Origin of the sequence: Conexibacter sp. CPCC 206217 (assembly GCF_030646165.1) — a bacterium.
Taxonomy (GTDB): domain Bacteria; phylum Actinomycetota; class Thermoleophilia; order Solirubrobacterales; family Solirubrobacteraceae; genus Conexibacter.
Map to the genome: position 1 here is coordinate 56,153 of NZ_JAUTDO010000010.1, position 93,651 is coordinate 149,803.

Annotated in this window: 84 protein-coding genes (1 of these 84 running past the window's edge); 57 read left to right on the forward strand and 27 right to left on the reverse strand. The window is 71.7% G+C overall.

The window, feature by feature from the left end; translation table 11 throughout:
• The 3 genes from Q7L65_RS23070 to Q7L65_RS23080 form a co-directional block, all read right to left on the reverse strand.
• Window positions 1-13, reverse strand: partial view of a patatin-like phospholipase family protein gene (locus tag Q7L65_RS23070; protein ID WP_304724897.1) — the 5' portion only. Its footprint begins 1,274 nt before the window's first position; the window shows 13 of its 1,287 coding nt (coding positions 1-13); the start codon lies at window positions 11-13; its stop codon lies off the left edge, out of view.
• The gene (locus tag Q7L65_RS23075) at window positions 10-1,293 is read right to left on the reverse strand and encodes an SDR family oxidoreductase (RefSeq protein ID WP_304724898.1); all 1,284 of its coding nucleotides are present in this window, start codon (window positions 1,291-1,293) and stop codon (window positions 10-12) included. The genes Q7L65_RS23070 and Q7L65_RS23075 overlap by 4 nt, the downstream gene beginning before the upstream one ends.
• A gap of 101 nt (window positions 1,294-1,394) precedes the next feature.
• Entirely contained in the window at window positions 1,395-3,002 is a 1,608-nt protein-coding gene (locus Q7L65_RS23080) for a diguanylate cyclase (protein ID WP_304724899.1), read from the reverse strand.
• A gap of 173 nt (window positions 3,003-3,175) precedes the next feature.
• On the opposite strand from Q7L65_RS23080, the gene Q7L65_RS23085 reads away from it, so the two are divergent.
• From Q7L65_RS23085 to Q7L65_RS23145, 13 genes are all read left to right on the forward strand, one after another.
• Window positions 3,176-5,203 (forward strand): glycerophosphodiester phosphodiesterase family protein, encoded by a 2,028-nt coding sequence (locus Q7L65_RS23085; protein WP_304724900.1) that lies wholly within the window; start codon window positions 3,176-3,178, stop codon window positions 5,201-5,203.
• A gap of 80 nt (window positions 5,204-5,283) precedes the next feature.
• The gene (locus Q7L65_RS23090; RefSeq protein ID WP_304724901.1) at window positions 5,284-5,706 is read left to right on the forward strand and encodes a DUF1801 domain-containing protein; all 423 of its coding nucleotides are present in this window, start codon (window positions 5,284-5,286) and stop codon (window positions 5,704-5,706) included.
• 26 nt (window positions 5,707-5,732) lie between these two features.
• The gene (locus Q7L65_RS23095; protein WP_304724902.1) at window positions 5,733-6,173 is read left to right on the forward strand and encodes a histidine phosphatase family protein; all 441 of its coding nucleotides are present in this window, start codon (window positions 5,733-5,735) and stop codon (window positions 6,171-6,173) included.
• Window positions 6,174-6,263: 90 nt separating this feature from the next.
• A complete protein-coding gene (locus Q7L65_RS23100) occupies window positions 6,264-7,118 on the forward strand; it encodes a gamma-glutamyl-gamma-aminobutyrate hydrolase family protein (RefSeq protein WP_304724903.1) in 855 nt (284 codons plus the stop codon).
• A 7-nt stretch (window positions 7,119-7,125) separates the two neighbouring features.
• Window positions 7,126-8,904: an N-acetylglutaminylglutamine amidotransferase gene (locus Q7L65_RS23105; protein ID WP_304724904.1), complete on the forward strand. Its 1,779-nt coding sequence runs from the start codon at window positions 7,126-7,128 to the stop codon at window positions 8,902-8,904.
• A gap of 38 nt (window positions 8,905-8,942) precedes the next feature.
• Complete coding sequence (locus Q7L65_RS23110; protein ID WP_304724905.1) at window positions 8,943-10,454, forward strand: circularly permuted type 2 ATP-grasp protein; 1,512 nt, start codon at window positions 8,943-8,945, stop codon at window positions 10,452-10,454.
• Complete coding sequence (locus tag Q7L65_RS23115; protein ID WP_304724906.1) at window positions 10,439-11,575, forward strand: YbdK family carboxylate-amine ligase; 1,137 nt, start codon at window positions 10,439-10,441, stop codon at window positions 11,573-11,575. Before Q7L65_RS23110 ends, Q7L65_RS23115 begins: the two co-directional genes overlap by 16 nt.
• Window positions 11,576-11,659: 84 nt before the next feature.
• On the forward strand, window positions 11,660-13,414 hold the full coding sequence (locus Q7L65_RS23120) for a thiamine pyrophosphate-binding protein (RefSeq protein ID WP_304724907.1): 1,755 nt from the start codon (window positions 11,660-11,662) through the stop codon (window positions 13,412-13,414).
• Between the two features lie 25 nt (window positions 13,415-13,439).
• Complete coding sequence (locus Q7L65_RS23125; RefSeq protein ID WP_304724908.1) at window positions 13,440-14,222, forward strand: cyclase family protein; 783 nt, start codon at window positions 13,440-13,442, stop codon at window positions 14,220-14,222.
• A 43-nt stretch (window positions 14,223-14,265) separates the two neighbouring features.
• Entirely contained in the window at window positions 14,266-14,841 is a 576-nt protein-coding gene (locus Q7L65_RS23130; RefSeq protein ID WP_304724909.1) for an RNA polymerase sigma factor, read from the forward strand.
• On the forward strand, window positions 14,838-16,127 hold the full coding sequence (locus tag Q7L65_RS23135) for a hypothetical protein (protein WP_304724910.1): 1,290 nt from the start codon (window positions 14,838-14,840) through the stop codon (window positions 16,125-16,127). The genes Q7L65_RS23130 and Q7L65_RS23135 overlap by 4 nt, the downstream gene beginning before the upstream one ends.
• A complete protein-coding gene (locus Q7L65_RS23140) occupies window positions 16,115-17,260 on the forward strand; it encodes a hypothetical protein (protein ID WP_304724912.1) in 1,146 nt (381 codons plus the stop codon). The genes Q7L65_RS23135 and Q7L65_RS23140 overlap by 13 nt, the downstream gene beginning before the upstream one ends.
• A 177-nt stretch (window positions 17,261-17,437) precedes the next feature.
• Window positions 17,438-18,793, forward strand: coding sequence for an APC family permease (locus tag Q7L65_RS23145; RefSeq protein WP_370552627.1), 1,356 nt, complete (start codon window positions 17,438-17,440; stop codon window positions 18,791-18,793).
• A 3-nt stretch (window positions 18,794-18,796) separates the two neighbouring features.
• Here Q7L65_RS23145 and Q7L65_RS23150 read toward each other — a convergent pair whose 3' ends face one another.
• From Q7L65_RS23150 to Q7L65_RS23160, 3 genes are all read right to left on the reverse strand, one after another.
• Window positions 18,797-19,810 (reverse strand): mechanosensitive ion channel family protein, encoded by a 1,014-nt coding sequence (locus tag Q7L65_RS23150; protein WP_304724916.1) that lies wholly within the window; start codon window positions 19,808-19,810, stop codon window positions 18,797-18,799.
• A 95-nt stretch (window positions 19,811-19,905) separates the two neighbouring features.
• Window positions 19,906-21,573: a UDP-N-acetylmuramoyl-tripeptide--D-alanyl-D-alanine ligase gene (locus Q7L65_RS23155; RefSeq protein ID WP_304724918.1), complete on the reverse strand. Its 1,668-nt coding sequence runs from the start codon at window positions 21,571-21,573 to the stop codon at window positions 19,906-19,908.
• Window positions 21,570-22,376 carry an alpha/beta fold hydrolase gene (locus tag Q7L65_RS23160; RefSeq protein ID WP_304724920.1) on the reverse strand — a complete coding sequence of 269 codons (807 nt, stop codon included), beginning with the start codon at window positions 22,374-22,376 and terminating at the stop codon, window positions 21,570-21,572. The genes Q7L65_RS23155 and Q7L65_RS23160 overlap by 4 nt, the downstream gene beginning before the upstream one ends.
• Window positions 22,377-22,483: 107 nt before the next feature.
• Between Q7L65_RS23160 and Q7L65_RS23165 the strand changes: the two genes are divergently transcribed.
• Complete coding sequence (locus tag Q7L65_RS23165) at window positions 22,484-23,755, forward strand: hypothetical protein (RefSeq protein WP_304724922.1); 1,272 nt, start codon at window positions 22,484-22,486, stop codon at window positions 23,753-23,755.
• On the forward strand, window positions 23,752-24,684 hold the full coding sequence (locus Q7L65_RS23170; RefSeq protein WP_304724925.1) for a D-alanine--D-alanine ligase: 933 nt from the start codon (window positions 23,752-23,754) through the stop codon (window positions 24,682-24,684). Before Q7L65_RS23165 ends, Q7L65_RS23170 begins: the two co-directional genes overlap by 4 nt.
• Window positions 24,685-24,772: 88 nt before the next feature.
• Here Q7L65_RS23170 and Q7L65_RS23175 read toward each other — a convergent pair whose 3' ends face one another.
• A complete protein-coding gene (locus Q7L65_RS23175) occupies window positions 24,773-25,306 on the reverse strand; it encodes a universal stress protein (RefSeq protein WP_304724926.1) in 534 nt (177 codons plus the stop codon).
• 123 nt (window positions 25,307-25,429) lie between these two features.
• Between Q7L65_RS23175 and Q7L65_RS23180 the strand changes: the two genes are divergently transcribed.
• From Q7L65_RS23180 to Q7L65_RS23210, 7 genes are all read left to right on the forward strand, one after another.
• Entirely contained in the window at window positions 25,430-26,689 is a 1,260-nt protein-coding gene (locus tag Q7L65_RS23180; RefSeq protein ID WP_304724927.1) for a glycoside hydrolase family 3 N-terminal domain-containing protein, read from the forward strand.
• Between the two features lie 145 nt (window positions 26,690-26,834).
• Entirely contained in the window at window positions 26,835-27,875 is a 1,041-nt protein-coding gene (locus tag Q7L65_RS23185; RefSeq protein ID WP_304724928.1) for a sulfate ABC transporter substrate-binding protein, read from the forward strand.
• The gene (cysT, locus tag Q7L65_RS23190) at window positions 27,872-28,705 is read left to right on the forward strand and encodes a sulfate ABC transporter permease subunit CysT (RefSeq protein ID WP_304724930.1); all 834 of its coding nucleotides are present in this window, start codon (window positions 27,872-27,874) and stop codon (window positions 28,703-28,705) included. The genes Q7L65_RS23185 and cysT overlap by 4 nt, the downstream gene beginning before the upstream one ends.
• Window positions 28,695-29,510 carry a sulfate ABC transporter permease subunit CysW gene (gene cysW / locus Q7L65_RS23195; protein WP_304724933.1) on the forward strand — a complete coding sequence of 272 codons (816 nt, stop codon included), beginning with the start codon at window positions 28,695-28,697 and terminating at the stop codon, window positions 29,508-29,510. The genes cysT and cysW overlap by 11 nt, the downstream gene beginning before the upstream one ends.
• Window positions 29,507-30,511, forward strand: coding sequence for a sulfate/molybdate ABC transporter ATP-binding protein (locus Q7L65_RS23200; RefSeq protein WP_304724935.1), 1,005 nt, complete (start codon window positions 29,507-29,509; stop codon window positions 30,509-30,511). The genes cysW and Q7L65_RS23200 overlap by 4 nt, the downstream gene beginning before the upstream one ends.
• 64 nt (window positions 30,512-30,575) lie before the next feature.
• Window positions 30,576-30,851, forward strand: coding sequence for a hypothetical protein (locus Q7L65_RS23205; RefSeq protein WP_304724937.1), 276 nt, complete (start codon window positions 30,576-30,578; stop codon window positions 30,849-30,851).
• A gap of 106 nt (window positions 30,852-30,957) precedes the next feature.
• Complete coding sequence (locus Q7L65_RS23210) at window positions 30,958-31,236, forward strand: YciI family protein (RefSeq protein ID WP_304724939.1); 279 nt, start codon at window positions 30,958-30,960, stop codon at window positions 31,234-31,236.
• Here the strand turns inward: Q7L65_RS23210 and Q7L65_RS23215 are convergent.
• From Q7L65_RS23215 to Q7L65_RS23240, 6 genes are all read right to left on the reverse strand, one after another.
• Window positions 31,223-31,618, reverse strand: a complete 396-nt coding sequence (locus tag Q7L65_RS23215) for an acyl-CoA thioesterase (RefSeq protein ID WP_370552628.1) — start codon at window positions 31,616-31,618, stop codon at window positions 31,223-31,225. The genes Q7L65_RS23210 and Q7L65_RS23215 overlap by 14 nt on opposite strands.
• A 159-nt stretch (window positions 31,619-31,777) precedes the next feature.
• Window positions 31,778-32,749, reverse strand: a complete 972-nt coding sequence (locus tag Q7L65_RS23220; RefSeq protein WP_304724943.1) for a VWA domain-containing protein — start codon at window positions 32,747-32,749, stop codon at window positions 31,778-31,780.
• A complete protein-coding gene (locus Q7L65_RS23225; protein WP_304724950.1) occupies window positions 32,746-33,654 on the reverse strand; it encodes a DUF58 domain-containing protein in 909 nt (302 codons plus the stop codon). The genes Q7L65_RS23220 and Q7L65_RS23225 overlap by 4 nt, the downstream gene beginning before the upstream one ends.
• A gap of 75 nt (window positions 33,655-33,729) precedes the next feature.
• Window positions 33,730-34,797, reverse strand: coding sequence for a MoxR family ATPase (locus Q7L65_RS23230; RefSeq protein WP_304724952.1), 1,068 nt, complete (start codon window positions 34,795-34,797; stop codon window positions 33,730-33,732).
• Between the two features lie 34 nt (window positions 34,798-34,831).
• Window positions 34,832-35,794, reverse strand: a complete 963-nt coding sequence (locus Q7L65_RS23235) for a VWA domain-containing protein (RefSeq protein ID WP_304724954.1) — start codon at window positions 35,792-35,794, stop codon at window positions 34,832-34,834.
• The gene (locus Q7L65_RS23240) at window positions 35,791-36,993 is read right to left on the reverse strand and encodes a S1C family serine protease (protein ID WP_304724956.1); all 1,203 of its coding nucleotides are present in this window, start codon (window positions 36,991-36,993) and stop codon (window positions 35,791-35,793) included. The genes Q7L65_RS23235 and Q7L65_RS23240 overlap by 4 nt, the downstream gene beginning before the upstream one ends.
• A gap of 196 nt (window positions 36,994-37,189) precedes the next feature.
• Between Q7L65_RS23240 and Q7L65_RS23245 the strand changes: the two genes are divergently transcribed.
• The 5 genes from Q7L65_RS23245 (at window position 37,190) to Q7L65_RS23265 (ending at window position 41,868) form a co-directional block, all read left to right on the forward strand.
• On the forward strand, window positions 37,190-38,299 hold the full coding sequence (locus Q7L65_RS23245; protein ID WP_304724958.1) for an inorganic phosphate transporter: 1,110 nt from the start codon (window positions 37,190-37,192) through the stop codon (window positions 38,297-38,299).
• Entirely contained in the window at window positions 38,299-38,562 is a 264-nt protein-coding gene (locus Q7L65_RS23250; RefSeq protein ID WP_304724960.1) for a hypothetical protein, read from the forward strand. The genes Q7L65_RS23245 and Q7L65_RS23250 overlap by 1 nt, the downstream gene beginning before the upstream one ends.
• Before the next feature lie 157 nt (window positions 38,563-38,719).
• Window positions 38,720-39,823, forward strand: coding sequence for an HNH endonuclease (locus Q7L65_RS23255; RefSeq protein WP_304724962.1), 1,104 nt, complete (start codon window positions 38,720-38,722; stop codon window positions 39,821-39,823).
• A 23-nt stretch (window positions 39,824-39,846) separates the two neighbouring features.
• Window positions 39,847-40,305 (forward strand): YtoQ family protein, encoded by a 459-nt coding sequence (locus Q7L65_RS23260; protein WP_304724963.1) that lies wholly within the window; start codon window positions 39,847-39,849, stop codon window positions 40,303-40,305.
• 93 nt (window positions 40,306-40,398) lie between these two features.
• Window positions 40,399-41,868, forward strand: coding sequence for a GAF domain-containing protein (locus tag Q7L65_RS23265; RefSeq protein WP_304724964.1), 1,470 nt, complete (start codon window positions 40,399-40,401; stop codon window positions 41,866-41,868).
• Window positions 41,869-41,931: 63 nt separating this feature from the next.
• Here the strand turns inward: Q7L65_RS23265 and Q7L65_RS23270 are convergent, their stop codons facing one another.
• Entirely contained in the window at window positions 41,932-44,142 is a 2,211-nt protein-coding gene (locus Q7L65_RS23270) for a glycosyltransferase (protein ID WP_304724965.1), read from the reverse strand.
• A 223-nt stretch (window positions 44,143-44,365) separates the two neighbouring features.
• Window positions 44,366-44,767 carry a hypothetical protein gene (locus Q7L65_RS23275; RefSeq protein ID WP_304724967.1) on the reverse strand — a complete coding sequence of 134 codons (402 nt, stop codon included), beginning with the start codon at window positions 44,765-44,767 and terminating at the stop codon, window positions 44,366-44,368.
• Window positions 44,768-45,009: 242 nt separating this feature from the next.
• Here Q7L65_RS23275 and Q7L65_RS23280 point away from each other — a divergent pair, with 242 nt between their 5' ends.
• Window positions 45,010-46,503 (forward strand): aldehyde dehydrogenase family protein, encoded by a 1,494-nt coding sequence (locus tag Q7L65_RS23280; protein ID WP_304724970.1) that lies wholly within the window; start codon window positions 45,010-45,012, stop codon window positions 46,501-46,503.
• Between the two features lie 87 nt (window positions 46,504-46,590).
• Here Q7L65_RS23280 and Q7L65_RS23285 read toward each other — a convergent pair whose 3' ends face one another.
• A complete protein-coding gene (locus Q7L65_RS23285) occupies window positions 46,591-47,496 on the reverse strand; it encodes a LysR substrate-binding domain-containing protein (RefSeq protein ID WP_304724972.1) in 906 nt (301 codons plus the stop codon).
• A 104-nt stretch (window positions 47,497-47,600) separates the two neighbouring features.
• Here Q7L65_RS23285 and Q7L65_RS23290 point away from each other — a divergent pair, with 104 nt between their 5' ends.
• Complete coding sequence (locus Q7L65_RS23290) at window positions 47,601-48,671, forward strand: C4-dicarboxylate ABC transporter (protein ID WP_304724974.1); 1,071 nt, start codon at window positions 47,601-47,603, stop codon at window positions 48,669-48,671.
• Between the two features lie 105 nt (window positions 48,672-48,776).
• Here Q7L65_RS23290 and Q7L65_RS23295 read toward each other — a convergent pair whose 3' ends face one another.
• Window positions 48,777-49,727 carry an aldo/keto reductase gene (locus Q7L65_RS23295; RefSeq protein WP_304724976.1) on the reverse strand — a complete coding sequence of 317 codons (951 nt, stop codon included), beginning with the start codon at window positions 49,725-49,727 and terminating at the stop codon, window positions 48,777-48,779.
• A 92-nt stretch (window positions 49,728-49,819) separates the two neighbouring features.
• Between Q7L65_RS23295 and Q7L65_RS23300 the strand changes: the two genes are divergently transcribed.
• The gene (locus tag Q7L65_RS23300; protein WP_304724977.1) at window positions 49,820-50,428 is read left to right on the forward strand and encodes an NADPH-dependent FMN reductase; all 609 of its coding nucleotides are present in this window, start codon (window positions 49,820-49,822) and stop codon (window positions 50,426-50,428) included.
• Between the two features lie 42 nt (window positions 50,429-50,470).
• Here Q7L65_RS23300 and Q7L65_RS23305 read toward each other — a convergent pair whose 3' ends face one another.
• Window positions 50,471-51,346, reverse strand: coding sequence for a VOC family protein (locus Q7L65_RS23305; RefSeq protein ID WP_304724979.1), 876 nt, complete (start codon window positions 51,344-51,346; stop codon window positions 50,471-50,473).
• 218 nt (window positions 51,347-51,564) lie between these two features.
• Between Q7L65_RS23305 and Q7L65_RS23310 the strand changes: the two genes are divergently transcribed.
• On the forward strand, window positions 51,565-52,521 hold the full coding sequence (locus tag Q7L65_RS23310; protein WP_304724981.1) for a hypothetical protein: 957 nt from the start codon (window positions 51,565-51,567) through the stop codon (window positions 52,519-52,521).
• 19 nt (window positions 52,522-52,540) lie between these two features.
• Complete coding sequence (locus tag Q7L65_RS23315; protein WP_370552629.1) at window positions 52,541-53,185, forward strand: SDR family oxidoreductase; 645 nt, start codon at window positions 52,541-52,543, stop codon at window positions 53,183-53,185.
• A gap of 33 nt (window positions 53,186-53,218) precedes the next feature.
• On the opposite strand, the gene Q7L65_RS23320 is transcribed toward Q7L65_RS23315, so the two are convergent.
• From Q7L65_RS23320 to Q7L65_RS23330, 3 genes are read right to left on the reverse strand one after another with little or no spacing between them, the layout of a single operon-like run.
• A complete protein-coding gene (locus tag Q7L65_RS23320) occupies window positions 53,219-53,992 on the reverse strand; it encodes an ABC transporter ATP-binding protein (RefSeq protein ID WP_304724984.1) in 774 nt (257 codons plus the stop codon).
• Window positions 53,989-55,065 carry an ABC transporter substrate-binding protein gene (locus tag Q7L65_RS23325; protein WP_304724985.1) on the reverse strand — a complete coding sequence of 359 codons (1,077 nt, stop codon included), beginning with the start codon at window positions 55,063-55,065 and terminating at the stop codon, window positions 53,989-53,991. The genes Q7L65_RS23320 and Q7L65_RS23325 overlap by 4 nt, the downstream gene beginning before the upstream one ends.
• A 53-nt stretch (window positions 55,066-55,118) precedes the next feature.
• A complete protein-coding gene (locus tag Q7L65_RS23330; protein ID WP_304724986.1) occupies window positions 55,119-55,907 on the reverse strand; it encodes an ABC transporter permease in 789 nt (262 codons plus the stop codon).
• Between the two features lie 103 nt (window positions 55,908-56,010).
• On the opposite strand from Q7L65_RS23330, the gene Q7L65_RS23335 reads away from it, so the two are divergent.
• From Q7L65_RS23335 to Q7L65_RS23390, 12 genes are all read left to right on the forward strand, one after another.
• A complete protein-coding gene (locus Q7L65_RS23335) occupies window positions 56,011-56,790 on the forward strand; it encodes a polyphosphate kinase 2 family protein (protein WP_304724988.1) in 780 nt (259 codons plus the stop codon).
• Window positions 56,791-56,911: 121 nt separating this feature from the next.
• Complete coding sequence (locus Q7L65_RS23340) at window positions 56,912-57,904, forward strand: TerC/Alx family metal homeostasis membrane protein (protein ID WP_304724990.1); 993 nt, start codon at window positions 56,912-56,914, stop codon at window positions 57,902-57,904.
• 436 nt (window positions 57,905-58,340) lie between these two features.
• Window positions 58,341-59,378 (forward strand): cyclopropane-fatty-acyl-phospholipid synthase family protein, encoded by a 1,038-nt coding sequence (locus Q7L65_RS23345; RefSeq protein WP_304724992.1) that lies wholly within the window; start codon window positions 58,341-58,343, stop codon window positions 59,376-59,378.
• 2 nt (window positions 59,379-59,380) lie between these two features.
• A complete protein-coding gene (locus tag Q7L65_RS23350) occupies window positions 59,381-59,773 on the forward strand; it encodes a hypothetical protein (RefSeq protein ID WP_304724994.1) in 393 nt (130 codons plus the stop codon).
• Window positions 59,774-59,793: 20 nt separating this feature from the next.
• A complete protein-coding gene (locus tag Q7L65_RS23355; RefSeq protein WP_304724996.1) occupies window positions 59,794-60,762 on the forward strand; it encodes an acetaldehyde dehydrogenase (acetylating) in 969 nt (322 codons plus the stop codon).
• Window positions 60,763-60,803: 41 nt separating this feature from the next.
• Window positions 60,804-61,868, forward strand: a complete 1,065-nt coding sequence (gene dmpG / locus Q7L65_RS23360; protein ID WP_304724999.1) for a 4-hydroxy-2-oxovalerate aldolase — start codon at window positions 60,804-60,806, stop codon at window positions 61,866-61,868.
• The gene (locus Q7L65_RS23365; RefSeq protein WP_304725001.1) at window positions 61,865-62,704 is read left to right on the forward strand and encodes a 2-keto-4-pentenoate hydratase; all 840 of its coding nucleotides are present in this window, start codon (window positions 61,865-61,867) and stop codon (window positions 62,702-62,704) included. The genes dmpG and Q7L65_RS23365 overlap by 4 nt, the downstream gene beginning before the upstream one ends.
• Entirely contained in the window at window positions 62,697-63,560 is an 864-nt protein-coding gene (locus Q7L65_RS23370; protein WP_304725003.1) for an alanyl-tRNA editing protein, read from the forward strand. Before Q7L65_RS23365 ends, Q7L65_RS23370 begins: the two co-directional genes overlap by 8 nt.
• Window positions 63,561-63,563: 3 nt before the next feature.
• Complete coding sequence (gene ileS, locus Q7L65_RS23375) at window positions 63,564-66,776, forward strand: isoleucine--tRNA ligase (RefSeq protein WP_304725005.1); 3,213 nt, start codon at window positions 63,564-63,566, stop codon at window positions 66,774-66,776.
• 132 nt (window positions 66,777-66,908) lie between these two features.
• The gene (locus tag Q7L65_RS23380) at window positions 66,909-68,810 is read left to right on the forward strand and encodes a hypothetical protein (RefSeq protein WP_304725007.1); all 1,902 of its coding nucleotides are present in this window, start codon (window positions 66,909-66,911) and stop codon (window positions 68,808-68,810) included.
• A 16-nt stretch (window positions 68,811-68,826) separates the two neighbouring features.
• Complete coding sequence (locus Q7L65_RS23385; protein ID WP_304725009.1) at window positions 68,827-69,903, forward strand: alpha/beta fold hydrolase; 1,077 nt, start codon at window positions 68,827-68,829, stop codon at window positions 69,901-69,903.
• 73 nt (window positions 69,904-69,976) lie between these two features.
• Window positions 69,977-71,200 carry a lipase family protein gene (locus Q7L65_RS23390; RefSeq protein WP_304725011.1) on the forward strand — a complete coding sequence of 408 codons (1,224 nt, stop codon included), beginning with the start codon at window positions 69,977-69,979 and terminating at the stop codon, window positions 71,198-71,200.
• A gap of 11 nt (window positions 71,201-71,211) precedes the next feature.
• Here Q7L65_RS23390 and Q7L65_RS23395 read toward each other — a convergent pair whose 3' ends face one another.
• Window positions 71,212-73,395: a DEAD/DEAH box helicase gene (locus tag Q7L65_RS23395; RefSeq protein WP_304725013.1), complete on the reverse strand. Its 2,184-nt coding sequence runs from the start codon at window positions 73,393-73,395 to the stop codon at window positions 71,212-71,214.
• Between the two features lie 45 nt (window positions 73,396-73,440).
• On the opposite strand from Q7L65_RS23395, the gene greA reads away from it, so the two are divergent.
• A complete protein-coding gene (gene greA / locus Q7L65_RS23400) occupies window positions 73,441-73,911 on the forward strand; it encodes a transcription elongation factor GreA (RefSeq protein ID WP_304725015.1) in 471 nt (156 codons plus the stop codon).
• A gap of 66 nt (window positions 73,912-73,977) precedes the next feature.
• Here greA and Q7L65_RS23405 read toward each other — a convergent pair whose 3' ends face one another.
• Window positions 73,978-75,363, reverse strand: a complete 1,386-nt coding sequence (locus Q7L65_RS23405; protein ID WP_304725016.1) for an ATP-binding protein — start codon at window positions 75,361-75,363, stop codon at window positions 73,978-73,980.
• A 91-nt stretch (window positions 75,364-75,454) separates the two neighbouring features.
• Window positions 75,455-75,982, reverse strand: coding sequence for a PaaI family thioesterase (locus Q7L65_RS23410; RefSeq protein ID WP_304725019.1), 528 nt, complete (start codon window positions 75,980-75,982; stop codon window positions 75,455-75,457).
• 64 nt (window positions 75,983-76,046) lie between these two features.
• On the opposite strand from Q7L65_RS23410, the gene Q7L65_RS23415 reads away from it, so the two are divergent.
• Window positions 76,047-76,793, forward strand: a complete 747-nt coding sequence (locus Q7L65_RS23415; protein ID WP_304725021.1) for an SDR family oxidoreductase — start codon at window positions 76,047-76,049, stop codon at window positions 76,791-76,793.
• Here Q7L65_RS23415 and Q7L65_RS23420 read toward each other — a convergent pair.
• Genes Q7L65_RS23420 through Q7L65_RS23430 form a run of 3 tightly spaced genes read right to left on the reverse strand, consistent with a single transcriptional unit; the run spans window position 76,760 to window position 79,667 of the window.
• Window positions 76,760-77,434 (reverse strand): lactate utilization protein C, encoded by a 675-nt coding sequence (locus Q7L65_RS23420; RefSeq protein WP_304725023.1) that lies wholly within the window; start codon window positions 77,432-77,434, stop codon window positions 76,760-76,762. The two genes, Q7L65_RS23415 and Q7L65_RS23420, sit on opposite strands and share 34 nt — an antisense overlap.
• Window positions 77,431-78,864: a LutB/LldF family L-lactate oxidation iron-sulfur protein gene (locus Q7L65_RS23425; RefSeq protein ID WP_304725024.1), complete on the reverse strand. Its 1,434-nt coding sequence runs from the start codon at window positions 78,862-78,864 to the stop codon at window positions 77,431-77,433. The genes Q7L65_RS23420 and Q7L65_RS23425 overlap by 4 nt, the downstream gene beginning before the upstream one ends.
• A complete protein-coding gene (locus Q7L65_RS23430) occupies window positions 78,861-79,667 on the reverse strand; it encodes a (Fe-S)-binding protein (RefSeq protein WP_304725025.1) in 807 nt (268 codons plus the stop codon). The genes Q7L65_RS23425 and Q7L65_RS23430 overlap by 4 nt, the downstream gene beginning before the upstream one ends.
• Before the next feature lie 211 nt (window positions 79,668-79,878).
• Here Q7L65_RS23430 and Q7L65_RS23435 point away from each other — a divergent pair, with 211 nt between their 5' ends.
• From Q7L65_RS23435 to Q7L65_RS23485, 11 genes are all read left to right on the forward strand, one after another.
• Window positions 79,879-80,676: a DeoR/GlpR family DNA-binding transcription regulator gene (locus tag Q7L65_RS23435; protein WP_304725027.1), complete on the forward strand. Its 798-nt coding sequence runs from the start codon at window positions 79,879-79,881 to the stop codon at window positions 80,674-80,676.
• Window positions 80,673-82,241, forward strand: coding sequence for a sugar ABC transporter ATP-binding protein (locus Q7L65_RS23440; protein WP_304725029.1), 1,569 nt, complete (start codon window positions 80,673-80,675; stop codon window positions 82,239-82,241). The genes Q7L65_RS23435 and Q7L65_RS23440 overlap by 4 nt, the downstream gene beginning before the upstream one ends.
• On the forward strand, window positions 82,238-83,275 hold the full coding sequence (locus Q7L65_RS23445) for an ABC transporter permease (protein WP_304725031.1): 1,038 nt from the start codon (window positions 82,238-82,240) through the stop codon (window positions 83,273-83,275). Before Q7L65_RS23440 ends, Q7L65_RS23445 begins: the two co-directional genes overlap by 4 nt.
• Window positions 83,268-84,380: an ABC transporter permease gene (locus Q7L65_RS23450; RefSeq protein WP_304725032.1), complete on the forward strand. Its 1,113-nt coding sequence runs from the start codon at window positions 83,268-83,270 to the stop codon at window positions 84,378-84,380. The genes Q7L65_RS23445 and Q7L65_RS23450 overlap by 8 nt, the downstream gene beginning before the upstream one ends.
• Window positions 84,377-85,474 (forward strand): rhamnose ABC transporter substrate-binding protein, encoded by a 1,098-nt coding sequence (gene rhaS, locus Q7L65_RS23455; protein ID WP_304725034.1) that lies wholly within the window; start codon window positions 84,377-84,379, stop codon window positions 85,472-85,474. The genes Q7L65_RS23450 and rhaS overlap by 4 nt, the downstream gene beginning before the upstream one ends.
• Window positions 85,474-86,961, forward strand: a complete 1,488-nt coding sequence (locus Q7L65_RS23460; RefSeq protein WP_304725036.1) for an L-fucose/L-arabinose isomerase family protein — start codon at window positions 85,474-85,476, stop codon at window positions 86,959-86,961. Before rhaS ends, Q7L65_RS23460 begins: the two co-directional genes overlap by 1 nt.
• Window positions 86,961-87,269: an L-rhamnose mutarotase gene (locus tag Q7L65_RS23465; protein ID WP_304725037.1), complete on the forward strand. Its 309-nt coding sequence runs from the start codon at window positions 86,961-86,963 to the stop codon at window positions 87,267-87,269. Before Q7L65_RS23460 ends, Q7L65_RS23465 begins: the two co-directional genes overlap by 1 nt.
• Complete coding sequence (locus Q7L65_RS23470) at window positions 87,266-88,834, forward strand: rhamnulokinase family protein (protein ID WP_304725040.1); 1,569 nt, start codon at window positions 87,266-87,268, stop codon at window positions 88,832-88,834. The genes Q7L65_RS23465 and Q7L65_RS23470 overlap by 4 nt, the downstream gene beginning before the upstream one ends.
• A complete protein-coding gene (locus Q7L65_RS23475) occupies window positions 88,834-90,045 on the forward strand; it encodes an L-rhamnose isomerase (protein WP_304725042.1) in 1,212 nt (403 codons plus the stop codon). Before Q7L65_RS23470 ends, Q7L65_RS23475 begins: the two co-directional genes overlap by 1 nt.
• The gene (locus Q7L65_RS23480; RefSeq protein WP_304725044.1) at window positions 90,042-92,135 is read left to right on the forward strand and encodes a bifunctional aldolase/short-chain dehydrogenase; all 2,094 of its coding nucleotides are present in this window, start codon (window positions 90,042-90,044) and stop codon (window positions 92,133-92,135) included. The genes Q7L65_RS23475 and Q7L65_RS23480 overlap by 4 nt, the downstream gene beginning before the upstream one ends.
• Window positions 92,136-92,470: 335 nt before the next feature.
• On the forward strand, window positions 92,471-93,217 hold the full coding sequence (locus tag Q7L65_RS23485) for an acylphosphatase (RefSeq protein WP_304725047.1): 747 nt from the start codon (window positions 92,471-92,473) through the stop codon (window positions 93,215-93,217).
• Window positions 93,218-93,651: the final 434 nt, after the last annotated feature.

The window sequence follows — 93,651 nt, forward strand, 5'->3', positions numbered from 1 at the left end:
CGATCCGTCTCATGCCTGTGCGCGCACCTGCCCTGCGTGACGGCCGGCAGCGGCGCTCGCGTGCGCGGCGGCGGGAAGCGCGACCGGCATCGCCAGCCGCGGCTGGCGGCGGCGCGCCTGTGCGGCGGCCTCCACGCGCGTCAGCGGCCGGCGGCCCCACTGCGCGGTCACGGCGTAGCGGACGAGTCTGTCGAAGTAGCCCGGCAACTGCGTCACCTGTATCCCTCTCTGCACGAGCGCTTCCTGCGCCCGCGTCGTGTCGTAGCGCGCCCGCAGCGCGAAGTACGGATAGAAGACCTGGCCGCGCTCCAGCCAGCGACGGCGCGCGCCCGTGCTGCGGCGCAGCAGCGCCTGGTGCACGGTGCGCTGGTAGAGCCACGGCTGCAGCGCGAGCGGCCGCCGGCGCTCGAAGGCGGCGGCGGAGAGGTCGATCAGCTCGCCGACGCTGCTCGCCTGCGGCCCGGCCGCGAGGCTGTAGGTGAGGCCGGGCTCGGCGTCGATCCCGCCGCCCGCGAGCGCGTGGATCGCGTCGGCGACGTAGTCGACCGGCACGACGTCGACCGGCGAGGCGCGCCGGGCCGGCATCACCGGCGTCGTCGCGCCGCGCGCGAACGCCTTCAGCGGCGCGTAGATGACGTTGAACGCGGGCGTCCAGCCGGAGTCGCGCTCGCCGACGACGATGCTGGGGCGGAAGACCTGCAGCGGCAGCACGTCGGCGTGCTCGCGCACGAGCTTCTCGGCCTCCCACTTGGTCCGCTCGTAGGTGTTGCGGTGGCCCTGGCCGAGGTCGAGGTCGTCCTCGCCGAAGACGCCGCGGTGGGTGCCGGCGACGTACGCCGTCGAGACGTGCGAGAAGCGCCGCAGCCCGCCGCGCCGCTGCGCCAGCAGCGCCAGGTCGAGCATGTTGCGCGTGCCCTCGACGTTGATCGCGCGCGCCTCCTCCAGCGGCAGCGTGAAGTCGACGGAGGCGGCCGAGTGGACGATCTCGGTGACGCGCTCGGCGAGCTGCTCGCGCCGCGCGTCGGTCAGGCCGAGCCCGGGCGATGCGACGTCGCCGCGGACCGCGACGAGGCGGTCGTCGTAGCGCTCGGCGTCGGGCAGCACCTCGTGCGCCGCGGCGCGCAGCCGGGCCGCCGCCGAGGCGTCGTCGTCCGCGCGCACGAGCGCGTAGACGGTGCGCTCGCCGCGTTCCAGGTAGCGCGCCAGCAGCTCCATCCCGAGGAAGCCGGTCGCTCCCGTGAGGAGGACGGGTCCGTCGGCGAGGCCGTGGTCGGAAGGCTGCGCAGCGAGCATGTCAAGCAGGTTGCCGGTCTTTCGCCGCACCCGGTATCGCCAGGGGGACGAAACCTCGCTGGCCGCCTTGGCCGCTGGTCGAAGAAGCTGTGTGACGGCGGTTACAGAACCGGCACGTCGGGCTCGTCGAGCGTGCTCGAGACGCGCGGGCCGGGCAGCGGCGCCTCCGCCACCTCGACGCGGTCGCGGCCGGCGCGCTTGGCCGCGTACAGCGCGCGGTCGGCGACCTGCATCAGCGCCTCCGCGTCGCTCGCGTGCAGGCCCAGGACCGCGACGCCGAAGGAGGCCGTCAGCGAGTGGTCGTCGAGGTCCAGGTCGACCGCCGCGATCGCGCCGCGCAGCTGCTCGGCGACCGCCATCGCGCCCTGCAGCGGCGTGTCGGGCAGCAGCACCGCGAACTCCTCGCCGCCGGTGCGCGCCGCGAGGTCGCTCTCGCGCAGCTCGCCGGTCAGCGCTCGGCCGACGGCGACGAGCGCGCGGTCGCCGGCGTCGTGGCCCCAGGTGTCGTTGAGGACCTTGAAGCGGTCGATGTCGAGCAGCACGAGCGACAGCGGGCGATGGCTGCGGTTGGCCTGCGCCTGCATCCGCTGCAGCGCGTCCTGCAGCGCCCAGCGGTTGGGCAGCTGCGTCAGCGCGTCGGTCGTCGCGCGCGACTGCGCGAGCGCGAGCGTGCGCAGGCCGGCGAGGATCGGCGCGGCCTGCAGGATGCTGTCGCTGACGACGCGCCGGTCGCGCGCGGCGCGGCCGTTGGGATCCTCGACCAGCACCGAGCCGATGATCCCGTCGCCGACCAGCAGCGGCCTGCAGCTGGCCGGGCCGCTGCCGCCGCACACGCCGCACGCGACGAGCGGTTCCTCGTCGCCCTGGCTGTGGGCGGCGCCGCGGCGGATCGCGAGGCAGTCACGCGGCCTCGCGTCGGCGATCCCGGCCGCCAGCGGCGTGCCGGCGTGCGGCGGCGTGCCCGCGCGCAGGCGGTCGTCGCCGGGGGTGCGGCGCAGCACGGTCACGACGGCCTCGTCTCCGAGCTGGCGTTCGAGGTGGCGCTTCAGCAGCTCGTCGGCCTCGCCCTCGTCGCCGGCCGACTGCATCGCGGCGGCGAACTCGGCCTGGGCGCGGTTGTAGCGGCGCTCGCGCAGCGTCCCGCGGCGCAGCACCACCAACGCGATCGCGCCGACCAGCATGCTGACCGCGACTATCAGCGCGACGGCGCGGCGCAGCAGCGAGTTGGCGTCGCGCTCGCGCTCGCGCTCCAGCAGCTCCTGGTAGTGCGACAGCTCGGCGCGGAACGTGTCGATCGGGGCCTCGCGCGTCTTGAGGTCGTCTCTGAATCTGGTGTCGTCGAGCGTGAGTCTGCGGACGTCCTCGGCGGCGAGGCTCTGCCACGCGCCGGCTGCGCTGCGCAGCCGCAGCAGCGCCGCGCGCGTCTCCTCGCTGCGCGCTCTCCGCAGCTCCTGCACCATCAGCGCGTCGAAGCGCTGCTTCGCCTCGCGGTACGGGTCGAGGTCCTCGTCCTCGAACGTGCTGAGGAAGCCGCGCACGCCGATCTCCTGGTCCAGCATCGCGGTCTCCAGCCGCTGCGACGCGTCGATGCGGTCGAACTGCTCGTCGGTGTCATGCCTGAGCGACCCGAACACGAGCAGCAGCGTGACCAGCCAGCCGATCAGCAATGCGGCGAACAGGAACGAGGGAAGCAGCCGTCTGAAGGACATTCCCCCACAGCATCGGCGAATCAGCGACACGCTTGAGCAATGTGGCGTACCGGTCGCTTCGAAACGTCGCCGGTGCCCGCGCTGACTGCGTCACCGCCGCTTCACATCCATGGCCTCGAGCGCGGGTTAGCTTGCGCGCGCCGTTCCCTCTCGACTCCCGACAAAGGAGCCACATGTCGTCCCTCCTGCTGCGCGCGTTCGCGGGCGCCGCCGTGCTCGCTGCCATGTCGCCGGCCGCGTCGCTCGCGGCCTCGCCACGTCCGTCGTTCGACCTCGAAGCCCATCGCGGCGGAATCGGGCTGCGATCCGAGAACACGCTCGCGAGCTTCGGCAACGCGATCAGGCTCGGCGTCACGACGCTCGAGCTCGACATCCAGATCACCGAGGACGGCGTCGCGGTCGTCTCGCACGACCGCAGGGTGACCGGCGCGAAGTGCGTCGACACCGCGCCCGCGACGCCGGGCGATCCCGAGTACCCGTACGTCGGCGACTGGGTCAAGGACCTGACGCTGGCGCAGGTCGAGACGCTCGACTGCGGATCCAGAAGACTCGCCGACTTCCCCACCCAGGAGAACGTCCCGGGCGTGAAGATCCCGACGCTGCGTCAGGTCTTCGACCTCGTCAACCGCTACGGCGCACCGGTCAGGCTGAACGTCGAGACGAAGTACGAGGCGGGCACGACCGAGACGCAGCCGCTGGAGCTGTTCGTGCAGGCGCTCGCGCGGGAGACGCGCCGCGCCGGGCTGCTCGGCCGCGTCACGCACCAGAGCTTCGCGTGGGCGGCGCTGAGACGGATGCGCCAGGTCGAGCCGCGGATCCCGATCGTCGCGCTGATGGAGCCGTACAGACGGCTCGACGGTTCGCTCAGAGCCAACTACAGAACGTGGCTCGACCTCGACCCGGCCGGCTACGGCGGCGACCTCGTGCGCGCGGCCGCGTCGTTCAGACCGAACGCGATCTCGCCGGTGCACGCCTATCAGCAGAACGGCAGCGTCAGCGATCCCGACTACACGCCGTTCGTCACGAGAGCGAGCGTCAGCGAGGCGCATCGGCTCGGGATGGACGTGATCCCGTGGACGGTCGACGACCCCGCGACGATGGGCAAGCTGATCGACGACGGCGCCGACGGCATGATCACCGACTACCCGGATCGTCTGCGCGCCGTGCTGAGAGCGCGCCGCTACAAGCTGCCGGCCGGCACGCCGTCGCCCTTCGACGTGCAGGCCCATCGCGGTGGGCGCGCCTACAACCCGGAGAACACGCTCGCGGCGTTCGGCTGGGCGCTGGACCAGCCGGACGTCTCGACGCTGGAGCTGGACACGGTCGTCACGCGCGACGACCAGCTCGTCGTCGCGCACGACCTCGTCGTCAACGGCGCGCTCTGCGCCGACACCGCCCCGGTGCGTGCGGGCGACCGCCAGTTCCCCTATGTCGGCAGACCGTTCCGCGAGCTGACGCTGGCGCAGGTCAGAACGCTCGACTGCGGCAAGGCGGGCGGCGGCTTCCCGACGCAGCAGCCCGCGCCGGGCGAGCGCGTCCCGACGCTGCGCCAGGTGCTCGCGCTGGTGAACGGGAGCGACCGCGACGACGTGCGCTTGAACGTCGAGACGAAGCTCTCGCCGCTGGTGCCGTTCCAGGGCACGACGCCGGAGGCGCACGCGAAGCTGGTCGTCAACGAGCTGAAGCGCGCGGGCCTGACCAAGCGCGCGACGCTGCAGTCGTTCGATTGGCGCACGCTGCTGGTCGCTCGCAGACTCGACCGCAGGCTGCAGACGGTCGCGCTCGTCTGGCAGTACGGCCCGGCCGAGTGCGTGACGCTGGCGGACGAGTGCTCGCTGCAGGCGCTCTACGGCGATCCGTCGGTCAAGAGCCCGTGGACCGGCGGGCTCGACTGGTGGCGCGACCAGGATCTCGGCAAGCTCGTGCGGCGCGCCGGCGCCTCCGTCGTCTCCGCCAACTGGCAGGTCCACGACCCGGACCAGGTCGCGGCGCCGAACGACGACTGGTACCTGCGCACCGACCCGTCGTACTTCCACGGGCCGGACGTCGCGGGGCTGCACAGACAGGGCCTGAAGGCGATCCCGTACACGCTCGACGACCCGGCCACGATCCAGCGCGCGATCGACCTCGGCGTCGACGGCGTGATCAGCGACGACCCGCTGACGCTGATCGCGGTCGCGAAGCAGAACGGGCTGCGGTAGCCGCGTTCGCCGCGCGGCGCCGCTGACGTGGCGCCGCGCGCCGCCTGCTCCCGGCGCCGGATCTCTAGGATCCGGCGCCGATGCACGGGCCTGCCGAGACCGTCGAGCAGTTCCTCGCGGTGCTGCCGCCGCAGCGGCGCACGGCGGCGGTCGCCCTGCGGGCGACGATCCTCGCGACGCTGCCGGCCGGCTTCCAGGAGCGGCTGCAGTACGGGATGCTCTCCTACGGCGTGCCGTGGGAGAGCGGCGTCGGCATGCTCGCGCTCGTCTCGGTCGCGAACCATGGGCCGTACATGGCTTTCTACTTCAACTGCGTCGAGTCCGGCGGGGAGGAGGCGCTCTACGCGCGCTGGCGCGCGAGCGGGACGCCGTGCGAGACCGGCAGCCGCGCGGTCCGCTTCGGTTCGCTGGACGAGCTGGCGCTCGACGTCGTCGCGGAGTTCGTCGGCGGCGCCTCGGCGAGCGAGCTCAAAGCGTCCTACACGCGCACGCTGGACCGCTGAGCCTGGATCCAGGCTAAGGTCGTCGCATGATCTGGCTGCTGCGCCACGGCGACGCGTACGACCCGGAGCCGGGGCAGTCCGACGCGGAGCGGCCGCTGACGCAGAAGGGCGAGCGGCAGGCGCGCGCTGCCGGGCTGGCGCTCGCGAAGCTCGGCGTCAGCATCGACACGTGCCTTGCGAGTCCGCGCGTGCGCGCACGCGACACCGCGCTGCTGGCGTGCGAGGCGCTCGGCGTGGCGCCGCGGATCGAGCCGGCGCTGGCCGGCGGCCGCTTCGACGCGGAGGCGCTTGCGGCCGGCCACGGCGAGCACGTGCTGCTGGTCGGTCACGAGCCGGACTTCTCGCGCGCCGTGCACGAGCTGACGGGCGCCCAGGCGCAGATGAAGAAGGGAGGGCTCGCCGGCTGCGAGCCCGGCCTCCTGCACGTCCTGCTGCGCCCGGCGGAGCTGCGCGCGATCGCCGGCTGAGCCGTCCTTGGCCGCCAGTCCAGGGCGCCGCGCGGCATCTTTGTCCTTAGGTCCAGCGGTTATGGGGTAGGGCTTGGGCATCGTTGGGCAATGCTCCGGACACGCGGGATCCTCGACCTGATGCCTGTCAGTCCCATTGACGGCGCGCGCTCCCGCGGGCGCGAGCGGCCGCTGATCGCGGTCACGACCTCGGAGATGCGCGACCCGCCCGAGCACCTGACGAAGGACCAGGCGGATCCGCCGCGGCGCGAGATGGCACTCGGGTTGCGCTACCTGGAGGCGATCGAGTCGAGCGGCGGCGTGCCGGTCGTCGCGCCGCCGATGGGGCTGGTCGCGGCCGAGGCGCTGCTGGACGCCGTCGACGGGCTCTGCCTCTCCGGCGGCCCCGACATCCATCCGAGCGCCTACGGCCAGGAGCCGCATCCGGAGCTGGGACCGACCGAGCGCGAGCTGGACGCCTTCGAGCTGGCGCTCGTGCGCGCGGCCGACGCGCGCAGCCTGCCGGTGCTGGCCGTCTGCCGCGGCGCGCAGCTCGTCAACGTCGCGCGCGGCGGCACGCTGATCCAGCATCTGCCGGACGTCGTCGGCGACCAGATCGAGCACCGTCAGAGAGAGCGCGCGGAGAACCTCACGCACGCGATGAGGCTCGAGCCGGGCTCGCTGCTGTCGGAGATCGCCGGCTGGCACGACGGCGCCGTCAACTCGTTCCACCACCAGGCGGTCGACGAGCTGGGGTACGGGCTGACGGCCACCGGCTGGGCGCCGGACGGCACGATCGAGGCGTTCGAGGCACCCGACCGGCCGTTCCTGATCGGCGTGCAGTGGCATGCCGAGTGCCTGATCGGCTGGCCCGAGCACGTCCGCCTGTTCCAGGCGTTCGTCGCCGCCTGCCGCGTCGGCGGCGGGGACCCGCGCGCCCGCGCCACTGAGCCAGTGGGCGGGTGAGCGGCCGATGTGCGGCATCGCCGGCGAGATCGCGTTCACGCGCGCCGCAGACGTCTGTGCGGTGCAGCGGATGGCGGACACGATGGCGCGCCGCGGACCGGACGGGCACGGCGCCTGGGCCTCCGGCGGCGTCGCGCTCGCGCACCGGCGGCTGAAGATCATCGACCTGTCCGAGCGCGCCGCGCAGCCGATGGTCGACTCCGACCTCGGCCTGACGATCGTCTTCAACGGCTGCATCTACAACTACAGAGCGCTGCGCGACGAGCTGGAGGCGGAGGGCTTCCGCTTCTTCTCGACGAGCGACTCGGAGGTGATCGCGAAGGCGTACCGCTGCTGGGGCGTGCGCTGCGTCGAGCGCTTCGCCGGCATGTTCGCGTTCGCGATCGCCGAGCGCGACAGCGGCAGAGTCGTGCTCGCGCGCGACCGCCTCGGGATCAAGCCGCTGTACCTGTCCGAGCAGGAGGGCGCGCTGCGCTTCGCCTCGACGCTGCCGGCGCTGCTGGCCGGCGGTGACGTCGACACGCGCCTGGACCCGGTCGCGCTGCATCACTACTTCTCCTGGCACGCGGTCGTCCCGGCGCCTCACACCATCTTGCGGGGTGTCAGGAAGCTCCCACCCGCTACGGTCATGACGATCGAGCCCGACGGCACCCGCACGCAGACGACCTACTGGGACCCGCCCTACGAGCGCCGGCCCGAGCACGACGGGATGAGCGAGCGCGACTGGAGCGACGCGGTGCTGGAAGCGCTGCGCGTCGCGGTGCAGCGGCGGATGGTCGCCGACGTGCCCGTCGGCGTGCTGCTGTCCGGCGGCCTCGACTCGTCGCTGATCGTCGCGCTGCTGGCCGAGGCCGGGCAGCGCGACCTGCAGACGTTCAGCATCGGCTTCGAGCACGGGCCCGAGGTCGAGGGCGACGAGTTCAGATGGTCCGACATGGTCGCGCAGCGATACGGCACCGACCACAAACGCTGGCGCGTCTCCGGCGACGAGGTCCTCGGCGCGCTCGACGACGCGATCCTCGCGATGAGCGAGCCGATGACCTCGCACGACGCGATCGCCTTCTACCTGCTGTCGCAGGAGGTCTCGGGCGCCGGCTGCAAGGTCGTGCAGAGCGGTCAGGGCGCCGACGAGGTCTTCGCCGGCTACTCGTGGTACCCGCCGCTGCTGGGCGCCCCCGGCCTCGGCGACGACGCCTACGCGGCCGAGTTCATCGACCGCGACCCGGCCGAGATGGCCGACCTGCTGCACCCCAGACGGCTGCCGCCGGTCGACGTCAGCCGCCGCTTCGTGGGCGAGCACTTCGCGCGCGCCGGGGCCGACGACCCGCTCGACCGCGCGCTGCGGCTGGACACGCAGATCATGCTCGTCGACGATCCGGTCAAGCGCGTCGACAACATGACGATGGCGTGGGGGCTGGAGGCGCGCACGCCGTTCCTCGACCACGAGCTGGTCGAGCTGGCCGCCGCCTGCCCGCCGGAGCTGAAGCTCGCGCACGGCGGCAAGGGCGTGCTGAAGACGGCCGCGCGCACGCTCCTCAGCGAGACCGTGATCGACCGCCCGAAGGGCTACTTCCCGGTGCCGGCGATCTCGCATCTGGAGGGCGAGCCGCTGGAGCGCGTGCGGGCCGCGCTGACCTCGCACGCCGCGCGCGACCGCGGCCTCTACAAGCCGGCGCACGTCGAGGCGCTGCTGGCCGACCCGGTCGGCGCGCGCACCGGCATCGGCAGCTCGAAGCTGTGGCAGGTCGGTCTGCTGGAGCTGTGGCTGCAAGGGCATGGGATCTGACGCGATGGCCTCGCCGACCAGGATCGGGAGCTGACGCGATGGCTGTGGTGGATGCGATCGACGACGAGCCGCACGGCGCGATGGACGGCTACGACGAGGCGTACGCCGCGCCGGGCGCCCCGCGCGCGCCGTACGAGCAGCTGCTGGGCGCGCTCGGCGAGGTCGACCTGTCCGCGCTGCGCATGCGCGTGTGGGAGCGGATGGCGGAGATCGGCGCGACCTTCGGCACGCAGCCGTTCGGCGTCGACCCGGTGCCGCGGATCCTCGCCGCAAGCGAGTGGGCGACCCTGTCGGCCGGCCTGTCGCAGCGCGTGCGCGCGCTCAACGCGTTCGTGCGCGACGCCTACGGCGACCGCCGCATCGTCGCCGCCGGCGTGATGCCGCAGCAGGTGATCGAGCAGGCCGACGGCTACGAGCCGGACCTGCGCGGCCGGCTGCCCGACGGCGCCGTCCCGATCGGCGTCGCCGGCCTCGACGTCGTGCGCGACACCTGCGGCACGCTGCTGGTGCTGGAGGACAACCTGCGGATGCCGTCCGGCTTCACCTACGCGGTCGCCGCGCAGGAGGTCGTCGCCGAGTCGCTGCCGATCGCCGGCGCTGCCCGCCACGACCTCGCCGACGGCGTCCCGCCGGCGCTGGCGGCGACGCTGCGCGATGCCGCCCCGCAGCGGCGCGGTCGCTCCGGCTCCGGCTCCGCGGCGGCTCGCTCGGCGGCGGCCCGATCGATCGCGTCCGGCTCAGCGCCCGCCGGGAGCGCTCGCCGCGGCAGCTCCAGCGACCCCTGCATCGTGCTGCTCAGCGAGGGCAGCTCCGGGTCGACCTGGTACGAGCACACGACCGCCGCGCGCTGGCTGGGGATCCCCGCCGTCACGCTCGGCGACCTGCGTCGCCACGGCCCCGACGTCGTCGCGACGCTCGCCGACGGCAGCACCCGCCGCGTCGACGTGATCTACCGCCGTTCCGACGAGGAGCGGCTGCGCGGCGACGACGGTCGGCCGACGGCAGTCGCGCAACTGCTGCTGGAGCCGTGGCTGACCGGCCGCGTCGCCGTCGTCAACGCGTTCGGCACCGGCGTCGCCGACGACAAGCTCGCGCACGCCTACGTCGAGGCGATGATCCGCTTCTACCTGCGCGAGGAGCCGCTGCTGGGGTCGGTGCCGACGCTCGACCTGTCCGAGCCCGACGTCGCCGCGCGCGTGCTCGCCGACCCGCGCTCCTACGTCGTCAAGCCGCGCAGCGGCGAGGGCGGGCGCGGCGTCGTCGTCTGCGCGCACGCGGACGCCGCCGACGTGCGCCGGATCGTCGCGGAGGTGCGCGCCGCGCCGGAGCGCTGGATCGCGCAGGAGACCGTCGCGCTGTCGCACCATCCGACCGTCGTCGACGGCCGCCTCGCGCCGCGTCACATCGACCTGCGGCCGTTCGTCTTCGCCACCCGCAGCGGGGAGACGGTGGTCCCCGGCGGGCTGACGCGCGTCGCCTGGGAGGCCGGCGCGCTCGTCGTCAACTCGTCGCAGCAAGGGGGCGCGAAGGACACATGGGTGCTCAGATAGAGGACGTCGGCGCACTCCCGGACTGGGCCGAATGGAACCCCTCCGCGAGCTACACGCTCGGGGTCGAGGAGGAGGTGATGCTGCTCGACCCGTGGCGCTGGTCGCTGGCGCAGCGGATCGAGGACGCGCTCGACGGGCTGCCGCAGTCGCTCGGCGGCTTCATCAGCGCGGAGACGCATCAGGCCGCGATCGAGCTGGCGACCGAGCCGCATCACACCGTCGCCGCCGCGGCGTCGCAGCTGATCGACCTGCGCGGCCAGCTGACCGACGGCCTCGCGCCGCTCGGCATGGCCGCCGCCGCGGCCGGCACGCACCCGACCGCGACGTGGAAGGAGACCGAGGTCTCGCCCGCCGGTCGCCATCAGCTGATCCACCGCACGATGCGCGAGCTGGCACGGCGCGAGCCGACCTTCGCGCTGCACGTGCACGTCGGCGTCGCGGAGGCGGCGAGCGCGACGCGGCTGCTGAACCAGATGCGCGCCCACCTGCCGCTGCTGCTGGCGCTGTCGGGCAACTCGCCGTTCTGGCAGGGGCGCGACGCCGGCATCTGCTCCGCTCGCACGGTCGTCTTCCAGTCGTTCCCGCGGACCGGGATCCCGCGCGCGTTCGACAGCTACCTCGACTGGGTCGGCGCGCTCGACCGGCTGATCAGCGCGGGCGCGATCCCGGAGCCGACGTTCCTGTGGTGGGACCTGCGCCTGCAGCCGCATCTCGGCACGCTGGAGATCCGCATCATGGACGCGCAGACGGAGGTCGCCGACACGGCCGCGCTCGTCGCGCTCGTGCAGTCGGTCGCGCGGCTGGAGCTGGAGGAGGGCTATGCCGCGCTGGAGCTGGTGGGCGCGCCGGAGGTGCTGGCCGAGAACCGCTTCCTGGCGCTGCGCGACGGGATCGAGGCCTCCTTCGTGGACCCGGTCGCCGCTGCGCTGGTGCCCGCGCGCGAGCAGCTCGACCAGCTGCTCGACGCCGCCCGCCCGCACGCCGACGAGCTCGGCTGCCGTGACGAGCTGGACGACGTCGCCCGCCTCGCCGACGCGACCGGCGCCGCCCGCCAGCGCGACCTCGCCGACCGCGCCCGCAACCTGCAGGAGGTCGTGCGCGGGCTGGTGGAGGTCTTCTGAGCTGACGCGGCCCCGCGTGCGCGTCGCGGCGGCCGTGGCGCGAGGGCTGACCAGCCGGCACGCGCGCTCGCGTACGATGCGCGCGTGAGCGGAGCGAGCAGGCAGGGGGAGAGCGTCGCCGACGCGGTCGGCCGAGCGCTTGCGGCGGCCGGTGCCGAGGTCGTCTTCGGCGTGCTCGGCAGCGGCAACCTCGTCGTCACGAATGCGCTCGTCGCCGGCGGGGCGCGGTTCGTCGCGGCGCGCCACGAGGCCGGCGCGGTCTGCATGGCGGACGGCTGGGCGCGCGTCAGCGGTGGCGTCGGCGTCGCGAGCGTCCACCAGGGACCGGGGCTGACGAACGCGATCACGGGGATCGCGGAGGCGGTCAAGAGCCACACGCCGCTGCTCGTGCTCGCCGCCGACACCCCCGCCGCCGCGATCCACTCGAACTTCCGCATCGACCAGCACGGCCTCGTCGAATCGGTCGGCGCCGCCGCCGAGCGGATCCACTCCCCCGCGAGCGCCGTCGAGGACGCGCTGCGCGCCTGGCGCCGCGCCGAGCTGGAGCGCCGCCCGCTCGTCCTGATGCTCCCGCTCGACGTGCAGGCGTCGCAGGCGCCGGCGCAGAGCGCAGGTCTGGTGTCGTCAGACGACACCAAACCGGTCGTCGTGCCAGCGCCGGCCGCTTCGGCGGTGGCGCAGGCGGCCGGGCAGCTCGCGGCGGCGCGACGGCCGGTGATCGTCGCGGGGCGTGGGGCGGTGCTGGCCGATGCGCGCGCGGCGCTGGAGGCGCTCGCCGCCCGCTGCGGTGCGCTGCTGGCGACCTCCGCGCCCGCCAACGGCCTCTTCGACGGCGCCGCGTTCGCGCTCGGGATCGCCGGCGGCTTCGCGACCCCGCTCGCATTGGAGCTGCTGCCGCAGGCCGACCTCGTGCTGGCGTTCGGCGCGACGCTGAACCAGTGGACGACGCGCCACGGCACGCTGTTCGGGGACGCCCAGGTGATCCAGATCGACGTCGACCCGACGGTCCTCGGCGCGCACGGCCCGCGTGCCGCGACGATCGTCGGCGACGCCGCCGCAACGGCCGAGGCGATCCTGAACGCCCTCCCGCCTGGCGATGCGCCGGGCTGGCGGTCGCCGGACCTGGCCGCCGAGATCGTCACCCGCCGCTGGTCCGACGAGCCGCTGGAAGCCGCCGCCGCACCCCGCGCCGACGGAGGACCGAAGGATCACCACCGCTCTGCCGCAGCAGACCTTCGCGCCTCCCTCCCGCCCGGGACCGAGCGCACGACGGTGGATCCCCGCGCCCTCACCATCGCGCTCGACCGGATCCTCCCCGCCGACCGGCTCGTCGCCGTCGACTCCGGCCACTTCCTCGGCTGGCCGGCGATGTACCTGCCGGTGCGGGATGCGCGCGCGTGGGTCTTCCCGAACGGGTTCCAGGCGGTCGGGCTCGGGCTCGGCAACGCGATCGGTGCGGCGGTCGCGGAGCCGGAGCGGATCACGGTCGCCGCGCTCGGCGACGGCGGCGCGTTCATGGCGTTGCCGGAGTTGGAGACCGCGGTGCGTCTCGGCCTCGAGCTGCTCGTGCTGATCTACGACGACGCCGCGTACGGCGCCGAGGTCCACCACTTCGCGCCCGCCGGCCATGACGTGACCGGCGCGCGGTTCCCCGACGCCGACCTCGCCGCGCTCGGCCGCGCGGCCGGCGCCGAGGCCGTCACGGTCCGTTCGACAGACGACCTGCAGGCCGTCGAGACGTGGGTCGCCGCCGGTGCGGGCGGTCCGCTCGTCGTCGACGCGAAGGTCGATCCCAGCATCTGCGCCGCATGGCTCGAGGACGCCTTCCGCGGTGGTTGACCCCGTACACCCGAGGAGAGAGCCGATGTCCGAGACACCCGTCACCGTCCTGATGGACGCACTCGGCGACGCGAGCGTCCAGGTCGTCGACCTGACCCAGTCGCTGAGCGAGCGCACGCCGGTGATCCAGCTGCCGGAGCAGTTCGCGAACACGCCCCGGCTGAGCCGCCGCGAGCTGAGCAGATACGACGACAGAGGCCCGTTGTGGGCATGGTCGGTGCTGGAGGTCGGCGAGCACACCGGCACGCACATCGATGCGCCGATCCACTGGATCAGCGGCAGGGACGGCGAGGACGTGGCGTCGATCCCGCCGCGCAGGCTGTTCGGCCCGGCCGTCGTGGTCGACAAGACGGCGGAGGTCGAGCGCGACCCCGGCTACCTGCTGACCGCCGAGGATCTGCACGCCCACGAGCGCGAGCACGGCCGTATCCCGGACGGCGCCTGGCTGCTGTTCCGCAGCGGCTGGGGCGCGCGTGCCGACGACGCCGAGGCGTTCCTCAACGCCGGCCCCGACGGGCCGGTCACGCCCGGTCCCGACGTGGCGGCGGTCCGCTGGCTCGCAACCGAGCGCGCGATCGCCGGCTTCGGCGTCGAGACGGTCGGCACCGACGCCGGCAACGGGGCGACCTTCGACCCGCCGTTCCCGGCGCACAACATCCTGCTCGGGGCGGGCGTCTACGGCCTCGCCCAGCTCGCCAACCTCAGCGAGCTGCCGGCCACCGGCGCGCTGCTGATCGTCGCCCCGCTGAAGCTGGTCGGCGGTACCGGCAGCCCCGCCCGGGTGCTCGCGCTCGTCCCTGCGACGTAGCGCTCGCGCGTCACAACCCGCTCGACCTGCTCGTATAGGGAGTGTGGGTCGACCGGGGCGAGACGAGGGGCGCAGCGACGCGGAGCTGCTCGTCGCGTGCGCGGACGAGCCGGAGGCGTTCGCGACCTTCTACCGCCGCCACGTCGGCGCGCTGCTCGGCTACCTGCACGCGCGCACCGGCCGTGCCGAGCTGGCGGCCGACGTCTGCGCCGAGACGTTCGCGCGAGCGCTGGAGCGCCACGCGCAGTTCGACGCCGCGCGCGGGCCCGCGCGCGGCTGGCTGTTCATGATCGGCTCCGGGGTGCTGATCGACAGCTTCCGCCGCGGCCAGGTGGAGGACCGCGCCCGCCGCCGCCTGGGGATCCCGCCGCGCGAGCTGACCGACCGCGACCTCGAGCGGATCGAGGAGCTGATCGACGCGCGCAGCGCGCCCGACCCGTCTGCGCTCGTCGCCGACCTGCCGCCGGAGCAGCGCGAGGCGTTGCTCGCGCGGATCGTGGAGGAGCGTTCCTACGCGGAGATCGCCGCCCAACTGGAGGTCTCGCAGGCGGTCGTGCGCCAGCGCGTCAGCCGCGGACTGTCCGCCCTGCGCGCGCGGATGGGGAGCGAGGGACCATGAGCGAGCTGGACTTCCTCGACGGCCTCGAACGCGATCTCGCGGACGCCGCCCGCCGCCGTCGCGACGCCCGCCGCGCGGCGAGCGTCGTGCGGCTGCGCGAGCGGCTCGGGTTGCGTTCCCGCCGCGCCGTCGTCGCGTCGTCGCTCGGCGAGCGGCTCGGGCTGCGTCGCGCCGTGCTCGCCGCGCTCCTGTTCGTGCTCGCCGGAGCCGCCACCGCGGGCGCGACCTTCGCCGTCCTGCGCGCGAGCGTGATCCCCGGCCCGGCGGCACATGACGTGCCGCGCGATCAGCTGCCCGCGGCTGGGACCGCGCGCGTCAGCGAACTGCGCGCGGCCGACCCGGTGCCGGGAAGGCCGGTATGGACGCTGCGGCTGGCGCGCAGCTCGACCGGCCTGCTGTGCACCACCGTCGGCCAGCTCGTCGGCGGCCGCTTCGGACTGATCGGCAGCGACGGCCGCTTCCGCGCCTACGGTCCGCGCGTTGCCGACAGCTGCGGCGCGCAGGTCTCCGGCCCGCATGCCTCGCTGCTGGGCGCCCGCGTCTTCGCCGCGCGGCGGCTCGATGACGTGCGCACGCTCGTCAACGGCGTCGGCGGCGACGAGCTGCGCACGGTGACGATCATCGCGCGCGGGCGCCGGATCGCCGTCCCGATCGGCGCCGGAGGCACGTTCGTGCACGCGCTCGCGGGCTACCCGGAGGACAGCGCGCTGCGCGTCGAGCTGCGCTTCGCCGACGGCCGCGTCGAGCCGCACGACTTCGGTGTCGCGAAGAACGTCGAGCCCGATCCGGAGGGCGCGCGCGCCTGGCGCGTGGGCGTCTCGGCGGCGCAGTATTCGTCTGACCGAGACCGTTGCGTCGACTTCCGGCCCGCGCGCGTGAGCATGCGGGCGACCTTCCTGCCCAGCACGCCGCCCGTCAGCCCCGCAGCTTGCGGCCACACGAGGCGCGGCGTTCCGGTCGACGGCAACGTCTATTTCGCGGCGCGACGAATCGTGCCCGGCACCGGCGGCCGGCTCGCGTGGCGTCACGGCACCGGCAACTGGGGCGACATGCCGGCGCGGACGGCCGTCTGGGGCGGCTTCGGCGCCGACGTCGCGCGGATCGACGTGATCGGCCCTGGCAGCCAGCGCCGCACGCCCGCGCTGGGAAGACGCCACGTCTTCCTCGCGGTCTTCCCAGCGGACGTCGACCCGGACAGCCTGCGGGTCCGTGTGCGGCTGCGCGACGGCACGGTCGAGGAGCACCGCGGCGACACCGGTCTGATCGAGGGGAGATGGGTGAGATGAGGCTGCGCGGCCTGCTGATCGGAGGATCCCTGTTCGGCGTCGTGCTCGCGGTCGCGCTCGCGCTGGCGCTGCGCGGCGTCACCGCCGACTCGGCCGCTGCGGACGGCGATCCGCTGGCTCGCAGCGCCCCGCCCGTGCGTGCGCTGTCAGCGACGCCGACCGTCGCTACGCAGCGGCCGGATACGCGCACCCGCCAGGGTGAGCGGATCGTCAGCCGCCCGCGGACCGCGGTCCGCAAGCCCGATCCCGACGGCGGGCCGGACTGGGCGATCCGCACCTACGGCTCGCGCTCGACATGGCGCGAGCGCGACGGCCGCCTGCTCGTGCGGCCACGCAACGACTGCTTTCAGCTCGGCCGCGTCTTCGAGGGCCGCTTCGGCTGGATCGACGGTGCGAACGTCTTCCGCTCGGTCAAGCCGGGGGCGGCCGGCGCGCCCCAGCTGTGCACGATGCTGAAGTTCGCCGGCACCCTCATGAGCCCGTCCGAACGCGTCACGCGCATCACCGAGGTCGGCGGCGGAGAGCCGCGCCCGCTGCAGACGGTCGAGTGGGGGGTCCCGACGCGCTCGCACGGGCTGCCGTCGCTGCGCATCGGCAGCCTCGCGCAGGAACACGCCGTACGCGCGGAGTATCGCGTCGCGGACCCCGGCGGCGGACTGCCGTGGGGCATCGACCGCGCAGACGGACCGGGCAGCGGCTGCCTGATCGACTTCGCGCCGCTGGTCGGCGAGCGGCCGGGAACGCTCGACAGAACGCTGGACACCGTCACGCTACCCTCCTTCGGCGCCACCTGTCCCAACCACGACGACGCGAGCAGACTGACGCCGAGGAATCCGCTGGTTGCCTGGGGCGGTGGCGCGTTCCGGGAGACGGACGCGGAGCGCACGGCGCGTGACCGCGTCGCGCTGCGGACACTGCCGGGCCGCACCACGGTCGTCGGGCGAGCGCACCGCGACGTCGTGTCGGTGACGGTCGTCAGCCCGCGCGACGTGCGCACGCTGACGCCGTCCGCGCACGATCGCGTCTTCGCGGCCGTCTGGGATGGGACGTTCCCGACCGGCAGGATCGAGCTGCGCGCGCGGATGCGAGACGGCGGCACGCACGTGCTCCGCCTGCGCGTCTGGAACCCGTAGCGCCGCCGCCAAACCCTCCATCTGTCCCAATCGACCGCACTGGACTCTGGACCGCTGACGGGGCGATTGTGCGGATGCGTACGCGAGTTGCCGGGTACGACGTTCGACATGGGAGCGTTCAGAGGAACCCTGCATCCGGCAGGCGGCCGGCCGTTGCACGCGGGCGGCACCGCGGGCATGGAGGCGGACGCGCAACAGCGCTCGGAGGGCGGCCTGAAGAAGGCGATCGGGCGCAACATGCTGCTGTTCTTCGTCGTCGGCGACGTGCTCGGCGCCGGCATCTATGCGCTCGTCGGCGAGGTCGGCGGCCGCGTCGGCGGGGCGATATGGACCTCGTTCGCGGTCGCGCTCGGGCTCGCGTTCATGACCGCGTTCGCGTACGCCGAGCTGGTCACCAAGTATCCGAAGGCGGCCGGCGCGGCGCTGTACGTCAACAAGGCGTTCCGCGCGCCGTTCTTGACGTTCCTGGTCGCGTTCGCGGTGATGTGCTCGGGGATCACCTCGGCGGCGACGCTGTCGACCGCGTTCGGCGGTGACTACCTGAAGCAGTTCGTCTCGATCCCGACCGTGATGGCGGCGTTGATCTTCATCGTCGTCGTCGCGCTGATCAACTTCCGCGGGATCTCCGAGTCGGTCAAGTTGAACATCGTCCTGACGTGCATTGAATTGGGCGGGCTCGTGCTGATCGCGCTGATCGCCGCGGGCGCCGTCTTCAACGGTGACGGCGATCCCGGCCGCGCGCTCGACTTCAAGAGCGGCGACTCGGTGCCGATCTCGATCCTCGCCGGCGCCGCGCTCGCGTTCTACGCGCTGATCGGCTTCGAGGACTCCGTCAACGTCGCGGAGGAGACCGAGCACCCGCAGCGCGACTACCCGCGCGCGCTGTTCGGCGGCCTGATCGCGGCCGGCGTCATCTACCTGACGGTGACGGTGCTCGCCTCGATGGCGGTCCCGACCAACACGCTCGCCGGCTCCAGCGGCCCGCTGCTGGAGGTCGCGCAGGTCGGCCCGTTGGCGATCAGCACGAAGGTGTTCGCCGCGATCGCCCTGTTCGCCGTCGCCAACGGCGCGCTGATCAACATGATCATGGCCTCGCGCCTGGTCTACGGCATGAGCCGCGAGGGGATCGTGCCGAGATTCTTCGGCGGCGTCCACAGCAGCCGCCACACGCCGCTGGCCGCGATCGTCTTCACGACCTCGCTGTGCATGCTGTTGATCGCGATCGGGACGCTCGAGAAGCTCGCCGACACGACGGTGACGCTGCTGCTGTGCGTCTTCATCCTCGTCAACGTCTCCGTGCTGGTGCTGCGCAGAGACCCCGTCGAGCACGACCACTTCAGAGCCCCGAGCCTGATCCCGGTCGTCGGCGCGATCGTCTGCGCGGTCCTGCTGACGCAGCAGCCCGGCTCCTCGTTCCCCTTCGCCGGCGGTCTGATGCTGCTCGGCGTCGTCCTCTACTTCGTCAGCCGCCTCGCGACCGGCCCGGTCGACATGGACACCGAGCGGCTGCAGAAGGTCGAGTCGCCCGGCTGACGCTCAGCCGTCGCCGTTGCCGGCCCCGACCTCGTCCGCCGTCCGGTGCCAGACCGTCTGCTGCGGGAAGGGGATCTCGATGCCGGCGTCGTCGAAGGCGCCCTTGATCTGCTCGCGCAGCCTGCGGCTGACCTCCCACTGCTGCGACGGAGTCGTCTTGACGAGCAGGCGGATCGTGACGCCGCTGGCGCCGAGCGCCTCGACCCCCTGCACCTCGGGCTCCTCCAGCACGTCGCCGCTGCTGCGCCAGAGTCGGTCGGCGACGCGTTTGATGACCGCGCGCGCCTGCTCGATGTCGGTGCCGTAGGCGACCTCTATGTCCAGCAGCGCGCGGGACCAGTGCTTGGACATGTTGCCGACGCGGCGGATCTCCCCGTTGGGGACGTGCCAGACGGTCCCGTCGACCGAGCGCAGCTGCGTCGTGCGCAGCGAGATCGCCTCGACGGTGCCGCTGGTGCCGTCGAGGTCGACGATGTCGCCGACGCCGAACTGGTCCTCGATCAGGATGAACATGCCAGACAGGAAGTCCTTCACGAGCGCCTGCGAGCCGAAGCCGATCGCGAGGCCGACGACGCCGGCGCCGGCCAGCAGCGGCGCGAGGTTGACGCCCAGCTCGTCGAGCACCATGAAGCCGGCGATCGCGAAGATCACGAACGAGACGATCGAGCGCAGCACGCCCGACAGCGCATTGGAGCGCTGCTCCCCGCGCAGGTTCGTCTCCTGCGTCTCCAGGAACGCGTTCGGCGTCCGCTTGCGCACGGCGCCGAGCCGCTCGCGCATCACGCCGGAGGCCATCCCGCGGAGGGTGCGTTTGACCGCCCGGCGGGCGATCCGGTTGGCGACCACGGCGACGAGCAGTATCAGCAGGATCCGCAACGGCGGTCCCACGAGCCAGTCGCCGAGCTCGGCGAGCGTCCGATTGTCGGTGGCGTCGAGGAGCGTCCGGCAGATGCGGCCCGGATCGTCTCCGCACACCGAGCTCAGACGCTCCGGGGAGACGTCTGCGAGCACGAGCACGAGCTACGACCGTAGCAAGAGCGGCCGGCGGCCCGTCATGCCGCCACCCCGCTCCGAGCGGCGCGCCGGCCGTGCCCGGCGCGCGCCGCCGGCCGCTACGCGTAGACGTCCGGCAGGTCGTTCTCGAACAGCACGACGTCCCCGCTGCGCGTCAGCTCGGCGAGCTTCGCGTGGGCGGCGGGGCCGTCGGGGAAGTGGAGGATCTGCTCCGCGCGGGCACCGGCGGCGCGCATCCCCTCGGCGACGTCCTCGCCGCGCGGGCCGATCAGCAGCGCGACGTCGGCGACGCCCGCGGCCAGCTCGCCGAGGCGGCGGTTCTCCTCCCGCTCGCGCTCGCCCAGCTCGACCATCCCGGGCGTCACGAGCACGCGGCGCGTGGCGGGGTGGTCGCGCAGCACGCCGAGCGCGGCGGCGGCGCCCTCCGGGTTGGCGTTGTAGGAGTCGTCGATCACGACGACGCCGGCCGCTCTGTTGACGATCGGAGCGAGACGGTGGTCGGGCGGCGTGACGCGGCCGAGCGCGCGTGCGACGTCGGTCAGCGCCAGCCCGCGCCCGACGCCGACCGCGGCCGCCGCCAGCAGGTTCGCGACGTTGTGCTCGCCGAGCAGGCGGGCGCGGACCTCGGCGCGCTGCTCGCCGGCACTGCCGCTCGCACCAGCCGCGCCGCGCTCGCCGTCCGCCGCGCCCGCTCTCACCACCACCGTGAAGATCGTTCTGCCGTCCTGCAGCCGCACGTCCTCGGCCCACACGTCGGCCTCGGGGTGGGGGGCGGGGGCGAACAGGAGCGTGCGCGCGGCGCTGCGGGTGCGCGCGACGCGCAACGTGCGCTCGTCGTCGGCGCGCGTGACGAACAGGCCGCCGTCGGCCGGCAGCGAGTCGGCCAGCTCGCCCTTCGCCTGCTCGGTCACGTCGAGCGACCCGAAGCGCTCCAGGTGCGCGGGGCCGATCGCGGTCAGCACCCCGACGCGCGGATGTACCAGCTCGCACAGCTCGGCCACGTCGCCGGTGCGATAGGCGCCCATCTCGACGACGAACGACTGGTGCTGCGGCTGCAGACCCTCGTTGATCGCGCGCACGACGCCGAGCGTGCTGTTGAACGACGCCGGCGTCGGATACGACGGCCCGAGCAGGTCGAGCACCGCCGTCACGCACGCCTTCGTCGTCGTCTTGCCGTAGGAGCCGGTGATGCCGACGACGAGCGGTCTGACGTCGCGCAGGCGCTGCTGCGCTCTGCGCACGAAGCGGCGGTTGTCGGCCTGCTGGACCGGTCTCAGCATGTTGTTCACGACGCCGCCGAGCAGCCACGGCGCCAGCAGCAGCAGCAGCGCGCCGGCCGCGCCGGTCACGGCGGGCGCCCACTGCTGGCCGCCGCCGATCGCGACGACGATCGCGAGGACCAGCGCGCAGACCGCCAGCTGCAGCCCGAACAGCCGTCTGGCGCGCGGCGTGAAGACGAGCGGCTTGATCTGCTCGCGCGACCAGATGACGCGCGCGGCGCGGGCGGTCATCGCCACCAGCGCGACCGCGATCACGACGCCGATCGCTTCGGCGGCGGCGCCGGCGAGCGCGGCGGCGCCGCCCGCGACGAGCACGAGCCCGGCCTCGGGCAACGCGAGCCGCACCGCGTAGGCCTGGCCGATCCACAGATACAGCCGGCGCGCCTCGTAGTGCTCCTGCTGGAAGACGTGCAGCAGCAGGTGCGACGCGCCGCCGACCGCGATCAGCGCGCCGATCGCGACGAGGACGGAGGTGAGAAGCGTCATGAACCTGCCTGGGTGAGGAAGTGCGCCGCGACCACGTTGAAGTGGGCGGCCTGCTCGGCGTAGGCGAAGTGGCCGCCGGATCTGAGCACGACGAGGCCCGCGCCCGGGATCTCGCGCTCCATCTGCTCGCCCATCCACAGCGGGGTGGCGTCGTCGTCGGGCCCCCAGATCAGCAGCGTCGGGGCGTCGACGAGGGGGAGACGGGGTCTGATGTCCTCGGCCAGCACGGTGCGCAGCGTCCCGCGCAGCGCCTCGGGCGCGGCGAGCCAGTCGGCCGAGCCGGCGCGCGCGCGGATCTTCTGCTGCAGGCGCTTGCCGGGCGGGCCGCCGATCGCTCCGACCACGCGGCCGACCTTCGCCATCCCGACCTTCGCGTAGTACGAGAGCGGGCGTCTGGGCTTGATCCCGACGGCGCCGGTCAGGACCATCCGCTCGACGCGGTCGCGGGTGGCGGGATCGGACGCGAGCACGATCGAGATCGCCGCCCCGCGCGAGTGGCCGACGAGCGCGAAGCGCTCGATCCCGAGCTGGTCGGCGAGTCTGATCACGAGCTGCGCGTAGTCGGCGTTGCCCCACGCGGCGGGGACCATGTCGGACTCGCCGAAGCCCGGCAGGTCGAGCGCGACCAGCTCGAGCTGGTCGCTGAGCCCGGCGAGGATCGAGCCGACCGCGTCGATCGAGGCGCCCCAGCCGTGCAGCACGAGCACGACCGGAGGATCGGCGATCCCCGCGGGTCTGGTGTGCAGGACGCGCAGGCGCAGGCCGTCGACGGTGACGGTCGTGGTCGGGGAGGTCGCGGGCACGACCCGGAATGATCGCAGCCTTGTGCAGCTGCAGTGGTTCGTATGCGGCGCACCGAAGAACCGGCCGAAGGCGGTGCGGTCGGTCTCAAGCGGTACCCTCCCGCCCCATGCCTCTCCCCTCCGGACAGACCGTCGGCGTCGTCTTCGGCGGACCCTCCGTCGAGCACGACGTCTCGATCATCACCGCCCAGCAGGCGATGGCCGTGCTCTCCGAGCGCCACGCCGTGATCCCGCTCTACGTCGGCAAGGACGGCCGCTGGTGGACGGGCGAGGAGCTGCGCGACGTGTCCGCGTTCACGCAGTCGCCGCCGCGCGGCGCGCGGCCGCTGGAGCTGCGTCTCGGAGCCGCTGACGGACCCTTCTTCGAGCCGTCGACCTCGCGTCTGCGCGGCGACAGAGCGCTGCCGATCTCGGTCGTGCTGAACGCGATCCACGGCACCGGCGGCGAGGACGGCGCGCTGCTGGGCGCGCTGGCGCTGGCGGGGATCCCGCACGCGGGCAGCGGCGTGGCGGCGTTCGCGGTCGGGATGGACAAGCATCTCGCCAAGACGGTGCTGAAGGAGGCGGGCCTCGACGTGCTGCCGCACCGCCGCATCGAGCGCGGCGAGTGGGAGCAGGATCGCGGCGCGGTGCTCAGCTCGGTCGAGGGCGAGATCCCGCTGCCGGTCGTCGTCAAGCCGGCGACGCTCGGCTCCTCGATCGGCGTCGCGCGCTGCGACCGCGCCGAGCAGGTCGAGGAGGCGCTGGAACTGGCCTTCGAGCTGGACCGCCAGGCGATCGTCGAGCCGTTCGCGACCGGCGCGACCGAGCTGAACTGCGCGGTCCTCGGCCGCCCCGGCGGCGAGCTGCGCGTCTCCGAGGTCGAGCGCCCGCTCGGCAGCGCCGACGGCCTCACGTTCGAGGACAAGTACCTGTCGGCCGGCGGCAAGGGCGGTGGCGGCGCGAAGGGCGGCGGTGCCAAGGGCGCTGGCGGCGGCGCGACCGGCGGCAAGGGCGGCGCGACGAGCGCCGGCAGCGCCGGCGCCGGCATGGCGTCGCTGGACCGCGTGATCCCCGCCGACGTCGACCCGGAGCTGCGCGAGCGCGTCCGCGCCGAGGCCGCGAAGGCCCACCGCGCGCTGCGCGTCGCAGGCGTCGCGCGCTACGACTTCTTCGTGCTCGATGAGGACGATCCCGCCCGCCCCGCTCGCATCTGCGTCAACGAGCCGAACACGGTCCCCGGCTCGTTCGCCTTCTACCTGTTCGAGCCGAAGGGCCTGTCGTTCCCGGACCTGCTCGACGAGTTGCTCGCGATCGGCCTCGCGGAGGCGCGCGAGGAGCGTTCGACGACACGCAACTTCGCCTCCGCGCTGATCGACCGTCACGCGAGCGCGGCATGAGCCGCGCGCTGGTCGCCTACGGCGGCCGCTCGCTGGAGCGCGAGGTCAGCGCCCGCTCCGGCCACCAGGCCGCGAAGGCGCTGCGACAGCTCGGCCACGCGGTCGAGCTGGTCGACGTCGGCGCGGACTTCGTCGACGTCGTGCAGCGGGCCGAGCCCGACTTCGTCTTCGTCGCGCTGCACGGGGTGGGGGGCGAGGACGGCACGGTCCAGGACCTGCTGGAGATCCTGCAGGTGCCGTACACCGGCTCCGACGCGCTCGCCTCCGCGATCTGCCTCGACAAGCACACGTTCAAGAGCCTCTGCGAGCTGCGCGGCGTGCCGACGCCGTCGTGGCACTCGTTCACGAAGCAGGCGTTCGCCGACTACGGCGCGGGCAAGACGCTCGACGCGGTGTGGGAGCAGTACGACGGTCGCATGGTCGTCAAGCCGGCACGCCAGGGCTCGTCGTTCGGCCTCTCGGTCGTGCAGGAGCGCGCCCAGCTCGGCGCCGCCGTGCTCGGCGCGATGAGCTACGACGACCGCGTGCTGCTGGAGCGCTTCGTCCCGGGTCGCGAGCTGGCCGTCACCGTGCTCGGCCCCGCCGACGCCCCCGAGCCGCTCCCGGTCGTGGAGATCGTGATGGCGGACGAGTTCTACTCGTTCCAGGCGCATTACGAGATCGGCCAGTCCGAGGTCCGCCTCGCGGGTCTCGCCGACGCGCTGGAGGCCCGCGTCCGCCAGGTCGCCGCCGACGCCTACAGTGCCGCCGGCTGCCGCGACTTCGCCCGCGTCGACATCCGCCTGGAGGGCGAGGACCCCTATGTCCTGGAGATCAACACGATCCCCGGCTTGACCGAGACCGGCCCGACCCCGCTCGCAGCCGAACACGCCGGCCTCACCTTCCCGCAGCTGATCGAGCGGATCTGCGCGCGGGTGATCGGCGGCTGAGACCGACCGGTTCCAGGGCAGCGGCAGCTCGCGTCCGGCGCGTTCGATCGCAGCGCGCCCGAACAGCGGCGTGGTGAACCGTTTGCGCTCAGTCCTGCGCGGGCGGTGGTTCGCAGTCGCCGTCGCGCTTGTCCGCGCGCGTCGGCCTGTGGATCGCCAGGACCGGCACGTGGGTGCACTTCAGCAGGCGGCGCTGGACTGACTCGATCGCGGCGCCGATCGGCCCGTGCTCATGCGCGGCCAGCACCACGAGGTCGTGGTTGCCCTCCTCGGCGCGCTGGGCGATCAGATGGGCGGCGTCGCCGTGCAGCAGCTGCGTCGTCACCGGCAGGTCGGGCGGGATCGCGTCGGTCAGCTCGCGCAGGCGCTCCTCCGCGGCGCGCTCGGCGCTGCCGTCGGCCGGCGGGGCGAACAGTCCGACCTGCGTCCACGCGGGCGCCGGCACGACGACGGTCAGCAGCGTGAGTCGGCCCCTCGTCGCGCGCACGATCTGGACGCCGAGCCCGACAGCGTCCCACGCCTCGGGGGTGCCGTCGACGGCGACCAGCACGTTGCGCGCGGAGATCTCGGTCAGCTGATGGCGCGGCTCATCGGCCGCGACCTCTTCCGGCAATGCGCTCACAGCTTCGACCTCCTCCATGACAGCTCTCCCATCGCCACTCATGCTTTCCCTCATTGTGGCAGCCAGCCCATCCCGTCCCGCCCCACAACCGCACGAATCGTGTGCGCCCCCTAGGGTCCAGACATGTCCCGCCGCTCGTCTCACGGCCCGACTGCGATCCGCCGGCGGCGGATCGCGTTGCTGCTGATGGCGGTGCTCGCGCTCGTCGTCGGCGTGGCTGTGGGGGCCTCCGGGGGAGGGGATGGGGGCAACGGCGAGCGGGCCGGATCGGGTGCGGAGCAGGGCGCTCCGAGCAGCGGCGGCAAGGCGAGAGGCGCCGCGGCGAGCGACGGCGACGACGCCGCCGACGCGCCCGCGCCCACCCCCGCCGAGCGCGCGCAGGCGCAGGTCGCGCGCATGTCCCTGGAGCGACAGGTCGGGCAGTTGCTGGTGATCTCGTTCTCCGGCACGCGTGCGCCCGCGTACGTGACCCAGGCGCTGCGGGCGGGGAGAGCTGCGGGGGTGATCCTGTTCGGCGGCAACGCGCCGTCGGCCGCGTCGGTGCGCGCGCTCAGCGCGAGCGTCCAGCGCGCCGCGGGCGGCGATGCGATCGTCAGCCTCGACCAGGAGGGCGGCGACATCCGCACGCTGAAGTTCGCCCCGCCGCAGAATGGTCAGGCGAGCCAGCCGGACGCGCGCGCAGCCCGCGCCAGCGCGAGAACGACCGCGGCCGCCCTGCGCGACGTCGGCGTCGACGTGACGCTCGGCCCGGTCGCCGACGTCGCCGCCGGCACGCCGGGCTCGTTCATGGCCGGCCGCGCCTTCCCCGGCGATGCCGACGCCGTCGCGGACTCGGTCGGGGCGGCCGTCGGGACGTACCTCGACGCGGGGATCGAGCCGGTTCCCAAACACTTCCCGGGCGTCGGCGGCGCTACGCAGAACACCGACTTCGGCTCCACCGCCGTCGAACGCACCAGCGCCCAGCTGCGCGCGCGCGACCTCGTGCCTTACCGCGCCGCTCTCGACGCGGGCGCGCGGATCGTGATGGTCGGCCACGCTCGCTACCCGCGCGTCGACCCCGACGACATCGCCTCGCAGTCGCGCGCGATCGTCACCGGCCTGCTGCGTCAGCGGCTCGGCTTCGACGGCGTCGTGATGACGGACTCGCTCGAAGCGGAGGCGGTCGACGCGGCGACCCCGGGCGACGGCGACGTGGCCGCCGCGGCGCTGCGCTCGCTGCAGGCCGGCGACGACCTGATGCTGCTGACCGGTCCCGGCTCCTTCCCGCGCGTGCGCGAGGCGCTGATCGCCGCAGCCCGCCGCACCCCGGCGATCCGCGCCCGCGTCGCCGAGTCAGCCGCGCGCGTCGTGGAGCTGCGCGCCCGCCTCGCCCGCGCACGCTGAGGGCGCCCACACCCGGCTGCGTGCCGACGCCCGCCGCGTGCGATTGGACATCAAGGGCATCAAAGTAGTCATGCCGACCAGATTGGTGCGGAAGGTGTAATATGGCGAATCCGTATCCGATTTCGACCGTTTCTGGGAGGATCCTGTGAAATCACGCACCCCCGTCGTCCTCGTACTGCTCGCAACGCTCGTCGCCCTCGTGGTCGCCGGCTGCGGCGGCTCCTCGGACGAGAAGGGTGGGGGCGACTCGGCGAGCGGCTCCGGCGACGCTTCGACCGAGCTCTCCCTCGTGGCGTACTCGACCCCCGAGGTCGTCTACGACGAGATCATCCCCGACTTCAACAGAACCCCTGAGGGCAGAGGCGTCGGCTTCAAGAGCTCCTACGGCGCCTCCGGCGACCAGAGCCGCGCCGTCGAGGCCGGGCAGAAGGCCGACTACGTGACCTTCTCGACGGAGCCCGACATGACGCGCCTCGTCGACGCCGGCATCGTCGGCGACGACTGGAACAGAGGCGCCAACAGAGGTCTCATCACGACCTCGCTCGTCTCCTTCGTCGTGCGCAAGGGCAACCCCAAGAACATCAGAACCTGGGACGACCTCCTGAGACCCGGCATCAAGGTCCTGACGCCGAACCCGTTCACCTCCGGCGCGGCGAAGTGGAACCTGCTCGGCGCCTACGGCGCGGCGGCCAGAGGCGGCAGAGATCCGCAGGCCGGTCTCGACTACGTCAGAGAGCTGATCACGAGACACGTCGAGGTGCAGGACAGATCGGGCCGCGAGGCGCTGCAGAACTTCGTCAGCGGTGACGCCGACGTGCTGCTCTCGTACGAGTACGAGGCGACGACCGCGCAGAAGAAGGGCGAGGACGTCGATTACGTGATACCGGACGACACGATCAAGATCAACATCGACGCCGCGACGACGAGAGACGCGCCGGAGCAGGCGAGAGCGTTCCTCGACTACGCGCTGTCGGAGCCCGCGCAGCAGCGCTTCGCCGACTGGGGCTACCGCCCGGTCAACGAGAGAGTGCTCGCCGCCAACAAGGACAAGTTCCCGGATCCGTCGGGCCTCTTCACGATCGAGGACCTCGGCGGCTGGTCGAGAGTCAACGAGGAGTTCTTCGACATCGACAACGGTTCGATCGCGAAGATCGAGGATGAGGCGGGAGTGTCGACGGCAAAGTGAGCACGACTGCGATCCCTGATCGCGTCGCGACGAAGCGACGCCCGGCCTGGCGCTCCACCGGAGCGCTGGGCCTTGGCGTTGCCACGTTGTGGCTGTCGATCATCGTCCTGCTTCCCCTCGCCGCCGTCGTGGTCCGTTCGACCGACGGCGGTTTTGGCACGTTCTGGGACGCCGTCTCCAGCAGACAGGCGGTCTCCGCGTTGCGCTTCACCCTGCTGGTCTCGCTGCTGACCGCGGCGATCAACGCCTTCTTCGGCACGCTGATCGCGTGGGTCCTCGTGCGCGACAGATTCCGCGGCAAGTCGCTCGTCAACGCGCTGATCGACCTCCCGTTCGCGCTGCCGACGATCGTCGCCGGCCTCACCCTGCTGACGCTCTACGGCCCCAGAAGCCCGTTCGGGATCGACATCGCCTACACGCAGTTCGCCGTCCTGCTGGCACTGCTGTTCGTGACGCTGCCGTTCGTGATCCGCGCCGTCCAGCCGGTCCTGATCGAGCTCGACAAGGAGATGGAGCAGGCGGCGCTGTCGCTCGGGGCGCGCAACAGCACCATCTTCCGCCGCATCGTGCTGCCGAACCTCGTGCCCGCGATCCTCAGCGGCGGCGCGCTCGCGTTCGCGCGCGCCGTCGGCGAGTTCGGCTCGATCGTGCTGATCTCCGGCAACATACCGTTCAAGACGCAGGTCAGCTCCGTCTACATCTTCAAGCAGATCGAGAGCGACGCGCCGATCGGCGCGGCCGCGACCGCGACCGTGCTGCTGGTCGTCTCGTTGATCGTGCTGATCGGAATCCGCGGCCTCGGTCGCTGGGGGGCCCGTCATGACCGTTAGCCGTCCGTGGCGCATAGCGCTGCGCGTGATCGGGCTCGCATACCTCGCGGCGCTGCTGCTGGTGCCCGTCGCGATCATCTTCTACCGCACGTTCGAGCACGGCGTGATGGCCGTGTGGGACTCGATCACGACGCCCGCGGCGGTCTCCGCGTTCACGCTGACGCTCGAGGTGACGCTGATCGCGGTGCCGCTCAACACGATCTTCGGGATCGTGATGGCGATGGCGCTCGCGCGCGGCAGATTCAAGGGCAAGACGGTCCTGAACGCGCTGATCGACCTGCCGTTCGCGGTCTCGCCGGTCGTGATCGGCCTTTCGCTGATCCTCGTCTACGGCGTCAGAGGCTGGTTCGGCGGCGCGCTCGCCGACGCCGGCATTCAGGTGATCTTCTCGACGCCCGGCATCGTGCTCGCGACGATCTTCGTCTCGCTGCCGTTCGTCGTGCGCGAGGTGACGCCGGTGCTGAAGGAGGTCGGTAACGAGCAGGAGCAGGCTGCCGCCACGCTCGGCGCCAACGGCTGGCAGTCGTTCTGGCGCGTCACGCTGCCGGCGATCCGCTGGGGCGTCGCGTACGGGGTCGTGCTGTCGGTCGCCCGTTCGATCGGCGAGTTCGGCGCCGTCTCCGTCGTCTCCGGCAAGATCTCCGGCGAGACCGAGACGATGACGCTGCTGGTCGAGAAGCGCTTCTCCAACTTCGATCTCGCGGGCGCCTATGCGGCCTCGGCGCTGCTGGCGGTCATCGCGCTGCTGACGCTGCTCGCGATGACCCTGATCAAGCCCCGCCGGGAAGAGGAGGACCACGGATGATCGCCGTCGAAGGCATCTCCAAGCAGTTCGGCGAGTACACCGCGCTCGACAACGTGTCGATAGAGGTGCCGGACGGTTCGCTGACGGCACTGCTCGGCCCCAGCGGCAGCGGCAAGTCGACGCTGCTGCGGATCATCGGCGGGCTCGAGACGCCGGACACCGGCCGCGTGCTGATCAAGGGCGAGGACGCGACCAACGTGCCGCCGCAGCGGCGCGAGATCGGCTTCGTCTTCCAGCACTACGCCGCGTTCAAGCACATGACCGTGCGCGACAACGTCGCGTTCGGCCTGACGATCCGCAAGCAGCCGAAGGACAAGGTCGCCGATCGCGTCGACGAGCTGCTGAGAATCGTCGGCCTCGCCGGCTACCAGAAGCGCTATCCGAACCAGCTTTCGGGCGGCCAGCGGCAGCGGATGGCGCTGGCGCGCGCGCTCGCGGTCGAGCCGAGAGTGCTGCTGCTCGACGAGCCGTTCGGCGCACTCGACGCGAAGGTCCGTGCGGAGCTGCGCGACTGGCTGCGACGGTTGCACGACGAGGTCCACGTGACGACGCTGCTGGTCACCCACGACCAGGAGGAGGCGATGTCGATCGCCGACCAGATCGCGGTCATGGACAACGCCAGAATCGAGCAGTTCGGCAGCCCGCGCGAGCTCTACGACCAGCCCACGAACGCGTTCGTGATGGGCTTCCTCGGCCCCGTCAGCCGACTCGGCGACAAGCTCGTGCGCCCGCACGACATCACGCTCGCGGCGCAGTCCGACGGCACCGCGCAGGAGGCGATGGTCAGCCGCGTGATCCACCTCGGCTTCGAGGTCCGCGTCGAGCTGATGCTGACCAGCGGCGAGGCCGTCACGGCCCAGATCACCCGCACCGAGGCGGACGAGCTGGAGCTGTCGCAGGGCGACATCGTGTGGCTGCGCGCGGCCGGCGCGACCGTGCTGAGAGCCGAGGACGCGAGCGTCCCGGTGCCCGATGCGCCGGCCGCGGTCGACGCGGCATGAGCGTTTGGTGAGCTGACCTCAACTATTGACCGGCTCGTGCCGACCATACGGCACAGAGCCCGTCATGTCGTTCGACTCCGCCGACATCAGCGCCGCGCCCCGCGGCCCCTCCGCCAGCTCGTACCTGCGCGAGCTGGGGCTGTGGGACGCGTGGGTGTTCGCGGCCGGTGACGCGGCCCGCGCGCTGGGCGAGTGGCACGAGGCGACGCCGGCCGACGCGGCCGTCGCCTACGCGGTCTACCGGGCGGCGCTGGACCGCGAGGAGCGTGCCGCGGCGGTGCTGGCCGAGTGCGTCACGGACGGCAGGCAGGCCTGGCGCAGCGTCTTCGTGACGGTCTGAGCGCACGGGGCAGGATGGCCGCGGTCGCGCCGTCGCCCGAGCCCACCGCCGGCTCGTGTCGCTGCGCGCCCGGCCCGTCGCGCGCCGGTCCCGTACCGTTCGCCGCATGCCCGAGACGCTGCAGCTCCTCACCTACGACTACGTCCCCGACATCGTCGAGAAGCGCGGCCCGCACCGTGCGGGACACCTCGACGTGATCGCGCGCCTGCACGCCGACGGCCGCATCGTGATGGCCGGCGCCGTCGGCGACCCGATCCACGGCGGCCTGTTCGTCTGCCGCGACGTCGCGGCGGCCGACGCGGTCGTCGCCGAGGATCCCTACGTCGCGGCCGGCCTCGTCGTCAGCCACCGCGTCGAGCCGTGGACGGTCGTCACTCCGCTCTGACGACGAGCAGTCGCTGCAGCGCGTCGCGCAGGCGGGGTGGCATCTCGGCTGGGCGGCGGCGCTCGCGGTCGACGAAGACGTGGACGAACTCGCCGCTCGCGGCGGGGTGCTCCATCCCGGCCTTGAAGAGGCCGATCTCGTAGCGCACGCTCGATCTGCCGAGGTGGCCGACGCGCAGCCCGCCCTCCACGACGTCGGGGAACGCGAGCGACGCGTGGTATCTGCACGACGACTCCGCGCAGACGCCGATCACGTCGCCGGTGAGGATGTCGAGCCCGCCCTCGCGGATCAGCCAGGTGTTGATGATCGTGTCGAAGAAGGCGTAGTACTCGACGTTGTTGACGTGCCCGTAGACGTCGTTGTCGGCCCAGCGGGTGGGCATCTCGAGGCGCTGCGGGTAATCGTCACGCGTGTCGCTCGGCACGTCCGGGAACGTATCAGTGGCGCGCGCCGGGGGCCTGCGGATAGGTTGGGCCATGGTCCGTCTCGGCACCGCCCTTGCGCTCGTCTTCGCGCTCGCCGCCTGCTCCGTCTCACGACGCTAGGGCAGCCGCCCCGCCGTGCGCATCGACGCCGCGCCGGCGCCGAGCAGCAGCAGAAGGCCGGCGACGGCGAAGGCGGCCGTGACCTCGCGCTGCTCGTCTCTCGTGCCCAGGCGCGAGCCGAGCGTCTCGTAGATCGAGGACAGCTGCTGGTCGTCCTGGGCCTGGAACGCGCGGCCGCCGGAGGCGTCGGCGATCGCTTCGAGCGTCTCGGGGTCGGGCGGGACGGGCAGCGCAGGGGCGCCGAATCCGGTCGGGTTCGGGACGGTCGCGTCCCGCGTGCCGAGCGCGACGGTGTAGATCGGGATTCTCTCCTCGCCGGCCGCTCTCGCGACGCCGACCGGATCGCGCCCGATCGTCGTCGCGCCATCGGACAGCAGCACCATCGCGGCCGGGATCTTCTCGCCCTGGTCCTGCTGGCGCTGCAGCGTGTCGAGCGCGACCTGCAGCGCGTCGCCGGTCGCGGTGCCGCCGTCGGCGACCTGCGAGTCGATCGTCGTCTGGATCAGCGCATGGTCGCGCGTCGGCACCTGCGTCCCGTCGGGCACGTCGGAGTAGGTCGTCACGCCGACTCTGATCGACCTCGGGATCTGGTCGAGGAAGCGGCTCGCTGCTCTCTTCGCGGCCGTCATGCGGTCGGGCTCGACGTCCTGCGCGAGCATCGAGCGCGAGTGGTCGGTGACGAGCATGATCGACGCCTTCTCGATCGGGACCGCGACCGTCCGCTGCGGCTTCGCGAGCGCGAGCGCGAGCGCTGCAAGCGCCGCCAGCAGCAGCGCGGCAGGCAGATGGCGCTTCCATGCCGGCACGGTCCCGGCCGCCTGCTTCAGCGCCGCGACGCCGGTGAAGCGGACCGCGTATCTGCGCCCGCGGCGGCGGTTGGCGACCTGGATCGCGATCAGCGCGGGAACGGCCAGCAGCGCGAACAGGTACCACGGCGAGCCGAACGAGATGGCGAACACGCTCGTCATGACAGCCGCCGTCCCAGCGCCTGCAGCCAGTCGCCCTCGGTCGACAGGACGATCTGCTGGACCTGCAGCCGGCGCAGCTCGCGCGCGACCTTCTCGCGCCGCTCGCGCTCGATCTGCTCGAAGCGGTCGCGCACCGATCTGCGCGAGGTGTCGACCTCGATCCGCTCGCCCGTCTCCGGGTCCACCAGGGCGAGCCGCCCGACCGCGGGGACCGACGACTCGCGCGGATCGCGCACCTCGATCGCGAGCACGGAGTGGCGCTGCGCCAGCGCGCCGAGCGAGCGCGTCCAGTCGTCCTCGTCGCGCCAGTCGGAGATCACGACGACGAGGCCGGGCTGCGTCGCGACGCGGCCGATCCGCCGCAGCGCGCCGTTCAGCGCGCCCGGCTCGTGGTGGCCGTCGGGCGCGACGCCCTCCTCCAGCGCGCGCTGCAGCGCGACGAAGCCGGGCTTGGAGGCGCGCGGCGGGATCAGCCTCGGCGTGCCGGCGCCGAACGTCATCAGCGCGACGCGGCCGGCGCGGCGGATCGCAAGGCGCCCGATCACGTGCGTGACGCCCTCCGCGACGTCGGACTTCAACCGGTCCGCCGTCCCGAACGCCATCGACGGCGACAGGTCGAGCGCGATCCACGTCGTCAGCGTCCGCTCCGGCACGTGCAGCCGCACGTGCGGCACGCCCGTACGGGCGGTCGCGGCGGCGTCGATCTGGCGCACGTCGTCGCCGACCTCGTACGGCCGCAGCTGGGCCAGCTCGGTCCCGGAGCCGAGCCCGGCCGCGCGCCGATCGCCCGGCAGCGCGCCAGAGGCGCGCCGCGCGACGATCAGGTCGAGCGACTCGAGCAGGCCGTGCGGGATCGCGCCAGGACCCTGGCGGCCGACGGGACGCGTCAGACGCGGAGCGGGCATCTCATCGCGCTCCCGCGAGTTCCCGCCGACGCGGAGCGGTGCGGCCGGCCGTCGTGGAACTCGCGAGCCTGAGCATCAGGCCGCCGCCTCCGGCCGGCGCAGATGGTCCGACGGCGGCTCGCCGACGGCGGTGAAGACGCGGCCGAGCACGTCGTCGGCGGTCACGTTCTCCGTCAGCGCGTCGTAGGACAGCACGATCCGGTGACGCAGCACGTCGGGCGCGAGGTCGCGCACGTCGGAGACGGCGACGTAGCCGCGCCCGCGCAGCAGCGCCAGCGCGCGCGCCGCCTGCACGAGCCCGATCGGCCCGCGCGGGCTGGCGCCGTACTCGATGAACGGCGCGACGTCGTCGAGCCCGTACTTCTGCGGCCGTCGCGTCGCGTCGGCGAGCGTGACGGCGTACTGGATCACCTCGCGGTCGACGAGCACTCTGCCGGCGGCCTCGGCGAAGCGGTCGAGGTCGGCGATCGAGAGCCGCTCGCGCGGCGCCGCGACGCGGCCGAGCGAGCGGTCCACGACGGCAGCCTCCTCGCTCATCGTGGGGTAGTCGACCATCACCTTCATCAGGAAGCGGTCGATCTGCGCCTCGGGCAGCGGGTAGGTGCCCTCGGACTCGATCGGGTTCTGCGTCGCCAGCACGAGGAACGGGCGGGGCGTGGGGTGCGTCTCGCCGCCTATCGTCACCTGCTGCTCCTGCATCACCTCCAGCAGCGCCGACTGCACCTTCGCGGGCGCGCGGTTGATCTCGTCGGCGAGCAGGAAGTTGCCGAAGACGGGGCCGAGCTCGGTCTCGAAGCGGCCGGTGTCGGGTCGGTAGACGCGCGTGCCGACGAGGTCGGCCGGGACCAGGTCCGGTGTGAACTGGATCCGCTTGAAGGAGCCGCCGAGGACCTGCGCCAGCGTCTTGACGGTGAGCGTCTTGGCGAGGCCCGGGACGCCCTCCAGCAGCACGTGGCCACCGGCCAGCAGGGCGACCAGCAGCCGCTCCAGCATCGCGTCCTGGCCGACGATCACGCGCTTGATCTCGTGCAGCGCCTCCTCGAGCGCGTCGCGCGGCTCCTCCCTGCGCTGGAAGCGCTCCTCGGGCGCGGGAGCAGGAGCCGGGAAGCGATCCTCGGGCGGCTGGGGGTGGTCGAACGTCACGTCGGGTGGCTCCTTTCGGGAACTGGGGTGAAGATCAGATCGGGCGGCCGAACCAACGCAGCGAGAGGCCCGCGCCGGCGAGCAGCAGCAGCAGGCCGCCGGCGGCGAACGCGGCCGTGATCTGCCGCTGCTCGTCTCTGGTGCCCAGCTGCGAGCCGAGTCGCTCGTAGACGGTGTTGAGGCGGTCGGAGCTGGCGGCGGTGAACGTATCGCCGTTGCTGACCTCGGCGATCTGCGCCAGCGAGGCCGGATCCGGTGGGACCGACTCGACTCTCTGCTCGCCGGTTCTGGGATCGGGCACGGTGATCGTGCCGGCGTCGGTGCCGAACGCGACGGTGTAGATCGGGATTCTCAGCGCCGCGGCCTCGGAGGCTGCCGCTATCGGGTCGCTGCCGCGGACCGAGACGCCGTCGGAGATCAGCACGATCGCGGACGGCGGCCGTCTGCCGTCGACGCCCGGCTGGTTTCTCAGCACGGTCGTCGCGGTTCTGATCGCGTCGCCGGTCGCGGTCGTCCCGCTGACGGTGAGGCGGTCGATCGCGGTCGCGATGTCGGCGCGATCGCGCGTCGGGCTCTGCAGCACGGTCGCCGTCGTGTTGTAGGCGATCACGCCGATGTTGACCGCCTTCGGCACCTCGTCGACGAAGCGGCGCGCGGCACGCTTGGCGGCGATCATGCGGTTGGGCTGCACGTCGGTCGCGAGCATCGAGCCGGAGACGTCGGTGAGCAGCACGATCGACGCCCGCTCGACCGGCACCGCGACCGTCCGCTGCGGCTTCGCGGCGGCGACGATCAGCGCGGCGAGCGCGACGAGGAAGACGAGCATCGGCGCGTGACGGCGCCAGCCCGGCCGGCTCGGCGCGACGGCCGGCTGCATGCGGGGGGAGGCGAAGGCGGCGCCGGCGGCCCGCCGGTTGCGCTGCGCGAGCAGATACCAGACGGCGAGCAGCGGGAGCGCGGCCAGCGCCAGCAGGACGAGCGGCGCGGCGAAGCTCATGGCGCGTCTGCGCGGTCTCCCAGCGTCACGTCGAGCGTGACGTCTCTGCCCCCGCGCTCCAGTTCGACCTGGACTCTCTGGCCCGGCTCGCTTCTGCTGATGCTGGCCGCGACGTCGGCGGGCTCCTGGACGCCCATGCCGTTGACGCGCTTGAGCACGTCGCCGACGCGGATCCCGGCTCTCTCCGCCGGCCCGCTTCTTCTGACCTCCGCGACTCTCGCGCCGGCGGACGCGCCGGTCAGCGTGGTCGGCTGGGTCGAGACGCCGAGGTACGGTCGCGAGATTCTCTCGCCCCTCTGCAGCTTCGGGACGATCTGGCGGGCTGTGTTCGACGGCACCGCGAAGCCGATCCCGATGTTGCCGGCCTGGCCCATGCCGCTCGTCGCGATCTGCGAGTTGACGCCGATCACGTGGCCGCCGCTGTCGAGCAGCGGGCCGCCGGAGTTGCCGGGGTTGATCGGCGCGTCGGTCTGGATCACCTCGTCGATCTCGAAGCCGTTGGGCGCCGTGATCGAGCGGCCGAGGCCGGAGACGATGCCCTCGGTGACGGTGCGGTCGAGCCCGAACGGGTTGCCGATCGCGACCGCGAAGTCGCCGACCGAGACGTTGCGCGAGTCCGCGAACGAGAGCGCTCTGACGCCTCTGGGGATGCGGTCCGGCTCGATCGAGACGACGGCGAGGTCGGACGACTCGTCGGTGCCGAGCACGTCGCCGTCGATCGAGGCGCCGTCCTGGCCGAACTTGACGACCACGTGGTTGCTGGTGCCGACGACGTGGTAGTTGGTGACGAGCGTCCCTCTGGCGTCGATCAGGAAGCCGGTGCCCTGACCGGTCTGCGTGCTGATCGAGACGACCGCGGGGCTCGTGAGGGCGTAGATCGCACCTGCGCGCGTCTGGCCCGCCTGGGGTCTGATCGGTCTGCTCGAGAGCGCAGGCAGCGGCGGCGGTCCGTCGTCGCCGCCGCCGAAGAGCGTCAGCGCGGCGGCCACGCCGCCACCGGCGGCGACCAGCGCGATCAGGATCGCCAGCAGCACGAACGAGCCGCGCCGCGGCTTGCGTTCGGGCTGTTCAGGCGCGCTGCCCGCATCGCTGGCCGGACGTGGCGGCGGCGTGCGGTGCAGCGCGGTGGCGCCGTCGTCGCGAGCTTGATCGGACTCGGCCCGCCACTCGCCAGTCCAGAGATGTCTTGGTGACCCCATCGGTAGAGATGAGGCTACCCGGCCACTGAAAGACGACGTTAAGAGTCTCCAAGCCAAACCTGAACGTGTCGCGCACACATCGCACACATGCGATCGCGGTCGACGCCGGCGCACGGCAGATGAGCGTTCGGCCACATTTGTGACGAAGCGGTGAAGCGGCGCGTGCGATGTGCAGTTGCGAGGAATCCCGTCGCCCATGGGCTCCGACGACATCCTCCTCGCGCTCGTGGTCGCCGCCGCGTTGTCGTTCGACTTCACCAACGGCTTCCACGACACCGCCAACGCAATGGCGACGTCGATCGCCACACGCGCACTGAGACCGAGAGTCGCGGTCGTGCTCGCGGGCTTTCTCAACTTCGTCGGCGCGTTCCTCTCGATCGCCGTCGCGACGACGATCGCCAGAGGCATCGTCGACAACAGCGTGATCACGATGGAGATCATCCTCGCCGGTCTGCTCGGCGCGATCCTCTGGAACCTCGCGACATGGGCGCTGTCGCTGCCGTCGTCGTCCAGCCACGCGCTGATCGGCGGGCTCGTCGGCGCGACGCTCGTCGGCGACGGCTCGAGCGCCGTCAAGTTCGACGGGATCATCAGAAGCGTGATCGTCCCGGCGGTGCTGGCGCCGATCGTGGCGGGCGTCGTCGCGCTGACGGCGACCTACTTCGCCTACCGCGCGCTGGCGCGGCTGAGAGAGGACGACAAGCACGCGACGCGCAGCTTCCGGTTCGGCCAGATCGGCTCGGCCAGCCTCGTCTCGCTCGCGCACGGCACCAACGACGCGCAGAAGACGATGGGCGTGATCACGCTCGCGCTGATCGTGCACGGCTCGCTCAACGCCGACGACTTCACCGTCCCGCTGTGGGTCAAGCTCTGCTCGGCGACCGCGATCGCGGCCGGCACCTGCATCGGCGGCTGGCGGATCATCAACACCCTGGGGAGACGGATGACCGAGATCGAGGCACCGCAGGGCTTCGCGGCCGAGGCGTCGGGAGCGGGGACGATCCTCGCCTCGTCCTACTTCGGCTACCCGCTGTCGACGACGCAGGTCGTCGCCGGATCCGTCCTCGGGGCGGGGACCGGCAAGAAGCTCGCGTCGGTCAGATGGGGCCTGGCGGGGCAGATGGGGCTCGCGTGGCTGCTGACCCTGCCGGCGGCCGGATTGATGTCGGCGGCCGCGTACGAGATCGCCGACCTGTTCGGGATCGACTCGGCCGGACCGGTTGTGATCGCACTTGGCGCGGCGCTCGCCGCCGTGGCGCTGTGGACCTTCGCTCAGCGCACCCGCGTCACCTCGGCGGACGTCTGATGAGCGCCTTCCTGCAGTTCACGATGGCGTCGGTGATCGACTTCTCGGCGCTCTGGAAGATCTTCGTCGCGGCGTTCGTGGCAGGCGTCGGCGGCGTCGGCGCGCTGCTGATGGTGGTCGCCGGCACCACGCGAATCGAGCGCAACCAGGAGGGCGGCGGCGGTGTCGCCGTCGGCCTCGCCGGCTGGACCCTGGCCGTCGTCGGAGTCGCCCTGCTGGTCGGCGCGCTCGTCGTCGGGCTGATCGCGATGACGCACAAGTAGCAACAAGAGGCGGCCAAAGTGTGGCGGGTTCCACGAGGAATCTGTCACGCTGCCGCTCGTGATCGATGCGCACGTGTTGTTGCGGAGTCTCAGAGGTGACGTCCTGCGGACGCCTAGAGGCCGCTTCTGCGTTCGAGCGATCGAGGGCCGCCATGCTGTGGTTGACATCGTCGACCGAAGGGGAACGCGCGTAGCGCGGGTCGAGATCGCCGAAGTGCAAGACCTGCTGGATCAACTCGATGCGGGCGAAAGAATCTCGATCCAGCCGACAAGTTCCGACGATCGGAGAGCATTCCTAGGGCTCGCGCTGGGCGCGGTGCCGCAGGTTCAGCTGATCGATGGTCGGTCGATGTTCGCGAGACTTGATCCAGCCGCAGATGTCTCGACGTCTGTCCTTGGCGAGCTTGAACGACGGCTCGGCATGTGGGCTGACCTCGTGGATCAGGCCGATCCCGGCAACACGACCCCGCAGCAAGTCCGGGCACTCGACATCTACGGTGGACAGAACGGCATGTGGGTCGATCGTCGGCGCACAAAAGGGGTCGGCGGGCGACCCAGCGTGACCGTTAGCGTGATGCATACGGGACGTCACTACGCTGATGATGTGTCGGACACGGCGTTGCTGTATCACTACCCGAGAACTGCCCGAACTGGAGGTCGTGACGCCGCGGAGATCGCCGCCACAAGGGCTGCTTGTGAGCTGAGGCTGCCGGTCTTCGTGATCCTTCAGCATGGGGCAGTGCGCGAGGTGCGCAAGGCATGGGTGCTGACGTGGGATGACACCAACCGCGTCTGCTTGCTCGAGTTCGGCCCGACACTCCCGCGCGTCAGGTCATCGTCAGAGGTTGAGACAGATGACGGACCGCTCGAGTTGTTTGAGGACGTGAGACGTGACCTGCGTCTCGTGCGAGGACGTCCGAATCAGCAGCGCTTCAAGATCCACGTCGTTCGGCGCTATGGCGCGCAATGTGCGATTTGCCCGGTAACCGCATTCGAGCTGATCCACGCCGCTCACTTGGTGCCCGACGCGAGAGGCGGTACCGGCGACCCTCGCAACGGTCTCCCGCTGTGCGCCAATCACCATCTTGCGCTCGATCGCGGGCTGATCTCGATCCATCCCGAGTCGACAGCGATCGTTGTGGCAGAAGGACATAGCTCGACCTCGCTCAACATCACCCACATGGATTTGCTGCATCTCGCCCGCAAGCCGGCGACAGAGGCACTCGAATATCTGTGGGATGAGCAAGGGCCATCCGACTAACGCATGCACGTAGGATGGGTCGCATGCCCTGGCACGTCTATCTCTCCGGTGAGATCCACACCGACTGGCGCTTCCGGATCGCCAACGCGATCCTCGACGAGGACCTCGACGTCGAGGTCAGCGCTCCCGTCCTCAACCACGAGGCGAGCGACGACGGCGGCGTCAAGATCCTCGGCGAGCAGCCGACGCCGTTCTGGAAGGACCATGTCGGCGCCGGTCTCAACGCGATCCGCACGCGCACGCTGATCGAGCAGTCCGACGTGATCGTCGTGCGCTTCGGCGACGAGTACAAGCAGTGGAACGCCGCCTTCGACGCCGGCTACGCGGCCGCGCTCGGCAAGCCGCTGATCACGCTGCACCCCGAGCAACACGACCACGCCCTGAAGGAGATCGACCGCGCCGCGCTCGCCGTCGCGCGCGAGCCCGAGCAGGTCGTCGACATCCTCCGCTACGTGCTGATCGGGAAGCTGCCGAGAAGCTGAGGAGCGAACGCTGACACGCCCGTTGATTGACGGCGTCCGCGGTGGTGCACAATGGAGGTGACGAGGAGAGCGTGCCAGTTGCCGAACCCGTGGGTGGCCATCGGATCGACGGTCGAGCCTGTCTCGCAGGCACGGCTCATCGCGCGCGCTCGCGAACGCGTCTGGGAGGGCGGCCCGCCGCCGCGGATCCTGCGCCCGGTCGTGCTGGAGTCGTGGCAGCGCTCGGCGCAGGCCGGCGTCTTCGCCGAGCGCGAGGAGCTGCCGCCGCTGCTGACGCAGGAGGAGCTGGAGGAGCGCCGCGCGCGCCATCCGCTCGCCGCCGCGATGCCGTTGATCCGCTCGCTGCTGGTCGACGTCGCCGAGGACGCCCGCCACGTCGTCGCCGTCTGCGACGTGACCGGTCACCTGCTGTGGGTCGAGGGCAGCCGCGCGACGCAGCGCGCGGCGGAGGGGATCGGCTTCGTCGCCGGCTCGGACTGGAGCGAGGGCACGACCGGCACCAACGCGCCCGGCACGGCCCTCGAAGCCGACCATCCGATCCAGGTGTTCGCGGCCGAGCACTACCACCAGACGCACGCGTCGTGGATGTGCGCCGCGGCGCCGATCCACGACCCCGAGGACGGCAGACTGCTCGGCGCGGTCGACCTGACCGGCTCGTTCGACACCGCCCACCCCTCGACGCTCGCGCTCGCGAACGCGACGGCCAGAGCGGTCGAGGCGCACCTCGCGGCGCTCGGCGCGTGGCGTGACGCCGCGGCGCTGGAGACGGCGCGCGGCCAGGTCGGCGCAGGCGCGAGCCTCACCGTCGTCTCGCCCGGCGGTCGCCTCCTGGGCGACGACCTCGGCCGCCAGCGGGTGCCGCCGCCGACCGAGCCGGGCCGCCTGCGGATAGGCCGCACCGTCGTCGAGGCCGAGCAGCTCCCCAGCGCGCCGGGGTACTGGGTGCTGCGGCGGCAGGGGGGTCACTCCGCTCCGTCGCCGAGCAAGCTCTCCCTCCGCCTGCTCGGCACCCCCGCCGACGCGCTCGTCGCGGGCGGGCGGCGGCTCACCGTGACGAAGCGCCAGCTGGAGATCTGCGCGCTGCTGGCGCTCAGTCCCGAGGGGCTCGGCAGCGGCGAGCTGCGCGAGCTGCTGTACGGCGAGCAGGACGTCGCCGACGTCACGATCCGCTCTGAGCTGTCGCGCCTGCGCCGCACGCTCGGACCGGCGCTGGCGGCGCGGCCGTATCGCTTCGCCGCGCCGGTCGCGACCGACGTCGAGCACGTCGAGCGGCTGCTGCACGGCGGGGACCTGGCCGGCGCCGTGCAGGTCTACACCGGGCCGCTGCTGCCCGCGTCGGAGTCGCCGCGGATCGTCGAGCTGCGCGACCAGCTGCACCACGAGCTGCGCGCGGCGCTGCTCGCGGGGGAGGATCCGGAGGCGCTCTACCAGTGGATCGGCGCCCCGCACGGGGAGCGCGACGCGCCCGTCGCGCGGCGCCTCACCGCGCTGATCGACGAGCGCGACCCGCGCCACGCGACGGCGGTCGCCGTCGTCGAGGCGGACCTCTCGTCGCGACGCTGAGCCGCGGGCGCTTGAGCGGCGCGCCGCAGCGCCGCCACTCCTCGCCGCGCCAGGGGCGCACGCCTACGCCGCTCTGCGCGCCGCCGTTTCCGCGGTCGCGAGCGCTCGCGTGTAGCCGTCGGCGAGCTGGCCGAGCGCTGCCGTCCAGGAGCGGTCGCGGACCGCGTCGAGCCCGCCGTGGGTCAGCCTCGCGCGCAGGGCGGAGTGGTCTGCCAGCTCTATCAGCGCGTCGGCGAGCGCGTCCGCGTCGGGCGGGCAGAGCCAGCCTGAGCGGCCGTGTGCGATCAGCTCGCGCGGGCCGCCGACGTCGACCGACAGCACCGGCAGGCCGCTCGCCTGCGCCTCCAGGATCACCTGGCCGAACGTGTCGGTCTCGCTCGCGAACAGGAACAGGTCGGCGTTCGCGTAGGCGTGCGCGAGCGCGTCGCCGTCGAGCCAGCCGAGGAAGCGGGCGCTGTCGCCGAGCCGCTCGCGCAGCGTCGCCTGCTCCGGGCCGCCGCCGGCCAGCGCCAGGCGCAGCCGCGGATCGCGCGCGTGGGCGCGCTCGAACGTGTCGGCGAGCAGGTCGACGCCCTTCTCGCGCGTCAGCCGGCCGGCGTAGAGGACGACGATCTCGCCGTCGCCCGCGCGCTCGCGCAGCGCCGGCGAGAAGCGCTCGAGGTCGACGCCGCGATCCCAGCGGCCGATCTTGTCCGGCTCGATCCCCAGCTCGGCGAGCGAGGCGTCGGCCGCGCGACTGGGCGAGAGGACCCGGCCGCACTGCCCGTAGAAGACCGCGAGCGCCATCCCGACCGCCGCCTCGATCCGCTCGTCGGCGGTCCGCAGGCGGGCGTAGGCGCCGAGCTCGGTGTGGTAGGAGCCGACGACCGGAAGGCCCAGCAGCCGCGCCAGCAGCGCGGCGGCGATGCCGGCCGGGCCGGGGGAGACGAGGTGGACGAGGTCGTAGTTGCCGCTCGTCAGCGCCTCCGCGACGTCCGGCAGGCTCGGCACGCCGATTTCCAGCCCCGGGTAGAACGGCACGTCGACCTCCGCGACCGCCGGCAGGCGCCGGTCGACGTTGGGGTCGGTGCCGACGACCTCGACCTCGAAGCCGGGCAGCCCGCGCTCGCGGATCTCGTCGAGCGTGTGCGTGACGCCGTGCATCGAGCCGACGCCGTCGGCGACGAGCGCGACGCGGATCGGGTCGCGCTCGCGGCCGTCGAGCTTCTCCTTCTCGCGCGCGAGGAACGCTTGCGCGGGGATGTACGGCACGATCGGCAGCAGCGCCTCGAACAGCTCCAGCCCGACCGCGCCGATTCTGTCGACGTCGCCGGCGCTGTGGAGCGCGCGGTCGACGGCGGCGGCGAGCCGGCGCTCGTGCACACGGCGGGCGCGGCGGGCGAGGTCGGAGTGCGAGAAGTCCTCAGCCTGCATGCGCGCGATCAGCGCGTCGGCGTCGGGCTCGAAGCCGAGCGCGTCGAGCCAGGCGCGCAGCAGTCGGCGGCCGTCGTCGGGGCCGAGGCCGGTGCCCTCCTCGCCGCCGCGCTGCTCGCCCTCGCTCATCATCCGCTCGGCCATCTGCAGGACCGCGAACGGGTCCGGCGCATGCTCGCGGTCAGCGCCGATCGAGCGGGCGGCGAGCGCGATCGCCGCGTGCGTCCACTTCGCGGCGCTCCCCTGTCTGCCGTGCGCGCTGACGTTGCCGGCGCGCAGGTGGGCGAGGAACTGTTCGGGCGTGGCGGCAGGCGGCGCCTGCGTGAAGGTGCGGCCGACGTCGACGCCCGCATGGTCGTCGGAGCCGCCCACGCCCGTCCCGCCGTGGGTCTCGATGTAGACCGCGGCGGGAGCGTTCAGCTCCGGTGCGCGCGATCCGTTGCGGACCTCCCAGACGGGGAAGAGCTGTGCGAGCCGTCGCCGGTGGCGCGCGGTCAGCGGCGCCGCGACGGCGTAGAAGGGGTGCGCGAGCGCGCAGGCGATCTCGTTGCCGTGCAGATAGGCGGCGATCGTCTCGACGTCCTTGGCGTGCGCCTGCAGCCAGTCGTGGTCGTCGGGCGTGATGCCCCAGCAGAGCACGTGGACCGCCTGTTCCTGGTGGCGGAACCAGGTCGTCAGCTCGACCGAGGTGAAGACGCCGGGCAAGCCCTGGCGCTCCAGTTCGAGGCAGCCCTCGATCGTGTCGTGGTCGGTGATCGTGACGAAGTCCATGCCGCGTCGTCTGGCGAGCGCGTAGACCTCCGCCGGAGGCGTGGCGCACTCCGGCAGCCCGATCGCCCGCTGGACCCCGAGCTTGCTCAACTGACTCGCGGTCGAATGGCAGTGCAGGTCGGCTCGCGTCGCCGACGGCTCTGCCGTTGCCTCACGCTGCTCTCCCATGTTGCGCATGAGACCAAAATGGCGTGCAAATGGCCGCCTTTCGTGACCAGTTCGCGAAGATCGCGTGACCGGGGAGTGAACGACGGAGGCCCGGCGGATGTGCCGCCGGGCCTCGTCCATCGTTGAATTCAGACTACGCGGTGGTTCATCGCATGCCCGCCGCGACGCGCTCCTCGGGCTGTGCGTGATCGCCGACGGAGAGCTCGTGCACGACGCGCTCGGTGCGCAGCTCGTGGGCGCTGAGGCCGACGAGGGCGATCGCCGCGAGGGCGAGGCCGCCGGCGAGCGCGAGCGCGTAGACGACGTTCGCCGCGAACAGCAGGCTCATCGCGACGAGGCCGATGCCGACAGCGGCTGCGGTGACTGCGGTCGCCTGGTGGACGCGGTCGCGCACGACCGCGAGCGAGCCGAGCGCGACGAGGACCGCGATCGTGCCGACGGAGAACGCGAGCCATTGGATCCAGTTCGGTGTGAACGCCTGAGTGGCGACGACGAGGAACGCGCCGACGATGCCGATCGCGATGTTGGTGAGGTAGCGGATGCTCATGAGAGATCCTCCAGGTGAGTCGGAGGGATCGTCCGTCTAGGCCCTTGGTCTGGCGGGCGGTCCGCTGGTGAATGATTGTCCGACAACGAGTCTAGACCCTTAGACGAGGATCGAAACGTTGTGATCGTGTTGGCAACGCAACGGTTCTGCAACGTGCCCGGGCGTATGGTCGTTCGCGAGCCTTCCGCCTCACGGGCGGCGGGCGCGAGGAGACAATCCGTCACGTCACGAGGAGGCCGTCCATGGCCGTTGCTGTCCCGATGGCAGAAGCAACCCGTCGCTTCACCTCTGAACCGCGCAAGCTGCTGATCGGCGGCGAGTGGCGCGCGGCGCTGAGCGGCAAGACGTTCGAGACGTACGACCCCGCCACCGGCGCGGTGCTCGCGACCGTCGCGGAGGGCGACGCGCAGGACATCGACCTCGCGGTCGCCGCGGCGCGCAGAGCGCTGGACGGCCCGTGGGGCCGTCTCAACCCGTCCGAGCGCGGGCGCATCGTGCACCGCATCGGCGACCTGATCATGGAGCACGCCGACGAGCTGGCCGAGCTGGAGTCGCTCGACAACGGCAAGCCGAAGGCCGTCGCCGCGGCCGCAGACATCCCGCTCGCCGCCGACCTCTTCTGGTACATGGCCGGCTGGGCGACGAAGCTCAACGGCGGCACGATCAACCCGTCGGTCCCGTACATGCCGGGTGCGGAGTTCCACGCCTACACGCTGCGCGAGCCGGTCGGCGTCGTCGGCCAGATCATCCCGTGGAACTTCCCGCTGCTGATGGCGGCATGGAAGCTCGGCCCCGCGCTGACGACCGGCTGCACGGTCGTGTTGAAGCCCGCCGAGCAGACGCCGCTGAGCGCGCTGCGGCTGGCGGAGCTGATGCTGGAGGCCGGCGTCCCCGACGGCGTCGTCAACGTGGTCCCGGGCTACGGCGAGACCGCCGGTGCCGCGCTCGCCGCGCACCCCGACGTCGACAAGGTCGCCTTCACCGGCTCGACCGAGGTCGGCAAGCTGATCGCGCAGACCGCGACCGGCAACCTCAAGCGCGTCTCGCTGGAGCTCGGCGGCAAGTCGCCGAACATCGTCTTCTCCGACGCCGACGTCGACGCCGCGATCGCCGGCGCCGCGCAGGGGATCTTCTTCAACCAGGGCGAGGTCTGCTCGGCGGGCTCGCGCCTGTACGTGCAGGAGGACCAGTTCGACCGCGTCGTCGAGGGCATCAGCACGGCGGCCTCGAACATCAAGGTCGGCCATGGCCTCGACCCCTCCACGGAGATGGGGCCGCTCGTCTCCCAGGAGCAGTTCGACCGCGTCACGAGATACCTGTCGATCGGTGAGCAGGAGGGCAACCGCGCGACCGCCGGCGGCTCGGCGATCGAGGGCGACGGCTGGTTCGTGCAGCCGACCGTGCTCGTCGACGCGACCGCCGATCACACGATCGTGCGCGAGGAGGTCTTCGGCCCGGTGATCGCGGCGATGCCGTTCAGCGACGTCGACGACCTCGCGCGCCAGGCGAACGACTCCGCCTACGGCCTCGCCGCCGGCGTGTGGACGCGTGACATCTCCAAGGCGCACCTGCTGGCGAAGAAGATCAAGGCCGGCACCGTGCACATCAACAGCTACCACGTGTTCAGCGCGGAGCTGCCGTTCGGCGGCTACAAGCAGTCCGGTTGGGGTCGCGAGATGGGCGAGGAAGTGCTCAACAACTACATGGAGACGAAGTCGGTGATCGTCGGGCTGTAAGTCCAACGCGGCCGGCCATCGACCTGTGCCCCTGGAGGGGCACCAGCGGCAGTTTCGGTACCGCAGCGGTACCGAAGCTGCCGCTGCTCAGTCCAGCCCGCCGCCGAGCCACTTCCAGAAGCGCTCGGCGGGACGGGGAAGCTCGCGGCGCGGGTCGCGCACCGCGCGCAGCTCGCGCGTCAGCGGCACGTCGCGCAGCGGCAGCGCGTGCAGCGTCCCGACGCGCACCTCGGTCTCGACCGCCAGGCGCGACAGCAGCCCGAAGCCGCCGGACGCGAGCGCGCGCTTGACGCTCTCCGCGCTCGCCAGCTCCAGCCGCGGGGCCAGCTCGACGCCCGCCTCCAGCATCGCCGCCGCGGCGACCGTGCGCGTGCCGGAGCCCTGCTCGCGCGCGACGTAGGAGTCGCCGCGCAGCTCTCTCGCGCGCAGCGATCTGCGTCGCGCCCAGCGGTGCCCGTTCGCGACGACGACGACGATCGCGTCGCGTCTGACGACCAGCGCGTCGAGCCCGTCGAGCGGGTCGAGGCCCTCGACGAAGCCGATCTGCGCGCGTCGTTCGCGCAGCGCCAGCAGCACCTCCGTCGAGTTGACGATCGCGACCTGCGCGTGCACGGCCGGCTCGTGCTCGCGGAAGCGCGCGAGCCAGTCCGGCAGCAGGAACTCGCCGAGCGTGTGGCTGGCCGCGAGCGTGAGCGAGGAGCCGGCGTCGCGTTGGTGGCTGGCGAGCGCCTGCTCGGCGTCGCGCAGCGCGGCGAGCACGCGCTTCGCCTCCGGGTACAGGACGCGGCCGGCGGTCGTCGGGCGCACGCCGAAGCGGCCGCGCTCCAGCAGCGTGACGCCGACGCGTCGCTCCAGCGCCAGCACGCGCTTGGTCACCGCCGACTGGGTCAGGTCGAGCGTGTCGGCCGCGCCGCGCATGCTGGCCGCCTCGCAGGCGGCGACGAAGGCAGCCAGGTCGGGGCTCGGCAGCGGGTTTGCGATCGGTGCGACCATCGTCGCAATCCTTGCGCATCTCGCCGGCGATCGATTCCCGGTTGGAATACATGCGCGCCGATTCCGACTGGTACATGGCACCTGCGGCGGCGATCCTGATTGGCGTGCGAGTCGCTCCCAACTGGTTCACCGCCGCGATGGGCACCGGGATCCTCGCGAACGCCGCGATGCTGCTGCCGCTGGACGCGCCGGGCCTGCGCGCGTTCGCGCTCGCGACCTGGCTCGTCGCTGTGCTGCTGCTGGCGAGACTGGCCGGGGCGGCGCTGGAGCAGTGGCGGCGGGACCGTCGGGCCGGGCGCCCCGCGGCTCCGCGCGAGCTGGCCAGCGCGCCGTTCTGGGGCGCGCCGCCGATGGCGATCATGACGATCGCGACCGGCACGCTGCTGATCGGCCGCGACGTGCTCGGCGAGCAGCTCGCGCTGAGCCTCGCGCTGACGCTGTGGGGTGTCGGCACGCTCGGCGGCCTGGCGGCGGCGATAGCGGTTCCGCGCTGGCTGCTGAGCCATCCGCAGCGCAGACTCGACACCGTCTTCGCGACCTGGCTGCTGCCGGTCGTGCCGCCGCTCGTGTCGGCGACGACGGGCGCGGCGCTCGCCGCCCACGCACCGGCTGGGACGGCGCGACTGGTGCTGCTGCTGACCTGCTGCGTGCTGTTCGGCGTGAGCGTGCTGGCGAGCACGGCGATGGCGGTGCTGATCCTGCGGCGGCTGGCCGCGCACGGGCCGGGGCCCGCGCGGATGGTGCCGACGCTGTTCATCGCGCTCGGCCCGCTCGGCCAGTCGGTCACCGCCGCCTGCCTGCTCGCCGCGGCCGCTCCGGGCGCGCTGCCGGCATCGCTGGCGCGCAGCGGCGCGACGCTCGCGCTCGTCTTCGGCCTGCCGGTCTTCGCGCTCGCGATGGCGTGGCTGGCGCTCGCCGCGACCGCGACGTTGCGCACCGCCGCCGGCCCCGGACTGCCGTTCGCGGCGACCTGGTGGAGCTTCATCTTCCCGATCGGCACCTGCGTGACCGGCTGCTCCGAGCTGGCATCGCGCACCGGCGCCGCGCCGTTGACGTGGATCGCCGCGGCGCTGTTCGCGCTGCTGCTCGGCGCCTGGCTGACGGTCGCAAGCGCCACCGCCCGCCACGCGGTCGGGCGTCACATATCGCGCCGCGCCGCGGTGGCCGCGGCGTAGCGCTGCGGGCTGGGCGGCTCGGCTCGACGCCGCGGTCGCCCAGCGCGCCACGAGCAGCTGCGCCAGTTCGTGGTTGGCGGGGCCTTCGCCGACGGCCGCCGACGGCTACACCGTCTCCGACGCCTCCGTCAGCGCGGCCAGTTCGTCATCGGCCAGTCTCAGCGTCGCGACCGGCAGCAGTTCGGCGAGCTGCTCGGGGGTGCGGGCGCTGGCGATCGGGGCGCTGATGCCGGGCTGGGCGAGCAGCCAGGCGAGCGCGACGGCCGCGACGCTGGTGGAGTGCGCCGCGGCGATCTCGTCGAGCGCGGCCAGCACGGCCGGGCCTCTGGGCAGGTCGAGGTAGGCGGCGGCGCCTTCCGCGCGGGCGCTCTCGACGGTCTCACCGCCGGGCCGGTACTTGCCCGCGAGGAAGCCCATCGCGAGGCTGAAGAAGGGGAAGACGTCGATCCGCTCCGCGACCGCGAGGTCCTGCAGCGGACCCTCGAACGGGATCTCGGCGACGTTGCGGCGCTCGACGAGGTTGTAGTAGGGCTGCAGCGCGACATACGGCGCGAAGCCCTCGCGCGCGGACACCTCGAGCGCTTCCGCCAGCCGCGCGGGCGTGAAGTTGGAGGCGCCGATCGCGCGCACCTTGCCCTCCTTCACGAGCGCGTCGAAGGCGCCGAGCGACTCCTCCAGCGGCACCTCTCTGTGGTCTTCGTGCGCGTACAGGAGGTCGATCTGGTCGACCTGCAGCCGCCGCAGCGAGTCCTCGGCGAACGTGCGGATGTTCGGCGCCGTGAGGCGGTCGAATCTGCCGGCCTTGGTCGCGACGAGGATCTGGTCGCGGTTGCCGCGCGCCTTCATCCAGTTGCCGATGATCGTCTCCGACTCGCCGCCGGAGTTGCCCGGCAGCCAGTGCGAGTAGGAGTCGGCAGTGTCGACGTGGTTGCCGCCGGCGGCGGCGTAGGCGTCGAGGACGGCGAACGACTGAGCCTCGTCGGCGGTCCAGCCGAAGACGTTGCCGCCGAGCGCGAGCGGGAAGAGGTCGAGGTCAGTCCAGGATGCGGTCGTCATCGAGCGAACCTACCACCGCAGGTGCGATCAGCGGGCGCGGGCCAGCGGCGGCGTGACACATGCGCCGTCGCATGCGTACTATCTCGATCCACATGGTCAAGGATCGAGTCCAGCTGACCGTCGTGGTCGGCAGCGCAACGCCGCCCGGCCGCCTGCGCCGCGCCGTCGAAGAGGCGCTCGCGCGCGCCGAGCGGGAGGGCACGGTCGAGACCCGCCTGATCGACCTCGCGGAGGTCCAGATCGCCTCCGCGAACGGCACGCCCGCCGATCAGCTCGGGGACGACACCGCCGCGGTGCTCGCGTCGCTCGCGGACGCCGACGCGGTCCTGCTCGCGACCCCGGTCTACCGCGGCTCGTTCACCGGCGTGTTGAAGAACCTGCTCGACCACGTGCCGATCCCGGCGCTGGAGGGCACGCCGGTCGGGATCGTCGCGATGGGCGCGACGCCGCACCACTTCCTCGGCGCCGAGAGCCACCTGCGCGACGTGCTCGCGTTCTTCGGCGCGCTGGTCGCGCCGGTCGGCGTCTACCTGACCTCGGCCGACTTCGCCGACGGCGTCCCGATCGACGCCGCCGCGGAGGATCTCGACACGCTCGTCACGGGCGTGGCGGAGCTGGCGCGCGCGACCGGCGGGATCCCGCTCGGCGGCCCGCGCCCGCTGCCGGTGCGCCCGCGCCCGCGCGCCGCTCAGGCCGGCTGAGCGACGCGTCCGGAAGCGCGGCGCCGGTCCGCGCCCGCCCCGCTACCGCTCGGCCACGAACCGCAGCCCGTTGCCGAACGGATCGGTCGCGAACAGCGCGCCGTCGCTCTCAAGCGCCGGCGTGCCGGCGGCGGCGAGGCGATCGCGCACGGCCGCGAGCGCGTCCGCGTCGGGCAGCGAGATCTGGAAGCGGTCCAGCCCGCGCGTGTCGGGATCGTTCGGCACGCCGTCGGCGCTCGCCCAGGTGTTGAGGCCGAGGTGATGGTGGTAACCGCCGGCGGAGACGAACAGCGCGCCGGGGTATCCGCGCACGACCACGTCGAAGCCGAGCACGCCGTTGTAGAACGCCTCGGCCTGCTCGATGTCGGAGACCTGCAGGTGGACGTGGCCCATGCGCGCGCCGGCCGGGACGCTCGGGTTCGGCGTCTCGGACGTCACGCCGGGCGGCATCTCGTCGATGATCGCGTCGATGTCGAGCGGCAGCGTCGCCATCTTGATCTGCCCGTCGGGCTCGTGCTCCCACTCCGCGCGCGGGCGGTCGCGGTAGATCTCGATCCCGTTGCCCTCCGGGTCGGTCAGGTAGAGCGCCTCGCTGACGAGGTGGTCGGAGGCGCCGTCGAGCGGGTGCCGCGCGGTCGCCAGGCGGCGCAGCGCGAGTGCCAGGTCGGCGCGCGAGGGCAGCAGCAGCGCGAGGTGGAAGAGGCCGCTGGAGCGCCGCGGGCGCGGTGCGGCGTCGGCGCGCTCGACCAGTTCGATCAGCGGCGTGCCGTCGGGCGCGCCGAGCGTCGCGGCGTCGCCGTCGCGGGTGAGCGGGACGAGCCCGATCACGCGCTCGTAGAAGTCGGCCGTGGTGGCGAGATCGGCGACGGTCAGACGGACCGGGCCGACGGAAGTGGCTGCGGGAAGTGAAGGTGGCATGCGCTCGCTCAGGTCATTTGATTGCGCACACAACAATAGCAATCGCCGGTAGAGCGCGCGCTGAATCGGTCGGCGACATGCTCGCGAGGACGCCGTCGTGCCCATACGTGCGCTACATCACACCCCACATGGGCAGACGTTCGGATTCCGTTAAGCCCGCTCTCATCGAGCGTGGGAACCCTCGAATTCATGGTTGTTTCCTGTTCCCGGAGCACGACGTGAGCGCGGAGTTCATCGCCGCGTACGCCGGCAGCTCCGTCGCGCAGGCGGCGCTCGTCGCCGGGGCGACCGCGTCGGTCGCGCCGGTCTGGATGCGCGCGCTGCGCCACCGTCTCTTCGCGCTGCTGCCGCTGCTCTCGCTCGTCGGCGTCGTGGTGCTGCTGCGTCTGCACCCGCAGTGGGCCGACAGCTTCGCCACCGTCGCGCTCGTCTGCGTGCCGCTGCTGGCGCTGATCGGCGCCGCGCGCGTCGGCCCGCTCGCGCTGCTGATAACCGTCGCGTCGCTCGCGATGGTGCTGCACGACGGCCACTCGCTCGCCGGCCAGCTCGCGGCGCTGACGCTGATCGGCGGCAGCTGCATGCTGCTCGGCGCGCTGCTGGTCGAGCTGACGCCGCCGCAGTGGCTCGGCGCCGGCATCGTCGCGATGGCGGCCGCCGACTTGATACTCGTCGCCAGCGGCGTGCTCGGACCGGCCAGCGACGTGCTCAACGCGGCCGGTGTCAGCGACCACCTGCCGCAGTTGCAGCGGGTCGAGATCGGGCCGTTGGAGATGGGCTACGGCGACGTCTTCCTGCCCGCGCTCGTCGGCGCGCTGCTCGCCGCCCGCGCCCGCCCGCGCACGTGGGCGGCCGGTCTGACGCTGCTGTTCGCGCTCGCCGCCGGGCTGATCTTCCTCGCCTTCGACCGCCTCCCGGCGACCGTCCCCGTCGCGCTCGCGCTGCTCGTCGTCGAGGCCGGCGGCGTCGGGCGGGAAGCGTGGCGACGGCATCGCGGGCGCAAGCGGGCCGACGGCGAGACAGCGCGGGGTCGCGCACCTGCCGAGGCGGCGCCGGACGTCCCCGCGCGCGCCGCAGCCGCGTTGCGCGTCGCGACCTCCCCGGCACCGCCGCTGCGCGTTCGCATGAACCCCGCCGCCGCGTCGCTTCCGGCCGAAGCCGCGGCCGCCGAGCGCTAGCCTCACTCGCATGGCACCCATCGACGTCGCGATCGCGGGCGGGCACGGTCAGATCGGCCTCCGCCTCGGCAAGCTGCTGGCGGCACGCGGGGATCGCGTGCGCGGGCTGATCCGCAATCCCGACCAGGCCGACGACCTGCGCGCCGTCGGCGTCGAGCCGGTCGTCGTCGACCTGGAGAAGTCGGATCCGCAGGCGATCGCCGCGGCCGTCGCGACCGCCGACGCCGTCGTCTTCGCGGCCGGCGCCGGCCCTGGCAGCGGCGAGGCGCGCAAGGCGACGATGGATCGCGACGGCGCGATCAAGCTGATCGACGCCGCCAAGGCGAACGGGATCGAGCGGTATCTGATCGTCAGCTCCCGAGGAGCCGACGCGACCGCGCACGGCGATGGCTTCTCCGCCTACGTGCGCGCCAAGGGCGAGGCCGACGAGGCCGTCAGAGCGAGCGGCCTGCAGTGGACGATCGTGCGCCCCGGCGCACTCGTCGACACGGTCGGCACCGGCCGCGTCGACACCAGCACCGGCGACGGCGAGATCCCGCGCGACGACGTCGCCGCGATGCTCGTCGCCCTGCTCGACGCGCCCGCGACGGCCGGCAGAACCTTCCTGCTCGTCGGCGGCGAGACGCCGATCGACCAGGCCGTGGCGGGCATCGCCGCGTCCTAGTGGCGTGTCAGGCAACGTTCGCCGGACACACCACTAGCCGCTCCCGATCAACCCCGCCACCCGCTCGCGAAATGCGACGAACTGCGGCGTCGCGCGCAGTGCCGCGGTGCGCTGATCGGCGGCGAACGGGACCGGCTCGTCGAGCACGACGCGGCCCGGCCGCGGGCTCATCACCAGCACGCGCGTGCCGAGGTAGACGGCCTCCTCGACGCTGTGGGTGATGAAGAAGGCGGTCTTGCCGGAGCCGAGCCAGATGCGGTGCAGCTCGTCCTGCAGGCGGTCGCGTGTGAGCGCGTCGAGCGCGCCGAACGGCTCGTCGAGCAGCATGATCGCCGGGTCGTTGGCGAGCACGCGCGCGATCTGGCAGCGCTGCTGCATGCCGCCCGACAGCTCGTACGGCGCGGCCTCGGCGAAGTCGCTCAGGCCGACCAGCTCCAGATACCGTGCGGCGATCCGGTGCCGCTCGGCGCGCCCCACGCCACTCAGCCGCGGCCCCAGCTCGACGTTCTTGCGGACCGACAGCCAGGGGTACAGGTTCGCCTGCTGGAAGACGACGCCGCGGTCCGGCGAGGGCGCGACCACGCGCTCCCCGCCGACGGCGATCGTCCCCTCCGTCGGCGTCAGGAAGCCGGCGACCAACTGCAGCAGCGTCGTCTTGCCGCAGCCCGACGGGCCGACGATCGCGACGAACTCACCCGCCGCGACGGAGAGGTCGGTCGGCGCGAGCGCCTGCACCTCGGCGCCGCGCCCGCGATAGCGGTGCGCGACGCCGTGCAGGACGACCGCGTGGTCGCCGTCGAGGCTCACTTCGCGGCGGCCTCCTGCGCGAATCTCGGGTTGACGCCCTCGACGTACTTCGACTCCTCCTGGATCGCCGGGATCTGCCCGAGTCTCTGGTTGAACTCGGCCGCCTCGAAGAGGTTTCTGGCGACGCCGCCGCCGAGGTAGTCGGGGCCGGCCTGCTCGGCGGCGGTCAGGAAGATCAGGCCCGCGAGCTGCGGCGTCACCTCCTGCGGCGTGATGTTCAGCTCGGCGCCGATCGCTCTGGCGGCCTCGTCCGGGCTGTCCTGGATCAGTCTCACCGCTCTGTCCTGCTGCTGGACCCACGTCGTGACCGCGTCGGGGTGCTGCGCCGCGAAGTCGTTGGTGACGACGGCGAGGTCGTACGTCGTCTTGCCCTCTCTGGCGAGCTCCTCGCTGGTGATCAGGACTCTGCCGCCGTCGCCGATGATTCTCGCGAGATTGGGGTTCCAGACGTACGCGCCGTCGATGTCCCCACGCGACCAGGCGGCGTAGATGTCGTCCGGCTCGGCGTCGATCACGTCGACGTCTCTCTCCGACAGGCCCGCTCTGTCGAGCGCGGCGAGCAGCGAGTAGTGCGAGGTCGACGCCAGCGGCGTCGCGATCTTCTTGCCTCTGAGGTCCTGGATCGACGTGATGTCGTCCTTCACGACGAGCGCCTCGGCTCTGCCGATCACGTCGTGGATCCACGGCACCTGGTACTCGATCGGTGTCGACAGCCCGCGCGCGACAGGGCTGGAGCCGGCCAGGCCGATGTCGACCGAGCTCGCCGCGACCGCCTCGTTGACGGTGCCGCCGGAGTCGAACAGCTTCCACTCGATCTCGGTGTCGGGGAAGGCCTGCTCGAGCCATCTCTGGTTCTTGACGATCAGGTCGCCGTTGGGGATCGCCTGGTAGGCGATCGTGATCTTCTCGGGCGCGGCGCCGCTCCCGGACGCGCTCGTCGAGCCGGCGGCCGCCGCCGTGTCGGCGCTGCCGCTGTCGTCGTCGGAGCCGCAGGCGGCGAGACCGAACGCGAGCAGGGCGGCCAGCAGCAGTGCGGCGAACGGCCTCAGGCGGCCGATTCTGGAAAGGGACATGCGACGTTCCTCCTGGTCTGTGGTGTGCACGGGCCGGGGACGGCCGGGGAGCGCTACGCCTTGCCCCGCCAGGGCACGACGCGCTTCTCGAGTTGCTTGACGAGCTGGTCGAGCGCGATCGCCGTGAGGCCGATCACGATGATGCAGAGCACCGCGACGTCGGTCTGCTGGAACTTCTTCGTCGCCCACGCGAGGCCGCCGATGCCGGGGATCCCGTCGACCGTCTCGGCGGCGACGATCGTCGTCCAGGCGAAGCCGAGCGCGAGCCGCGTGCCGGTGAACAGCTCCGGCAGCACCGACGGCAGCGTCACGAACCGCACGACCTGCCAGCGGCTCGCGCCCAGTGCCCGCGCCGCGTCGACGCGCTCCTGCCTGATCCCCTGCACGCCCGCGACGACCGACAGCGCGATCGGCGGGAAGGCGGCGAGGAACAGCAGCCAGATCTTCGACGTGTCCTCGATCCCGAACCAGATGATCAGCAGCGAGAAGTACGCCAGCGGGGGCAGCGCGCGGACGAAGTTGACGTACGGCTCGACGACGAGCCGGAACGGCTTCACCGTCGCCAGCAGCAGCCCCAGCACGACGCCGAAGACGAGTGCGAACGCGACGCCTCGCAGGATCCGCCAGAGGCTCGCCCACAGGTGCTGGTGCAGGTAGTAGCCGGACAGGCCGACCTGACCGTCATGTGTCGTCTCGCCCTCTACCAGTCGTCTCCAGACGCTCGCCGGGTTCGGCACGAACAGCTCGGACCAGACTCTGAGCTCGACCACGAGCCACCAGATCGCGATCAGGATCGCGACCGACAGCAACGGGATCGCAGTGCGCGCGACGCCGCGGCGCAAGGTATTTCCGAGTATCTCGACCAACTTAGAGAGGATTAATACACGACGGCGCGCCGGCGCGCGCCCGACCGGTTTCGCCGTCGCGGCGCTAGGGTCCAGCGCAATGGGCTGGCTCGACGACGTCGACCTGACGCGCTCGCTCGACAAGGAGGACGGCGAGCGGCTGCTGCGCCATCAGCAGAACCGGCTGCTGGCACTGCGGCTGCAGCTCGGCGGCCTGATCGGCGGCGGCGGCCGCGTCGGACCGCCGTTGCTGGTCGTCTTCGAGGGCTGGGACGCGGCCGGCAAGGGCGGCGCGATCAGACGGCTCGTCGCGCCGCTGGATCCCCGCCACGTGCGCGTCAAGCAGTTCGCCGCGCCGACGCCCGACGAGAAGCGCCACCACTTCCTGCAGCGCTTCTGGCAGCCGCTGCCCGGCTGGGGCGGGATGGCGGTCTACGACCGCTCCTACTACGGCCGCGTGCTGGTCGAGCGCGTCGAGCGCTTCGCCGAGAAGCACGAGTGGCGGCGCGCCTACGACGAGATCGTCGACTTCGAGCACTCGCTGCACGAGGAGGGCATGACGATCGTCAAGTTCTGGCTGCACATCTCCTCCGAGCAGCAGCGCAATCGCTTCGAGAAGCGCGCGAGGGACCCGCTGAAGCAGTGGAAGCTGACCGACGAGGACTGGCGCAACCGCGAGCAGCGCCCGCAGTACGAGGCGGCGCTGGAGGACATGTTCGAGCGCACCGATCGTCCCGAGGCGCCGTGGACGATCGTCTCGGCCGAGTCGAAGCCGTACGCGCGCGTGCAGGTTCTCGAAACCGTCAACGCCGCGATCGAGGCAGCGATGCGCGCACATTCGATCGAGCCGATATCGTTGGCGGCACGAGAAGGGAAGTAGCCCTGCGACACGGCGCGTTCGTCAAGACGGTTCCCACCTGGGGACCCGGCGCGCCGGCCGTAGCCCCACGGTGGGTCAAACCTTCGAGACCACCCGATAGTTCTCGAAGGAGCCCCAATAGATGTTGATCCCCTGGCTCGGCCTGGTGGCGTTCATCGTCGTCTCGCTGACGATCGACCTGCGTGGCCACGGCGGCAGACCGATGACGCCCCGCAACGCGCTGATCTGGTCGATCGCGTGGACCGCGATCGGCGCGGCGTTCGCGATATTGCTGCTGATCTTCGACGACGGCCAGGCCGCCGGTGAGTACCTCTCCGGCTTCCTGATCGAGAAGTCGCTGTCGCTCGACAACCTGTTCGTCTTCGCGATCCTCTTCACGTTCCTGCAGGTGCCGGACACGCAGCGCCTGAAGGTGCTCGTGTGGGGCATCGCGGGCGCGATCGTCCTGCGCACGCTCTTCATCCTCGTCGGCGCCGCGGCGCTCGACGCGTTCCACGCGACGACGTACGTGCTCGGGGCGCTGCTGCTCTTCACCGCGATCAGAATCGCGAAGTCCGGCGGCGAGGAGATGGACCCGGAGAGAACGATCATCATGCGGATGCTGCGCAGAGCGCTGCCGCTCTCCAGAGAGTTCGACGGCGACAAGCTGTTCACGATCGAGAACGGCAAGAGACTCGCGACGCCGCTGTTCGCGGCGCTGGCGCTCGTCGCCGCGTTCGACGTGATGTTCGCGATCGACTCGATCCCGGCGATCTTCGCGATCACGCGCGACACCTACATCGTGTTCGCGGCGAACGCCTTCTCGCTGCTCGGGATGGTCTCGCTCTACTTCCTGCTCGACGGCCTGCTGGACCGCTTCCGCTACCTCCACTACGGCCTCGCGGTGATCCTCGCGTTCGTCGCGGCGAAGCTGCTGCTGGTCGACGTCTGGCACCCGTCCAACGGCCTCTCGCTGGCGGTGATCGCGGTCGCGATCGGCGGCGCGGCGCTGTTCTCGTCGATCGCGGAGAGAAGAGAGCAGCGTCTCGCGCAGGAGCGCGCCGACGCCGGGCTGCCGCCGCTGGAGGCGTCCGACGAGCGCGACGAGGACAAGACGCCGACGACGTCGGCGTAGCCGCGATCGCAGCGGGTGCGTGCGCGCCCGCCCCGATCGTCCATTTGTTGAGCTGGGGTTAAGTGCAGGCTAGCCGCATGTGGATCCGCTGGGCGGCGGGGGCGATCTTCGGGATCGTGGCAATCCGACGCAGGCAGGTGGAAGCCCTGTCGACCGGAAACCACCCGAAAGCGGACACCGGGGGCGAAACCAGCGCCGACCGGGTACATGAACGCTTGACGTGGGCCGAGCGCCCGGCATATAACAACCTCTGACGGCGCATCGAGCGACGTCGGGGGAAGACCGAGGAGCAGTTCGTGATTGGTTTTGACCGAGTCCGCATGTGCATGGGGCCGGTCAGTTCGAGCTGCATTGAACTGATGTCGAGGGGGATGTCGGCGCGCTGCCATAATTCGCTTGCGCTCCGTGCTGCCCGAAGGGCGAGGTGAGCTAGTCGATGACGGACGTCCAGCCAACGCTGAAGGTGGAGCCGGGGGACGTCCATGACGCGTCGCGGCCGGTCTTCGAGCTGTTCGAGGGCTTTGCGCTGACGAGCGTGCTCGCGTCGCTGGAGCGGGCCGGCCTGCTGGCGCGCCTGGAGGGTGGCAACGTGCCAGCTGACCCCGGCGACGGCGAGGACGGACTTCCGCTCGCCACGCTCCGGTATCTTGCTCAACGTGGCATCGTCGAGGAGAGCGACGGCACCTTCAGCCTGTCGGAGCGCGGGCGCGCCGTCACGCGCGACAAGGGCTACCTCGTCTGGCTGCAGGGCGGCTACGGCCACGTGCTCGCTGCACTGGGGGACTTCTCTACCGGTGCGCAGCGTTACGGGAGCGATGTGATCCGCGACGGTCGCTGGGTCGCCGACGGCTCCGCCCTGATCGGGCGCGACGACGTCTCCCCGCACGCGACCGCGGTGCTGGAGACGATCGACTTCAGCCATGTCGTCGACCTCGGCTGCGGCAACGCGCGCTTCCTGATCGCCGCCGCCAACCGCTTCGGCGTGACCGGCGTCGGCGTCGACCTCGCGCCCGAGGCGTGCGAGGACGCCGAGCACGCGATCGCCGCGGCCGACCTGTCCGACAGCGTGAAGGTGCGCTGCGGCGACGCCGGTGACCTCGACGCGATCCCGGAGCTGGCCGAGGCCGACCTCGCGGTCGCGTTCTTCCTCCTGCACGAGATCTTCGAGCACGGCCGCGACGCGCTGATGAGCTACCTGCGCAAGCTCGGCTCGATCATGCCGCGCGGCGCGCACATGCTGGTCGCCGAGGTGCAGCCCGCCAGCGGCGCGCAGCACGAGCGCTGGCGCCCTGAGTTCACGCTGCTGCACGCGATCATGCGTCAGCAGCTGTTGACGGAGGAGGGCTGGCACGACGCCTTCGTCGAGGCGGGCTGGGCGCGCAAGGAGGTCCGCGAGCTGGGGCTCCCGGGCGCCGTTCTGCTCTTGTACGAAAACCTCGCGCCCGGGCGCGACGACGCGGAAGGGGGTGCTTGATCGTGGAGGTCGCACAACGATCGGGCGTCGTCATCACACAGGGCCTGCCCGTCTACGTCGAGGTCGAGGGGCACCACGCCCCGACGCCGTTCATGGTGACGCCGGAGACGCTGCCGGGGACGCCGTTCAGCATCGCGGTCGTGGATGCCGCGAGACTGATCGGCGCGCCGCACGCGGATCTGCACGTCCACGACGACCACGACGAGCTGTATCTCGTCGCGACGCCGGGCCTGCGCTTCACGGTCGAGACCGAGGACGATCGGATCGAGCTGAACTCGCCCGCGACGATCTCGATCCCGGCCGGCGTCAAGCACCGGCTGATCTGTCACGAGGTCCAGACCGACACCTGTCCGTTCCTCGGGATCCTGTTGGAGAAGGGGACGCTCCCCGCTTAGGGGGCGAAAGGGTGGAGGGGATGGAAGCCTCAGCGATCACCGGAGCGAGAGCGCCGCAGCAGCCGCGTCCGCGGCTGCGGCTGGCCCGCTCGCGCGGGCACGAGAAGCTGCGCGTCGGAATCATCGGCACCGGCAACATCGGCACCGACCTGCTGCTGAAGGTGCAGCGCTCGCCGCTGCTGGCGTGCGAGCTGTTCGCCGGCCGCAGCAGCAGATCGGCCGGGATGCGCACCGCCCAGGAGCTGGGCGTGGAGACCTCCGACCGCAGCATCGACGCGTTCCTCGACGAGCCGGACCGCTTCGACCTCGTCTTCGACGCGACCTCCGCGATCGACGCCAAGCGCCACTACGCGCTGCTGGCGCCGCTCGGGATACCCGTGATCGACCTGACGCCGGCGAAGCTCGGCAAGCTCTGCATCCCGGCGCTCAACCTCGACGACTGCGTCGGGGAGCCGAACCTCTGCATGGTCACGTGCGGCGGGCAGGCGGCCGTGCCGCTGGCCAACTGCATCGTGCGGACCCAGCCGCAGGTCGAGTACGTCGAGATCGTCTCGACGAGCGCGTCGCGCTCCGTCGGGCCGGCGACGCGCATCAACATAGACGAGTACCTGGCGACGACGGAGGCGGCCGTCGGCCACTTCTGCGGCGTTGCGAAGGCGAAGACGATCCTGATCGTCAACCCCTCCAACCCGCCGATCAAGATGCAGAACACCGTCTTCGCGAAGGCCGACGAGGTCGACCTGCCCGTGCTGCGGGACGCGGTCCACGAGATGGTCAGACGGATACAGCGTTACGTGCCCGGCTACCGCATGGTGATGGAGCCGCTGCACGAGAACGGACGGATCGCGATGACGGTCCAGATCTCCGGTGCGGGCGACTACCTGCCGGAATACGCAGGGAACCTGGACATCATCACGTGCGCCGCGGTCGCGGCGGCCGAGGAGAACGCGCGAGTCCTGCTGTCGGACTCCGCTGCCACGGGGAACTGAAGGTTCGAGGGGGACTTGGGGACCGAGGGGGAACCATTCGTATGACACAGATCTTGATCAGCGATCCGACGTTGCGGGACGGCAACCACGCCGTCCAGCACCGCCTCAACGAGGAGCAGATCCGCCGCTACGCGGCGGCTGCCAACGCGGCCAGAGTGGCGATAGTCGAAGTCGGCCACGGCAACGGCCTGGGGGCGTCGTCGCTGCAGGTCGGCGAGGCGCTGCTGAGCGACGCGGAGATGCTGCGGATCGCGCGCGAGGAGCTGTCGGACGTGAAGCTCGGAGCCTTCGGGATCCCCGGCTTCGCGACGATGAGGCGAGATCTCGACGTCGCGATCGACGCGGGCGCGGACATCTTCCGCGTCGGCGCGCACTGCACCGAGGCCGACCTGACCGAACGGCACATCACGTACCTGCGCGAGCAGGACAAGGAGGTCCACGGCGTCCTGATGATGTGCCACATGGCGACGCCTGAGCGGCTCGTCGAAGAGGCACGCAAGATGGAGTCCTACGGCGCCCAGGGCGTGATCGTGATGGACTCGGCCGGCGCCTTCCTGACCGACGACCTGCAGGACCGCATAGCCCGGCTGGTCGACGGCACGCAGATCGCGATCGGCTTCCACGGCCACAACAACCTCTGCCTCGCGGTCGCCAACTCGGTCGCGGCGGTGAAGGCGGGCGCGACGATCCTCGACGGGACCGCGCGCGGCTTCGGCGCCGGCGCGGGCAACACCGAGCTCGAGGTGCTCGTCGCGGTGCTGGCCGAGCTCGGCCACGACACGGGCATAGACCTGTACAAGGTGCTCGACGCCGCAGACCTGGCGGAGGCGCAGCTGGTGCAGAGAATGCCGCACACCGACTCCGTCGGGATCGTCAGCGGTCTCGCCGGCGTCTTCTCCGGCTACTCCGGCCCGGTCCGGCGGATCGCCAGAGACTTCGGCGTCGACCCGCGCGACGTCTTCTTCGCACTCGGCAGACGAGACGTGATCGCCGGCCAGGAGGACGTGATCCTCGAGGTGGCGATGGCGCTGCGCGACGCAGTCGAGGGACAGCAGCTGGAACAGCAGGACGACGAGATCAGCGAGTCCGAGGGGGCACGGACATGACACCGCGTACGATCACCCGCACGTTCGACGGCCAGCGGCCGGCGTTTCTGGAGGCCAGCGAGCTGACGCCGCACCACGAGGCGCTCGCAAGGCTCTTGTGGCACTCCGAGCTGCGCGGCGAGCCGATCGAGCCGCTCAGCAAGACGTTCCCGGACCTGACGATCTGGGACGCGTACCGAATACAGGCGATCGGGCGTGACCTGCGCACGGCGCAGGGCGAGGAGCTGCGCGGCTGGAAGGTCGGCCTCACGAGCCTCGCGATGCAGGAGATGATGAACGTCGACCAGCCGGACTCCGGCTACCTGCTCGAGTCGACGGTCGTCCACAGCGGCGCGCAGCTGCGCGCCTCGCGCTTCATCCAGCCGCGCGTGGAGGCGGAGATCGCCTTCCTGCTGAAGTCGCCGCTGGAGGGGCCGGGCGTGACGCGCGAAGAGGTGCTGGAGGCGACGCACGCGTTCGCGCCGGCGCTCGAGGTGATCGACTCGCGCATCAGCGACTGGCGCATCGGGATCGTCGACACGGTCGCCGACAACGCCTCCTCCGGCGTCTGCGTGATCGGCGACTGGGAGCCGGCCGAGGACATCCGCTCCGAGACGCTCGGCGTTTCGCTCGCGATCGGGCCGGAGCTGGTGCGCGGCCGCGGCGACGCCGTCCTCGGGCACCCGGCCGAGCCGGTCGCGTGGCTGGCCCGCACGCTCGCCGAGCAGGGCCTGCGGCTGGAGCCGGGCGACATCGTGATGCCCGGATCGGTCGCGCGCGCGGTGCCGATCGCGCCGGGGCAGACGGCGTACGCGACGTTCGACCGGCTGGGAGAGGTGAGCGTCGGCCTTGTCTGAGACGGCCGCCAGACGCGAGCTCCCGGCAGCTTCCGCGGCACAGGCGCAGGCGTGGAACTCGCAATGCGAAGCACGCGCGCCCGCCGATGCGCCGACCTACCAGGTCAACGCCTATCAGCGCTCCTTCTCGGCGCGCGTCGTGCGCGTCGAGGGCAACGCGGTGCAGTTGGAGGGCAGCGCGCTGTACCCCGGCGGCGGCGGCCAGCCGGCGGACCACGGGACGCTGCGGGCGGACGGGCGCGCCTGGCGCGTGAGCGGCGCGAAGCTCGCGCGCGACGACGCCGACCCGGCCTTCCCGGCGCCCGGTGTCTGGCACCTGCTGGAGCGCGACGGCGGCGACGAGGCGGCCGACGACCATGCGCCCGCGCCCGCTGCCGGGGCGGAGGTCGAGGGCGAGCTGGACTGGGAGCGCCGCTATCGACTGATGCGCACGCACACCGCGCTCCATATTCTGTGTGCCGTGGTGTGGCGCGACTACGGCGCGAAGGTCACCGGCGCGAACATGGAGCCGCTGCGCGGGCGGATGGACTTCGAGTTCGACGCGCTGTCGGGCGAGTTCGTGCGCGAACTGGAGCAGAAGGTCAACGCCGAGGTCGCCGCCGCGCGCCCGACGCGCGTCGACTTCCTGCCGCGTGCGGAGGCGGACAGAGATCCGGAGCTGATCCGCAACAAGGTCAGCCTGCTGCCGCCGTCGATCACGGTCGTGCGCGTGGTCGGGATCGAGGGCCTGGACCTGCAGGCCGACGGCGGCACGCACGTCGCCAACACGCGCGAGGTGGGGCGGATCGAGCTTCCCTCGTACAAGAGCAAGGGCAGAATCAACAAGCGCGTCGAACTCACGCTGACAGGGGACTGACACATGCGCGAGCCGCACCGGCCGGTCGACAAGCGACCCGACTTCCCGCAGATCGAGCAGCGGGTGCTGGACCGCTGGCGCGAGGAACGCACGTTCCAGCGGGCGCTCGCGCAACGCGAGGGCGGCCCCGTCTTCAGCTTCATCGAAGGCCCGCCGACCGCGAACGGCAACCCCGGTTCCCACCACGTGCTGCTGCGCTCGTTCAAGGACTTCTACATGCGCTACCGCACGATGTGCGGGTTCGACGTGCCGCGCAAGGCCGGCTGGGACTGCCACGGGCTGCCGGTCGAGCTGGAGGTCGAGAAGCAGCTCGGCTTCGACTCCAAGCGGGAGATCGAGGAGTACGGGATCGCGAAGTTCAACGAGCGCTGCCGCGAGTCCAACGACCACTACATCGGCGCGTGGGAGAAGATGACCGAGCGCGTCGGTTTCTGGATCGACCTCGAGGGCGCCTTCCGCACGGGCACGCCGGAATACATCGAGTCGGTCTGGTGGTCGCTGCACGAGCTGTGGGACAGAGGCCTGATCTACGAGGGTCACAAGGTCGTCCCGTACTGCCCGCGCTGCGGCACCGCGCTCTCCTCGCACGAGACCGCGATGGGCTACCACGACACCGACGACCTGACCGCGACGGTCAAGCTGCCGGTGACCGAGCGGCGCGGCCCGCTGCGCGAGGGCGACGCGTTCCTGATCTGGACGACGCAGCCGTGGACGCTGTTCGCCAACTGCGCGGTCGCGATCGACCCGGACGTGCGCTACGTGCGCGTCCGCCGCGACGGCGAGGTCTACGTGCTGGCGGAGGAGCGCGTCGAGGCGACGCTCGGCAGCGAGGGCGTCGAGGTGCTGGACCGCTTCCCCGGTCGCACGATCGTCGACGCCAGGTACGAGCCGCCGTTCCCGCACCTGCCCGACCACGGGCCGCGCAGCCACTCCGTGCTCGCGGCCGAGCACGTCACGCTCGACAAGGGCACCGGCCTCGTCCACACCGCGATGGCGTTCGGCGAGGAGGACTTCGTCCTCTGCGAGCGCCACGGCATCCCGCTCGTCAACCCCGTCCGCGCCGACGGCACCTACGACGAGCGGATCGAGGGCTGGGAGGGCGAGTTCGTCGGCGACGCGACGCCGAGAGTGGTGGAGTCGCTGCGCGCCGCCGGCAAGCTGCTGGAGGCGGCGCACTACACGCACTCCTATCCGCACTGCTGGCGCTGCGACTCCAAGCTCCTCTACTACGCGAAGGAGAGCTGGTACATCGCCACGCGCGACCAGCGCCACTCGATGCTGGAGCAGAACCGGCGGATCGACTGGCGCCCCGAGCACGTGCGCGACGGCCGCTTCGGCAACTGGCTGCAGGGCAACGTCGACTGGGCGTTGTCGCGCGACCGCTACTGGGGCACGCCGCTGCCGATCTGGGTCTGCTCCTCGCCGACGTGCGACGCGCGCCACTGCGTCGGCTCCGTGGAGGAGCTGAGAGAGCTGGCCGGCGAGCTGCCGAGAGACCTCCACCGGCCGTACATCGACGAGGTCACGTGGGGCTGCGCGGTCGACGGCTGCGACGGTTCGATGCGACGCGTCAGAGCGACGATCGACACCTGGTACGACTCCGCCTGCATGCCGTTCGCGCAGTTCCACTACCCGTTCGAGGGCGTGGACGAGTTCAGAGCGCAGTTCCCGCCGTCGTTCATATGCGAGGGGATCGACCAGACGCGCGGCTGGTTCTACACCTCGCTGGCGGTCTCGACGCTGCTGTTCGACGACATCCCGTTCCAGACGGCGGTCTGCGTCGGCCACGTGCAGGACAGAGACGGCCACAAGATGTCCAAGAGCAGAGGCAACGCGGTCGACCCGTGGGACGTGCTGGAGCGCCACGGCGCCGACGCGTTCCGCTGGTACTACCTCGCCTCGCAGCAGCCGTGGGCCGGTTACCGCTTCTCCAGAGATGCGGTCGAGGAGGCGGTCAAGCAGGTGCTGATGCCGCTGTGGCAGACGTACTCCTTCTACGTCCTGTACGCGAACATCGAGCGCTTCGACGCGCGCGCGGCGGCCGCCGCGCCGCCGGTCGCGCGGCGCTCGGAGATGGATCGCTGGGTGTTGTCGCGGCTGCAGGGCGTCGTGACGGAGATGCGCGAGCGCGCCGACGCCTTCGACGCGCACGGCGCGACGCAGGTCGCGCTGCAGTGGCTCGACGACCTCTCCAACTGGTACGTGCGGCTGTCGCGCCCGCGCTTCTGGGACAGCGAGACGGCCGGCCCGGCGCTGGCGACGCTGCGCGAGTGCCTGCTGACGACGGTCAAGCTGCTGGCGCCCGCGCTGCCGTTCGCGTGCGAGGAGCTGTACGAGAACCTCGTCGGCGGCGTCAACGGCGTCTTCCGCGCCGAGCCGAGATCGGTCCACCTGTGCGACTACCCGGTCGCCTCCGCGCGACTGGTCGACAGACGGCTGGAGACCGACATGAGCTGGGCGCGCGAGGCGATCGGCCTCGGTCGCGACGCGCGCGCGAGATCGAAGCTGAAGGTGCGCCAGCCGCTCGGGCGCGTGATCGTCTGCACCGCCGACAGACGCGGCAGCGCCGCGGTCGAGCGGATGAGCCGGCTGATCTGCACCGAGCTGAACGTCAAGTCGGTCGAGGTCGTCGCCGACGAGCTGGCGCTGGAGCGGCCGCTGGTGCTGCCGAACCTGCAGCGGCTCGGCCCGCGCTGCGGGCGCGACATGGGCGCGATCGTCACCTCGCTGCGCACGCGCGACGGCGACGAGGCGCTTCGCGCGCTGCGCGAGCACGGCGTCCTGACCGTGCGCGTCGGCGACCCGGGCGATCTGCTCGACCCGCCGCGCACCTACGCGCTGGCGGAGAACGACCTCGTCGTGCGCCGCGTCCCGCGCGAGGGGCTCGTGCTGTCCTCGCGCGGCGGCGGGCTCGGCCTCGTCGTCGCGATCGACACGCGCCTCGACGAGCCGCTCGTGCGCGAGGGCCTTGCGCGCGAGATCGTCCGCGTCGTGCAGGCGAAGCGCAGAGACGCCGGCGTCGCGGTGACCGACCGGATCGAGCTGCGCCTCGGCGGCAGCGAGGAGCTGCTGGTCGCCTGTCGCGAGCACGAGCGCTACGTCGCGAGCGAGACGCTCGCGACGACCGTCGTCTACGCCGACGGCGGCGACCGGGTCGAGGTCGAGGGCAAGCCTCTGACGGTGGCGGTGGCGCCGAGGGTCCCCGCCCCCGCCTGAGCTGGCGCGTCAGCGATGAGGGCAGGTTTGGTGTCGTGTGACGACACCAAACCTGCCCTCATCGGTGGGGTGTGCCACACGTGTGGTTGATCGCACAGTTTGGTGTGACATGGATCCGTGTAGCATTGCGGGATGTTCGCCGTCATCGAAGAGCCAGCCGGCGGCGCGGCCATCGGCGAGATCGTGCTCGCCTCGTCCGCCGCGCTCGTCCTCACCGTCGCCCTGCTCGTCTTCGGGCTCGGCCACCGCGCCGGACGCGTCGCGCTGCTGGGCCGGCTCGCCGGCTTCGCCGAGCGCCGCTCCGGGCTGCCCGGCTGGGTCGCGCTGCCGTCCGCGATCGCGGGCGTCTCGCTGCTGCTGGCCGTCTTCGGCATGTACTGGGACATCTCGCTGCACATCGACGTCGGGCGCGACGAGGGGCCGTTGGCGAATCCCGCTCACTACTTCATCCTCGGCGGCCTGTTCGGGATCTTCGCCGCGGGCGTGATCGCGATCGTGCTGCCGCACGGCAAGCCGAGCGCCTCCTCGATCAAGATCGGCGAGGAGTGGTGGGCGCCGCTCGGCGGTCTGCTGATGTGCGCCTCCGCGGGCTTCGCGCTGATGGGCTTCCCGCTCGACGACGTCTGGCACCGCCTCTTCGGCCAGGACGTGACGCTGTGGGGCCCGACGCACCTGATGCTGATCGGCGGCGCGTCGCTGACGCTGCTGGGGATGGCGGTGCTGCTGGTGGAGGGGCAACGGTCCGGCGGCCGCGTGAGGGAGCCGTCTCGCATCCACGACACGGCCACCCTCACGCGAGCGCCGATGCTGCGTGCCGAGCCGGCCTGGATCCTCCTCGCCCGTCGCGTCGCGCTGTGCGGCGCCTTCCTGCTCGGGCTGTCGACCTTCCAGGCCGAGTTCGACTTCGGCGTGCCGCAGTTCCGCTTCGTCTTCGCGCCGCTGCTGATCATGCTCGCGGCCGGCGCCGGGCTCGTCGCGGTGCGCATCTGGGCGGGCCGCGGCGCGGCGCTCGGCGCGGTCGCGTTCTTCCTGCTGGTGCGCGGCCTGCTGGCGCTCGTCGTCGGGCCGGTGCTCGGTGAGACGACGCCGCGCTTTCCGCTCTACCTCGCCTCCGCGCTCGTCGTCGAGGCCGTCGCGCTGCTGCCCGGCAGCACGCGCCGGCCGCTGCGCTTCGGGCTGCTGACCGGCGTCGGGATCGGCACCGTCGGGCTGGCGGCCGAGTGGGGCTGGAGCCACGTCTGGATGCCGCTGCCGTGGCCGTCGCAACTGCTGCCCGAGGCGCTGCTGTTCGGCTTCGCGAGCGCGCTCGCCGGGTCGTTGATCGGCGCCTGGATCGGCGACCGGCTCGCGCTCGAGCGCCGCCCGCACGACCGCCGCCTCGACGTCGCCGCGCTGACCGGCGCCGTCGGCGTCGCGGCGCTGATCGGGATCGCGCTCTACAAGCCGCCGGTGCAGGGCGTGCGCGCGGCGGTGACGCTGACGGATGTGCAGGCTCCCAACCGCGAGGTCATGGCGACCGTCCGCCTGACGCCGCGCGACGCCGCAGACGGCGCTGAGTGGCTGACCGCGACCGCGTGGCAGGGCGGCGGCTTCGTCGTCGACCGGTTGGAGCGCGTGCGCGAGGGCGTGTACCGCACGACGCGGCCGATCCCGGTGCACGGCGACTGGAAGGCGCTGATCCGCATGCAGCGCGGCAACACGCTCAGCGGCGTCCCGATCTACCTGCCCGAGGACCGCGCGATCCCCGCGCCCGAGGTGCCGGCGCCGGCCGCGTTCGAGCGCACCTTCGTCGCCGACCACACGCTGCTGCAGCGCGAGCAGAAGGCGGCGGCCGGCTGGCTGTGGGGCGTCGCCTACGCCGTCGTCGGCCTGATCACGTTGACGCTGCTGGCGCTGATGGCATGGGCGCTGCGGCGGCTGTCGGCGGCGGCGGAGGAGCCGCCGGACGGGACCGCGACCGCGACCGAGGCGGCGCGCCCGCCCGCGCCGCGCACGAGCGTGCCGCGGCCGGCGCACAGCGGCGGCGGGGCGTGATGCCATGCTGGACGAGATGAGCGCGCGCGGCAAGAGCGGCAGGGTGGCGGGCAACGGGAAGAGCGCGCGCGGCGCCCGTCGCCGGGTCGAGGCCGGCGCGCTGCTCGGCGTCGGGGCGACCGTCGCCGTGTGGGAGGCGGCGCGGCAGCGCGACCTGCGGCGGATCGAGCGCGATCCCAACCACGAGTTGCTGTTCGACATACCCAGCGGCGAGCAGCTCGACGTCGTCTCGCGCGACGGCACGCGGCTGCGGGCGGAGCTGTTCGGCCCCGCCGACGCGCCGCCGTTGGTGCTCGTGCACGGTTGGACCTGCGCGCGCCGCTTCTGGACGCTGCAGCTGCACGCGCTCGCCGATCGCCACCGGATCGTCACGTACGACCTGCGCGGCCACGGCGACAGCGGGGACCCGGTCGACGCGGACTTCTCGACGGACGCGCTCGCGGAGGATCTGCAGGCGGTGCTCGAGGCCGCGCTGCCCGGCGACCGCAGAGCGCTGCTCGTCGGTCACTCGCTCGGTGCGATGTCGGTCGTCGCGTGGGCGTCGCGCTTCCCGCGCGAGCTGCAGGCGCGCGCGGCCGGCGCGGCGCTGCTCAACACCGGCCTCGGCGGCCTCGTCGACGAGGCGCTGATCCTGAAGCTGCCGTCGGGCGCCAGACGTGCGAAGGCGATCGCCGGCGGGATCGTGCTGAGCGCGACCGCACCGCTGCCGCCAGCCTCGCCGCTGAGCCTGCGCGCGATCCAGTACGTCGCTTTGTCCCCGTCGGCGACGCCCGCGCAGGTCGCGTTCTGCCAGGAGATGGTGCTGCAGACGCGGCGCGACGTGCGGGCCGGCTTCGGCCGCACGCTCTCGCGCCTGGACCTCGTCGACGCGCTCGCCGACCTGACGGTGCCGGCGCTGGTGCTCGGCGGCGCGCGCGACCGCCTCACACCGCCGCCGCACGTCGAGCGGATGGCGGCGGCGCTGCCGCAGCTGGTCGAGCGCGTCGAGGTGGCGGACGTCGGCCACATGGCGCCGATCGAGGCTCCCGAGGCGGTCAACGCGGCGATCGACCGACTCGCCCAATCGACCATTTTTCTCCCACAGCACGCGTAGTTGGACTAAGATCCAGCTTTCCGTGTGGGAGCGGGTCATGGGGGCCTGCTCCGGGGACAAGGGGGAAGGTCCAATGCCGCACAGCTCACGCTGCCGGTCGCTTTCGCATGCCCGCTCGGGTCTGCTGACGGTGCTGCTCGCGCTCGTCGCCGCACTCTGCGCCGCCGCGCCGGCGCTCGCGCTCGACCCGCCGCCCGGGCTCGGGTTCTACACGCCGCCCAATCCGCTGCCGGCCGGGAGACCCGGCGACGTGATCTGGTACCGCGTCGCGACCACCTCGATCGCGACCGACAACAACGCGACCGCGTACGAGGTCCTGTATCGCTCGACCAACGTGCAGGGCGGCGCGATCGCCGTCTCGGGCACCGTGCTGGTGCCGAACACGCCGTGGGGCGGCGCCGGCACGCGGCCGCTGACCGCGTACGCCTCAGGCACGCAGGGCTGGGACGACTCGTGCGCGCCGTCGCGCTCGATGACGGCTGGCAACTTCGACGAGTCGTTCGCCGTCACCAACCTGCTCAGAAGAGGTTGGGCGGTCGCGGTGACCGACTATCCGGGCCTCGGCACGCCCGGCGACCACCAGTACAACGTCGGCATCTCCGAAGGCAGAGCGGTGCTCGACATCCTGCGCTCGGCGTCGCGGATCGCGCCGGCCGCGATCAGCGCCAGAACGCAGGTCGCGATAGAGGGCTACTCGCAGGGCGGCGGCGCGGCCGGCTGGGTGCTCCAGCAGCAACCGACCTACGCGCCCGACGTCAACCTGATCGGCGTCGCGGGCGGCGGCACGCCCGCGAACCTGCAGGCGGTCAAGGCGAACATCGACGGGACCGCCTTCTTCGCCTTCCTCGCCGGCACCGCGATCGGCTTCCGCGGCGGCTATCCGGCGCTGAACGTCAACAGATACCTGACGCTCTACGGCAGACTCGCGATCGGGACGCTCAACAGCCTCTGCCAGTTGCCGGCGCTCGGGCTGTTCGCGTTTCACCATCTGACCGAGTACACGATCGGCAACGTCGATCCGACGACGCAGCCGGGCTTCGCGGCGGCGCTGAACGAGAACAACCTCGGCACGATCAGACCGCCCGTGCCGGTGCTGCAGTACCACGGTACCTACGACGAGGTGATCCCGGTCGCGGTGGAGCAGAGACTGCACAGACAATGGTGCGCGCTCGGCGCGACGACGAAGCTGTCGCAATATCCGCTGGAGCACGTCACGACGCAGCTCGGCGCGCAGATAGAGGTCGTCCAGTGGCTCGCGGACCGTTTCGCGGGCAGAGCGGCACCGAGCACCTGCTGATCAATTGAGCGCTACGTGGCGGCAGCCGGCTCCGTGACCGCTTTGAGGTGACGGAACGGCCTGCCGTCGCGCAGCTCGCGCACGACCTCCTCGACGAGGCTGTCGCCGTCCATGCGGCGGCCGTCGGTGACGGCGGAGACGATCCCGCGCTTGCGCTGGATCAGCCGTGCCATCGTCTCGTCGATCGTTCTCGCGGCCAGCAGGTACCAGGCGGTGACGGCGTCGCGCTGGCCGATGCGATGGCAGCGATCCTCCGCCTGGTCGTGCATCGCCGGCGTCCACTCCAGCTCCAGGAAGGCGACGTTGGAGGCGCGTGTGAGCGTGATCCCCTGACCGGCGACGCGCGTCGCGCCGACGATCAGCTGCGGCCCGTCGTCCTCCTGGAAGCGCCGCACCGTCGCCTCTCGCGCCTGCCCCGAGTCTCTGCCGAACAGATGAGCGGCGTCGGGGAAGCGCGCCAGCACCGCCTCCTGGACCTCGACGTGGCGGGCGAAGACGACGAGCGGCTCGCCCGAGGCGAGGAAGTCGTCGATCCACGCCAGCGCCGCGTTGAGCTTGCCGCGCGCCGCGATCCGCTGCAACGCGCCCAGCTGCGCGAGACGCTTGGCGCGCAGCGTCGCGGCGATTCTCGCGTTCAACTCGGTCAGGTCCAGCGGCTGCTCGCGCAGCCACTTGATCACGTCGTCCTCCGCCAGCCGGTACTCGCGCATGTTGTCGAGCGCGACCGGCACGACCGTCTGGCGCTTGGCCGGCAGCTGCGGCAGCACCTCCGACTTCAGGCGCCGCACGAAGCAGCGACGGCGCAGGTGCCAGTGCAGCCGCTCCTCCGTCAGCGGGCCGCGGAACTGCGCCTTGAAGCGCGCGCCGGAGCCGAAGTCCTCCAGCCGCCCGAGCACGCGCAGCTGCGAGATCAATTCGTCGGGGTGGTTCAGCACCGGCGTGCCGGTCAGCGCCAAGCGCAGCTTGTCGGGCCCCATCGACTCCGCCAGCCGCCGCACGGCGCGCGTGCGCTTGGCCGACGGGTTCTTGCAGTAGTGCGCCTCGTCGAGCACGAGCGCGCGCGGGCGCAGCCGCGTCAGCGTCTCGCGGTGATTGTCGACGATCTCGTAATTGAGCAGCGTGATCTCGGCCGTCGGCGGGACCGCCTGGCGGCCCTCTATCACCGCGACGGTGCGGTGCGGCAGCCATCTGTGCACCTCGCGCTCCCAATTCAGCTTCAACGACGCGGGGCAGACGACGATCGCCGGATAGGCGTCGTCGGCCTCGATCGCGGCGAGCGCCTCGACGGTCTTGCCGAGCCCCTGCTCGTCGGCGAGGAAGGCGCGGCGCGCGTCCAGGACATAACGCACGCCGGCCCACTGAAACGGCTCCAGCTCGCCGTCGATTCTGGCCGCGACCTCGGCGATCGGGTCCGCCTCGATCGCGCGCGAGGCGCGGATCGCCGCGGCCGCCTGCGCCGCCTCCTCGCGCAGCCTGCGCAGCGCGCCGCTGGCGCTGAAGGTGACCTCGACGTCGTGCAGCGCGATGAATTCGTCGAGCGGCTCCAGCAGCCACGGGTCGACCGGGATCGTGCGCTCGCCCTCGTTGCCGGGCAGCTCGTCGAACGCGAGCCCGGCGGCCGGATCCCACAGCACCTCCAGGCGCAGCCGCGCGCCCTCGACGCCGTGCGTGCCGACCAGGCGGGCCGGCGGCGGCACGTCGCCCAGTTCCAGCGTCGAGACACAGCGGTCGGCCGCGGCGTCGAGCTTGGCCGACTCCTGCTCGCGCAGCAGGTGCGCGTTGGCCTCCGTCAGCGGCACCAGCAGCGCGCCGTCCTCCTCGCGCGTGACGGAGGCCTCCAGCAGCTGCGCGGGGACCTCGCCGGCGAGCGTCTGCAGCGCCCACCAGCCGCGGCCGTCGTAGCGCGCGGTGCGCACGTGGCCGAGCCAGCGTCTCTCGATCCCGTCCAGCCACGCGCTGACCTGCTCGCTGGGGACCAGCTCGGGGAAGCGTCTGAGGATGTCGGAGACGTGCAGCGCGACCCAGTCGTCGATCGGCGCCCACCACTCGTAGGTGTCCCAGTCGAAACGGCGATGGGGGATCCCGCGCACGACCTCGACGAGATGTCTGTCGTAGGGGAACGCGAGCACGACGATGCGGCCGCGTTCCTGATCGCTTCGCAGATCGACGTTGGGGCGTTCGGGGACGAGCTGCATCGCGACCTCCTACGGTACCCGTCCCGTTCCTGCGAAACTGTTTCGATGACAGACGGCTATGCCATCACCCAAGAGGGGCTCGACGCGCTCAGCGCCGAACTCGAACAGCTCGAGACCGTTGCGCGCCGCGAGATCGCGGAGCGGATCCGGATCGCGCGGGAGTGGGGCGACCTCAAGGAGAACGCCGAGTACCACGCGGCGAAGGAGGAGCAGGCCCACCTCGAGACGCGCATCCTGAAGCTGCGCGACCGTCAGCTCAAGGCGACCGTCACCGAGTCGCCCGCCCAGTCCGACATCGTCGCGTTCGGCTCGACCGTCGAGATCCGCGACGAGAAGAGCGGCAAGACGACGAAGTACACGCTCGTCGGCGCCGCCGAGGCGAGCGCGAGAGAGGGCAGACTGTCGATCGAGTCGCCTGTCGCGAGAGCGCTGATCGGCGCGCGCGCCGGCGAGGACGTGACGGTCCCGCTCCCCAGAGGCACGCGCACCCTGCACGTCCTCGGCGTCGGCCGCTGAGCGACCGCCCGGTTTCGCGCAGCAGCGCACGCTCGGCGCCCGTACAGAGCGCCGATCCTGCGCTGCTCAGGCGAACAGGTCGGCGGCGGTGACGAGCAGGACCTGCTCGTCGGCGGCGCGGGCGCTCAGCTCCGGCGTGAAGCCTCTGCGCGCGAACAGCGCCAGGCGGGCGCGTGCCGCCTTGCCGCCGAGGCTGGCCTGCGCGTCGTGCAGGGCGTCGAGCACGTCGCTGCCGACGGTGCGCCGCCACTTGCAGGAGCCGAGCAGCGAGTAGCGGCCCTTGCGCGTGCCGACGACGTCGATCTCGACGCTGCCGTCGCGCGACCACCACGAGCCCAGCTCGTCGCTGCGGCCGACCTCGTCCTCCTGCGCATAGCGGCCGGCCCATGTGCGGCAGGCGTCTTCGAAGGCACGCCCCATCACGTCGTCGAGATCGGCGAGCACCTCTCTCGCGACCTCTTCGACGCGCCCGCGCTCCAGCCGGCTGCGGTTGGGGAAGACGTAGCGGAAGAAGAAGCCGAAGTACGGGTCGGCGATCCGGTAGCTCGTGCGGCGCGGCTCGAGCCCGTCGGCCGACAGCGGCGCCCAGGCGGTGACGTAGCCCAGCTCCTCCAGCCGCCCGAGCCGCGCGCCGAGGTTGCTGCTGGGGATTCCGATCCGCGTCGCGATCTGGTTGTGCTGCGTCGCCCCGCCCGAGATCGCGCGCAGGATCGCGAAGTAGGTCGCGGGATCGCGGATCCCCTCGCCCTCGCGCAGCAGGTGCAGCGGATCCTCGTACAGCGGTTGGCCTTTCGCCAGCACGGCGGTGCGCAGCACCGTCTCGATGCGGCGATCGCCCGCCCACACCTGGTACTGCGGGGTCCCTCCGAGCACGGCGTAGCGTCGCAGCAGCGCCTCCGCGTCGGTCCCGCGCACGAACTTCGCCGCGTCACGGTAGTCGAGCGCGGTGAGGAACGGGCGCTGCGTCGCGCGGCCGTACAGCGGCGCGCCGTGGCCGAGCAGTCCGGTCATGAAGCTGAGCGCGCTGCCGGACAGCACGAGCGTGACGGGCGTCTCGTCGCGCTGCCAGTTGTCCCAGTGGCGCTGGATGATCGACGGCAGCGCCGGCTGCGCCGCGCAGAGGTACTGGAACTCGTCGAATATCACCGTGAGGGGGGCGATGTACGACTGCAGCGCGAAGAACTGCAGCACCGCGTCCCAGTCGGCGAAGCGCAGCGGCGGGGCGCCGGGCAGCAGGTGCGCGGCCTCGTCAGCGAGCAGGTCGAGGTGACCGCGCTCGTCCTGCTCGTCGGCGTGGTAGCTGATGACGCGCTCGCCGTTGAGCACCGTCGAGAGCAGGTAGCTCTTGCCGATCCGACGGCGACCGGTGACGACGACGAGGCTCGGCGGCTGCGCGTGCGCCTGGCGCAGCAGCTCCGCTTCGCTCTCGCGGTCGATCAGCTCGCGCGCCATATGCTGCACCGTAGCAGACCATCTCATGCCTCACTATAAGACGAGTTGCTATGTCACAGAATAGTATCTCACGATATAGCAATCTTGTGGATCAGCTTCCGCCGGGCATGATCAGCAGGCTGCCGGAGGCCGTTGCGAGCAGCTTGCCGTCGCCGTCGCGCACGTCGCCCTCGGCGAACGCGACGCGGCGACCCGGCTTGGTGACCCAGCCGTGGGCGTGGATCTCGCCGATCCGCGCGTGGATCGGTCGCACGTAGCTGACCTTCAGCTCGATCGAGGTGTAGCCGGTGCCGGCCGGCAGCGTCGTGTGGACCGCGCAGCCGATGACGGAGTCCAGCAGCGTGCAGACGAGGCCGCCGTGGACGAGGCCGATCGGGTTGTAGGCCGACTCGTCCGGCACGACCGCGAAGCGGGCCTCGTCGGTGCCGACCTCCGTGATGCGGAAGTCGAGCAGCGATGCGATCGGGGGCGGCGGCAGGACGCCGTCGGCGATCGCCTGCAGGTATTCGCGGCCCGGCAGCGCGACGCCCTCTGCGGCGGTCGCGAGCGGGTCGTACCAGGTGACGGTTCTGGTGCGCGGCTCGCCCCAGGCGGCCGGCGCGGCTCTGAGCGTGCTCATGGGCGTGTAGTCTGGTGGCATCACTTGCAAAATGCAAGCGCCATCCTCGAGCCAGGGATCAGCCATGCAGATCGAAGGAACCGTCGCACTCGTCACCGGAGCCAATCGCGGGATCGGCGCTGCGTACGTGCGCGCGCTGCTGGACGGCGGTGCAGCGAAGGTCTACGCCGCGGCACGCGACCCCAAGCGCGTCACCATCGAGGACGCGCGCGTCGTGCCGCTCGCGCTCGACGTGACCGACCCGGGGCAGGTCGCCGCTGCCGCCGCGCAGGCGTCCGACGTCGCGCTCGTGATCTCCAACGCCGGCATCGGCCGCGGCACGACGGCGCTCGACGACGGCGCGATCGAGGCCGCGCGCGACGAGCTGGAGGTCAACTACTTCGGCGTGCTGCACGTCGCGCGCGCCTTCGCGCCGGTCCTGAAGGCCAACGGCGGCGGCGCGCTCGTCAACATGCTCTCGGTCGTCTCGTGGCTGCACGTCCCGGGCATGGGCACCTACGCCGCTTCCAAGGCGGCCGCGTGGGCCGCGACCAACGCGCTGCGCGTGCAGCTGCGCGGTCAGGGCACGCAGGTCGTCGGCGTCCACGTCGGCTACGTCGACACCGACCTGACGGCGGGCGTGACCGATCCCAAGAGCGACCCGCACGAGATCGCCGCGAACGTCGTCGCCGGGATCGCGGCGGGCGCCGAGGAGATCCTCGCCGACGAGGCCAGCGAGCAGGTCAAGTCCGTCCTCTCCAACGACCTCGCCACGCTCTACCCGGGCCTGCAGGAGCGCTACGACGCGGCCCAGGCCGCGGCGGCCGCCTGACCGACGACCAGCACGTCCAGCGTGCGCGGGCCGTGGACGCCCTCGACGCGGTTGAGCTCGATGTCGGAGGTCGCCGAGGGACCGGCGATCATCGTCATCGGGCGGCCCGCGCGGGCCGCGTCGTGGAGGCGCTCGATGCCCTCCGCGACCAGCTCGACGACCTGCTCGGCCGCGACGACGCAGAGGTGGTAGTCCGGCAGCAGCGTCAGCGCGCGGCGGCCCTGCGCGGGACCGCCGTCGAGCACGATCGTCCCGTTCTGCGCGATCGCGACCGCGCAGCCGGTGACGACGCCGTCGACGGCGCTGAGCGCGTCGTGCGAGAGCGCGCCGTCCTCGACCCACTCGACGCCGTCGACCCGCCACGCGTGTGGCAGGTCGGCCGGGATCGCGAGCGTTCTGGCGCCGTACGCGGTCAGCGCCGCGCCGATCGCGGCCGGCAGTTCGCCGGCGTCGACGCAGCGCACGTTGGCGCGGTAGTCGGCGCAGTTCTCCGCGAACAGCGCGACGGCCTCCGCGGCCGGCAGCTCGCCGACGCGGCGGTAGTCGCGCGCGACCGTGACGTCGGCGGCGGTCTCGCCGGCCGGCACGTCGTTCAGCGCGGCGCGCACGCGCTTGAGGATCTCGTCCTTGGCCGAAGTCATCTCTGTGCCTCCCGCTCCATCCACCACTCGCGGAACGTCTGATCCGGGATCGGCATCAGATCACGGGCGCGCGTCCAGCCACCCAGCTCGCCCGGCAGCCGCGTGATCTTGCCCTTGCGCGCGAGCGGCCACTGGCCGAGGCGGCCGAGCTTCTGCAGCCGCTCGTAGCGCCCGCGCGTGGCGAAGCCCTTCGCGACCGCCTTCAGCGCGAGCCGCTCGGGGTCGAGCTTGCCCCTCAGCGAGGCCGCCGCTCTCTCCCTGTTGGAGCGGTCGCGCAGGTGCACGAGCACGGTCGGTATGTCGATCTTGACGGGGCAGACCTCGTAGCAGGCGCCGCACAGCGAGGAGGCGAACGGCAGCGAGCCGGCCGCTCTCATGCCGCTCAACTGCGGCGTCAGGATCGCGCCGATCGGGCCGGGGTAGACGGAGCCGTACGCGTGGCCGCCGGTGCGCTCGTAGACGGGGCAGACGTTGAGGCAGGCGGAGCAGCGGATGCACGCCAGCGTCTGGCGGTCGAGCTCGTCCGACAGCGAGCCGGTGCGGCCGTTGTCGAGCAGCACGAGGTGGAACTCCCGCGGCCCGTCTCCCTCCTTCGCTCCCGCCCACAGCGTGGTGTACGGGTTCATCCGCTCCGCCGTCGAGGAACGCGGCAGCAGCTGCAGGAAGACCTCCAGGTCCTGCCAGCGCGGCACCAGCTTCTCGATTCCGCAGACGGTGATCAGCGTCTCGGGCAGCGTCGTGCACATGCGCCCGTTGCCCTCGGACTCGAGCACCGCGATCGTGCCGGTCTGCGCGACCGCGAAGTTCGCGCCGCTGATCCCGACTCTGGCTCTGAGGAAGCGCTCGCGCAGGTAGCGGCGGGCGGCGTCGGCCAGCTCGCTCGGCTCGTCGGACAGGTCGGCGGGGCCGATCGTGCGGCGGAAGAGGTCGCGGATCTCGGCGCGGTTCTTGTGGATCGCCGGCACGAGGATGTGCGACGGCCGGTCTCTGCCGAGCTGCACGATCAGCTCCGCGAGGTCGGTCTCGAGCGCCGTGATGCCGGCCGCCTGCAGCGCCTCGTTGAGCTCGATCTCGACGGTCGCCATCGACTTCACCTTGACGACCTCGCTGACGCCCTTGGCCTGCACGAGCCGCGTCACGATCGCGTTGCACTCGGCCGCGTCGCGCGCCCAGTGGACGTGGCCGCCGGCGCGCGTGACCGACTCCTCCAGCTCCAGCAGGTGTCTGTCGAGGTGGCGCAGCGTGCGGTCCTTCAGCGCGCGGCCGGCCTCGCGCAGGCCCTCCCAGTCGGGCATCTCGCCGACGACGCCGTTGCGCCGCTCGCGGATCGTCGAGGTCGCTCTGCCGAGGTTGCGGCGCAGCTGCGAGTCGGCCAGCGCCGCTCTCGCCGCGAGCGGGAAGGCGGGTACGTCGGGCCAGGAGGCGCTCATCCGCGTGTCACGGCGATCGACGCGGCTGGCTCGACGACGTCGCCCGCACCGACGCGCGGCACGCCCAGCGGCGCGCCCTCGGTCGAGGCGAGGATCTCGGCCAGGTGCAGGGTCTTCACGCCGGCCTGCTGGCGTGAGAGCCCGCCGCCGATGTGCATCAGGCAGGAGTTGTCGGCGGCGGTGCAGACCTCGGCGCGCGTGTCCAGCACGGCGCGCAGCTTGTCGCTCAGCATCGCGATCGAGGTGTCGGCGTTCTTGATCGCGAAGGTGCCGCCGAAGCCGCAGCACTGCTCCGCCTGCGGCAGCTCGACGAGGTCGATCCCGCGCACCGCGCGCAGCAGCTTCAGCGGCTTGTCGTCGACGTGCAGCATCCGCAGCGCGTGACAGCTGGGGTGGTAGGTGACGCGGTGCGGGAAGTAGGCGCCGACGTCCTCGACGCCGAGCTTGTCGACGAGCAGCTCCGACAGCTCGAAGGTGCGCTCGCCGAGCAGCCGCACGCGCTCGATCAGCTCCGCGTCCCCGGTCTCGGCCGCGACGCGCGGATAGTGGTCGCGGATCATCGCGACGCACGAGCCCGACGGCGAGACGATCAGCTCCTCCTCGGCGAAGACGCGGGCGAAGCGCTGCACCAGCGGCAGCGCCTCGGCGTGATACCCCGAGTTGAAGTGCATTTGCCCGCAGCAGGTCTGCTCGAGTGGGAATACCACCTCGTGTCCGAGCCGTTCGAGCAGGGTCACGACGGCCTGTCCTGTGCGGGGGAAAAGCGTGTCGTTGAAGCAGGTGATGAAGAGCGCGATGCGCACGGGAGAGGCTCCTCCGTGGATTGGTCGGACCATATCGCGTCGCCGCCGGCACGTGGTCCGCGACCGCGTCGGCGCCATTCCGCTCGCCGCCAACTGTGACCAACCTTACTCGACTTGACGTGCGGTTATGTTCTGTGCTCTGATTGCTTTTGTCCATTTGGACAGAGAGATGGGAACAAACGAACAAACAAGCACAGCCGGTCGGCCAGTGATGGCCGCCTCCCGGCGTCGGTCGATCGTCGACCTCCTGCATCGCGACGGCGAGGTGACCGTCGCAGCGCTCGAGGAGCAGTTCGGCGTCTCGTCGATGACGGCGCGCCGCGACCTGGCCGAGCTCGAACGGCAGGGGCTCGCCCGCCGCACGCACGGCGGCGCCGTGCTGCCGGGCGTCGCCGCGCACGAGGACTCCTTCCAGCACCGGCTCGGGATCGACACCGACGCCAAGCGCCGCCTCGGCGAGGCCGCCGCCGCGCTGGTCGCCCCGCACGAGACCGTCTACATCGACTCCTCCTCGACCTCCTGGCACGCCGCGCAGGCGATCGTCGCCGCGCGCCTGCCCGTCACGATCGTGACCAACTCCGTCCCGGTGATGGAGCTCGTCGGCGCCTCCGACCAGGCCAACGTCGAGCTGATCGGCGTCGGCGGCTCGATGCGCAGGCTGACCCGCTCGTTCGTCGGTCCGCACGCCGTGCGCACCGTCCTGGAGCACTTCGCCGACAAGGTCTTCCTGTCCGTCAAGGGCCTCTCGCGCGACGGCACGCTGACCGACGCCGACCCGCTCGAGGCCGAGGTCAAGCGGGCGATGATCAGCCACGCCGAGGAGCCCGTGCTGCTGATCGACGGCAGCAAACTGCACACACGCGGCCTGGCCGCCATCACCAGCGTCGACCAGCTCGCGTGCGTGCTGGTCGCGGAGGCATCCAACGAAGACGTCGCGTCGCTGCGCGCGACCGGCATCGACGTGCGCCGGGTCCCGACGGACCGCGGCCGCCATGGGAGCGAGGTATGAGCAACACACCAACCACTGCCACGGGGTCGCCCGACGGCGCCACTCCGTCCGGCAACGGGTCCGCGCCGCCGCGGCTCGCGCTCGACGGCGCGAGCAAGTCGTTCGGCGCCGTCCACGCGCTGCGCGCCGCGACGCTCGAGCTGTACGGCGGCCACGTGCTCGCCCTGCTCGGCGAGAACGGCGCCGGCAAGTCGACGCTCGTCAAGACGCTCGCGGGCGTCTACCGGCCCGACAGCGGCAGCGTGATGGTCGACGGCGAGCCGGTCGACTTCCACGGCCCGCTCGACGCTCGCGACAAGGGCATCGCGATCATCTACCAGGAGCCGACGCTGTTCCCCGACCTGTCGGTCTCCGAGAACGTCTTCATGGGGCGCCAGCCGCTGTCGGCCGGCAAGCGGATCGACAAGGGCGAGCTGCACGATCGCACCGCGGAGCTGTTCAGACAGCTCGGCGTCGCGATCGCGCCGGAGCGTCCCGTCCGCGGCCTCTCGATCGCCGACCAGCAGCTCGTCGAGATCGCCAAGGCGCTCTCGTTCGAAGCGCGCGTGCTGATCATGGACGAGCCGACCGCGGCGCTCTCGGGCACCGAGGTCGAGCGGCTCTTCCGCGTCACGCGCACGCTCAGAGAGCAGGGCGCGGCGATCATGTTCATCTCGCACCGCCTGGAGGAGGTCTTCGCGATCTGCGACCGCGTGACCGTGATGCGCGACGGCGCCGTCACCTTCACCGGCGAGCTGGAGGGCAAGACCAACGACGACCTGATCCGCATGATGGTCGGCCGCGACCTCGACTCGCTCTTCCCGAAGGTCGACTCGGTCATCGGCACGAGCGTGCTCAGAGTCGAGCGGCTCACGCGCGAGGGCGTCTTCTTCGACGTCTCCTTCGAGGTCAAGGCGGGCGAGATCGTCGCCCTCTCGGGCCTCGTCGGCGCCGGCCGCTCCGAGGTCGCGCGCGCGATCTTCGGAATCGACAGAGCCGACGCCGGCCACGTCGAGATCAACGGCAGAAGGCTGCCGGGCCACAAGCCGACCGCCGCGATGCGCGCCGGGATCGGCTTCGTGCCCGAGGACCGGCGTCAGCAGGGGCTCGTGATGGACCTCTCGATCGCGCGCAACGCGACGATGACGCGGATGCACCAGCTGGCGCCGGGCGGGATCATCCGCGCCGCCAGAGAGCGCGCGCTCGCGAGCGAGTGGGCAACGCGCCTGCAGCTCAAGTACCACCGCCTCGACGACACCGTCGGGACGCTCTCGGGCGGCAACCAGCAGAAGGTCGTGCTGGCGAAGTGGCTCGCGACGCAGCCGAAGCTGCTGATCATCGACGAGCCGACGCGCGGCATCGACGTCGGCACCAAGTCCGAGGTCCACCGGCTCATCTCCGAGCTGGCCTCCAGAGGCCTCGCGGTGCTGATGATCAGCTCCGAGCTGCCCGAGGTGCTCGGCATGGCCGACCGCGTGCTGGTGATGCACGAGGGGCGCCTGACCGGCGAGTTCAGCCGTGACGAGGCGAACGAGGAGCGCGTCATGCGCGCCGCTACCGGACAGAAGGAGGAGCTGGCGGCATGAGTACCGCTGACGTCGCCATAGACAGAACCAGATCCGGGGAGCGCGCACGGCGCCTCTCCGAGATCGTCTTCCGCATGCGCGAGCTGGGCATCGTGCTCGCGCTGCTGCTGCTGATCGCCGTCACGGCGATCCTCGAGCCCCGCTTCATCGAGCTGGACTCGCTCAAGGACCTTGCCCGCAACGCGTCGATCATCGCGATCATCGCGGCGGGTCAGACGATGGTCATCCTGACCAGAAACATCGACCTGTCGGTCGGTTCCGTGCTCGGGCTCGCCGCCTTCTTCTGCGGCGACCTGCTCTCCAACCACGGCACGCCGATCATCCTCGCGATCGTCCTCTGCATCCTGCTCGGCGCCGTCTGCGGCGTCATCAACGGCGTGTTGACGACGTTCGGCAGAGTGCCCGCGCTCGTCGTGACGCTCGGAACGATGTACGTCTTCCGCGGGATCGCGTTCGTCTACACCGACGGCCGCCAGATCAACGCCGAGACGCTGCCGGACACGTTCCTCAAGCTCGGCTCCGGCACGCTGCTCGGCATCCCGACGATCTTCCTGATCGCGCTCGTGATCGTCGTGATCGTCGGCCTCTACCTGAGCAACTACCGCAGCGGCCGCGAGCTGTACGCGATCGGCTCCAACGACGCCGCCGCGAAGCTCGCCGGCATCCGCGTCGACCGCCGCGTCGTCGGCGCGTTCGTCGCCTGCGGCGCGCTCGCCGGACTCGGCGGCGCGCTCTACGCCGCCCGCTTCGGCACCGTCGACGCGACCGCCGGCACCGGCTACGAGCTGACCGTGATCTCGGCCGCCGTCGTCGGCGGCGTCGCGATCAACGGCGGCGTCGGAACCGTCTACGGCGCCGCGATCGGCGCGGTCCTGCTCGGCTGCATCACCTCGTCCCTGATCGTGCTGCGGATCGACTCGTTCTGGCAGCAGGCCGCCGTCGGCGCGCTGCTGATCGCCGCGATCGCCTTCGACCGGCTCGTCGGGCTCCGACTCGACGCCGCCCTGCGACAGCGGAGTGCCCGCCGTGCCTGAGCTCGCCACCACCACCCCCGACGCCGGCAAGCCGCCGGCGGCGCCCGCCGGCAGCAAGGGCGGCGCGAAGATCGATCCCAGATACCTCGTGCGCTGGGAGACGCTGATCGTCGGTCTGATCATCGTCGTCCTGTTCGTCGGCTCCGGCCTGTCGGACAAGTTCTTCTCGGCCGCGTCGTTCACCACGGGCTCGTTCGACATGATCGAGGTCGCGCTGATCGCGCTGCCGATGACGCTCGTGATCATCACGGGCGAGATCGACCTGTCGGTCGCCTCGATCCTGGGCCTCTCCAGCGCCCTGATGGGCGAGCTGTGGAACGCCGGCCTGCCGCTCGAGCTGATCATGCCGATCTGCATCGCGATGGGCGCGGTCTGCGGCGTCTTCAACGGCTTCCTCGTGACCCAGCTCGGACTGCCCTCGCTGGCAGTCACGATCGGAACGCTCGGCCTCTACCGCGGGCTCGCGCTCGTGATCCTCGGCGACGAGTCGGTCACGTCGTTCCCGTCGAGCTGGACCGAGAGAGCGTTCGGCACGATCGGCGGCGGCTGGTTCCCGAACGTGATGGTGATATTCATCGTGCTCGCGGTGCTGTTCGCGATAGCGCTGCACGCGACGCCGTTCGGTCGCTCGATCTACGCGATCGGCGCCAACAAGGAGGCCGCGCGCTTCAGCGGCATCCGCACGAAGCGCATCACGATGTCGCTGTACGTGCTGGCCGGCATGGTCGCCGCGCTCGCCGGCATCGTCATGACGCTGCGCAACTCGACCGCCGCCGCCAACGTCGGCGTCGGCCTCGAGCTGACCGTCGTCGCAGCCGTGCTGCTCGGCGGAGTCTCGATCTTCGGCGGCTCGGGCTCGCTCTTCGGGGTGATCCTCGCCGTCTTCCTCTTGGGTGCGATCCAGAAGGCGCTGTTGCTGGCCAACGGCGTCTCGTCCTACTGGATCCAGATCGTCACCGGAGTCCTGCTGGTGGGCTCGGTGCTCGGACCCAACCTCGTCGTGCGGGCACGGGAGGCCCGTGCGCGCACAACGCGCTCACGCGCGCCCGGGGCGGCGCGTGCAGCGACCACCACGACCACGCCCCGCAAGGAGGAGGATCGATGAGTTTGTTCCATCGGTCGCGCGCGCTGTGGGTCGCCGTTCTGGCGATCGTGCTCGCGATGGCTGTCGCCGCATGCGGCGACACCAAGGACGACACCGAGACGTCGAGCAGCGGCGCGCCTGCTGCCACGACGGACAGCGGCGGTGCTGCTGCCAACGCCGGCGGCGACTACAGAAGAGGCCTGACGGCGATCGTCATGCCCAAGCAGCTCGGCAACCCGTACGAGGAGCTTGAGGACAGCGGTACGGTCGAGGCGTTCAGAGAGCTGGGCGGCAACGCGACGATCGAGGGCCCGACCGACGCCGGCGCGTCCTCGCAGGTCCCGCTGCTGCAGTCGGCGATCCAGAAGGAGCCCGACGCGATCATCCTGGCGGCGAACGACCCCAACGCGGTCGCCCCGGTGCTGAAGCAGGCGATGTCGAGAGACATCAGAGTCGTGACGCAGGACTCCGACGCGGCGCCCGACGCGCGTCAGGTGTTCATCAACCAGGCGACGACCGAGGGCATCGGCGAAGTGCTCGCCAGAATGTCGAAGGAAGTCGTCCCCGGCGGCAGAGGCGAGATAGCGGTCCTGTCCGCGACCGCCAACGCGACCAACCAGAACGCGTGGATCAGAGTCCTCAGAGAGAGACTCGCCACGCCGGAGTACTCGGGCCTCAGACTCGTCAAGGTCGCCTACGGCGACGACGACGACCAGAAGTCGTTCCAGGAGACGCAGGGCCTGCTGTCGGCCTACCCGAACCTGAGAGCGATCGTCGCTCCGACGACGGTCGGCATCGCCGCGGCCGCGCGCTACCTGTCGACCTCCCCGAAGCAGGGCAGAGTCGCGGTCACCGGTCTCGGCTTCCCGAGACAGATGAAGGCGTTCGTCAAGGACGGCACGAGCAGAGTGTTCGCGCTCTGGAACCCGAAGGACGTCGGCTACCTCGGCGGCTACGCCGCGGCGGCGCTCGCCTCCGGCATCATCACCGGTGCCGAGGGCGACACCTTCAGAGCCGGCCGTCTCGGCGAGAGAGAAGTGGGCGCCAACGGCGAGGTCGTCCTCGGCCCGCCGACGGAGTTCACCAGAGAGAACATCGACGACTTCGACTTCTGATGTCGTCGACGACCGTCAACAGCAGCAGCAGCACCAACACGGTCGTCTCGAACGCCCGACCCGCGCAGCGTGCGCGGGTCGGGGTCTTCGGGATCGGCCTCGAGGCCTACTGGCCGCAGTTCGAGGGACTGAAGGAGCGTTGCGAGGGCTACCAGGCGCGCGTTGAGACCCGCGTTCGCGAACTCGGCGCCGAAGTCGTCAGCGCGGGCCTGGTCGACACCGCGCAGGGCGGCCGCGCCGCTGGCGACCTGTTCGCTGCCCAGCAGGTCGACCTCGTGCTCTGCCACGCCGTCACGTACGCGACCTCCAGCGTCGTGATCCCCGCCCTGCAGGAGGCCGGCGTCCCCGTCGTCCTGCTCGGCCTGCAGCCGACCAGAACGCTCGACTACGAGCACACCGACACGGCCGAGTGGCTCGCCAACTGCGCCGCCTGCTGCGTCCCCGAGATCGCCGGCGCCTGCGTGCGCTCCGGCATCCAGTACGACACCGTCGCCGGCACGATCGACGACGACGAGCGCGCCTGGGCGAAGATCGCCGCATGGGTCCGCGCCGCCGGCGCCGCTCGTGCGCTGCGCCGCTCGCGCATCGGCTTCATGGGCCACGCCTACGCCGGCATGCTCGACATGTACACAGACTTCACGATGGTGCACGGCCAGCTCGGCGCGCACGTCGAAGTGCTCGAGATCGACGACCTCGGCGCCCGCGTGGCTGCCGTGACCGACGCGGAGCGCACCGCCAAGGAGACGGAGATCCGCGAGATGTTCGCGTTCGCGGACGCCTCGACGGACCCGATCGCCGCGCCGATCGAGCAGGAGCAGCTCGACTGGTCCGCGCGCGTCGCCGTCGGCCTCGACAAGCTCGCGGCCGACTTCGAACTCGACGCGCTGACGTACTACTACCGCGGCGTCGACGGCAACGAGTCCGAGCGGCTCGGCGCCGGCGTGATCGTCGGCAACTCGCTCCTCACGGCGCGCGGGATCCCGACCGCCGGCGAGGCCGACATCAAGACGAACATCGCGCAGCTGCTGCTGGACCGGCTCGGCGCCGGCGGCTCCTACACCGAGTTCTACGGGCTCGACTTCGACGAGGACTTCATCCTGATGGGCCACGACGGCCCCGGGCACCTCGCGATCGCACAGGACCAGCCGACGCTGCGCAACCTGCGGGTCTTCCACGGCAAGCGCGGTGCCGGCCTGTCGGTCGAGCAGAAGGTCCGCTTCGGCCCGATCACGATCGTCGGCTGCACGCAGACGGCGGACGGCAGACTGAAGCTGCTCGTCGGCGAGGGCGAGTCGGTCCCCGGCGCGACCTTCAAGATCGGCAACACCAACTCGCGGCTCGTCTTCGGCTCCAAGCCCGCGGACTTCTTCGAGCGCTGGTGCGAGGAAGGCCCGACGCACCATGTCGCGCTCGGCGTCGGCCACGTCGCCGCCGAGGTCAGAAACGTCGCGAAGCTGCTCGGACTGCAGTACGCCGAGGTGCGTTGATGCCACGCGTGTGCTTCACGTTCAACGTCGGCGTCGAGCATCTCGACGCGTACAAGGAGGCCCACCGCAACGTGTGGCCCGAGATGCGCGAGGCGCTCAGCGCCGCCGGCTGGAGCGACTACTCGCTGTTCCTGCGCGAGTCCGACGGCCTCGTCGTCGGCTACCTCGAGTCCGACGACTTCGAGGCCGCGCAGCAGCGCATGTCCGCCACGGACGTGAACGCCCGCTGGCAGCAGGAGATGTCAAAGCTGGCCGGGGGCCGGCCGGACGACTCGTTCGTCGTCCTCGAGGAGGTGTTTCACCTGTGATCAGGCACCATCCCGCCTCCCCCCTGGCTCCGGGCGGACGGGCTTCGTCTCGTTACATAGCGGTCGACCTCGGAGCCGAGTCCGGGCGTGTGCAGCTCGGCACGCTCGCAGGCGGTCGGGTCAAGCTGGAGGAGATCCACCGTTTCGTCAACGGCCCGGTGCGCCTGCCCAACGGGCTGCACTGGGACGTGCTGGGGATCTACCGCGAGATCCTCGTCGGGATCGCCGCGGCGGCGCGCCGCGCGGACGGCCCGATCGAGGGCATCGCGGTCGACGCGTGGGGCTGCGACTACGGCCTGCTGGACCGCGACGGCGACCTGCTCGGCAATCCCTTCCACTACCGCGACCATCGCACCGACGGCGTGATGGAGAAGGTGCTGGAGGAGATCCCCGCCGAGGAGATCTACGCCGCGACCGGCATCCAGTTCATGCCGTTCAACACGCTCTTCCAGCTCGCCGCGCACAACGGCACGGCGCAGCTCGACGCCGCCAGAGCGCTGGCGACGATCCCGGACCTGTTGTCGTACTGGCTGTCGGGCCGCCTCGCGGGCGAGCGCACGGCCGCCTCCACCACGCAGCTGCTCGACGTCCACACGGGCGACTGGGCGCGCGAGCTGGCGGTGCGGATCGGGATCCCGGCGCAGATCCTGCCGCCGCTGGTCGACGCCGGCACCGTGCTGGCGCCGCTGCGGCCCGAGATCGCCGCCGACGCGGGCCTCGACCCCGCGCCCGACGTGATCGCGATCGGCGCGCACGACACCGCCTCCGCGGTCGTCTCGGTACCCGCGAAGGGCAGGGACTTCGCGTACCTCTCGTCCGGCACCTGGTCGCTGCTCGGGATGGAGCTCGACGCGCCCGTCACGAGTGAGGAGGCGCGCTCGTACAACCTCACCAACGAGGGCGGCGTCGACGGCACGATCCGCCTGCTGCGCAACGTGATGGGCCTCTGGCTCGTGCAGGAGTGCCGCCGCCAGTGGGCGCGCGAGGGCGTCGACCACGACTACGACGCGCTGCACCGGATGGCGCAGGCGACCCCGCTCGGCGGGCCGCTGATGGATCCCGACGCGCCCGAGCTGCTGCACCCCGGCGACATGCCGGCGCGGATCGCGGAGCTGTGCGAGCGCAGCGGGCAGCAGCGCCCGGCCGACGCCGGCGCGACGATCCGCACGGCGCTGGAGAGCCTCGCCTGCAAGTACCGCCTCGTGCTGGAGCGGATCGAGCGCGTCGCCGGCCGCCGCGCCGAGGTCGTCCACGTCGTCGGCGGCGGCTCGCGCAACGCGACGCTCTGCCAGCTCGCCGCGGACATCCTCGACCGCCCGGTCCACGCCGGCCCGATCGAGGCGACGGCGCTCGGCAACGTGATGACGCAGGCGCTCGCGCACGGCAAGGTCGACTCGCTGCAGGAGATCCGCGAGATCGTCGGCGCGTCCTTCTCCTCCGACGTCTACGAGCCGTCGTCCGACCGCGCCGCCTACGAGGAGCTGTACGCGCGCTTCCTCTCCGTGACCGGCCTGCAGCCCGTGGCCGTTGCCGACTTCGCACCAACCCAAGGAACCAATCCCTGATGTCTGACACCAGCCGTACCGACTACGACCGTCTGGTCGAGCGCCTCGCGGCGCGCGGCCTGGACGTGGGAGCAATCGAGCAGCGTCTCGCCGACCATCGCATCGAGACCCCGTCGTGGGGCTACGCGAACGCCGGCACGCGCTTCGGCTCGTACCCGCCGGCCGGGCTCCCGAGCGATCCCTTCGAGAAGTTCGACGACGCCGCCGAGGTTCATCGCCTGACCGGCAGCGCGCCGCTCGTCGCGATCCACATCCCGTGGGATCAGCTCGACGACTACACGGCGCTGAAGCAGCACGCCGCGTCGCTCGGCCTCGAGATCGGGACCGTCAACCCGAACCTGTTCGGCGACCAGCGCTACAAGCTCGGCTCGCTGGTGAACACCGACGCGGCGATCCGCCGCCTCGCGACCGACCACGTCCTCGAGTGCATCGAGATCGCCCGCCAGGTCGGCTCGACCGGCATCTCGCTGTGGCTGCCCGACGGCACCAACTACGCCGGTCAGGACTCCTTCGTCGCGCGCCGCCGGCGTCTGCACGAGTGCCTCGCGGAGGTCTACGCGGCGCTCGACGACGAGATGGAGCTGCTGGTCGAGTACAAGCTCTACGAGCCCGCCTTCTACGCCACGGATCTGGCCGACTGGGGCAGCTCGCTGCTGACGTGCCAGAAGCTCGGCCCGAAGGCGAAGGTGCTGGTGGACCTCGGTCATCACGCGCAGGGCGTGAACATCGAGCAGATCGTCGCCTTCCTGGACGACGAGGACCGCCTCGGCGGCTTCCACTTCAACAACCGCAAGTACGGTGACGACGACCTGATCGTCGGCTCGGTCAATCCCTTCGAGCTGTTCCTGATCTACACGGAGCTGGCGGCCGCCCCGAAGCTGCCGCGGCTGACGATCGACCAGGCGCACGTCATCGAGAGCAAGATCGAGGGGATGGTCCTCTCGGTCGTCAATCTGCAGGAGGCCTTCGCGAAGGCGCTGCTCGTCGATCGCGTCGCACTGGCCGAGCGCCAGGCCGCGGGCGACGTGCTCGGCGCGCACGAGCTGCTGCTCGACGCGTTTCGCACCGACGTGCGACCGCTGACGGCGAAGGTCCGTGAGGAGAAGGGCGCGGCGGCGGACCCCGTCGCCGCGTTCCGCGACGGCGATTGGTGGGAGCGTGTCGGTTCGCGCCGAACCGCCGCCGCTACGACGGGAGGACTTGGCGCATGAGCCAGACAACTGACACGACCAACGCGAGCGCGCCGGTGGCGCCTCGCGCTGACAGCCTGTACGACACCGCGAAGGCGCCGAAGGGCGGCCTCGACGAGCTCGTCTACCGCTCCAACCTGCTCGGCGCCAACCGCGCGGTCTCCAACTACGGCGGCGGCAACACGTCGTCCAAGAGCAAGGAGACCGACCACACCGGCCGCGAGGTCGACGTGCTGTGGGTCAAGGGCTCCGGCTCGGACCTCGCGACGATGGGCGCGAAGAACTTCACGGGGCTGCGCCTCGAGGAGATCCTGCCGCTGCTCGAGCGCGACGAGATGAGCGACGAGGAGATGGTCGCCTACCTGTCGCGCTCGCAGGTCGCGCCGGAGATGCCGCGCTCCTCGATCGAGACGCTGCTGCACGCGTTCGTGCCGGCTCCCGAGGTCGACCACACGCACCCCGACGCGATCAACATGCTCGCGGGTGCCGAGAACGGCGAGCAGTTCATCAAGGAGGTGTTCGGCGACGAGGCGGTCTGGGTCCCGTACATCCGCCCGGGCTTCACGCTCGCCAAGCAGGTCGGCCTGGCCGCCCGCGGCGAGGGCGTCCGCTTCGTGATCCTCGCCAAGCACGGCCTCGTCACGTGGGGCGAGACGGGCGCCGAGTCCTACGCCAACACGATCGAGGCGATCAACCGCGCGGCGGACTTCGTCACCTCGAAGGCGAAGGCCCGCTTCGGCGGCTCCGCGCGCGAGCCGCTGTCGACGGAGGCCCGCGAGGACCTGCTGGTGCAGCTGCTGCCGGCGATCCGCGGCGCCGTCTCCAGCGAGCGCGCGAAGATCCTGCAGGTCGACGCGTCGCCGTCGACGCTGGAGTTCGTCTCCTCCAACGACGCCCCGACGCTGTCGCAGGTCGGCGCGGCCTGCCCCGACCACCTCGTGCGCACCAAGCGCGTGCCGCTGTGGGTCGACTACGACCCTGCCTCCGACGACGTCGCCGCGCTCGCCGCGCGCGTGATCGAGGGCGCGGCGCAGTACCGCAAGGACTACGTCGAGGACTACTTCGCGTCCAACGCGAGAGCGGGCGAGCTGCTCGGCGATCCGGACCCGCGCGTCGTCCTGATCCAGGGCGTCGGCATGGTCTCCGTCGGCACGACGCTGAAGGACGCCCGCCTGGCGCGCGACCTCTACCACCGTGCGATCGAGGTGATGGGCGGCGCCTCGGCGATCGACGCGTTCGTCTCGCTGACCGCGCCGGAGTCGTTCGCGGTCGAGTACTGGCCGCTTGAGCTGTACAAGCTCGCGCAGGCGCCCCCGCCACGTGAGCTGCAGGGCAAGATCGCGCTCGTGACCGGCGCGGCCGGCGGCATCGGCGGCTCGATCCTCGAGTCGCTCGCGTCGCAGGACGCCGTCGTGATCGCGACCGACATCGACGCCGCGGGCGCCGAGAGAGTCGCGGAGGCGTACGGCGACGAGGGCCTCGGCCTCGCGATGGACGTGACGAGCGAGGACGCGGTCGCCGCGGCCTACCGCCAGGCGGTCCTGACCTACGGCGGCGTCGACGTGATCGTCTCCAACGCCGGCATCGCCTCCAGCGCGCCGATCGAGGAGACGACGGTCGAGATGTGGGATCGCAACCACTCGATCTTGACGCGCGGCTACTTCCTCGTCGCGCGCGAGGCGTTCAAGATCCTGCGTCGTCAGGCAACCGGCGGCAGCGTCGTCTTCGTCGCGTCGAAGAACTCGCTCGTCGCGGGCAAGAACGCGGCCGCGTACTCGTCCGCGAAGGCGGCCGAGCTGCACCTCGCGCGCTGCCTCGCCGAGGAGGGCGGCGGCGCCGGCATCCGCGTCAACACGGTCAACCCGGACGCGGTCCTGCAGGGCTCGAGAATCTGGGGCTCGTCGTGGCGCGAGGAGCGCGCGGCGGCGTACAACATCGACCCGGACGCGCTGGAGGACCACTACAAGGCGCGCACGACCCTGAAGGTCAACATCCTGCCCGAGGACATCGCGCAGGCGGTGCTGCACTTCGCCTCGCCCGTGCGCTCGGGCAAGTCGACCGGCAACATCCTCAACGTCGACGGAGGCGTGCCCGCCGCGTACTCGCGGTAGCCGCCCGATCTCGACAACTGGGCTTAGCCGCGCGCGCCGGTCTGCCGCGCGGCTTCGATCCGGGCCGCACCTTGTCAGTCCCGTGCGGCCCGGGCTTCCCCGCGAGGCACCCGCGCTCCCCTCGATCCCGGCGCGGGTCTCGCCCCGGAACCGCCGCGCCGCCCCATCCGCGGCGCGGTCCCGGGAAGGGGAACCCGGAGCCCGCCCGCCCCAAGCGAGGCTCCGGCCCAACAGCCCCTCGTCCCACGCTCTCACCGAGTGCGGGACGGGGGGCTTGTTGCTTTGACGGTGACTGCTCGGCTGAGACCCGCGGCATGGCTGGCTAGGATCGGCGCATGACGGCGAACGTGGCGATGCGGGCGACGGTGCGGGGCGGGGTGCAGGGCGTCGGGTTTCGCGACGCGACGGTGCGGCGGGCGCGCGAGCTCGGCGTGATGGGGTGGGTGCGCAACGGCGAGGACGGCAGCGTGCTCGTCCATGCCGAGGGCGCGCAGCCGGCGCTCGACGCGCTGGCCGCCTTCCTCCACGACGGGCCGCCTCACGCGCGCGTGGACGATGTCTCGACGGATTCCGTGAAGGTGGAGGGGCACGAGCAGTTCGCGATCCGCGGTGTCAGCGCCGGCGTCTTCGTCGTGCAGGAGCACGCCGCGACCGCGCACCACTACGACCTCCGCTTGGAGGTGGACGGCGTGATGCGCTCCTGGGCGGTCCCCAAGGGGCCGTCGCTGGATCCCGCCGCCAAGCGCCTGGCGGTCGAGGTCGCCGACCACGACTGCGAGCACAACGCCTTCGAGGGCCCGCTCGGCGACGGCGGCGTGATCGTGTGGGATCGCGGCACGTATGAGCAGGGCGGGCGCGTGCCGTGGCCAGAGGCGCTGCAGCGGGGCCACGCGGTCTTCGTGCTGCACGGCGAGAAGCTGCGGGGAGGATTCGCGCTGCAGCGCACGCGCCCTGGGGCGAAGCCGCAGTGGCTGCTGATCAAGCGCAGAGACGAGCAGGCCCAGCCCGGCTCGGACGTCGTGGCGCAGCAGCCGCGGTCGGTCGCCAGCGGGCGCACATTGGGCGACGTGCTGGAGGAGTGACGGCGGTGCGACCGGCGTTTGCGGGGCCGTGCGCTCGGGAAGGGGGGCGAGAAGTCACGTCGGCAGAGAGTGCGCTATCTTTACTGACCCGCGGCGAGGGCACTCGCCCCCGCTGCGTGCCAGACGGAGGAATCCCCTCTCGAGAGGCACGGCGGTCTTTGAAAACTCAACAGCATGTGCACTCTTCTCCATGGGCTCAGGCCTTTGGGAGTGAGTGCGTCCAGGTTTCGAAGTGGCCTTCTCATTTGCGTCAGCGTGATGAGAGTCATAGGTCATGTCAATGAGTCATTAGTAGTAAACCGTCTGTTGTCCCGGATCTCCCGATTGTGTACATGGGAATCCCTCGTGTGGACTTCAGACACTCTTCATGAATGTAGTTCTTCACGGAGAGTTTGATCCTGGCTCAGGACGAACGCTGGCGGCGTGCCTAATAC

Excerpts from the sequence above, each read along its gene's own strand:
- Q7L65_RS23085 (WP_304724900.1), top strand. The coding sequence starts at position 3,176 with ATGTCGTCCCTCCTGCTGCGCGCGTTCGCGGGCGCCGCCGTGCTCGCT.
- Q7L65_RS23090 (WP_304724901.1), top strand. The coding sequence starts at position 5,284 with ATGCACGGGCCTGCCGAGACCGTCGAGCAGTTCCTCGCGGTGCTGCCG.
- dmpG (WP_304724999.1), top strand. The coding sequence starts at position 60,804 with ATGACACAGATCTTGATCAGCGATCCGACGTTGCGGGACGGCAACCAC.
- Q7L65_RS23260 (WP_304724963.1), top strand. The coding sequence starts at position 39,847 with ATGCCCTGGCACGTCTATCTCTCCGGTGAGATCCACACCGACTGGCGC.
- Q7L65_RS23480 (WP_304725044.1), top strand. The coding sequence starts at position 90,042 with ATGAGCCAGACAACTGACACGACCAACGCGAGCGCGCCGGTGGCGCCT.
- Q7L65_RS23075 (WP_304724898.1), bottom strand. The coding sequence starts at position 1,293 with ATGCTCGCTGCGCAGCCTTCCGACCACGGCCTCGCCGACGGACCCGTC.
- Q7L65_RS23200 (WP_304724935.1), top strand. The coding sequence starts at position 29,507 with ATGATCGCCGTCGAAGGCATCTCCAAGCAGTTCGGCGAGTACACCGCG.
- Q7L65_RS23345 (WP_304724992.1), top strand. The coding sequence starts at position 58,341 with ATGACGGACGTCCAGCCAACGCTGAAGGTGGAGCCGGGGGACGTCCAT.
- Q7L65_RS23140 (WP_304724912.1), top strand. The coding sequence starts at position 16,115 with ATGGGTGAGATGAGGCTGCGCGGCCTGCTGATCGGAGGATCCCTGTTC.
- Q7L65_RS23380 (WP_304725007.1), top strand. The coding sequence starts at position 66,909 with ATGTTCGCCGTCATCGAAGAGCCAGCCGGCGGCGCGGCCATCGGCGAG.
- Q7L65_RS23465 (WP_304725037.1), top strand. The coding sequence starts at position 86,961 with ATGCCACGCGTGTGCTTCACGTTCAACGTCGGCGTCGAGCATCTCGAC.
- Q7L65_RS23460 (WP_304725036.1), top strand. The coding sequence starts at position 85,474 with ATGTCGTCGACGACCGTCAACAGCAGCAGCAGCACCAACACGGTCGTC.
- Q7L65_RS23435 (WP_304725027.1), top strand. The coding sequence starts at position 79,879 with ATGGCCGCCTCCCGGCGTCGGTCGATCGTCGACCTCCTGCATCGCGAC.
- Q7L65_RS23305 (WP_304724979.1), bottom strand. The coding sequence starts at position 51,346 with ATGCCACCTTCACTTCCCGCAGCCACTTCCGTCGGCCCGGTCCGTCTG.
- Q7L65_RS23300 (WP_304724977.1), top strand. The coding sequence starts at position 49,820 with ATGGTCAAGGATCGAGTCCAGCTGACCGTCGTGGTCGGCAGCGCAACG.
- Q7L65_RS23155 (WP_304724918.1), bottom strand. The coding sequence starts at position 21,573 with ATGACGCTTCTCACCTCCGTCCTCGTCGCGATCGGCGCGCTGATCGCG.
- Q7L65_RS23250 (WP_304724960.1), top strand. The coding sequence starts at position 38,299 with ATGAGCGCCTTCCTGCAGTTCACGATGGCGTCGGTGATCGACTTCTCG.
- Q7L65_RS23405 (WP_304725016.1), bottom strand. The coding sequence starts at position 75,363 with ATGGCGCGCGAGCTGATCGACCGCGAGAGCGAAGCGGAGCTGCTGCGC.
- Q7L65_RS23245 (WP_304724958.1), top strand. The coding sequence starts at position 37,190 with ATGGGCTCCGACGACATCCTCCTCGCGCTCGTGGTCGCCGCCGCGTTG.
- Q7L65_RS23355 (WP_304724996.1), top strand. The coding sequence starts at position 59,794 with ATGGAAGCCTCAGCGATCACCGGAGCGAGAGCGCCGCAGCAGCCGCGT.
- Q7L65_RS23080 (WP_304724899.1), bottom strand. The coding sequence starts at position 3,002 with ATGTCCTTCAGACGGCTGCTTCCCTCGTTCCTGTTCGCCGCATTGCTG.
- Q7L65_RS23135 (WP_304724910.1), top strand. The coding sequence starts at position 14,838 with ATGAGCGAGCTGGACTTCCTCGACGGCCTCGAACGCGATCTCGCGGAC.
- Q7L65_RS23180 (WP_304724927.1), top strand. The coding sequence starts at position 25,430 with ATGTCCCGCCGCTCGTCTCACGGCCCGACTGCGATCCGCCGGCGGCGG.
- Q7L65_RS23105 (WP_304724904.1), top strand. The coding sequence starts at position 7,126 with ATGTGCGGCATCGCCGGCGAGATCGCGTTCACGCGCGCCGCAGACGTC.
- cysW (WP_304724933.1), top strand. The coding sequence starts at position 28,695 with ATGACCGTTAGCCGTCCGTGGCGCATAGCGCTGCGCGTGATCGGGCTC.
- Q7L65_RS23170 (WP_304724925.1), top strand. The coding sequence starts at position 23,752 with ATGAGCCGCGCGCTGGTCGCCTACGGCGGCCGCTCGCTGGAGCGCGAG.
- Q7L65_RS23210 (WP_304724939.1), top strand. The coding sequence starts at position 30,958 with ATGCCCGAGACGCTGCAGCTCCTCACCTACGACTACGTCCCCGACATC.
- Q7L65_RS23475 (WP_304725042.1), top strand. The coding sequence starts at position 88,834 with ATGTCTGACACCAGCCGTACCGACTACGACCGTCTGGTCGAGCGCCTC.
- Q7L65_RS23385 (WP_304725009.1), top strand. The coding sequence starts at position 68,827 with ATGAGCGCGCGCGGCAAGAGCGGCAGGGTGGCGGGCAACGGGAAGAGC.
- Q7L65_RS23340 (WP_304724990.1), top strand. The coding sequence starts at position 56,912 with ATGTTGATCCCCTGGCTCGGCCTGGTGGCGTTCATCGTCGTCTCGCTG.
- Q7L65_RS23205 (WP_304724937.1), top strand. The coding sequence starts at position 30,576 with ATGTCGTTCGACTCCGCCGACATCAGCGCCGCGCCCCGCGGCCCCTCC.
- Q7L65_RS23285 (WP_304724972.1), bottom strand. The coding sequence starts at position 47,496 with ATGGTCGCACCGATCGCAAACCCGCTGCCGAGCCCCGACCTGGCTGCC.
- Q7L65_RS23420 (WP_304725023.1), bottom strand. The coding sequence starts at position 77,434 with ATGACTTCGGCCAAGGACGAGATCCTCAAGCGCGTGCGCGCCGCGCTG.
- Q7L65_RS23145 (WP_370552627.1), top strand. The coding sequence starts at position 17,438 with ATGGAGGCGGACGCGCAACAGCGCTCGGAGGGCGGCCTGAAGAAGGCG.
- Q7L65_RS23235 (WP_304724954.1), bottom strand. The coding sequence starts at position 35,794 with ATGAGCTTCGCCGCGCCGCTCGTCCTGCTGGCGCTGGCCGCGCTCCCG.
- Q7L65_RS23335 (WP_304724988.1), top strand. The coding sequence starts at position 56,011 with ATGGGCTGGCTCGACGACGTCGACCTGACGCGCTCGCTCGACAAGGAG.
- Q7L65_RS23240 (WP_304724956.1), bottom strand. The coding sequence starts at position 36,993 with ATGGGGTCACCAAGACATCTCTGGACTGGCGAGTGGCGGGCCGAGTCC.
- Q7L65_RS23485 (WP_304725047.1), top strand. The coding sequence starts at position 92,471 with ATGACGGCGAACGTGGCGATGCGGGCGACGGTGCGGGGCGGGGTGCAG.
- Q7L65_RS23395 (WP_304725013.1), bottom strand. The coding sequence starts at position 73,395 with ATGCAGCTCGTCCCCGAACGCCCCAACGTCGATCTGCGAAGCGATCAG.
- Q7L65_RS23425 (WP_304725024.1), bottom strand. The coding sequence starts at position 78,864 with ATGAGCGCCTCCTGGCCCGACGTACCCGCCTTCCCGCTCGCGGCGAGA.
- Q7L65_RS23100 (WP_304724903.1), top strand. The coding sequence starts at position 6,264 with ATGCTCCGGACACGCGGGATCCTCGACCTGATGCCTGTCAGTCCCATT.
- Q7L65_RS23215 (WP_370552628.1), bottom strand. The coding sequence starts at position 31,618 with ATGCCCACCCGCTGGGCCGACAACGACGTCTACGGGCACGTCAACAAC.
- Q7L65_RS23390 (WP_304725011.1), top strand. The coding sequence starts at position 69,977 with ATGCCGCACAGCTCACGCTGCCGGTCGCTTTCGCATGCCCGCTCGGGT.
- Q7L65_RS23365 (WP_304725001.1), top strand. The coding sequence starts at position 61,865 with ATGACACCGCGTACGATCACCCGCACGTTCGACGGCCAGCGGCCGGCG.
- Q7L65_RS23280 (WP_304724970.1), top strand. The coding sequence starts at position 45,010 with ATGGCCGTTGCTGTCCCGATGGCAGAAGCAACCCGTCGCTTCACCTCT.
- rhaS (WP_304725034.1), top strand. The coding sequence starts at position 84,377 with ATGAGTTTGTTCCATCGGTCGCGCGCGCTGTGGGTCGCCGTTCTGGCG.
- Q7L65_RS23125 (WP_304724908.1), top strand. The coding sequence starts at position 13,440 with ATGTCCGAGACACCCGTCACCGTCCTGATGGACGCACTCGGCGACGCG.
- Q7L65_RS23165 (WP_304724922.1), top strand. The coding sequence starts at position 22,484 with ATGCCTCTCCCCTCCGGACAGACCGTCGGCGTCGTCTTCGGCGGACCC.
- Q7L65_RS23325 (WP_304724985.1), bottom strand. The coding sequence starts at position 55,065 with ATGTCCCTTTCCAGAATCGGCCGCCTGAGGCCGTTCGCCGCACTGCTG.
- Q7L65_RS23445 (WP_304725031.1), top strand. The coding sequence starts at position 82,238 with ATGAGTACCGCTGACGTCGCCATAGACAGAACCAGATCCGGGGAGCGC.
- Q7L65_RS23225 (WP_304724950.1), bottom strand. The coding sequence starts at position 33,654 with ATGCCCGCTCCGCGTCTGACGCGTCCCGTCGGCCGCCAGGGTCCTGGC.
- Q7L65_RS23095 (WP_304724902.1), top strand. The coding sequence starts at position 5,733 with ATGATCTGGCTGCTGCGCCACGGCGACGCGTACGACCCGGAGCCGGGG.
- Q7L65_RS23410 (WP_304725019.1), bottom strand. The coding sequence starts at position 75,982 with ATGAGCACGCTCAGAGCCGCGCCGGCCGCCTGGGGCGAGCCGCGCACC.
- Q7L65_RS23115 (WP_304724906.1), top strand. The coding sequence starts at position 10,439 with ATGGGTGCTCAGATAGAGGACGTCGGCGCACTCCCGGACTGGGCCGAA.
- Q7L65_RS23295 (WP_304724976.1), bottom strand. The coding sequence starts at position 49,727 with ATGACGACCGCATCCTGGACTGACCTCGACCTCTTCCCGCTCGCGCTC.
- Q7L65_RS23415 (WP_304725021.1), top strand. The coding sequence starts at position 76,047 with ATGCAGATCGAAGGAACCGTCGCACTCGTCACCGGAGCCAATCGCGGG.
- Q7L65_RS23110 (WP_304724905.1), top strand. The coding sequence starts at position 8,943 with ATGGCTGTGGTGGATGCGATCGACGACGAGCCGCACGGCGCGATGGAC.
- ileS (WP_304725005.1), top strand. The coding sequence starts at position 63,564 with ATGCGCGAGCCGCACCGGCCGGTCGACAAGCGACCCGACTTCCCGCAG.
- greA (WP_304725015.1), top strand. The coding sequence starts at position 73,441 with ATGACAGACGGCTATGCCATCACCCAAGAGGGGCTCGACGCGCTCAGC.
- Q7L65_RS23440 (WP_304725029.1), top strand. The coding sequence starts at position 80,673 with ATGAGCAACACACCAACCACTGCCACGGGGTCGCCCGACGGCGCCACT.
- Q7L65_RS23275 (WP_304724967.1), bottom strand. The coding sequence starts at position 44,767 with ATGAGCATCCGCTACCTCACCAACATCGCGATCGGCATCGTCGGCGCG.
- Q7L65_RS23220 (WP_304724943.1), bottom strand. The coding sequence starts at position 32,749 with ATGACGAGCGTGTTCGCCATCTCGTTCGGCTCGCCGTGGTACCTGTTC.